This is a genomic window from Micromonospora sp. C95 (genome assembly GCF_018070465.1).
GTDB lineage: Bacteria > Actinomycetota > Actinomycetes > Mycobacteriales > Micromonosporaceae > Micromonospora.
Genome location: NZ_JAGPXT010000015.1, coordinates 20,814 through 136,156 on the forward strand (window position 1 = coordinate 20,814; position 115,343 = coordinate 136,156).

The following is a 115,343-nucleotide window of genomic DNA, read 5'->3' on the forward strand; positions in this document are numbered from 1 at the left end:
AGAAGATCACGGTGGATGCCCGGGGCGAGATCCTGGAGCTGAAGTCGACGGTGAACACGATGGTGGACCAGTTGTCGTCGTTCGCCGACGAGGTGACCCGGGTGGCCCGTGAGGTGGGTACCGAGGGGAACCTCGGCGGTCAGGCGCAGGTCAAGGGTGTCTCCGGTACGTGGCGGGATCTGACCGACAACGTGAACTCGATGGCGTCGAACCTGACCGCCCAGGTGCGGAACATCGCCCAGGTCTCCACCGCGGTGGCGCGCGGTGACCTGTCGCAGAAGATCACGGTGGATGCCCGGGGCGAGATCCTGGAGTTGAAGTCGACGGTGAACACGATGGTGGACCAGTTGTCGTCGTTCGCCGACGAGGTGACCCGGGTGGCCCGTGAGGTGGGTACCGAGGGCAAGTTGGGCGGCCAGGCGCAGGTACGCGGCGTCGCCGGCACCTGGCGGGATCTGACCGACAACGTGAACTCGATGGCGTCGAACCTGACCAGCCAGGTGCGGAACATCGCCTCGGTCACCACCGCGGTGGCCAACGGTGACCTGTCGCAGAAGATCACAGTCGACGCGCAGGGTGAGATCCTGGAGCTGAAGAACACCGTCAACACGATGGTGGACCAGTTGTCGTCGTTCGCGGACGAGGTGACGCGGGTGGCCCGTGAAGTGGGCACCGAGGGCAAGCTGGGCGGTCAGGCGCAGGTCAAGGGGGTCTCCGGGACCTGGCGTGACCTCACCGAGAACGTCAACCAGCTCGCCTCGACGCTCACCACCCAGCTGCGGGCGATCGCCCGGGTCTCGACCTCGGTGACCCGGGGCGACCTGACCCAGCGGATCGCGGTGAAGGCCCAGGGCGAGGTCGCCGAGCTGAAGGACAACATCAACCAGATGATCGTCACCCTGCGGGAGACGACCCACAAGAACGCCGAGCAGGGGTGGCTCGACTCCAACCTGGCCCGTATCGGCGGGCTGCTGCAGGGCCAGCGTGATCTCGGCGAGGTCTGCCGAATGATCATGCAGGAGGTCACCCCGCTCGTCGACGCGCAGCTTGGTGCCTTCTTCCTGGTGGACAACTCCGAGGGAGTCATGCGGCTGCGACTGACCGCCTCCTACGGTTACGTGTCCCGGGGACACGACGTGACCTTCGGGCCGGGCGAGGGGCTGGTCGGCCAGGCCGCGCTGTCCCGGCGCACCATCCGGGTCGGCGCCGTACCGGACGGGCGGATCACGCTGCGGTCCGGGCTGGCCGACACCCCTCCGGCGGACCTGGTCATCCTGCCGGTCCTCTTCGAGGGCGAACTACTCGGCGTGATCGAGTTCGCCACCGTCACACCCTTCTCCGAGCTGCACCTGTCGTTCCTGGAGCGGCTGGTCTCCACCATCGGCATCGCGGTCAACACCATTCAGGCGAACCGGCGTACGGAGGAACTGCTCGCCCAGTCGCAGCGGCTGGCGCACGAGTTGCAGGAGCAGTCGGCGGAGTTGCAGCGGACCAACGCCGAACTGGAGGACAAGGCCAAGCTGCTGTCGGAGCAGAAGGCGAACATCGAGACCCAGAACCGGGAGATCGAGCTGGCCCGGCTGGGCCTGGAGGACAAGGCCCAGCAGCTCACCCGGGCCTCGGCGTACAAGTCGGAGTTCCTGGCGAACATGAGTCACGAGCTGCGTACACCGCTGAACTCGCTGCTGCTGCTGGCCCGGCTGCTGATGGAGAACTCCGAGCAGAACCTCACGCCGAAGCAGATCGAGTTCGCCCGCACGATCCACGGCTCCGGCTCGGACCTGCTGCGCCTGATCGACGACATCCTGGACCTGTCCAAGATCGAGGCGGGACGGATGGACGTCGAGCCGACCGAGGTCCGGTTCACCGAGATCTGCAACTACGTCGAGCAGGCGTTCGCCCCGCAGGCCGAGGAGAAGGGCCTGGACTTCCAGGTACGCACCGGCAAGGATCTGCCGGCGGCCGTGGTGACCGACGCGCAGCGGCTTCAGCAGGTGCTGCGCAACCTGCTGTCGAACGCGGTGAAGTTCACCGACAACGGTGCGGTGACCCTGCGCATCTCCCGGGCGCCGGAGCACGCGGTGTTCGACGTGCCGGCGCTGACGAATGCCCGGCAGGTGATCGCCTTCACGGTGATCGACACCGGCATCGGGATCTCCGACGACAAGCTGTCGCTGATCTTCGAGGCGTTCCAGCAGGCGGACGGGACCACCAGCCGCCGGTACGGCGGTACCGGGCTGGGCCTGTCGATCAGCCGCGATCTGGCCCGGCTGATCGGGGGCACGATCACGGTCGCCTCGGCACCCGGTCAGGGCTCCACGTTCACGCTGTACCTGCCCGACGTGCTGGCGCCGGACGCGGTGGTGGCACCCGCACCACCGTCACCGCAGCGGGCGGGGCTGCCGTCGTCGCTGTTGATGCCGCCGATGGAGTTGCTGTCCGAGAAGCCCGAAGCGCCGAAGACCCGTCAGCTGGACGGTGCCACCGTGCTGATCGTCGACGACGACGTGCGCAACGTCTTCGCGTTGACCAGCGCGCTCGAACTCCACGGCATGACCGTGCTGTACGCCGACAACGGCGCCGACGGGGTCCGCCTGTTGGCCGAACACCCGGAGGTCGATATCGTCCTGATGGATGCGATGATGCCCGATCAGGACGGATACGAGACAACCCGGCAGATCAGGCGTAACCACCGGTTCGCGGACCTACCGATCGTGTTCCTGACGGCGAAGGCGATGCCGGGCGACCGGGAGTCGGCGATCGCGGCCGGAGCCAGCGACTACATCACCAAGCCGGTCGACCTGGACCAGCTGATCGAGCTGATGGGCACCTGGATCAGTGGCAGCCGTACCGAGGAGGGCTCGTGACGCAGGTGGCGAAGGCGCTGCTGGTCGATGACCGTCGGGAGAACCTGATGGCCCTGGAGGCGATCCTCCAGGGGCTGCCGGTGCAGTCGGTCGCGGTGGAGAGCGGTGAGGCGGCTCTCAAGCAGTTGCTGGTGGACGACTTCGCGGTGATCCTGCTGGACGCCCAGATGCCGGACATGGACGGTTTCGAGACGGCGAGCCACATCAAGCGGCGGGAGCGTACCCGGCACGTCCCGATCATCTTCCTGACCGCTGCCGACCGGGACGCTCAACTGGCCCTGCGCGGCTACGCGGCCGGTGCGGTGGACTACCTCACCAAGCCGTTCGACCCCTGGGTGCTGCGGGCCAAGGTCTCCGTCTTCGTCGAGCTGTGGACCAAGACCCGCCAACTGGCCGCGCAGTCCGAGATGGTCCGCGAGCGCGACGCCCAGTGGCGGTTGCTCACCGACGCCGTCGACGAGGCCACCACCCTGCTCCGCAACGCCGACGACCACGAGTCCCACTCCCGCGCCGTAGCCCTCCTGGAACAAGCCCGCTGGGGCACCACCCCCGACTAACCCCCTACCCGCCCCGCCCCCGCCTCCTGCCCCCCCCCCCGCGATCTTGCAGTTCTTGTCCCGACGAAAGGTGCAATCCGGGGCATTTGGGCGACCGAAAGTGCAAGATCGCGGCGGCCGGGGGGCGGGCGTGGGGGTGGGGGCGTGGGGTGGGTTAGGGGGTGGGGGTGTCGTTGCGGATCATCAGGGCGCTGCGTAGGCCGGTGATGTCCAGGACGCGGAGCAGGAACTCGCCGACGTTCGTCAGGACGAGCAGGCTCTGCGCGTGGCTGGCCTTGCGGCTGAGGACGACCAGGGTGCCCAGGCCCTGCGAATCGCAGAACGTCACGCCGTCGAGATCGAGGACGATCCGGGGCGGGGGCTCGGTGAGCACCTCGTTGACGACGGTCGACAGTTGGGCGGCCGTTTGCATGTCGATCTCACCGGCCAGGCGCAGCACTGCTTCGTCGCCCGTTCGGTGTACAGCGATGGACAGTTCGGCACGATCCACCGGGTCAGCCTATCGCGATCTCCGTCGCCCGGCCTGTCGAGGCGTGCCGTCCCCCCGCAGCGTGCCGGGGGTGACTCCGGTAACCCCAAGCCGGGGCGGCTGCCGATCCGCCGCCGGGCGCTGACACAATGGCGGCATCGTGACCGAGGTGTTTACCGCCGGATCCGACCGCTACCCGGTCGACGCGCCGGCCTCAGCGGCCCTGTTCGACCGCGCCTGCGCCATCGTGCCGGGCGGGGTGAACTCACCTGTGCGTGCCTTCCGGGCGGTCGGCGGCACCCCACGCTTCATGGTCCGAGGTGAGGGCCCGTGGCTCCATGACGCGGACGGTCGCCGCTACGTCGACCTGGTCTGCTCCTGGGGGCCGTTGATCCTGGGCCACGCCCACCCCGAGGTGGTCGCGGCCGTGCAGGCCGCCGCCGCCCACGGCACCAGTTTCGGTACGCCCACCCCCGGCGAGGTCGAGCTGGCTGACGAGATCGTCGCGCGGACCCCGGTCGAGCAGGTCCGGCTGGTCAACTCGGGCACCGAGGCGACCATGTCGGCGATCCGGCTGGCCCGTGGATACACCGGCCGATCGAAGATCATCAAGTTCGCCGGCTGCTACCACGGGCACGTCGACGCACTGCTGGCCGCCGCCGGCTCCGGCGTGGCCACCCTCGGCCTGCCCGACTCGCCGGGAGTCACCGGCGCGGCGGCCAGCGAGACGATCGTGCTGCCCTACAACGACGTGACCGCCGTCGAGGCCGCCTTCGCCGCCGAAGGTCAGCACATCGCCGCGGTGATCACCGAGGCGGCACCGGGCAACATGGGCGTGGTCGCCCCGCGCGACGGGTTCAACGCGCAGCTGGCCCGGATCGCGCACGCGCACGGCGCACTGCTGATCGTCGACGAGGTGATGACCGGGTTCCGGGTCGCCCGCGCCGGCTGGCACGGCCTCGACCCGGTCGAGGCGGACCTGTGGACGTACGGCAAGGTCATGGGTGGTGGCCTGCCCGCCGCGGCGTTCGGCGGGCGCGCGGAGATCATGTCGCGACTGGCGCCCGCCGGTCCCGTCTACCAGGCCGGCACCCTCTCCGGGAACCCGCTCGCCTGCGCGGCCGGGCTGACCACGCTGCGGCTCGCCGACGACGCGCTCTACCGCCGGCTGGACGACACCGCCGCGACGGTGGGCAGGCTCGCCACCGAAGCGTTGGCCGCCGCCGGGGTTCCGCACCGACTGTCGTACGCCGGCAACATGTTCTCGATCTTCTTCACCGACGCCGACGTGGTCGACTACGACACTGCCCGCACCCAGCAGGTACCGGCGTTCAAGGCGTTCTTCCACGCGATGCTCGCCGCCGGGGTCTACCTGCCGCCGAGCGCGTTCGAGTCCTGGTTCGTCTCGGCGGCGATCGACGATGCCGCCCTGGAACAGATCGCCGACGCGCTGCCGACGGCGGCCAACGCGGCGGCAGCGGCAGGTCACGGGGGGTAGCGGTGAGCGCGAGGAGTGAGCCGGGTTTGCGAGCCCCGCAGTCGCGAACAAGGGGGACGCAGCAATGAGCGCGACGGTGGTCCACGTGCTTCGGCACGGCGAGGTGTACAACCCGGACGGCATTCTGTACGGCCGCCTGCCCGGTTTCCGCCTCAGCGAACTGGGCGTCCAGATGGCCAAGGCCGCCGCGCAGGGGCTCGCCGAACGTGAGGTCGTGCACGTGGCGGCCAGCCCGCTGGAACGCGCCCAGCAGACCGCAGAGCCGATCGCCGCCCAGTTTCGGCTGCCGGTCGGGGTGGACGAGCGGCTGATCGAGAGCGCCAACTGGTTCGAGGGCAAGAAGGTCTCGCCCGGCGACGGCTCGTTCCGCGACCCGCGCAACTGGTGGGTGCTGCGGGACCCGGTCACCCCGTCCTGGGGCGAGGCGTACCGGGCCATCGCAGAGCGGATGTTCGCCGCACTGCACGCCGCCCGGATCGCCGCCGAGGGGCGGGAGGCCGTCCTGGTCTCGCACCAGCTGCCGATCTGGACGCTGCGCCGCTACGTGGAGCGCAAGCGGCTGTGGCACGACCCACGTCGCCGGCAGTGCGCACTGGCCTCGCTCACCACCTTCCACTTCGACGGCGCCAAGATCGTCGGCATCGGCTACTCCGAGCCGGCCGCGCACCTGGTGGCGATGTCGCCGACCGCGCGGACGGCCAAGGGGGCCTGAGGTGGGCGTCCGGAGGCTGGCTGCCGGCCTGCTCGCCGCCGCGACCACCGCGGCGCTGCTGAGCGGATGTACCGGCGACGCCCGGGGGTCCGACTGTGACAGTGCCGGCGGCATCGTCGAGTGCGCCCCGGAGCAGCGCTCCGCCGCCCCGAAGATCGCCGGTGAGCTGCTTGCCGGCGGGTCCTACGACGTGGCCGACCAGCGGGGCAAGGTCGTGGTGGTCAACTTCTGGGGCTCCTGGTGCGCGCCGTGCCGGGCCGAGGCCGACGACCTGGAGAACACCTACCAGGCGACGAAGGACTCCGGGGTGACCTTCCTCGGCATCAACGTGCAGGACAGCCGGGACAAGGCGATCGCCTTCGAGGAGGGCCGGGTCAGCTACCCGAGCATCTTCGACCCGGGCAGCCGGCTCGCCCTCGACATGGACATCCCGCCGAACACCATCCCGGCCACCGTCGTGCTGGATCGGGAGGGTCGCATCGCCACGGTGATCCGGGCGGCGGTCCGGCAGGAGGGGCTGCAACCAATCGTCGAGCGGATCGCCGCCGAGGCACCCGCGCCGGCCGGTAAGCGCTGATGGGCGGGACCTTCGGCCAGCTCGCCGAGTCCGGCCCGCTGCTGCTGGCGTTGGGCGCGGCGGCCCTGGCCGGTCTGGTCAGCTTCCTGTCGCCGTGTGTGTTGCCGCTGATGCCCGGCTACCTGTCGTACGTCACCGGGCTGGCCGGCGCGGACCTCGAAGGCCGGCGTGAATCGCCCGCGGCGAGCGAGTCGGCGGGCGGTGGTGGCGTCGGCACGGCCGTGCGGCCGGACACCCGGGTCGTCCCGGCGGTGAAGGGGCGGGTGCTGGCCGGGACGTTGCTGTTCATCGCCGGCTTCACTGTCGTGTTCACCGCCACCGCGGTCCTGTTCAGCGGCGTCGGTCGGGTCTTCTTCGACCACGAGCGGACGCTGGAGATCATCGTCGGTGGGCTCATCGTCGTGCTCGGCCTGGGCTACCTCGGTGCGCTGCCGGGATTTCAGCGGGAGTTCCGGATCAACCGGCTACCGGCCGCCGGCCTGCTCGGCGCGCCCGTGCTGGGTGCCGTGTTCGCGCTGAGCTGGGTGCCCTGCACCGGGCCCACGCTGGCCGCGGTGCTCGGCATGGCCACCACCAGCGGGCAGACCGACCGGGCGGTGGTGCTGGCGGTGGCGTACTGCCTCGGGCTGGGCCTGCCGTTCGTCGTCTTCGGGCTGGGCTTCAACCGCCTGCTGGGGGTCTTCCGCGCGGTGCGTCGGCACAGCCGTTGGGTCACCCGGATCGGCGGGGCGTTGCTGATTCTGATCGGGCTGGCGCTGGTCACCGGGGGCTGGACCAACGTGGTGATCTGGTTGCAGACCACCGTCGGGGTGGGCAACTTCGAGGTGGGCATCTGATGACCGCCGTGGACGACCGGCCCGCCACCCCGGCCGAGGCGCCCCGCCGCCGCCCCAACCCGCTGCTCGCCCTGCTGCGCAACTCGTGGCGGCAGCTGACCAGCATGCGTACCGCGCTGGTGCTGCTCTTTCTGCTCGCCATCGCGGCGATCCCCGGCTCGGTGCTGCCCCAGCGCGGGGTCAACCCGGAGGACGTACGCGACTTCTACACCGCCAACCCCGACCTGGCCCCGGTGCTGGACCGGATCGGCGCCTTCGAGGCGTTCAGCTCGGTCTGGTTCTCGGCGATCTACCTGCTGCTGTTCACCTCGCTGATCGGGTGCATCACGCCCCGGCTGCGGGACCACGTCCGCGCGCTGCGGGCCCGGCCGCCGGCCGTACCGAAACGCTTGGAGCGGTTGCCGCAGCACGCGGTGGTGCCCGCGCCCGAGGGCGGCGCGGCGGCGGTCGCCGAGACGCTGCGGCGACGGCGGTGGCGGGTCGCGGTACACGGCGACGAGGTCTCCGCCGAGAAGGGTTACCTCAAGGAGACCGGCAACCTGATCTTCCACAGCTCGATGGTGCTGGTGCTGGTCGGTGTCGCGCTCGGTTCCTGGTACGGCTGGCACGGCAACCGGCTGCTGGTCGCCGGTGCCGACCAGGTCTTCTGCAACACCCGCCAGCAGTACGCCGAGGCGCGGCTCGGCCCGCGCGTCGGCGACAACCTGCCCCGGTTCTGCATGCAGCTCGACGAGTTCGACGCCCGCTTCCTGGAAACCGGTCAGCCCGCGTTCTACAACGCGAAGGTGACCGTCGACGAGGACGGGGGTGCGCCACGCGCGGAGGAGTTCTCGGTCAACTCGCCGCTGCGTCTCGACGGCGCGAACGTCTACCTGCTCGGGCACGGGTACGCCCCGGTGATCCGCTACACCGACCGGTTCGGCCGGAGCCAGACTAGTGCCGTGCCGTTCCTCAGCACCGGTGACATCGGGCTGACCAGCGAAGGGTTGGCCGCTTTCCCAGACGCCAACGTCGATCCGGAGACCGGCGAGCGGAATCCAGACCTCCAGATGGCCTTCGACGGCCTGTACCTGCCGACCGCCCCGCAGGATCCTCCGTTTGACCGCTCCGAGTATCCGACCGAGCGGAACCCGTTGCTCGGTCTGATCGCCTACCGGGGCAACCTGGGGCTGGACGGCGGCATCCCCGGCTCGGTCTACCAGCTCGACCAGCGGCAGGTGCGCAACGGTCGGCTCACCGAGATCGGAGCCAGGGAGCTGCGGACCGGTGAGAGCTGGACGCTGGACGACGGCACGACTGTCGAGTTCCTGGGTACCCGCCCGTTCATCACGCTTTCCGTACGCCACGACCCGGGTATGACCCTGCTGCTGGTCAGCTCCATCGGGCTGGTGCTGGGGCTGATGGGTTCGCTGTTCGTCAGGCGTCGACGGGTGTTCGTCCGGCTGCTGCCGACTGCTCCGGGTGACCCCGACGGTGGATCTCCGACAGGCGGTAGTAGTTTGGTCGAGGTGGCTGGTCTGCCGCGTACCGAGCATCCCGGATTCGCCGCCGAGTTCGCCCAACTGGTCGCCGCGATCGGTGGCCGATCCGGTGACGCCGGCACCGACCCGGACGCGCCGGCTCGGGCGCGGGAAGGAGCCGAGTGATGTCCGCACTCTCCGACCAGCTGGTGTCGATCGCCACGCTGGTGTACCTGCTGGCGATGATCAGCCACGCCGTCGAGTACGCCCTCGGCAACTCGCGTGCCAGGGCGGTCGCGGCACCGTCCCGCGAGCTGGTCGGTGCGGCGGTGGGCGCGGTCTCGACCGGGGCGGTGGACGGCCCTGCTGTGGAGGGTGGCGCTGCGGGTGGTCGCGGTTCCGCCGGTGACCAGGCCGCCGGCTCGCTCGCGGTCGGTCGCACGTTGGCTGGCGGCTCGGTGGCGGCCGGTGACACCTTGGCGGCTGACCGCACGAGCGGTGGCGCTGTGGTGAACACGTCGCCGCCGGGTCGAGCCGAGCGCACCGCGCGGCGGGCGGAGCTGGGCGGCCGGATCGCGGTCGGGCTGACCGCCGTGGCCGCCGCACTGCACCTGGCGGCCCTGGTCACCCGCGGTCTGGCCGCCGACCGGATGCCGTGGGGCAACATGTACGAGTTCGTGCTCACGGTCTCGTTCATCGGGGTCGCCGCCTGGCTGACCGTGCTGGTGAAGTGGCCGTTCCTGCGCCGCCTCGGGTTGTTCCTGACGCTGGTGATGGTGCTGCTGGTGGCCACCGCCGAGCTGGTGCTCTACACCCCGATCGTGCCGCTGGTGCCGGCGCTCAACTCGTACTGGTTCGTCGTGCACGTCTCGACGATCGTCTTCGCGTCCGGTCTGTTCCTGCTGGGCGTGGTGCCGGCGGCGGCGTACCTGATGCGGGCCGGGTACGAGAACGGCAAGCGCAGCTTCCCGTACACCCTGGCGAAGCGGCTGCCGGCGGCGGCCGGGCTGGAACGGCTCACCTTCGTGTTGCACGCCTTCTCGTTCCCGATCTTCACCTTCGCGGTGATCGCCGGGGCGATCTGGGCCGAGGCGGCCTGGGGTCGCCCGTGGGGCTGGGACCCGAAGGAGACCTGGGCGTTCATCTCCTGGGTGGTGTACGCGGGCTACCTGCACGCCCGCGCCACACCGAGCGTGCGCCGGAACACGGCCACCTGGCTGGCCATCCTCGGCTTCCTGACCGTGCTGATGAACCTCTTCGGCGTGAACATCTTCTTCGAGGGCCTGCACTCCTACGGCGGCCTCTGAATCGCGCGGGCCAGCTGACCCGCAAGACGTATAACTACACTTATAATAACTGTGGTTATACATCTTGCTTGGTGGTCGCCGTGAACTTGATCAAGCCTCCGGAAATCTTCGACCGGGACGTCGAGTGGGCCGAGTTGGCCCGGTTCGCCACCGATGAACGGCTCGGCGCCACCCTGGGCGTGGTCAGTGGTCGCCGTCGGCAAGGCAAGACCCTGCTGTTGTACGAGTTGGCGCGTGCGACAGGAGGCTTCTACTTCGGGGCTACCGAGGCGACGTCGACCGACTCGCTTCGGCGGCTCGGGGAGGCGCTTGGCCGGTACACGGACAGCCCGGGTCCGGTGCACCTGTCGGACTGGTCGAGTGCGGTCGACGCGCTGTTGGCCCTGGGTCGGTCTCGGCCGGTCCCGGTGGTGATCGACGAGTTCCCCTACCTGGCTCGGGCGAGTCGCGACCTGCCGTCGGTGATCCAGCATGCGTTCACGCCGGGCCGACCTGAGCGGACCGGCTCCCGCGCACGCCTTCTGCTGTGTGGCTCTGCGCTGTCCTTCATGGGTGGTCTGTTGGCCGGTTCCGCCCCGTTGCGGGGGCGCGCCGGGCTCGAACTGCCCGTCGCTCCCCTCGACTATCGGGCGGCCGCGGCCTTCTGGGAGATCACCGATCCGTTGCTCGCGGCCAAGGTGTTCGCCATTGTGGGCGGCACACCGGCCTATCGCCGGGAGTATGTCCAGGACGACGCACCGGAAGGGTCGGACGACTTCGACGACTGGGTGGTTCGCGCCGTACTGAACCCCGCCCGCCCGCTCTTCCGCGAGGCGCGGTATCTCCTCGCTGAGGATCCGGATCTGCGGGACTCGGCGCTCTATCACTCCGTCCTCGCTGCGGTGGCCGAGGGAAACGGCACGCGAGGCGGGATTGCCGGCTTCATCGGGCGTAAGAGCACCGACCTGCATCACCCGCTCACGGTGCTGGAGGATGCCGGTCTTCTGGTTCGGGAGCCGGACCCGCTGCGCAGAGGCCGTAGCCGCTACCGCATCAACGAGCCACTTATCATTTTCTATCAGGCGGTCATGCGGCCGGCCTGGACGGCCTTGGAGCAGCGGCGAGGTCCGGAGGTCTGGCGACGTTCCCAGCGGAGGTACGCCAGCGCGGTGCTCGGCCCGTCGTTTGAGGAGATCGTCCGGCAGTGGGCGCTGCGTTTCGCCGCTCCCGAGACGCTCGGCGGCATCGCCGCCGAGGCGAGTTCCGCCGTCCTCACCGATCCGGTTGGCCGGACAAGTCTGGAACTGGACCTCGTCGCGCTCGGCGAGCCGCCGCTGAGCGACGGGCCTCGCCCGCTGCTGGCCGTCGGCGAGGTGAAGTGGGGGCGGGTGTTGGGCACGGCTGATCTGGACCGGCTGGCCCGGGCGCGGGACCTGCTCGTCGCCCGTCCCGGTCTGGACGCCCGGGACACTCGATTGCTGCTGGCCAGCGGTACGGGGTTCACCGAGGACCTGTTGGCGGCAAGCCGACACCGGTCCGACGTGATCCTCGTCGACCCCACGCGCCTCTACACCGCCGACTGACCCGCGACCTGGAATGGACGCCGGTACCGCGGCGACCAGCGCACCCATCACCGCCATACCGCCGGACGGTGTCGACGTCAGTTCCGTCGTGGGGCCGAGAGCGGCCGGTGCCGCCGCAGCGTCTCGCTGACCCGCAGGGTGACCTGGTAGGCGACCTCCGGCACATCGGCCAGCTCGATCCGCTCGGACCGCAGCGCGAGCTGTGCGTGCAACTCACGGGCGACAGCATCGCGCAACTCGACCTGTAGCGGCGACAGCCCGTCCGGCTGGCCGACGACGTACGCATCCGACATGCCGCAATGCTGCCGTCGCCCGGCGTCCCGGTCCACGGTCGGTGAGATTCCCCAAATCCGTCGAGATCTTGGACAGTTCCCGTTCTTCGCTAACGGGAACTGTCCAAGAATCATTCGACATCTAGAGCGCTGACGGTCAGCGGAGGGCTTCGCGGGAGAGGAAATCGGCGCGGCGGATCACTTCCGGCAGGCGGTAGCGGCGGCTCAGGTCGAGCGTGATCGTGGTCGCCTGGTCGAGGCTGGTGCGGTGGCCGACCGAGACGAACACCGGCTTGACGTCGGTCTGCGTACGCAGCACCCGACCCAGCACCTCGTCGCCGTCGCGCAGTGCTGACCAGTCGCCCCGCCGGGTGCCCGGCTCGTCGTACGCACCGACGAAGGGCGTCTTCGCCACCCCGAAGGTGGGCAGCCCGGTCAGCACGCCCAGGTGGCAGGCGAGCCCGAACCGCCGGGGATGGGCGATGCCGTACCCGTCGCAGACCACCACCTCGGGGCGACGGCCGAGTCGGCCCAGCGCCGTCAACAGGATCGGCACCTCCCGGAAGGCCAGCAGCCCCGGCACGTACGGGAAGCTCACCGTGCCCGGTACCACGGCCGATTCCACCTCGGCGCCGGTGGCCAGGTCGATGACCACGGCGGCGGCGACGATCCGCGGCGAATCCTTGTGGTACGACACGTCCACGCCCGCGACCAGCCTAGGCGCGGCGTCCAGACAGTCGTCCAGGTCGAGGCGTTGCCGCAACTGCTGCTGGATCCGCTCCGCCTCCGCCACGGAAACCGGCCAGCTGGCCGCCGCACCCCGGCCCTCGGAGGTGACCGACACGCCCGGCTTATCGACCACTGCCGGTTCGTCGGTGGAGTGGAGCCGGTCGGCAGGGACGGTCGTCATGAGGTGCGAGCGTACGACCAAACGCGGGACAGCGGCGGCGGTCAGTCGGTGGGCTGTGGGCGGGGGGCTCGTGGGGCGGCCCAGCCGAGGAAGCGGTCGTGCAGTGCGGCGGGTTTCGGCGCGTCGTGCGGGTTGAGGCGGTACAGATCCTCGACCGCGTCGTACAGCATCCCGGCGAGGTAGATCGACAGGGCCACGTGACTGTCCCGGTACTCGGTGAGCAGGGCGAGCCGGGCGGTGGCGCAGGGCCACGGCGCCGCGCAGGCCCGACAAAGCCACAGCGGCCGGAGCGGTACGTGGAACCGCGCTGTCATCTGCGTACCCCCTCTGCTGGCCCGGTTCGGGCTGGCCCGGCGGTCCTGCCCGGCCGGTGTCCCGCCGATCGTCTGGTCGCCGGAACCGGCCGACGGTCGTGACCTGGGTGCTCTCACCGTGGCGGGGCTGGAGGCGGGGCCGTCCGTCGCCGACGTGCCGGACGGCCCCGCTTCGGTTGCGCCCGTCCTTTTCGGGTCGGATCCGGGCGGTTCCGATGGGGACAGTCTGGCCAGCCGGCGACTACGCTCGGAAGGTAATCGATCGCCCTGTGTGCCTGGCGTGGCCGCCGGTGAGGGCGGTGAGAAACGCGGGCGTCCTGGTGAGGAGTGGTGCGGGTGGACGAGCGGTCACGGGTGCTGATCGAGGAGCTGCGGCACATGCGGGCGGCGCGCAGGGTGACGCAGGAGGACCTGGCTCGGGCGATCAACTATTCGCCGTCCACGGTGGCCATGGTGGAGACCGAGGCGCGCAAGCCGCCGCCCGACTTCTGGGAGCGGGCGGACGCGGCGCTCGACACCGGCGGCGCGTTCGTCCGGATGCTGGCCCGGCTCGGGTCGCCGCAGTGGATGCGCGAGTGGGAGGCCAACGAGCGGCAGGCCACCGTGCTGCGGTCGTTCGAGCACACGGTGGTGCCGGGGCTGCTGCAAACCTCGGCGTACGCCCGCGCGCTGTTCCGCAGCGTCGGGCTCTATGACGACGCGGAGGTGGAGCGGCGGGTGGAGGCGCGACTGGCCCGGCAGGCGGTGCTCACCGGCGAGCGACCGCCGCAGCTCGTCACGGTGCTGGACGAGCACGTGCTGCGCCGGCCGGTGGGCGGGCCGGTGGTGATGCGTGAGCAACTGCGGCGGCTGGTCAAGCTGGCCACCGAGCACGCCCGGGTACGGCTGCACGTGGTGCCCGCCTCGGTCGGCGCGTATCCGGGTGTCGCCGGGGCCTTCGTGCTGGCTACCCTTCCGAGTGGGGAGGATGTGGCCTATCTGGACGATCAGCTCAAGGGCCAGGTGATCGACCACACCGAGGACGTGCTGGCGATCCGGGCCTCTTGGGAGGCGATCCAGGGCGAGGCGTTGCCGCCCCGGCAGTCGATCGAGTTGTTGACGGAGGTGGCGGAGTCATGGCGGAGCTGACCGACGCCCGGTGGCGCACCAGCACCCGGAGCAGCACCAACGGCGGCAACTGCGTCGAGGTGGCCGACAACCTGCCCGGCCTGGTCGCGGTCCGGGACAGCAAGGACCGCGACGGCGCGGTGCTGACCTTCGGCCCGGCGGCCTGGCGGGCGTTCGTGGCGGTGCTCCCGGTCAGCCGCTGAACCAGCCGGGGATGTCGAGGCGGAACCAGTTGGCCGGGGTGACGGCCCGCAGGTCGTCCTCGATGGACGCGACGCGGTCCGCGCCGAGCGTCTCCGTCCAGCGCTGCCGCAGCTCGTCGAAGACGACGGCCGACCGGCGCAGCCCGTCGAGCCCGCGCGGGGTCAGTCGGACCAGCTTGCGGCGGGCGTCGCGGCTGTCGTCGGCGCGTTCCAGGTAGCCGAGGGCGACCAGCCGGTCGACGGTCTTGCCGGCGGCCTGCTTGGAGACGCCCAGCCGGTTGCCCAACTCGGAGGCGGTGGTGCCGTCGGCGCCGACGGCCTGGAGCACGAAGCCGTGCAGCGGGCGCAGCTCCGCGTGGCCCTGCCGGGCCAGCTCGGCGTGCAGGTCGTCGATGAGCGTCCGGAAGCCGGCAAGCAGCAGCAGCGGCAGTACGAAGCCGGGTCGCTGCGGTTCAGGTGTTGGCAATTTCGACAACCTGGTTTACGGTTTGGTCAACCATGTTGACCAAACTACGGCAAGGGTGTTGCCATGTCCACGCACGTCTTCACCACCCACACCATCGACACCGCGCCGGAGGCCGCCCGGGCCACCATGACCGGCGTACACCGCAAGATCGGCTACCTGCCCGGTGCGGTCGGCCTGATGGCCGAGTCCCCCGAACTGCTCAAGGGCTTCCTGACCGCCAACGCCAGCTTCGAGAGTTGCGGACTGGACCCGATCCAGCGGGAGGTCGTGGTGCTCACGGTCGCCGGCCGCAACGAATGCCACCTCTGCGTCGCCATGCACACCGCCACCCTCGTCCGGCACGGCGCCGCCGCCGAGCTGATCGACGCGCTGCGCGCCGGCACCGACCTGCCCGACGAGCGGCTTGAGGCGTTGCGCCGCTTCACCCTGGCCGTGCTCGACCACCGGGGTGCGGTGCCCGACGAGAAGCTCTCCGCCTTCCTGGTCGCCGGCTACCGGCCCCGGCACGCCCTGGACGTGGTGCTCGGCGTCGGTACCTACACCCTCTCCACCTTCGCCAACCGACTCACCCGGGCACCGATCGACCCGCCCCTGGCCGCGTACGCCTGGCAGCCGGCCGCCTGACCGGCCGTCAGACAGGTTCGTCGCGGTCGCGCACGTCGTTGCGGACGGTGGCGGGGACGTTCAGCCGCTCGTCGGCGTACAGCAGGCGCAGCTCATCCGCGTGCGCGTCGGGCTCGCGGGTGAGCCGGGCCAGCTCGTCGAAGAGCGCCATCCGCTCATCGTCGAGTTTCTCCTCCGGAGCGGGCATCGCGCCCCAGGAGTCCCACGGCAGCAGCTCCACCCCGTGCAGCGCGGCAGCGTCGCGCATCAGGTTGCCGGCGATCCACCACCAGCCGCCCTCGTCGGTCAAGCTGAGTCCGAAGACGTCCGGGTCCGCGTGACCGGCCCGGCAGCGGGCCCACGCCTCACCGGCGACCAGGAACCGGTCCCGGGGCACGTCTGTGGTGTCGAAGTCGATGCTGAACAGCTCACGCTGGCGCGCGTCGAGCTGGGCGTCGACCATGATCCAGCGGAGTTGCTCGGGGCTCCAGTACTCCGCGACCCAGTGGTCCTCGTACCGGCCGTCGATGAAGTAGTCGCCGAACCCACACCGGGCCCGGGCCGGCACGCCCCGGGCTCGCAGCGCCGTGACCAGCAGCAGCGAGTAGTGCCGGCAGTTGCCCGCCACCCGCTGATCGGGGATGCGGGGGACGATCAGCGGCTGGTCATCCGGCCCACCCGCGATGCGGGCGAGGATCTCGTCGGCGGGCCGCAGGTGCACGGTCTGCCGGCCGGCGTCGGTCAACGTGACCCCGTACGCACCGGCGACGTGCTCGTGGATCAACAACCCCTGGATCGTCCGGGCGATCTCGGCCGGGTCGGACGGCACCGCTTCGAGAAGCGAGGCGAACGGCCCGGCGGAGGTCAGCCGGCCTGGCCGCGCGAAGCGGGAGACATTCGTCCGATCCTGGTTCATCTGTCACTCCTCCGCAGATCGGCGGCTGGCGGGCCGCGAGCGCCGCTGAGCTGGGCGCTGTCGCGCAGGCGCAAGCATTTCAGGATTCGCCCGATGGTGGTGTCCCGTGACGATCCGTACGCGCTCTCAGCTCGACAGGGCCGGACCCCCCGTACCCAGGCCCAGCCCCGTCGTCGGGCGGTGGCGGGGGTGGGACGCGCCACAGGGGCGTACGGCCACCCGGCGTGGGCAGGACCAGAGAGCGTAGGACAGACTTGCGGCATGGCGGCTCGTGGCTTCCCGTACACCGATCTCAAGGATTTTCTCGCGGCGCTGGAGCGCGCGGGCGAACTGCGGCGCGTCAGCGTCCCGGTCGACCCGACGCTGGAGATCAGCGAGATCGTCACCCGGACGGTGCGGGCCGACGGGCCGGCGCTGCTGTTCGAGCAGCCCACCCGGGGCGAGATGCCGCTGGCGATCAACCTGTTCGGCACCGAGAAGCGCACCGCGATGGCGCTCGGCGTCGAGTCGCTCGACGAGATCGGCGACCGGATCGGCGAGATGCTCAAGCCGGAGCTGCCGGTGGGCTTCTCCGGCATGATGGGCGGCCTCGGCAAGGTCATGCAGCTCAAGTCGATGCCGCCGAAGAAGGTCAGGACCGCCCCCTGCCAGCAGGTGGTCTACCGGGGTGACGACGTCGACCTCAACCGGCTGCCCGGGCTCCAGGTGTGGCCGGGTGACGGCGGGATCTTCCACAACTTCGGGCTGACCCACACCAAGCACCCGGAGACCGGCAAGCGGAACCTGGGCCTCTACCGGCTCCAGCAGCACAGCCACAACACCCTCGGCATGCACTGGCAGATCCACAAGAACTCCACCGCGCACCACGCCGTCGCCGAGCGGCTCGGCCAGCGGCTGCCGGTCGCCATCGCCATCGGCTGCGACCCGGTGGTCAGCTACGCCTCCAGCGCGCCGTTGCCGGCCGACATCGACGAGTACCTGTTCGCCGGCTTCCTGCGCGGCGAACGGGTGGAGATGGTCGACTGCCTGACCGTGCCGTTGCAGGTGCCGGCGCACGCGCAGGTGGTGCTGGAGGGCTACCTGGAGCCGGGTGAGCGGCTGCCGGAGGGTCCGTTCGGCGACCACACCGGCTTCTACACGCCGGTCGAGCCGTTCCCGGTGCTGCACGTCGAGGCGATGACCATGCAGCGCGACCCGGTCTACCACTCGATCGTCACCTCGAAGCCGCCGCAGGAGGACCACGGTCTGGGCAAGGCCACCGAGCGGATCTTCGCGCCGCTGCTTCGGTTCCTGATCCCGGACATCGTCGACTACGACCTGCCGGCGGCTGGCGTCTTCCACAACTGCGCGATCGTGTCGATCCGTAAGCGCTACCCGAAGCACGCCCAGAAGGTGATGAACGCGATCTGGGGCGCACACATGATGTCGCTGACCAAGCTGATCGTGATCGTCGACGAGGACTGCGACGTGCACGACTACCGCGAGGTCGCCTTCCGCGCGTTCGGCAACGTCGACTACGCCCGGGACCTGCTGCTCACCGAGGGCCCGGTGGACCACCTGGATCACTCGTCGTACCAGCAGTTCTGGGGTGGCAAGGCCGGCATCGACGCCACCCGCAAGCTCCCCGAGGAGGGCTACCACCGGGGCTGGCCGGAGGAAATGACCATGGCCCCCGAGGTCGCCTCCCTCGTCGACAAGCGCTGGAAGGAATACGGCATCTGATGCCCACCGCCGACCCCGCCGACCCCCGCGATCTTGCACTTTCGGTCGCCGATTCGTCCGCTTCGCCCAGCTCTGTCCCGACGAAAAGTGCAAGATCGCGGGGGCGGGTGGGGGCGTTTCTGAGGCTCGTGGCGATCGAGCACTCGGTGTTCGCGTTGCCGTTCGCGTATCTGGCGGCGTTGGTGGCGATGTCGGTCAACGGGGGGCGGGTGCGGTGGGGGGACCTGCTGCTGATCACGGTGGCGATGGTGGGGGCACGGACGTTCGCGATGGCGGCGAACCGGATCCTGGACCGCCGGATCGACGCGCGGAATCCGCGTACCGCGAACCGGGAACTGGTGACCGGGGCGGTGAGCCTGCGGACGGCCTGGACCGGCGCGGGCGCCGCCTTGGTGGTCTTCCTCGCCTCCGCCGCTCTGCTCAACCCGCTCTGCCTGGCGCTCGCGCCGCTGGCCGTGGTGCCGCTGGTGGTCTACCCGTACGGCAAGCGGTTCACCAACTGGCCGCACGCCATCCTGGCCGCCGCCCAGATGGTCGGCCCGGTCGGCGCCTGGCTCGCGGTGACCGGCACCTTCGCCGGCTCCGGACCGGCCTGGCTGCTCGGTGCCGCCGTCGGCCTGTGGATCGGTGGGTTCGATCTGATCTACGCCTGCCAGGACGCCGAGGTCGACCGGGAGATCGGCGTGCACAGCGTGCCGGCCCGCTACGGGCTGCGCTTCGCCCTGCACGCCTCCACCGTCGCGCACGTGGTCACCTTCGCGCTGTTCGGCTGGTTCGGCGTGCTTGTCGGTTTCGGCTGGCTCTGGTGGATCGGCCTGGCCCTCACCGCGGTCGCCTTCGGCTACCAGCACCTGGTGGTCACGCCGACCGACCTGAGCCGGGTCAACCGGGCGTTCTTCACCGCCAACGGCTTCGTCGGCATCGCGCTGTTCGCCTTCGCCCTGCTCGACCTGGTGGTCCGGCTCGGCCTACGGGCCTGATCGGCCGGCTCGGCCTGCGGGCGTGATAGGCCGGCCCGGCCTGCGGGCCGGACCAGCCGGCCGGGTCGGCCTACGGGCCTGGCGACGTGCCGCCCGACACGGCGTAGCGGGCGCTCTCCATGGTCCAGTCGAGGGTGCCGCGAACGGCCCGGGCCACCCCGTCGAGGTGGGCGGTGACGGCCGGGTCCAACGCCGGACCGAACGAGGGCATCGTGGCGCGCAGGCTGACGAAGCGGTGCATCGACTCGTGCCAGCGCTGCGCCGCCAGCTCGACGGCGGCGGGTACCGGCACGCGATGTGCCGTGGCCAGCGCCAGCACCAGGTTGTGCCCGCCGGAGGTGGCCGCGTCCCGGTCCAGCGAGGCGATGTCGTTGTACCAGGAGAGTAGGTCGTTACCGACGTCGCGGAGCTGGCCCAGCCGGGGGTGGTGGTAGACCGGCTCGGGCAACGGCCGGCCGGTGACGAACTCCACGAGCGGGTACGACACGTACGCCGCCGACGTCGCCCGGCGCAACTCGACGTACTCCTCGACGCCTGGCGCGTGCCCGGTCGCCTTGTTGACCGCCTCCTGCCAGGTGCCGTCGAGGTGATGGGCCACCGCGTCGGCGAAGCGCAACCGCCAGCGGGCCGGCATCCGGCGTTGCGGCTCCCGCCAGGCACCGACCAGCAGCCGGCGCAGCGGACCGGCCAGACCCGGATGCCGCAACCGGGGACCGCCACGCAGCAGCGCAACCGCGCCGTCGCGCAGGGCCTGGATCTCGTCCAGGCCGACCCGCTCGGGTCCGTCGCAGGCGTCGTCGACCAGGAAGAACCAGGTGAACAGCGCGGTCAGGGTGCGTAGGTCGGCCTCGGTGGCATCGGGGTAGAGCCGGCCTGCGTAGCGGGCGAAGCCGGCCAGTCCCAGCCGTTCCCGCGTCGCCGCGTCCAACGGCAGCCCGGAGACCAGCCACTCCTGCACGTCGTCGGCGTACGGGGAGAGCTGCGGCACGATCGGGCAGGCGGCACGCAGCGACGGCAGGATGTCGTGCGCGGAGCCGGCCGACGACGAGATGATCTCCACGTCCTTCCGGTCGGCCCCCACGGTGCTTTCGGTCCCCGGCAGCATGCCAGCTTGCGGTGGTCGCCGCAGACCCGCCGGGCATCGGTGGCGTAACGGCGCAGGCTGCGGCGATCATGGGCACCTCGGACACGCTTCCCGGGGTGCCCGACCAGCGCCCGTGGCGACCAGGCAGGCTGAGGGCATGCGCGAACCATGGGTGGTCGGGGTGTCCGGGGCGTCCGGCACGCCGTACGCGGCCGCAGTCGTACGCGGGTTGCTCGACGCCGGGGAGCCGGTGGACCTGATCGTCTCCCGGGCCGCCCGGCTGACCGTTCTCGACGAGACCGGACGGCCGTTCCGGGACGCGCACTGGGCCGAGGACCTGGCCGCCTGGCTGGGGCGGGACGTCGACCCGGCGGACCTGCGCCACTGGCCCGCCGGTGACCTTGCCGCCGGCCCGAGCAGCGGTTCCTACCCGGTACGCGGGATGGTGGTGGTGCCGGCCAGCACGGCGGCCTGCGCCGGCATCGCCATCGGCCTGTCCAAGGATCTGTTGCAGCGGGCCGCCGAGGTGAACCTCAAGGAACGGCGGCGGGTGGTCGTGGTGCCCCGGGAGACGCCGGTGACCCGGAGTCACCTGGAACACCTGATCGCGCTGCATGACGCCGGTGCGGTGGTGCTGCCGGCCAGTCCCGGCTTCTACGGTGCGGGTGCCGCCGCCACCGGAGCCCAGCTGGTGGATTTCGTGGCGGGCAAGGTGCTCGACGCCCTCGACGTGCCGCACACCCTGTTCAAGCGGTGGGCCGGAAAATTGAACGCGGACCGGACCTGATGGCCGGCCCGCGTCCCGACCCGCAATTCAGTACATGCCGGCGTTTGCCGGGCCGGCAGGGCCGGTCGAAGCGGTCGGGCCCGCATTACGCGGCCTACCCATATCATCCGCCTCGTCCAGCATGCCCTCCCCTTCAAGCAGGGCCCGCACCTCGGATTCCCGAAACCGGCGGTGCCCTCCTGGAGTCCGGATGCTCCCGATCCGGCCCGCCGCCGCCCATCGCGTCACGGTTTTCGGGTCCACCCGAAACAGTGCGGCGACTTCACCCGGTGTCAGCAGGCGATCTCCAGTGTCCACAGCCCCCTCCTCGCGTCGACGAAGCCCCCGGCTGAACACACTGCCCCCGGCCGGTGCGAGCCCAGAGCCGTCATGAGGGACGTATGGCAATTACAGCACCAGCGACCTGGCGTGTCCGCCAAACGCGAAAAACGCACTGAGTGGGAAGTTAGTAAATGGTACCGGCGTCACGCCCTCCGAACCCTGGGTATGCGAACTGTCACCCGCTGCCAGTCCAAACGGATACCGGAGTCCGGCTGTCCCGGCCCGCCGACTAGGGTCACAGTCCGTGGACGCCATCGACCTCAACCTCGTGGACCTGCTCCGCAGCAATGCCCGCCTGTCGTACGCCGAGCTGGCCCGCCAGGTCGGCCTGTCCGCTCCGGCGGTGCACGAGAGGGTCGGGAAGCTGGAGTCCGGGGGCGTCATCCGGGCGTACCGCGCCGAGGTCGAGCCGGAGACCATCGGGTTGGGCGTGACGGCCCTGATCGGCATAGTGGAGGACTCCGGGGCGGACACCGACGACGTGCTGGAGGCGTTCCGGGCCATGGCCGAGATCGAGTCCTGCTACTTCATGGCCGGTGTCGAGTCCTTCCTGCTCAAGGCCCGGGTGGGCACCATCGCCGAGCTGGAGCAGCTGATCGTACGGCTGAACCGGACACCCGGGGTCGCCTCCACCCGTACCGGCATCGCGTTGTCGACGAAGTGGGAGAACCGGCCGCAGCCGGTCGCTCCACCGGCGGGCTGAGCCGCAGCGCCGCAGGTCGGCTTGCTAGGTTTCCGGGCGTGACTCATCTCGACCGGTGCGACGAGGACGGCCGGCGGTGGGTGACCGAGGCGATCGCGGCCGTGGAGGCGGACGCGAACCGGTCCGCCGACACCCACCTGCTGCCGTTCCCGCTGCCCCGGCAGTGGGGGATCGACCTCTATCTCAAGGACGAGTCGGTGCATCCGACCGGGTCGCTGAAGCACCGGCTGGCCCGCTCGCTGTTCCTGTACGGGCTCTGCAACGGCTGGATCGGGCCGGATACCACGATCATCGAGGCGTCGTCCGGCTCCACGGCGGTCTCCGAGGCGTACTTCGCCCGGATGCTCGGGTTGCCCTTCATCGCGGTGATGCCCGCCTCCACCTCGCCCGAGAAGATCGCCCAGATCGAGTTCCAGGGCGGCCGGTGCCATCTCGTCCAGGACCCGGCGAAGGTGGTCATCGAGGCGCGCTGGCTCGCCGAGGACTCCGGCGGGCACTACATGGACCAGTTCACCTACGCGGAACGGGCCACCGACTGGCGCGGCAACAACAACATCGCCGAGTCGATCTACGCGCAGCTCGCCCTGGAACGGCATCCGGTCCCGGCGTGGATCGTGGTCGGCGCGGGGACCGGCGGCACCAGTGCCACCATCGGCCGGTACGCCCGCTACCGGCGGCTGCCCACCAAGCTCTGCGTGGTCGATCCGGAGAACTCCGCGTTCTACCCCGCCTGGCAGGCGGCCGACTGGTCGGTGCGGACCGGCCGGGGCTCCCGGATCGAGGGCATCGGCCGGCCGACCGTCGAGGCGTCGTTCCTGCCCTCGGTGGTGGACCGGATGGTGCAGGTACCCGACGCGGCCTCGCTGGCGGCCATGCGAGCCGCCTCGGCGGTGCTGGGGCGGCGGGTGGGCGGGTCGACCGGCACCAACCTCTGGGGCGCCTTCGGCCTGATCGCCGAGCTGCTGGCCGCCGGCCGGACCGGCTCGGTGGTCACCCTGATCTGCGACGCGGGTGATCGGTACGCCGACACCTACTATGCCGACGAGTGGGTGGCCAGGCAGGGCCTCGACCTCGCGCCGCACCTGGCCACCGTCGACCGCTTCCTGACCGACGGCTCCTGGCCGGTGAGCGCCGGGCCGGTGAGCGCCGGGCCGGATTGACAGTTCCTGGCCGACCTGAGCGCCCAGCCGGCAGCGCGGACGGTCGGTCAGCGGGTGGCTGCGCGCTCGGCCAGCCCCGGGTAACGCAGGACGTAGCCGTCTGCGTCCACCTCGACCTCGGCGCTGAAGCCGCCGCTGGCGTACCGGAACCGGTCCGGGCCCAGCCCGGTGTACACCTGCTCGGTGGGGAGCACGGTGAGGCTGGGCAGCAGCACCCAGGCCACGCTTATCGAGCGAGCGGTGTCCGGCGGTGCGGCGTTCAGGCCGAGCCGACGCAGCGGCAGGGTGTTGAACAGTGGTGAACCGCCGAGGTCCACGTCCAGGGCGTCGGCCAGCCGATCCGGGTCCTCCACGCCGGGCAGCCCGGCCGGGGCGTGCCCGGCGGCGGCCAGCACCGCGTCGAGATCACCCTGCTCGGCGGCGGTCACCCGCCACCGCTGGGTGGCCCGTTCCAGCCGTACGCTGCGCCGCCATCCGGCGCCCTCGACCTCGACCTCCAGGCGGACACTGGCCCAGTCGGTGTCCGTGGTCACCTGGTAGCGACACGTGTAGGGAAGCGGGTCGACGGCCACCTGGGTGCCCTGCGCCGTCAGGCCGTGGCCGTCGTCGACCAGGGCATGCTCGGCACCGGCGGTGTCCGTACGGGTCCACAACAGTGACTTCGGCGAGGTCGGCATGAGCCGGACGTTACGCCACCCGGCGGAGCCGGGCAGCGTATGCGCCGAAGATCAGCACCGCGCGCGGAACGCGGTTGTCAGTAGCTGCGAACCCGCGGTCGGCCGCCCGTCCCACGCCGGTCCTCGCGTGGCCGGTCGTGCGTGTTCCACCCCTCCGACCGACCGCCCCGGTCAGCGCCGAAGCGGCGCTCGCCGCGTGGGTTGTCGTGGTAGCGGCGCTCGCCCGGTGCCTGCTCGGCGAAGCGGCGTTCGCCCCGGTGACCGTGGTCGGCGTACCGGCGCTCGCCGTGGTCGGTGTGACGGCGTTCGCCGTGGTCGGTGTGACGGCGCTCGCCGCCCGGCCGGTCGCCGAAGCGACGGGGGCCGCCCGGCCGGCCGCCGCGCCGGGGCTGCGGCTCCGGCTCGTCACGTACCGGAACGCCACTCGGCTCCCGCGCCCCGATCAGCTCGGCCAGCGCCGGGTCGCCGACACGTACCCGGGACTGCGCCGGCTCCACACCGGCCTTCTCCAGCATCGCCAGGGTGGTGCGGCGCTGCTTCGGCAACACCAGGGTGGCCACCGCGCCGGTCTCACCGGCCCGCGCGGTACGCCCCGCCCGGTGCAGGTAGTCCTTCGGGTCCTTCGGCGGGTCCACGTGCAGCACCAGGGAGACCCCGTCGACGTGGATGCCCCGCGCGGCGACGTCCGTGGCGACCAGGACGTTCGTCCGCCCCTCACGGAACTCCGCGAGCGTGCGGGTACGCATCCGCTGGGTCTTGCCCCCGTGCAGCCCGCCGGCCCGTACGCCCACGGCGGCGAGCTGGGTGACCAGCCGGTCCACGCCCAACTGGGTACGGGCGAACACGATGGTCCGGCCGGCCCGCGCGGCGATCGACGCGGTGACCGGGAACTTCTCCTGCGGCGGAATGAGCAGCAGGTGGTGGTCCATGGTGGACACGGCTGCGGTCGGCGGTGCGGTGGAGTGGGTGACCGGGTCGGTCATGAACCGCCGTACCAGCGCGTCGACGTCACCGTCGAGAGTGGCCGAGAAGAGCAGTCGCTGCGCATCCGCCGGCGTCTTCGCCAACAGCTCGGTGACCTCGGGCAGGAAACCCATGTCGGCCATCTGGTCGGCCTCGTCGAGCACGGTGATCTCGACGTCGTCGAGCTGGCAGACGCCCCGGTCGATCAGGTCGGCGAGCCGACCCGGTGTGGCCACCACCACTTCGACGCCGCGCCGCAGGGCATCGATCTGCCGGTCGTACGGCACCCCGCCGACGGCGGTCTTGACAAACACGCCGACGGCCTTTCCCAGCGGCAGCAGCGCGTCGTTGACCTGCATGGCCAGTTCTCGGGTGGGCACCAGCACGAGCGCCCGTGGATGCCGGGAGCGGGCCCGCTCACCGGCGGCGATCCGGGCCAGCAACGGCAGCCCGAAGGCGAGGGTCTTACCGGAGCCGGTCTGCCCACGGCCCAGCACGTCGCGTCCGGCGAGCGCGTCCGGCACGGTGGCCTGTTGGATCTCGAACGGAGTGGTGATGCCCTGTCGGTCCAGGGCCCGGACCAACTGCCGGGGAAGGCCGAGCGAGTCGAAGGTGACCGGGGTGGTCGTGCCGGCCGGTTGCGGCGCGGCGGGAAGGTCGGGGGAGAACGGGGGCATGCCGAGGTCAGCGGAGGTGGTCAAGAAATGCCTTTCGAGCGGGGCGCATCTTCGCGATGTCCCGCTGCGGCCGTGGCCGCCGGATCTTCCGCAAGAACGCCCATGGGCGCGTGGTCACGCGCCAGGTCAATGATCACCGACAAGTGTACGGCGGTCGGCGCCTGCCCGCCTGCGCCGGAGCCGGGTAGTGGGCGGACTCACCAACGATCCACGAGCCGTCGGTCGTCCACCAGGCCACTGCTCGCGCTGGGCAGCGCGTCGTTCGCGAACAGCACCACCATCACGCTGATCGCCACCAGCACCCCCAGCGCGACCGCCATCAGGATCACCACCCGGAGTGTGCTGCGGGACCGCTCGGCCGGCGTGTCAGCCCAGCCCTGAGCCAGGATGTGCCCGGTCAACGAGCCGGAGGTCTCCTGGTCGCCGGTCGGGAAGGCCACCGTCGCCGAACTCTCCAGCCCGGCATAGTACGCGCTCAGGTCGGAGCCGCCGGGACGCTGAGCAGGTGCTACCTCAGCCGCGCGGCGCGTGTGCTCCGCCGTGCCCGCGCGGCGCGTGTGCTCCGCCGTGCCCGCGCGGCGCGTGTGCTCCGCCGTGCCCGCGCGGCGCGTGTGCTCCGTCTCTCCGGGCGAGCGGACGCCCGGCGTGGACCCGGTCGCGGACGTCCCGACCCAAGCGGGCGGTTCGGACGTGCTGCTCTGGGTTCGCGTCGCACCCGGATCACCGCTCGGCGCGTCCACCGGCGCGAGTGACCCGGCGGGGCCCGCGAGTGACCCGGCGGGGCCCGGACGCAGTCCCGGACGGGACGAGGGCCGGGGCGCGACCCCCGGGGAGTTGGGCGCGGGCTCGTCCCGGCGGCCGCCGGGGTTGGTCGGTGGCGGCCAGACAGGCAGCGCCGGCGCCGGCACGGCCGGGGCCGCGTCGGCCTCGCCAGGGCTGGCGGGCGAGCCGGTGCGGGACACGGCGGCGGACGGTGTGGGCCGGATGGTGTCGGCGTTCGCCGGTGGCGGCGGGAACGGCGGCGCCGGCATCGGGCCCGGTGGCGGCGGTACGGGTGGACCGGAAGGCGGCGTCGGTGGCGGTACGGGTGGACCGGGAGGCGGCGTCGGCGGGCCCGGAACCGGCGGCGCGGGCCGTGGGGCGGGCGGCGCGGGCCGTGGGGCGGGCGGCGGAACAGGGGCTGGTCCCGGCGGGTACGGACCGGGCGTCGGCGGCACCGGTGCTGGGGAGGGCGGTGCCGGCGACGGCGACGGCGGGGTAGGCCCAGGTGGGACCGGTCCGGGCACCGGGGGGTGGGGTGCCGGTTCCGGCTCGGGTGCGGGTGGCGTCGGGGGTTGGGCCGGCTCCGGCGGCTGAGCGGGCTCCGGTGGCTCGATCGGCTCCGGTTCGGCTGGCCTGGCCGCTCCCGGTTGGGCCGGAGCGGACCGGTAGACACCAGCCGTCTTGCCGCCCCCTCCGGCGGACTCCGCCTCGTCCACGCTCACCCGGCTGAGCCCGGGTACCCGAACACTGGCCCGCGCCGGTTTCGATGCCGTCGACTCCCGGTGTGGCCGGACAGCCTCCCGCTGACCGGGTACGCCGGCCGTACCGGGCGCCGAGGTCGATCCGCCGAGGGCGACACCTCCGCTCGTGCCCACCGGTCCGGCGGTGGCCCGGTACGTGGTGCCTCCTCCGGCCCCGGTCAGCCCGGCAGCGGCCGGTGGCTGACCGTGACTCACGCCGCCGGGGGCCGTCACCTTGGCAACGCCTGCCCGGCCCCGGGCCGGTCCCGCCGGGCTGGTGGCGGCGTCTGCGCTCGGCGCGGTGGCTGCGTCCGCGCTGGGCCGGGTGGTAGGTGGTTGGGCGGGCTCATCGGCCGTCGGGTCCGCGGAACCGCCGGTACCCGGCTCGCTGGTGGGGGCGGGCACCGGCTGGGCGGTGGCGGTGGGTTCCGGCTCGGCGGTGGGCGTAGGGGGCGGACCCGCCAGCCCCGCCGGAACCTCTTGCTCCGTCATCGTCGCCTCCGCGCCACGCTCGCAACCGGACCGTGTCGCCGGACCGGGAGTGCCTGAGTGACACCGTGCCATATTCCACCGTGCGGCACACCCGGAGTGCATGCCACCGTCGCGGGTGTTATCGGTCGTCCGGCAGCACACACATGAACAAGTCTGGACTAATGCGGTGTCCTGGAACGCTCACCGGGCCTCGCCGCGACACCGCCAACGTTCCTGGACACCGGACAAGATGCGGTGCCGTGGTCTTGGCGTGGCCGCCCCGTCACTATCGGCGACCGACAGGCGTGCGTGGAGTGGGCGGGCTGCGGGTACGGGCTCAGGTGACCGTGGACGGGCTGGCCGATGCGCTGTCCTTCGGCGCCGCGCTGCTCGCCGTGGTGGTCGGGTCGGCCTTGCCGGCGGCCGTGGTCGGAGCGACGCTGCTGGCTTCCAGGGTCGGTGCGGTGGTCTCGGAGGCCGAGGTCGTCGCCGACGGGGTGGTGGTCGCAGACCGGGTTGCCGACGGGGTGGTGGTCGCCGACGGGGTTGCCGAGGGCGTGGTGGAGCCTGTCGGGGTCGGTGACGGCGTGGTCGAGTCCGAGGGAGTGGGCGACGGAGTCGTCGTCTTGGTGGGCTTCGGCGTCGGCTTCGTCGTCTTGGTCGGCTTCGGCGTTGGCTTGGGCGTCGGTTTGGGCGTGGGCTTGGGCGTCGGCGGTTGCGACGGGGTGGGCGAGGACGTCGGTGCCGGCACCGCGCCCACCACCCGGGTCGCGGCGTAGAGCCGGGACCAACGAACCGTGGAGATCTTGACCACGTCACCGGTGGTCGGCGCGTGGATCATCTTGCCGCCACCGATGTACATGCCCACGTGGTGGATGCTGCGCCAACTGCTGCCCGAGGCGAAGAAGAGCAGGTCGCCGGGGAGGAGAGCGGTGCGGGGCACGGTCCGCGAGCTGGTGGCGCGGTACTGGTCCCGGGAGACCCGGGGCAGCTTGCGGTAACCCGCCGACCGGTATGCCGCCCACATCAGGCCCGAGCAGTCGAACGAGTTCGGTCCCTCGGCCGCCCAGACGTAGGGGTCACCGAGCTGCTTCCGGGCGTACGCGACGGCGGCCTTCGCCGAAGGGTGGGCGACCAGCCCGCCAGCGGACTGGTCGACGTAGTCGGCACCGATCTGCTGCTCGGCAGCCTCCTGCTGGCGAGCCAACTCGACAAGCTGCGCGGAGTTCTCGTCGCGCAGCTTGATCAGCTCCGCTTCGGCGTCGCGCAGTGCCTGCTGGGTGGCGGTGTACTGCTGCTGAACGCCCTGAAGTCGGGACTGGGCGGCGGCGTGCGCCTGCGTCGCCACCTGCTCGTCGGCGCGGGCACGCGCCATCTCGCCGGCGGCCGGGCCGGTGTCGTGCCCGACCTTCTCGCCGCGGTTCGCCCGGCTGAGCAAATCCAGGTCACGCAGGTCGGTGGCGAAACCGCCGGGTGGTAGCGCGGCGGCAGCCTTGATGGCCTCGGCGGCGGCCTGGTCGGCACGCTGCTGGGCCTGCTGGACCGCGCCCCGGGCGAACTCCAGATCACGCTCGGCGGTGCGGAACTGGGCCTGCACCTCGTTGCGCTGCTGTTCGAGTTCGAGGAGTTGGGTGCCCAGCTCGGCGACCCGTGCCTCGGCGGCCGTGATCCGGGTTTCCAGCGCGCTGGCACCGGGAGTGCCGAGCGTCGGTGGCGTCAGGCCGGGGGTGGCGCCGGCGGGCATGCCGGGTAGTTGAAGGGGACCGGTGACCGTGGGACGGGAGCCGGTGTCGGGCACCGTGACGGGGATGCCGGGCTCGGCGTACGCCGGAGCAGCGAGGACCGTGCTGGCGACCGCGGCGAGCAGGGCGGACCAGAGGGCCGGCCGTAGCACCGGTGAGACCACCGGGCCTCGTCGCCGCTGCCGTCCGTCCGCGCTGTCGATCATTCCGCTCCCCGTCCGGCGTTGCTCTGCCACGCTCGGTCGGCGCGGCGGTTCGGGACGCTACCAGTGTGTGTCGTGCCCCACCCTGTCTTACCTCACCCGGTGCACTGGTGTCGATGTCTGGCCGGATAACGGGAGGCTGAGAGTCTGCTGCCAAACGACCACGGTGTGAGTTGCCGCCTCGGCCGACGTAGGCTCAGGTGGCGACCGCGCTCGGGTCGCGACCGCAGGTGGAAGGGGACGGGGCTTTAGATGGACGCCGGACTCAAGCGCGAACTCGAAGCGAAGGTGTACGCGGGGGAGCGGCTGACTCGTGAGGACGGGATCGCCCTCTACTCCAGCGACGACCTGACCTGGTTGGGGCGGCTGGCCCACCACAGGCGCACCGAGATGAACGGCGACCGGGTGATGTTCAACGTCAACCGGCACCTGAACCTCACCAACGTGTGCAGCGCGAGCTGCGCGTACTGCTCCTTCCAGCGCAAGCCGGGTGAGAAGGACGCCTACACCATGCGCATCGACGAGGCGGTCCGCAAGGCCAAGGAGATGGAGGACGAGCAGCTCACCGAGCTGCACATCGTCAACGGCCTGCACCCGACGCTGCCCTGGCGCTACTACCCCAAGGTGCTGCGCGAGCTGAAGGCCGCGCTGCCGAACGTCAAGCTCAAGGCGTTCACCGCCACCGAGGTGCAGTGGTTCGAGAAGATCAGCGGTCTGGGCGCGGACGAGATCCTCGACGAGCTGATGGACGCGGGCCTGGAGTCGCTCACCGGTGGCGGCGCGGAGATCTTCGACTGGGAGATCCGCCAGCACATCGTCGACCACGCCTGCCACTGGGAAGACTGGTCCCGGATCCACCGGCTGGCGCACGGCAAGGGCATGAAGACCCCGTCGACGATGCTCTACGGCCACATCGAGGAGCCCCGGCACCGGGTCGACCACGTACTGCGGCTGCGCGAGTTGCAGGACGAGACCGGCGGTTTCCTGGTCTTCATCCCGCTGCGTTACCAGCACGATTTCGTCGACTCGGCGGACGGCAAGATCCGTAACCGGATCCAGGCCCGCACCACGATGGCCTCACCGGCCGAGTCGTTGAAGACCTTCGCGGTCTCCCGCCTGCTGTTCGACAACGTCCCGCACGTCAAGTGCTTCTGGGTGATGCACGGCCTCTCGGTGGCCCAGCTTTCGCTCAACTTCGGTGTCGACGACCTGGACGGCTCGGTGGTGGAATACAAGATCACGCACGACGCCGACTCGTACGGGACGCCGAACACCATGCACCGCGACGACCTGCTGCACCTCATCTGGGACGCCGGCTTCCGCCCGGTCGAGCGCAACACCCGCTACGAGGTGGTCCGCGAGTACGATGCCGCTCCCACGCTGGCCGAGCGCCGGGCCGAGCCGCAGCAGGTCTGGGCCTGACGCGACGCGTACCCTGGCACGACGATGACCGAGCAGCAGAGCGCGTTCCCCCGCCGGGATGCCGAGGGGCGGATCCGGACCCTGGGCGACCTGGTGGGTGTCGGCCTGGCCGGGGTGGTCATCGGGCTGCTGGTGCTGGTGCTCTTCGACGTGGCCTTCGCCTGGTTCGGTGCCGGTGAGTTCGGCCAGGCCAACGGCTGGCTGGCCGTGATCCTGCCGGCCTGGCTGTTCTGGGAGGACTTCCGGGCCTGGGGTTTCGGTGCACCCCGGGTGGTGGCCGCCCTGGTGGCCGTGGCGACGGCGGTGGTTTCCGGGCTGCTGGTCGCCGGTGTGGCGACGGCGCTGCCGCCGCTGCTGTCCGGCGTGCTCGCGGCGACCACGTTCACCGTGGTGTACGCGACGATCTGGTTTTCCGGCGTGCGCTGGCTGGCCAACCGGACCGGCTGAGACGAAGTGTTTACCTGAGCGAGCGGAGCGAACGAACGTGAGTGCGGCGGTCAAGTACACGCTGGGCCGGATCGGTCTGTTCGTGGTCGTGGTGGCGGCCCTCTGGCCGGTCGACATGGACATCTTCCTCAAGTTGATCCTGGCGCTGCTGTTCTCCGCTGCTGTCTCGTTCTTCCTGCTGAAGGGCTGGCGGGACGAGATGGCCGAGGAAATGGCCGCCGCCGCCGAGCGTCGCCGCGTGGAGAAGGAGCGGCTGCGGTCCGCGCTGGCCGGCGACGACCAGGCCGACGGCGCGCCGGCTGACCGGCCCACCGACGAAAAGGGCTGAGCGCCCGGACAGTCGGCGCGGTGGAACGGTCGGCGGAACCATGTCGCCGGCATGAGGATCCGGCTGGGATGGACCAAACAACGATCAATGTTGATATGACCATGTGACCGGTGGTGGGCTGTCCGCTACCGAGCGGGGGATCCCCGCGCCTCCAGGAGGTTGTCCATGGCCTTCCGTTCAATCCCCGTCCGCCGTGCCCTGGCGCTCATCGTCGCCGCCGGGCTCGGCCTGCTCACCATCGCCGCGCCACCGGTCTCCGCCGAGCCGGCGCCCAACCGGGACGAACAACCGGCCGCCGTGCCCTACCGGGTGCTCGGCCCGAAGACCCTCGCCGATCGCAACGCGGTCGCCCGTACCGGCGCTGCCATCGACTACTCCGAGCACGGGGTGCTGCACGTCTCGGCCACCCGGGCCGAGGCCGCCGCCATCACCCGGCTCGGGTTCCGGCTGGAGGCGATCGCCGCGCTGCCCTCCGACCGGGCGCCGGCCGACGGCGACGTCGGGATCCTCGGCTTCCCGTCGGCCGACTCCAACTACCACGATTATCCGGAGATGATCGCGGCGGTAAACAAGGTGGTGGCCGACCACCCGACGCTCGCACGGAAGGTCAGCATCGGCAGCTCGTACGAGGGCCGGGACCTGGTCGCGGTGAAGATCTCCGACAACGTCGCCACCGACGAGAACGAGCCGGAGATCCTGTTCAACGCCCAGCAGCACGCCCGCGAGCACCTGACCGTCGAGATGGCGCTCTACCTGCTCAACCTCTTCACCGACAACTACGGCTCCGACTCGCGGATCACCAGCCTGGTCAACAACCGGGAGATCTGGGTCGTACCCTCGGTCAACCCGGACGGCAGCGAGTACGACATCGCCACCGGCTCCTATCGGTCGTGGCGTAAGAACCGCCAACCCAACAGCGGATCGTCGTACGTGGGCACCGACCTGAACCGGAACTGGAGCTACAACTGGGGCTGCTGCGGCGGCTCGTCCGGCTCCACCTCCTCGGACACCTACCGGGGTCCGTCGGCGTTCTCCGCGCCCGAGACGCAGGCGCTGCGCAACTTCGTCAACAGCCGGGTCGTCGGCGGGACGCAGCAGATCAAGGCCAACATCGACTTCCACACCTACTCCGAGCTGGTGCTCTGGCCGTACGGCTACACGTACAACAACACCGCCCCGGGAATGAGCGCCGACCAGTACAACACCTTCGCCACCATCGGCCAGCAGATGGCGGCGACGAACGGCTTCACCCCGCAGCAGTCAAGCGACCTGTACATCACCGACGGCAGCAGCATCGACTGGATGTGGGCGGAGCACGGCATCTGGGCGTACACCTTCGAGCTGTATCCGGGCTCGGCCTCCGGCGGCGGCTTCTACCCACCCGACGAGGTCATCCCGCAGCAGACCACGCGCAACCGCGAGGCGGTGCTGATCCTCTCCGAGTACGCCGACTGCCCCTACCGGGCCATCGGCAAGCAGGCGCAGTACTGCGGCAGCGGCGGCGGGGGGACCACGGTCTGGTCGGACACCTTCGAGACCGCGACCGGTTGGACGACCAACCCCAACGGCACCGACACGGCGACCACCGGGCAGTGGGAGCGCGGCGCCGCGCAGGCCACCAGCTCCAGCGGGGCCAAGCAGCTCACCCCGTACGCGGGCAGCAACGACCTGGTCACCGGCCGACTCGCCGGCAGCGGTGCGGGTGACTACGACATCGACGGCGGGGTGACAAGCGCCCGTTCGCCCGCTGTCGCACTGCCGTCCAGCGGCACGTTGACCCTGTCGCTGGCGTGGTACCTGGCGCACGGCTCGAACTCGTCCTCGGCGGACTACTTCCGGGTCAGCGTGGTGCACAACGGCGGCACCACGGCGTTGCTCACCCAGGCCGGTGCGGCCAGCAACCGTAACGGCGCCTGGACGGTGTCGAACCTCAACCTCACCCCGTACGCCGGCCAGTCCGTCCGGATCCTGGTCGAGGCGGCGGACACCTCGACCGCCAGCCTCGTCGAAGCGGCTGTGGACAACGTCACCATCACCTCCTCCTGAAAGCGGACGGGGCCCCGCCACCCCCCTCGCGCGGGGCCCCGTTCCAGGCGGATCAAACGGGCAGGACCGGCTGTCTCCCGGCCGGGTCTGCGGTAGCGCGACGGCCGCTCGGCGGGGCACCGACGCGACGTGCGCTACGGTCTTACCGACCCGTTCCCAGCGAAGCCGGTGAGACACCGGCGCTGTCCCGCAACTGTGATGCCCCGTTACCGGGGACGAGCCAGGTCGCCTGGGGCGCGGTCGCGATCCGCGCTCTCGAGGAAAGGGCGCCTCGCGGACGGGTGCCTCGGCTCCCTGTCGGCGAAGCAGCACACTCCTCGACCGACAGGAGGACCGATGTTCAGACGTACCCCCAGGGTCTTCGCCGCCAGCCTGGCGGTGACCGCGCTCGCGCTCGGCGCCTGCGCCGAGAAGACCACCGACACCCCCACCCCCGGTGACAGCCCGAGCGCCGCCACCTTCCCCGTGACCGTCGGGTCGCTGACGCTGGAACAGCGGCCGGAAAAGATCGTCTCGCTGTCGGCGACGGCCACCGAGATGCTCTTCGCGATCGGAGCCGGCCCGCAGGTCACCGCGGTCGACGACCAGTCCAACTTCCCCGCCGACGCGCCGAAGACGGATCTCTCCGGCTACCAGCCGAACGCGGAGGCAGTCGCCGCAAAGGATCCTGACCTGGTGGTGCTCAGCGACGACCGCAACAAGATCGTCGAGCAGCTGACCACGCTCAAGATCCCGGTTTACCAGACTCCCGCCGCGCAGACCCTCGACGACTCGTACCGGCAGATCACCGAGCTGGGCACGCTCACCGGTAACGCCGACGCGGCGGCCGACGTGGTGCAGCGGATGAAGGACGACATCACCAAGATCGTGGCCGAGGTGCCGCAGCGGGCGCAGGCGCCCACCTACTTCCACGAGCTGGGCCCGGAGCTGTACACCGCCACCAGCAAGACCTTCATCGGCTCGATCTACAGCCTCGCCGGGCTGGAGAACATCGCCGACGCGGCCGACGCCGACGGAAAGAATGGCGGCTACCCGCAGCTGTCCCAGGAAGTGATCGTCGACGCCGACCCCGACTTCGTGTTCCTCTCCGACGTCAAGTGCTGCCAGCAGAGCGCCGCGACGGTCAAGGCGCGCAGCGGCTGGGGTTCGCTCACCGCGGTGCGGCAGGACCAGGTCGTGGAACTCGACGACGACATCGCCTCCCGGTGGGGGCCGCGGGTGGTGGACCTGCTGCGGACCATCGTGGACGCCACCGCCAAGGCCGCCGAGTGACGCTGGCCGCCGAGCGCTGACCGGATCATGCACGACGTGCCGAAGCGTGACCGATCGGTCGTGCCGGCCGGGGCGTACATCACGCCCCGGCCGGCCGGCCTGCGGAAACGTTGGCTCGCGGCCGGGGTGCTCGCCGTGCTCGTGGCGCTGGTGGCCGGGGTCTCGCTCGGCCCGATCAGCCTGCCGCCCGGCAGCGTCGCGATCGAACTGCTCAACCTGCTGCCCGGGGTGCGCCTGGACAGCGGGCTGACCGAGCGGGAGATCGCCATCGTCACCGAGCTGCGGCTGCCCCGGGCGGTGCTGGGTCTGCTGGTCGGCGGGCTGCTCGCCCTGGCCGGTGGTGCCTACCAGGGGGTGTTCCGCAACCCGCTGGCCGACCCGTACCTGCTCGGCGTCGCGGCCGGGGCCGGGCTCGCGGTCACCGTGGTGCTGACCCTGGGGGTGGGCGCGGGCGGCGCGCTGAGCGGCCTGCCGGCCACCATCCCGCTGGCCGCCTTCGTCGGTTCCCTCGGCGCGGTGGCGATGACCTACCTGCTCGGCTCGGCCGGCGGCCGCAGCCGCTCCCCGGCCACCCTGATCCTGGCCGGGGTGGCCGTTTCCGCGTTCCTCAGCGCCGGGCAGACGTACCTGCTGCAACGAAACGCGGACAGCATCCAGCAGGTGTATTCCTGGCTGCTCGGGCGACTGGCCACCGCCGGCTGGCAGGACGTCCGGCTGGTGCTGCCGTACTTCCTGCTGACCAGCCTGGTCATCCTGCTGCACCGGCGGGAGTTGGACGTGCTGTCGGTCGGCGACGACGAGGCGGCCAGCCTCGGCCTGCACCCGCAGCGGTCCCGGTACCTGCTGATCGCCGCCGCCTCGCTGGGCACCGCCGCCGCCGTCTCCGCCTCCGGCCTGATCGGCTTCGTCGGCATCATCGTGCCGCACACCGTACGGATGCTGGCCGGGGCGAGCTACCGGGTGATCCTGCCGCTGTCGCTGCTGTTCGGAGGTGCCTTCCTGGCGCTGACCGACGTGGTGGCACGGATCGCCGCGGCACCGCAGGAGATCCCGATCGGGGTGGTCACCGCGCTGCTGGGCGGCCCGTTCTTCGTGGTGGTGCTGCGCTCGGCCCGGCGGGTGCTGACGTGAGCGCCTCGTCGCCGGTGTCGCCGCCGGATGCCCCGGCCCCCGCCGTCGACCTGCGCGACCTGCGGATCAGCCTGGACGGTACGCCGATCCTCGCCGGCATCGACCTGACCGTCGCCACCGGCGAGTGGGTCACGGTGATCGGTCCCAACGGCGCCGGCAAATCGACGCTGCTGCGCGCCGTCGGCGGGCTGCTCCCCACGACGGACGCCGTCCGGCTGTTCGGTACGCCGATCGGCGAACTGCGTCGCCGGGAACGGGCCCGGGTGGTGGCCACGGTGGCGCAGTCGCCGGTCGTACCGCCGGGTATGGCGGTGCTGGACTACGTGCTGCTCGGTCGTACCCCGTACATCCCGCCGCTGGGCCGGGAGTCCGCCGCCGACCTGGCCGTGGTGCACGAGGTGCTCGACCGACTGGATCTCGCCGGCTTCCACGCCCGGGAGTTGGCCACCCTTTCCGGTGGTGAGCGGCAGCGGGTCTTCCTGGCCCGGGCGCTGGCCCAGGGTGCCACCCTGCTGCTGCTCGACGAGCCCACCAGCGCCCTCGACATCGGCCACCAGCAGGAGGTGCTCGAACTTGTCGACCAGCTGCGTCGGACGCACGGCCTGACGGTGCTGGCCACCATGCACGACCTCTCCATCGCCGGCGAGTACGCCGACCGGATGGTGCTGCTCGCCGCCGGGCGGGTGGCCGCGGTCGGCACCCCCCGGGAGGTGCTCACCGACCGGCTGCTCGCCGAGCACTACCGGGCCAGCATCCGCGTCGTCGACGGCGAGCACGGCCCGCTCGTGGTGCCGGTACGCCCCAGGCGACAGTAGTCCGGCCGGAGGGCGGGTCAGGCGGGGGCGGGCACCGGGCCGAGGATGGAGAAGAACGCACCCTGCGGGTCGGTCAGCACCGCGAACCTGCCCCGGGGCAGGTCGGTCGGCGGGACGGACACGCTGCCGCCGAGCCGCTGTGCCTCGTCGGTCACCGCGTCGGTGTCGGTCACCGCGAAGTAGACCATCCAGTGCGACGGCAGGTCGCCCCACTCCTCGCCGACCATCGGCATCATCCCGGCCACCTGCTGGCCGTCGCGCTGCCAGGTGGTGTAGGTGATCGCATCCATCGGCTGGTCGTCGGCCGTCCAGCCGAAGACCGCACCGTAGAACTCCTTGGCCCGGTCGGGCTCCCGGGTGGTCAGCTCGGCCCAGGTCAGCGCCCCCGGCACGTCGAAGACCTCCGCGCCGGAGAGGCCCAGCGACTGCCACACCCCGAACGACGCGCCGGCCGGGTCGGTGAGCACCGCCGAGCGGTGGGAGCCGGACACTTCGACGGGGCCCGAGCGGCGCCGCCCACCGGTGGCCGTCGCGAGTTCACAGGCCGTGTCGACATCCTCGGTGGCCAGGTAGGGCCGCCAGGCCGGCTGCCCGTCGTCGGTCGGGCCGGCGCCGGCCACCGGTCTGCCCTGCTGGTGGAAGACGAGACGGCCGGTTGGCGGTTCGCCGGTCGCCTCGGCAACCGCCCAGCCGAACAGCGGTGCGTAGAAGCCGGCCGCCGCGGCGGGATCGCTGGTGAACAGGTCGACCCAGGCCGGCCTTCCCGGTGGAATGCTGGTCATGCGCGTAGGCTCCGGTTCCGTCGATGATGGGCGGGGCGGTCCGAGGGTCGCATCCGGATCCGACACCCCGCTGGCGGTTCAGCGCATCCCGGCCAGGGCGATGACCTGGAACAGGGCACCGTGGGGGTCACGGAGCGCGGCAAAACGGCCGGCCGGGATGTCGCGGGGCGGCACCAGGATCGTGCCGCCCAGCTCGGCGGCGCGGGCCGCGGTGGCGTCCGCGTCGACCACCGAGAAGTACAGCGTCCAGTAGGCCGGCGAGTCGGCCGGGAACTCGCCACTCAGCGGCGGCATCATCCCCGCGACCAGGCGGTCACCGAGTCGCCACCCGGTGTACGCGGGCTGGCCCATCGGCTCCTCCTCCGGCTGCCAACCGAAGACCAACTCGTAGAAGATCCGTGCTCCGTCCGGATCGGGGGTCACCAGTTCGGTCCAGCTCATCGCACCGGGCACGTCGAACACCTCGGCCCCGGTGAAGGCCATCGGCTGCCAGACACTGAACGCGGCTCCGGCGGGATCGGTGAAGACCGCCATCCGACCCCGGTCGAAGACCTCGAACGGCGGCACCACCATCTGTCCGCCGGCCCGCTCCACCCGGCCGGCGACCAGATCCGCGTCGTCGGTGGCCACGTACGTCGACCAGATCGGCACCTGATCCGGTACGGCCGGTGGGCCCGCCCCGGCCACCGCCCGCCCGTCGAGCAGGAAGACCGTGTATCCGCCCGCCTCCGGCTCGGGGTCGACCCGGCCGGTCCAGCCGAACAGTTCCGGGTAGAACCGCCGGGCCGCGTCGAGTCCCGGCGTCGCCAGGTCGGCCCAACAGGGCGTACCCGGTGCGACGCTGACCACGGCCACCCCTCCCGCCCCGCGGCGACCACCGACCGGCCACCCTCCTCGGCATGGTGGCACCGGTGCGCCGCCGTTCGGGGTGGAAACCGGGGGTACGTCAACTGAACCGGCGACCCGGTCCCGTCCGGTAGGGAGTCAGCCGAGCGGGGCGGGCAGCGGCGTGGCGTGCAGCACGGACAGCCGGGACACCGCCCGGGTGAGCACCACGTACAGCCGGTTCAGGCCGCGTGGCTCGGCGGCGGCGATGGCGGCCGGTTCGACCGTGATGACGTGGTCGTACTCCAGGCCCTTGACCAGGGTTGCGGGCATCACCGTGACGCGCGTACCGGTGGCCGGCCCGTCGGGGGCCGCGGTCTGCACCCCCGCCTCGGCCAGCGCCGCCCGTAGCCCGTCCACGGTGTCGTCGGCGGCGATCACCGCGATCGACCCCTCGAACGCGAGCGCCGCCCGCACCTCGGCCACCGTCGCAGCCGCCAGATCGCGCACGGTACGCACGTCGAGGCTGCCGTCACCGCGCAGCGACTCGGCCGGCGGCACGTCGACGGCCAGCGCCGGTAGCAGCCGGTTGGCGAAGGCGAGCACGGCGGCGGGCACCCGGAACCCGATGGTCAGCGGCACCACCGTCGCGTCCGGCTTGCCCAGGTGGCGCAGGCTCTCCCGCCAGTCGCTGGCCGCCCAGGGCGCGGTGGCCTGGGCCAGGTCGCCGAGGAGCGTGAGCGAGCCGTGCTCGCTGCGCCGGGCGATGACCCGGCACTGCATCGGGGAGAGGTCCTGAGCCTCGTCCACCACCACATGGCCGTAACCACCCGGTCGTTCGAGCAGGCCGGCCGCCTCGTCGATCAGCACCGCGTCGGCGGCCGTCCAGCGGGTCGCCTTCGCCGTCCGCCCCAACCCGGTGCCGATGACGCGCCCGGTCCCGGGTGCGGGGCGGGTGAGCAGGCGTTGCTCGTCGGGCGTGAGCAGGCCGTCAGCGGCCTGGGCGAGCCGGTCCGGGTCGGTGTAGAGCGCGTGCAGCAGGCCGTCCGGGGTCAGCGCCGGCCAGACGGCGTCCAGGAACCCGGTGACCGGCTTCGACCGGCTCATTCGGCGCAGCCACGCGTCGCCCGGCGATTCCGCCCGCCGGGCCTCGGCCTGCCGTTGCAGCAGTCCGACCACCCGGGCCCGGACCCGGTCCCGCCCGACGGCGTACGGCAGTCGCTCCGCGCGGGTGTCCTGGACCAGCCGGTGCAGCGGCTCCAGCCCGATCCGCCAGCGGAACGAGCCGTCGGAGACGAGCACCGGTTCGGCCGGCTCGCCGACGTGCGCGTCGACGGCCCGGCGCAGCACCTCGGCCATCCGGGCGTCGTGCTTGAGCGTGGCCACCATTGGCGGGTCCGTCGCGCGGACCGGTACCCGGGTGACAAGATCCTCCACGGTGGCCTGCTCCACCTCGACCTCACCGAGCGCGGGCAGCACCGCCGCGATGTAGCCGAGGAAGGCCCGGTTCGGCCCCACGACCAGCACCTTCGACCGTCGCAGCCGCTCCCGGTGCAGATAGAGCAGGTACGCCGCCCGGTGCAGCCCGACGGCAGTCTTGCCGGTGCCCGGGGCACCCTGCACGCAGATCGAGTCGGCCAGGTCGGCCCGGACGAGTTCGTCCTGCTCGGGCTGGATGGTGGCGACGATGTCGCGCATCGGCCCGACCCGGGGACGTTCGATCTCGGCGGTGAGGATCCGGCTGGCCGTGCCGAGTTCCTCGCCCCGGTCCAGGTGCTCGTCCTCGAAGCTGGTCAGCTTCCCCTCGCCGAACCCGAACCGGCGGCGTACCGCCAGGCCCTGCGGATCGCGGGCACTGGCCCGGTAGAACGCGCGGGAGACCGGCGCCCGCCAGTCCAGCACCAACGGTTCGCCCTGCTCGTCGGTGACATGCCGGCGACCGACGTGATAGCGGCGGCCGGCGTGTTCGGCGTCTGCGTCGCCGAAGTCGAGCCGCCCGAAGAAGAGCGGGGTGCGCGGGTCGTCGGCCAGTTCGGCGACCCGCCGGGCGAGGTGCCGGCCGAGCTGTTCGGCGGTGTACGCGTCCCCGGCCACCTTGTCACCGGTGGCGAAGAGGGCCTCGGCGCGTTCCCGCATCCGTTGTAGCGCTGCCCGCGAGCGGGTCAGGTGCGCCCGTTCGGCGGTCAGTTCGTCGTCCAGCGCGGCTGGCTGGGAGATTTTTTCGGCGTGCAGGCTCATCCACGGACTCCTCGACGCGGGAAGAAGGCTGCCGCTCGCGTTTCCGGCACGAGGGCCGGCGCGGGGACGTCCGCTGCGGTGCTACTCACCGCGGCCGTCGGGCGGAACGAACAGCCTACTCCCGGGACTGCCGTGGACAACCGGTTTTCCTCCCGGCCGGGGATCATGGGGACATGACGCAGGCGAACCCCGAGCCGCCCCGGGTGACGATCAGCGACCCGCAGACGCTGCGGGCACTCGCTCACCCGGCCCGGCTCGCGATCATGGAACACCTGGCGACGACCGAGGGCGCGGTGACCGCCACCGAGTGCGCCGAGGTGGTGGGCCTGTCGCCGAGCGCGACCAGTTACCACCTGCGGGCACTGGCCAGGTTCGGCCTGGTGGAGCAGGCGCCGAGCCGGGGGGACGCCCGCGAGCGACTGTGGCGTGCCGCGATCCAGTCGTGGACGATCGACGCCGGCCGGGACGCCGACCCGTCGGTACGCGACGCCGAGCAGACCCTGGTCGAGGTTTTTCTGGCCCGGGAACTGGAGCGCAGCCGGGACTGGCTGCGCCGGGCTCCGGACGAATCCGAGGAGTGGTATCGCAGCGCGATTCTCAGCGAGTCGTTGTTGCTGCTCACCGCCGAGGAGTTGGCGGAGTTGAACGAAGCGGTGACGGCCCTGCTCCGGCCGTACCGCAAACGTACCCGGACCGATCCGCCGCCGGGCGCGCGCCGGGTGGCCGTCCAGTACCGGGCGCTGCCGCTGGCCTGACCTGCTTGCGTCAACCAGATATGAAGCATTACTTTCGAAGTATGTCCTTCACATCTGGCGAGTCGCGGTGGGCCGACGTCGCCCTGGCCACCGCCGCCCGTGGTCTCGCCACCTGCGGGCAGTTCCTCGCGGCGACCACGCTGACGCTGACCCTCCAGTCGTCCGGTGCAGGCGGCCGTGCCGTTGCGGGGATGCTGTTGGCGGCGACGCTGCCGCTCGTGGTGCTCGCCCCGCTGACCGGTCGGCTCGCCGATCGGGTGGACAGCCGGACGCTGCTGATCGGAGCCGGTCTGGCCCAGTCGGTGATCTGCCTAGCGCTGGCGTACGCCGACCATCCGTTGCTGGTCGTGGGGCTGGTCGCGCTGCTCGCCAGCGGCCTGGCAGTCGCCCAGCCGGTGCTCGCCGCACTGGTCCCCGCCATGGTCCTCCCCACCGATCTGCCCAGGGCCACCGCACTCAACCAGACCGCCGGCATGCTCGGTGTGCTGACCGGACCGGCCATGGCCGGGTTCCTGGTGGGCGGCTTCGGTTCCCGGGTACCGCTGCTGATCGCCGCAAGCGGCTATCTGCCGCTCGTCGTCGCCGGCCTGCTCGTGCGTACCCGCAGGGGCGGTGCGCGGGGGGCAGCGATGCCCGGCGGTCCTTCGGTGGGCGCGGCGGTCGCGGACCGCGACGTCAAGGCAGCACGAGGTTGGCGGCTCCGGCGGGATCCGCTGCTGGTGGCGATGGTGGCGACCCTGGCCGGCGTGATCGCGGCCGTCGGCGCGATCAACGTCATCGAGGTCTTCTACGTACGCGAAACCCTCGGCGCCTCTGCCTCCGTGTACGGCCTGGTGACCGGGGCCTGGACGCTCGGTGTGCTCGCCGGTGCCTGGATCTTCGCCCGGGTGGCCGGGCGGTTCACCGACGACGGTGCCCTGGTACAGGGTGGCCTACTGCTGCTCGGCGGCTGTTGCGCGGCGGTTTTGCTCTCGGTGACGGTGCCCACGGCTCCGCTGTTGGTGCCGCTCTGGCTGCTCGGCGGCCTCTGCAACGGCGGCGACAACGTCTTCCACAACGTGGTGGTGGCGCGGCGGGTACCCGAGGCAGCCCGCGGGCGGGCCTTCGCCGCCGTGGGTGCCGCGGTGCAGGGGGCGGCAATGTTCGGTTACCTGGTCGGTGGTCTGCTCCTGGAGGTGACCGAACCTCGCCCGCTGATCGTCGGCTGTGGGGCGGCCGGGCTGCTGGTGCTGCTCGGCTTCGTGGTGCCGGTCCGTCGAACGGTGCGGGCCGAGCGCTCCCGCATCGGGCAGCTGCGGAACCCGGAAGGCCCCGCGCAGACCGGGCCGGCGGGAGCCGAGCCGGTGGACGCCGGGCCACCGCAAGCCGGGCCGGCGGGTGCGGGGTTTGCCACTTCCGCGACGTCCGGCTGAGCAGGTCAGGGGCGGTGGGGATACGGTCGGGGCATGGTCGAGCGCCTCGCCCGCCCCCGCGTGGGGCACATCCAGTTTCTCAACTGCCTGCCCATCTACTGGGGGCTGATGCGCTCCGGCGCCCTGCTCGACGTCGACCTGCGCAAGGACTCGCCGGACCGGCTCAGCGCCCAACTCGTCGCCGGTGATCTGGACATCGGGCCGATCACCTTCGTCGAGTACCTGAAGCACGCCGACGAGTTGCTTCTCCTGCCCGACCTGGCCGTGGGCAGCGACGGGCCGGTGCTGTCGGTCAATCTGGTGAGCACCCGGCCGCTGGCCGACCTCGACGGCGCCCGGGTGGCGCTGGGCTCGACCTCGCGGACGGGAGTGCTGCTCGCCCAGTTGCTGCTGCGCGAGCGGTACGGGGTCCGCCCGGAGTACTTCAGGTGTCCGCCGGACCTGACCCAGATGCTGCTGGAGGCCGACGCCGCGGTGTTGATCGGCGATGTGGCGCTGCGGGCGATGTACGAGGCACCCCGGCAGGGGTTGACCGTGACCGACCTGGGTCAGGCGTGGCGGGAATGGACCGGACTGCCGATGGTCTTCGCCGTCTGGGCGGCCCGTCGTGACTTCGCCGCCGCCCATCCCGGGTTGGTCAAGGAGGTGCACGAGGCGTTCCTGCGGTCGCGTGACCTGTGCCTGGCCGAGCTGGACCAGGTCGCCGCGTCGGCCGCCCGATGGGAACCCTTCGACGCGACCACGCTCGCCGACTACTTCCGTACCCTGGACTTCTCTCTCGGTGAACGCCAGATCGCCGGCATCCGCGAGTTCGCCCGCCTCACCGCCGCCCACGGCGAAACCCCGCCGCTACCCCCCACCGGCCCCACCTTCTTCACCCGCTGACCCCAGCCAACCTCCCGCGATCTTGCACTTTCCGTCGCCGCTTTTCGGGCACAAGCCGCGTTTCAGCGACCAGAAGTGCAAGATCGGCGCATGTTCAGGGGCGGGCGAGGAGGGCTTCGGTGATTTTTTCGCAGTTCTTCATGCCGTACTCGTAGCCCTTGTTGATCGGGTACTGGAGCATCACGCCCATGGTCCAGGTGTCGCCGATCGCCAGGCAGTTGACGTGGATCTCCTGCTCGCGGGTGCGGTCGACCCAGCCGTTCTTGATGGCGATCTTCTTCGCCTCGGCGGCCGGGAACGCCTTGCGGATGCCGAAGTCGCCGGCGCCGCGTACCTGACGCATCTCGTTGAGCAACCACTTGGTCCACTTCGGGCCGGCGGCGGTGCCGTCGGCGATGCAGTTGCCGAGGCGGGCGGTGTCCCGGGGGGAGAGTTCGGTACGACTCCAGCCGAGATCGCTTGACACCTTGCTGTCGGTCAGGTCGCAGGTGGACAGCAGCCGCTTGATCGAGGCGGACCTGCCGATCTGGGTGTAGAGCGCCTCGGTGCGGGTGTTGTCGCTGTCCCGGATGATCCGGGTCAGGTCGTCCAGCTTCCCGTCGCTCGGGGTCTGCCCGGCATCGGCGGTACGACGCAGATAGTCGGCGACGATCCAGGACTTGATCAGAGAGGCGGTGGTGCTGGTCTCGGCCATGTTCTCCGAGCCGATGATCTCGCCCGACCGGCGGTCCAGCACGCTCCACCCGTACCAGCCGTCGATGTCCAGGTCGATCTCCCTGGCCTCGAACGGCAGCGGCTCGGGCTCCGGCGACGGACTTGGTGACGGTGACGTCCGCACGCTGCGGTCGGTCAGGGCACCGTCCCTGGCGGCCGGTGACTCGCCCTGGCCCCACTGGGCGGCGGCGGTGGACTCGAAGGGTGAACCGGGCAGCAGGCGCAGCGACACCAGCACCAGCCCGATCAGTACGGCGGCGATGGCGATCAGACGCAGCGGCGATGTCTCGCCGTTGCGGCTGCGGCCGGCCATCAGAGCTTCCCGATCGGCTGCTGCGGCACCTTGAGGGCACCGCCGGGCTGCGGCGTCACCAACTGGCTCGCGACGCTGGCGCAGACGTCCGCTCCATAGTCGAGCTCGTACTTGAAGGGGTACCGCAGCATCACCGCGAGGCTCCACTTCTCGGTCACGGCCAGGCAGTTGACGTGCCAGTTCCCGTCGTAGGCGAGAGGGGTCCAGCCGTTCTTGATGCTGATCAGGCCCTGGCTGGTGATCGACTCCGGCAGGCCGTCGATGATGCCCCACCGGCCGCCGCCCTCGCGGGGCTTCTGGTCCTTGGCGGCGGTGCTGCCGCGAACCTTGCTCATCTCGGTGAGCAGCCACTTCGTCCACTTGGGCCCGGCGGCGGTGCCGTCGGCGATGCAGTCACCGAGGCGCACGGCGTCGCGCGGGGACATCCGGGTGAAGCTCCACCAACCCTCGTAGCCCTTGACGTTGCCGGGCTTGGTATCGGTGAGGCCGCACAGCTTGATCGCCGCCTTGAGCACCGGACCGGGCTGCCCGTTGGCCAAGGCTCGGTAGGAGCCACCTGCGGCGGCGTAGACCTTGTTGGCCGCGTCGTCGTTGCTGTCCCGGATGGCCGCGCTGGCCATCTTCTTCATGGCCGCGGGCGGCTCCTTGTCGCCGAGTTGACGCAGGTAGTCGGCGACGATCCAGGCCTTGAGCATCGACTCGGTCGAGCTGGTCGCGGCCATGTTCTTGGAGCCGGAGAGCTGGTCGGTCTCCCGGTCGAGCAGCGCCCAGGAGAAGAACTCGCCCTTGAAGTTCACCGACACCTTCCCGGCGGCCAGGGTCGGCGGCGGTGGCGGCGCGGGTGTGGGCGCAGCGACGCTCTCCGGGCTGGCCTCCGCCTCGCCGGCGGAAAGCCGGGCGTACGCGGCCGGTACCAGCATGACGCCGCCGAGTAGCACCGCCGTCACGGCGAGCACCATTGTCACGCGAGATCGCATGAGCGGGTGAGCTCCAGATGTCGGGGCCGGGGGGACCGGCTTGTTGCCAGGACTGACCGGTGCGGATCGCCGGACCGGGGGAAAACGGCCTGAGCTGGCGATCGTCGTCACCCGATCGGTGTGACGGGGGAAGTCTACGTGCGGATCGACGTTATGCCAGGACCCGACACCCGGCGACTCGCCGTGAAGGCGGGATAACGAACCGCTATGTGGTCGTTGCGAGGATTTGTCGCTGATTCGTGACCCAACTCATAGTTACCCCGGCCACTGATGGCGACCGGGAGATGACGGTGGGCAGTCCCGAATTTGTATGACACCCTCTGGCTTATTCAACCCCTAGCTGTAACACTGGGGGCATGTATGGCAATGACTTCCCGGGCGAGGACCCGCCCGGCGGGCTGCTCGGTGAGGTCGAGGCGGCGGAGGTGGCGTTGCGCGCGGCCGCGGCACGCGACCGTGGCGCCGCCGAGCCGGGTGGCGACCTGGCCGCCTACTTCGCCGAGGTCGTCGACGCCGACCAGAAGATCGAGCCCCGCGACTGGATGCCGGAGGCGTACCGGCGCACGTTGATCCGGCAGATCGCGCAGCACGCCCACTCCGAGATCATCGGCATGCAGCCGGAGGGCAACTGGATCAGCCGCGCACCGTCGCTCAAGCGCAAGGCGATCCTGCTGGCAAAGGTGCAGGACGAGGCCGGCCACGGCCTCTACCTCTACGCCGCGGCGGAGACCCTCGGCGTCAGCCGTGACGAGCTGGTCGACCTGCTGCTCAGCGGCCGGCAGAAGTACAGCTCGATCTTCAACTACCCGACGTTGAGCTGGGCCGACGTCGGGGCGATCGGCTGGCTCGTGGACGGCGCCGCGATCGTCAACCAGGTGCCGCTGTGCCGCTGCTCCTACGGCCCGTACGCCCGCGCCATGATCCGGGTCTGCAAGGAGGAGTCGTTCCACCAGCGTCAGGGCTACGAGATCCTGCACACCCTGGCGCACGGCACCCCGGCGCAGAAGGCGATGGCCCAGGACTCGGTGGACCGCTGGTGGTACCCGTCGCTGGCCATGTTCGGCCCGCCCGACGGCGACTCCACCCACTCCGCGCAGTCGATGGCCTGGAAGATCAAGCGGTTCTCCAACGACGAGCTGCGCCAGCGCTTCGTGGACATGTGCGTCGGTCAGGCCGAGGCGCTCGGGCTCCGCATTCCCGACCCGGAGCTGCGCTGGAACGACGACCGCCAGGCGTACGACTTCACCCAGCCGGACTACGACGAGCTGATGCAGGTGATCAACGGCAACGGGCCGTGCAACCGGCAGCGGATGGAGCACCGGCGCCGCGCCCACCGCGAGGGCGCCTGGGTGCGCGAGGCGGCCACGGCGTACGCCGCCAAGCGTGCGGAGAAGGAGAAGGTGGCAGCGTGAGCCGGCAACACACCCCGCTCTGGGAGGTCTTCGTCCGGGCCCGACGCGGGCTGGCGCACACCCACGTCGGCAGCCTGCACGCGCCCGACGCGGAACTGGCCCTGCACAACGCCCGTGATCTGTACACCCGACGTCAGGAGGGCGTGTCGATCTGGGTGGTGCCGGCGAGCGCCATCACCGCGTCCAGCCCCGACGAGAAGGACGCCTTCTTCGACCCGGCCGCCGACAAGGTCTACCGCCATCCCACCTTTTACGAGGTCCCAGACGGGGTGGCTCACCTGTGAGCGCGAGGAGTGAGCCGGGTTTGCGAGCCCCGCAGTCGCGAACGGAAATGGCCCTGTGAGCGCGAGGAGTGAGCCGGGTTTGCGAGCCCCGCAGTCGCGAACGGAAATGGCCCTGTGAGCATGGACTTCGCCCTCGCCCTCGGCGACGACGCGCTCATCGCGGCGCAGCGGCTGGCCGAGTGGACCACCCGGGCACCGGAGATGGAGGAGGACGTCGCGCTGGCCAACATCGCCCTCGACCAGCTCGGTGCCGCCCGCCTCCTGCTCTCGTACGCGGGTGAACTGGAGGGCGCCGGCCGGGACGAGGACACGTTGGCGTACCTGCGCGACGACCGGGAGTTCCGCAACTGCCTGCTGGTCGAGCTGCCCAACGGTGACTTCGCGGTGACCATGGCGAAACTGCTCGTGCTGGCCGCCTACCAGGTGCCGCTCTACACCGCCCTGGCCGCCTGCCCCGACGAGCGGCTGGCCGCCATCGGGGCCAAGGCCCGCAAGGAGTCCGCGTACCACCTCGACCACGCCGCGTTGTGGGTGAAGCGGCTGGGCGACGGGACCGAGGAGTCGTACCGCCGGATGCAGGCCGGCATCGACCAGATCTGGCCGTACGCCGACGAACTGTTCGCGGCGTGGCCGGACGCGCCGGTCGACCCGGCGACCCTGCGGTCCGAGTTCGACGACACGGTGACCGCCGTGCTCGCCGAGGCGACCCTCACCGTCCCCGAGGTCGCCTGGACGCCGGCCGGTGGGCGCGACGGCGTGCACACCGAACACCTGTCGTACCTGCTCGCGGAGATGCAGGTGCTGCACCGCGCCCATCCCGGGGTCCGCTGGTGAGCCGATGAGCCGGGCACGGGCGGCGGTGGCGGCGGTGGTGGATCCGGAGATCCGGGTGGTCACCATCGACGATCTCGGCATCCTGCGATCGGTGCTGGAGGACCCGGCCACCGGTCGGGTGGTGGTGACGATCACCCCCACCTACACCGGCTGCCCGGCGATGGACGTCATCCGGGCCGACATCCGGCGGGCCCTGGCCGCCGCCGGTCATCCGGACGCCGAGGTGCGTACGGTGCACAGCCCGGCCTGGAGCACCGACTGGATCAGCGACGCCGGACGGGCCAAGCTGGCCGCCGCCGGTATCGCCCCACCCGCTCCGGTCCGGCGCGACGGCGTCGTTCCGCTCACCCTGACGGTGCGCTGCCCACACTGCGGCTCGCCGGAGACCGAGCAGCTCAGCCGCTTCGGCTCCACCGCGTGCAAGGCGCTGTGGCGTTGCCGCTCCTGCTCCGAACCCTTCGACCAGGTGAAGGCCCTGTGACTGTCACCATCACCCGCCCGGTCCGCCGTCGACCGGCGTTCCACCCGCTGCCCGTCGTCGCCGTGGACCGGCTCACCGCCGATGCCGTCGCGATCACCTTCGCGGTACCGGAGGAACTGCGCGAGACCTTCGCGTTCCGTGCCGGCCAGCACCTGACCGTACGCCTGCCGGCCGCAGCCGTTGCCGAGGACGGTGACGGCGGCCGGGACGTGCGCCGTTCGTACTCGATCTGCTCCACGCCGGCGGAGCTGGCGCGGCACGGGCGGTTGCGGATCGGCGTGCGGGAGATTCCGGGCGGGGCCTTCTCCGGCTACGCCTGTGGGGCGCTACGGCACGGTGACACCATCGAGGTGTTACCGCCGCTGGGGCACTTCACCACGGCCTACCGACCGGACCGGGCGCGCCACTATGGCGCGGTGGTCGCCGGTTCGGGCATCACCCCGGTGCTGTCGCTGGTCGCCACCGCGCTGGCCGTCGAACCGGCCAGCACCTTCACGCTCGTGTACGGCAACCGGACCGCCGGCAGCGTGATGTTCGCCGAGGAACTCGCCGAGCTGAAGGACCGCCACCCGACCCGGCTGCACCTGGTGCACGTGCTCTCCCGCGAACAGGGCGATTCGCCGCTGCTGTCGGGTCGGATCGACGCGGAGCGGCTGGGTCGGCTGCTGGAGACCATCGTGCCCGGCCAGGCGATCGAGGAGTGGTTCCTCTGCGGCCCGTACGGACTCGTGGTGGACGCTCGTGCGGTGCTGACCGCGCGAGGTGTGGCGGAGTCGGCGGTGCACACCGAGCTGTTCCACGTTGACGCGCCGCCCGAGCCGGTGCGCCATAGCGACGAAGTGTCCGGCGGTACCGATGTGACGATCATGCTCGACGGACGCTCGTCGAGCTTCACCATGCGCCGCGGCGAACGGGTGCTGGACGCGGCGCTGAAGGTCCGCGGCGAGCTGCCGTACGCCTGCAAGGGTGGGGTCTGCTCGACCTGCCGGGCGAAGGTCGTCTCCGGCGAGGTCGAGATGGCCCGCAACTACGCCCTGGAACCCGACGAGGTGGCTGCCGGTTACGTGCTGACCTGCCAGTCCAGCCCGCTCACCGACACCCTCTCCATCGACTACGACGCGTGACGCTGGTGGGGGCAACGGCGGAGATCCTGGCTCTGCATGTGCGGGGTGTGGGTGCGGGCCGCGTCACGGCTCGGAACACCCCTGGGGGCAAGTACCGGTGAGCGGCGTACGCTCGGGGGCGTGACGTTGAACCGGGAGATCGACGACATCCTGCAGCGCGGTGCCGACGGCGGGCGGATCACGCCCGAGGAGGCCCTGCTGCTCTACACCGACGCCCCCTTCCACGCTCTCGGCGAGGCGGCGGACGCGGTCCGCCGGCGGCGGTACCCGGACAACATCGTCACGTACCTGATCGACCGCAACATCAACTACACGAACGTCTGCGTGACGGCCTGCAAGTTCTGCGCCTTCTACCGGGCGCCGAAGCACAAGGAAGGGTGGACCCACCCGACCGAGGAGATCCTGCGTCGCTGCGGCGAGGCGGTCGAGCTGGGCGCCACCCAGGTCATGCTCCAGGGCGGCCACCACCCGGACTACGGCGTGGAGTACTACGAGGAGTTGTTCTCCTCGGTCAAGAAGGCGTACCCGCAGCTCGCGATCCACTCGATCGGGCCGAGCGAGATCCTGCACATGGCCAAGGTCTCCGGGGTGAGCCTGGACGAGGCGATCGCCCGGATCAAGGCCGCCGGGCTGGACTCGATCGCCGGTGCGGGCGCCGAGATGCTGCCGCAGCGACCCCGCACGGCGATCGCGCCACTGAAGGAGTCGGGCGAGCGCTGGCTGGAGGTCATGGAGCTCGCGCACCGGCAGGGTGTCGAGTCGACCGCGACGATGATGATGGGGACCGGCGAGACCGCCGCCGAGCGGATCGAGCACCTGCGGATGATCCGCGACGTGCAGGACCGTACGCGGGGCTTCCGGGCCTTCATCCCGTGGACGTACCAGCCGGAGAACAACCACCTCAAGGGCCGCACCCAGGCGACGACCCTGGAGTACCTGCGGCTGGTGGCGGTGTCCCGGCTGTTCTTCGAGACCGTGCCGCACCTGCAGGCGTCCTGGCTGACCACCGGCAAGGACGTCGGTCAGCTGGCGCTGCACATGGGGGTCGACGACCTCGGGTCGATCATGTTGGAGGAGAACGTCATCTCCTCGGCAGGGGCCCGGCACCGGTCCAACCTGCACGAGCTGATCGGGATGATCCGTTCCGCCGACCGGATCCCCGCCCAGCGGGACACGCTCTACAACAGACTCGCCGTGCACCACACGCCCGACGACGATCCGAGCGACGACCGGGTGGTCTCGCACTTCTCGTCGATCGCCCTGCCCGGCGGCGGTGCCGGCCGCTCGCTGCCCCTGGTCGACGCCCGCTGACCGACGCACGCTGACCGACGCCCGGTCCCAGCGGAAGCGACGGACGCCGGCTGGCCACCAGGACCGCCTCATCCGCCGCTAGAGCCGCGAGTTGCGGCATCCCAGGCCCTCCCCACCGGCCGGTAGCCGCGAGTTGCGGTGTCTTGGGCCTTCACAGCGGCGGGACGGCGCGAGTTGCGGCATCCCGGGTCTTCGATGCGGCGGGCGGCGTCGTCGGGTGGTGGGGGCGGTGACCGGCGAGAGATCACTAGGCGTCATTACGGTTCCGGCGTTGAGTGACAGGGGTGACTCGATCGGTTGTCAGCCGAACGGCTCGGGTGGATCATCCATCCGGTCCGAAGCGCTGGGCCGCCACGGTCAGGCGCCGGGGCGCGACCAGGTAGCAAGACCCATCAATCCGGACAATCCTTAAGTTGCCATTAGCTGAGCAGCTTGTGACGGGTGTGTTCCAGGGTGGCGCGGGTGATCGCTGACCGCTAACGTCCCCGCCCGTACGCTTCCTACATCCCACGGGGAGACACCTTCATGATTTTCCGTAACCGGGCTGCCGCGTTCCTGGGGGCCGGCACCGCCGGCGTCCTCGCGGCCGGCGCCTTCGCCGCCCCGGCTCTGGCGGACGACAGCGCGGACCTCGCCATCAAGGCGACCGGAACCACGATCGCGGTCGGTGCGCCGGGCAAGGACGCCAGCGTCTCGCTGCTGAACAAGAGCAAGGTCGACGCCAAGGGCGTGCTCGTCGCCCTCGACATCAGCAAGCTGAAGACGTCCCTCGTCGACATCGACGAGAGCGGCTGCAACCCGCGCGAGGACGGCTGGATCCTCTGTGGCATCGAGGGTGACACCATCCGCGCCGGCGAGGACGTCGACTGGTTCTTCCCGTTGACCCGCAAGGGCAAGGAGGTCGGTCCGGCCGGCTCCATCACCGCGGTGATCCTGCACGACGGCCCGGACCCGGACGAGTCCGACAACGTGGTGACCGTGGACGTCAAGGTCGAGGGCACCGGTCCGGACCTGACCGTCGTCGCCGACGACGTCCGTAAGGCCGTCAAGGTCGAGGGTGGCACGATCACCGAGGTCGGCGACCTGTACGCGGGCAACACCGGCCAGCTCATCTACGGCGCCTTCAACCAGGGTGACCAGGCCGCCAGGGGTCTGCGCATCGAGGTGCAGCTGCCCAAGGGCGCGACCTTCGCGGAGAAGGAGCCGGACTGCACCTACAACGCCGCGATGACCTCGCTGACCTGCGAGTACGACAAGGCCGTCCTCATCCCCGCCGCGCAGGACACCGACGGTGACGACCTGTACTCCGGTGCTCGCTTCTACAACCTGGTGAAGGTCGCCGACGGTGTGAAGCCGAGCAGCCTCACCGGTGGCAAGGTCACCATCGACTCGCTGTCGGTGCAGGAGGCCCCCAGCATCCTCCGGTCCGCCGCCACCTCGGCCCTGCCGGAGAACGCCACGGGCGTCGCGGGCAACGACGTCGACCCGAGCGACAACACCGACGACTTCGCGGTGGTCGTGGCCGCCAAGGGTGGCTCCGGTGGTGGCGACAACGGTGACGGCCCCGGCCTGCCGGTCACCGGTGTGCAGGTTGGCCTGATCGGTGGTGTCGGCGCGGGTGTGCTGGCCGCCGGTGTGGCCATGTTCCTGGTCGCCCGCCGTCGCCGGGTGGTCCTGGTGACCCCGGGTGACGAGAAGACGAACGCCTGAGGTTCGTCCTCTATCGGCCCGCGCGGGCCGTTCACATAACGCACCGCAGTGAGGGCGGGATGGGTGACCATCCCGCCCTCACTGTGTGCCTCGACCCTGCCCGGGCGTTCGACCGCCGGGCTGGCAGAGTGAAGGGGTGAGCCGTACCCCGCAGGGCCAGCGCGCCAGTCTGGACAAGCAGCCGCACGAGGTCGCCGCGATGTTCGACGGTGTCGCGGCCCGTTACGACCTGACCAACACCGTCCTCTCCTTCGGCCAGGACCGGTTCTGGCGGCGGGCCACCCGCGCCGCGCTCGCCCTGCGACCGGGCGACCGGGTGCTGGACGTGGGCGCGGGCACCGGCGTCTCCACCGCGGAACTCGCCCACTCCGGGGCGTACGCGGTCGGCGCCGACCTGTCCCTCGGCATGCTTCACGCCGGCAAGCGCACCCGCCCGCAGGTGCCGCTGCTGGCCGGGGACGCCCTGCGGCTGCCCTTCGCCGACGCCAGTTTCGACGCGGTGACCATCTCCTTCGCGTTGCGCAACGTCAGCGACACCGATGCCGCGCTGGCTGAGCTGGCCCGGGTGACCCGTCCGGGCGGCCGGCTGGTGGTCTGCGAGTTCAGTACCCCGGTCAATCCCGCGTTCCGCACCATCTATCTGTCGTACCTGATGCGCTCGCTGCCGGCCGTGGCCCGCACGGTCTCCAGCAACCCCGACGCGTACGTCTATCTCGCCGAGTCGATCCGGGCCTGGCCGGACCAGCCGGCACTGGCGGCGCGGGTGGCCGCGGCGGGCTGGGGTCGGGTGGCGTGGCGCAACCTGACCGGCGGCGTGGTGGCCCTGCACCGCGCGGTGCGGAGGTGAGCGTGGCTTCACCGCGGTAACCCGCTCATTTAGGGGAATAAGGCGATTATGTCGCCTTTGCGGCTTAAGCTGGCCGACATGACGGATCCGAAGAATGTGGCCATCGGGGATGCCGCAGAGCTTGTCGAACAGCTCAAAGGGCTGGCCGGAGCGGATCCCGCCGACGTGCGCCAGGTGGTCACCGAGGTGCTCGCGGCCCTGGACCGGGCCGCCGGTGGCACCTTGCGTGAGCAACTGCCCGAGACCATCCGGGCCGGCCTGGACGGCGCCGCTGCGGCGCGCCACTGAGTGCCGCTCGCGAGCGCCGATCGGCGCATGTCAAAGGAGCCCCTGCCCTACCTGAGGCGTCGATCGGGCGGCCTTCCCGGCGTCCAGCAGGTTAGGTCGACCTAACAAGGCGAGCTTACGGCGTCGGTCATAGACTCGTCCCGGCTGGCTTGTGAAGCATTTCACGAGCAGGGCGGGGAGGAGGCGCTAATGACCGCGGTGGAGAACGACGCCGACGTGATCGTCGTGGGCGCCGGTCCCGGTGGTTCGGCGACCGCGTACCACCTGGCTCGGCACGGCGTACGCGTGCTGCTGCTGGAGAAGACCGAGTTTCCCCGGGAGAAGGTCTGTGGCGACGGGCTGACCCCGCGCGCGGTGCGGCAGCTCGTCCGGATGGGGGTGGACACCTCCCCCGAGGCCGGCTGGCTGCACAACCGTGGCCTGCGGGTGATCGGTGGCGGTGTCCGGCTGGAGCTGGACTGGCCGGATCTGGCCAGCTTCCCGAGTTACGGCCTGGTGCGCACCCGACTCGACTTCGACGACCTGCTGGCCCAGCGCGCGGTGGCCGCCGGGGCCAAGCTGCGGACCAACGTGAACGTCATCGGACCGGTGCTGGACGGCGACGGTCGGGTGATCGGGGTGCAGGGCGAGGACGGGCCGGACAAGGCGCCGATCACCTTCCACGCCCCGCTGGTGGTGGCCGCGGACGGCGTCTCGGGCCGGTTCCCGCTCGCCCTCGGGCTGGCCAAGCGGGAGGACCGCCCGATCGGTGTCGCCGTCCGGCGCTACTACCGCTCCGAGGCCCGTCACGACGACGACTACCTGGAGTCCTGGCTGGAGCTGCGGGCCAAGGACACGAACGAACTGCTGCCCGGGTACGGCTGGATCTTCGGCCTCGGTGACGGCCGGGTCAACGTCGGGCTCGGCATCCTCAACTCGTCCTCGGCCTTCGGCAAGACGAACTACCGGCGGCTGCTCACCGACTGGCTGGCCAACACGCCGCCGGAGTGGGGGATGACCGACGAGGCCAACGCCGAGGGCTCGATCCTCGGCGCCGCCCTGCCGATGGGGTTCAACCGGGTGCCGCACTACACCCGGGGGGTCATGCTGGTCGGCGACTCGGGCGGCATGGTCAACCCGTTCAACGGCGAGGGCATCGCGTACGCGATGGAGTCCGGCGAACTGGCCGCGGAGGTCGCGGTCCAGGCGCTCGCCCGACCGGCCGGCGTCGAGCGGGAGCGGGCCCTGATGGCGTACCCGCAGGAGTTGAAGACCCGGTTCGGCGGCTACTACCGGCTGGGCGGGGTCTTCGTGAAGCTGATCGGCCGGCCGGAGATCATGCGCGTCGCGACGAAGCACGGCATGCCACACCCCACGCTCATGCGCTTCGTGCTCAAGCTGCTGGCCAACCTCACCGACCCGCGTGGCGGTGACGCGATGGACCGGGTGATCAATGCGATGACCCGGGTCGCGCCGGCCGTGTAGGGGCGCGGAGCAGGCAAGGTCCACCCCCGCCGGAGGGCGCGGGGTGGGATGTGAATAGTGTGAAATTCGCCAACCACCGAGGGCAGGGAAGGACGAGCAGGAGAAAATATGTCGCTCTCGCCTTACGTACCCATCATCGGGCTGTTCGCCCTCGCCGCGGGTTTCGCGCTGTTCTCGATAGCCGCCGCCCGGTTCGCCGGCCCCCACCGCTACAACAGGGCCAAGCTCGAAGCCTACGAGTGTGGGATCGAGCCTAGCCCGCAGCCGATCGGCGGCAGCCGGTTTCCGGTCAAGTTCTACCTGACGGCGATGCTCTTCATCGTCTTCGACGTGGAGATGATCTTCCTGTACCCGTGGGCGGTCTCCTTCGACATCCTGCCGGTCTTCGGGTTCGTCGCCATGTTGGTGTTCATCGGTGCCGTCTTCGTCGCGTACGCCTACGAGTGGCGACGCGGCGGCCTGGACTGGGACTGAGGAAGGAACCGCTATGGGTATCGAGGAGAAACTCCCCGCCGGTGTCCTGCTCACCTCGGTGGAGAAGCTGGTCAACTGGTCGCGCAAGTCGTCGGTCTGGGGCGCCACGTTCGGCCTGGCCTGCTGCGCGATCGAGATGATGGCCGCCGGTGGTCCGCACTACGACATGGGTCGCTGGGGCATGGAGGTCTTCCGGGCCTCGCCCCGGCAGGCCGACCTGATGATCGTCGCCGGCCGGGTGAGTCAGAAGATGGCCCCGGTGCTGCGCCAGATCTACGACCAGATGGCCGAGCCCCGCTGGGTGCTCTCCATGGGCGTCTGCGCCAGCAGCGGCGGCATGTTCAACAACTACGCCATCGTGCAGGGCGTCGACCACGTCGTACCGGTCGACATGTACCTCCCGGGCTGCCCGCCCCGGCCGGAGATGCTCATCGACGCGATCCTCAAGCTGCGCGAGAAGATCGGCCACGAGCCACTCGGCCCGAACGGTCGCAAGATGCTTGCCGCCCGCGAGGCGCGCGGTGACGTGCCGGTGGTGCCGTACGGCTCGATGCCGTCGTCGTACCGCAACGACAAGGCCCGGCGGGCCGAGTGGACGAAGGCCGTCCGCGAGGGCCGCGAGGAGCAGTTGCGGATCGAGAACTGGATGAAGGCCCAGAACCACCTCCACCCGTACGGGGGGATCAAGTGACTGACGACAAGCCGACCACCGGCGGCGTGCCGGTCCCGGTGACGCCGGCCGGCGCGACCAGCGGCGCGCCCGCCGAGTTCCCGCCGGCCGCACCGGCCGGTCGGGGCATGTTCGGCAACCAGGGCACCGGTGACGTCTCCGGATTCGGCGGACTGGTCCGCCAGCACCGCGAGATCGAGGACTCACCCCGACCGTACGGCGGCTACTTCGACGAGGTACGGGATGCGCTGGAGGAGGCGTACCCGGCGTTCGGCGAGGCGATCGAGAAGGTCGTGGTCGACCGGGGTGAGCTGACCCTGCACATCCGCCCGGAGCGGATCGCCGAGGTCTGCCAGGTGATGCGGGACGACCCGGCGCTGCGTTTCGAGCTGTGCTCGTCGGTGTCCGGCGTGGACTACCTGGGCGCCGACGAGCGCCGGCTGCACGTCGTCTACCAGCTCACCTCGATGACCTACCGGCGCCAGGTCCGGCTGGAGGCCGCCGTGAGCGCCGAGGAACCGCACCTGCCCAGCGTCACGAGCGTCTACCCGACCGCCGACTGGCAGGAGCGGGAGGCGTACGACATGTTCGGTGTCGTCTTCGACGGTCACCCGGCGCTGACCCGGATCCTCATGCCGGACGACTGGGAGGGTCACCCGCAGCGCAAGGACTACCCCCTCGGCGGCGTGCCCGTGGAGTACAAGGGCGCCGAGATCCCGCCGCCCGACAAGCGGAGGTCTTACCAATGACCGGGTCGAACTACGCCACCGAGCGCGAGACGACCGAGGGCCGGGTCTTCACCGTCACCGGTGGGGACTGGGACGACGTCGTCGCCGGCGTCGATCCGATCAACGAGGGTCGGATCGTCGTCAACATGGGCCCGCAGCACCCGTCCACGCACGGCGTGCTCCGGCTGATCCTCGAGCTGGAGGGCGAGACGGTCCGGGAGGCCCGCTCGGTCGTCGGCTACCTGCACACCGGCATCGAGAAGAACCTGGAGTACCGCAACTGGGTGCAGGGTTCGACCTTCGTGACCCGGATGGACTACCTCTCGCCGATCTTCAACGAGACGGCGTACTCGCTGGCCGTGGAGAAGCTGCTCGGCATCACCGACGACGTCACCGAGCGGGCCAACACCATCCGGGTGCTCATGATGGAGCTGAACCGGATCTCCTCCCACCTGGTCTGGCTGGCCACCACCGGCATGGAGCTGGGCGCGATCTCGATCATGCTCTACGGCTTCCGGGAGCGCGAGTACATCCTGGAGATCTTCGAGCTGATCACCGGCCTGCGGATGAACCACGCGTACGTCCGGCCGGGCGGCGTCGCCCAGGACGTGCCGGACGAGGCGATCGTCAAGATCCGTGAGTTCCTCAAGGTGATGCCGAAGCGCCTCAAGGAGTACGAGGACCTGCTCTCCGGCCAGCCGATCTGGTTGGAGCGGACGCAGAACGTGGCGGTGCTCGACGTGACCGGCTGCCTGGCCCTCGGGGTCACCGGCCCGGTGCTCCGCTCCGCCGGCCTGGCCTGGGACCTGCGCAAGACCATGCCGTACTGCGGCTACGAGACGTACGAGTTCGACGTGCCGACCCACCCCGACGGCGACGTCTGGGGCCGCTACCTGGTCCGGCTGGCCGAGATCCGCGAGTCGTTGAAGCTTGTCGAGCAGGCGCTGGACCGGCTCAAGCCGGGCCCGGTGATGGTGGCCGACAAGAAGATCGCCTGGCCGGCACAGCTGGCCATCGGCGTCGACGGCATGGGCAACTCGCTGGAGCACGTCGCGAAGATCATGGGCCAGTCGATGGAGTCCCTGATCCACCACTTCAAGCTGGTGACGGAGGGCTTCCGGGTGCCGCCGGGCCAGGTGTACGTGGCGATCGAGTCGCCGCGTGGCGAGCTGGGCGTGCACGCCGTTTCCGACGGTGGGACCCGGCCGTACCGGGTGCACTACCGGGAACCGAGTTTCGTCAACCTCCAGGCCCTGCCGGCGATGGCCGAGGGTGGCCTGATCGCCGACGTGATCGCCGGCGGCGCCTCACTGGACCCTGTCATGGGAGGTTGTGACCGGTGAGCGCGAGGAGTGAGCTTGCGAGCCCCATCCGCCCGCGCGAGGAGAGAGCGGAGCGAGCCCCGCAGTCGCGGGCAGACGCCGGTGCAGTCGGGAACGGAAGGCGACGCTGATGACTGTCTTCACCGATGAGACGCGGACCCGGGCGCGGGAGATCATCGCCCGCTACCCGGCGGACCGGTCCCGTTCGGCCCTGCTGCCGCTGCTGCACCTGGTGCAGGCCGAGGAGGGCTACGTCTCCCCGGCCGGTGTGGCGTTCTGCGCAGAGGTGCTCGGCCTGAACAAGGCCCAGGTCGGCGCGGTGGCCAGCTTCTACACCATGTACAAGCGCCGGCCGACCGGTGACTGGCTGGTGAGCGTCTGCACCAACACCATGTGCAATGTGCTCGGTGGCCAGGAGGTCTACGACACCCTCGCCGAGCACCTGGGCGTCGGGCACGACGAGACCACCGGCGACGGCAAGATCACGCTGGAGCACGCGGAGTGCCTGGCGGCCTGCGACTACGGCCCGGTGATGACCGTCAACTACGACTTCTTCGACGGAGTCGACCCGCAGACCGCGGTCGGCGTGGTCGACGAGCTGCGCGCCGGTGGCCGGCCCACGCCGAGCCGGGGTGCCCGCCTCTGCACGCTCAAGGAGATGGCGGTCCAGCTCGCCGGCTTCGCCGACGAGCGGGAGGGTGCCGTCGCCGACGGGGTGCCGGGCGAGCCGACGCTGCGCGGTCTGCGCCTGGCCCAGCAGCACGGCATCTCGGCACCGGGCTTCGACCCGAACACCCCGATCCGCAGCGGCAAGGCAGGCGACAAGCCCGCGCCGGCGACCCCGGCGAAGGCCGCGCCGACCGGCAGCACCGCACCCGACGTCGCGGCACCGGACCGCAAGTCGCCGCAGGTGCGTACCGCCGAGACCCGGCAGCCGGACGCGAAGACCGCGGTCCCGGACGCTCCCGGCACCAAGGTCCCCGTTGACGGGCAGCCGCCTGCGGCGGGCGACGCCCGGGCGGCGGAGGCCGCCGGCGCGGCGGCCAACAAGCCGGCGGGTGACGCCAAGCCGGCCGGCGACGACACCGGGGCGCAGGAGCGCAACCTCAGGGAAGCGGAGTCCAACGGCGGTGGCCAGGACTCCGCACACGACAAGGGGGCTCAGAAGTGACCACGCCTGCGCCGGAGACCCTGGCCAAGTTGACGCCCGTGCTCACCAAGCGCTGGCTGTCCCCGGACGCCTGGCGGATCGCCACCTACGAGAAGCTGGACGGCTACGCGGCGCTGCGCAAGGCGATCAAGGCACACCCGGACGACCTGATCCAGTTGGTGAAGGATTCCGGGCTGCGCGGTCGCGGCGGCGCGGGCTTCCCCACCGGTCTCAAGTGGGGCTTCATCCCGCAGGGTGACGGCAAGCCGCACTACCTCGTGGTCAACGCCGACGAGGGTGAGCCCGGCACCTGCAAGGACCTGCCGCTGATGACCCACGACCCGCACTCGCTGGTCGAGGGGGTCATCATCGCCTCGTACGCGATCCGGGCCAGCCGGGCCTACATCTACATCCGGGGCGAGGCGGTGCACGCCGCCCGCCGGCTGCGCAACGCGGTGAACGAGGCGTACGCCAAGGGCTACCTGGGGCGGGACATCCTCGGCTCGGGCTTCGACCTGGACCTGGTGGTCCACTCGGGCGCCGGCGCGTACATCTGCGGCGAGGAGACGGCGCTGCTGGACTCCCTGGAGGGGTTCCGAGGCCAGCCCCGGCTGCGCCCGCCGTTCCCGGCCACCCACGGGCTGTACGCCAGCCCCACGGTGGTCAACAACGTGGGCACCATCGCCAGCGTGCCGTACATCGTGCTGGGCGGCGCAGACTGGTGGAAGTCGATGGGCACCGAGAAGTCCGCCGGCCCGATGATCTACTCCCTCTCCGGCCGGATCGCCAACCCCGGCCAGTACGAGTGCGGCCTCGGCATCACCCTGCGCGAGCTGATCGAGCTGGCCGGCGGGATGCAGCCGGGACACAACCTGAAGTTCTGGACCCCGGGCGGATCGTCGACCCCGCTGCTCACCGCCGAGCATCTGGACGTGCCGTTGGACTTCGAGGGGGTGGCCGCCGCCGGCTCGATCCTCGGCACCACGGCCACGCAGATCTTCTCCGACCAGGACTGCCCGGTCTACGCGACCTACCGGTGGCTGGAGTTCTACCACCACGAGTCGTGCGGCAAGTGCACCCCGTGCCGGGAGGGGAACTACTGGATGGTCCGGGTGTACCGGCGCATCCTGGCCGGCCAGGGCACCCAGGACGACCTGGACACCCTGCTCGACACCTGTGACAACATCCTCGGCCGCTCGTTCTGCGGCCTGGGTGACGGTGCCACCAGCCCGGTGACCTCGTCGCTGAAGTACTTCAAGCAGGACTACCTCGACTACATCGAGGGACGTACCGCGCCGAAGTTGTCCGACAAGCAGTTGGTGGGAGCCCACTGATGCGAGTGCGAGGAGTGAGCGGAGCGAGCCCCGCAGCCGCGAGCGAAAGGCGAGCACTGTGACGGACGTTGCCAAGCCGACCGAGACGGTCACCCTCACCATCGACGGCGTCGAGGTCACCGCCCCCAAGGGGGCGCTGCTGATCCGGGTCGCCGAGCAGCTGGGCACCGAGATCCCCCGGTTCTGCGACCACCCGCTGCTGGCCCCGGCCGGGGCCTGCCGGCAGTGCCTGGTGGAGGTGGAGGGGCAGCGCAAGCCCGTCGCCTCCTGCACCCAGACGGTCGCCGACGGCATGGTGGTCCGCACCCAGCTCACCTCCCCGGTCGCCAAGAAGGCGCAAGAGGGGATCATGGAGCTGCTGCTGGTGAACCACCCGCTCGACTGCCCGATGTGTGACAAGGGCGGCGAATGCCCGCTGCAGAACCAGGCGATGTCGACCGGTCGCACCGACTCCCGGTTCCACGAGCACAAGCGGGAGTACCCGAAGCCGCTGCCGATCAGCACCCAGGTGCTGCTCGACCGCGAGCGGTGCGTGCTCTGCCAGCGGTGCACCCGGTTCTCCGAGGAGATCGCGGGCGACAAGTTCATCGACCTGATGAACCGCTCCTCCGCCGAGGAAATCAACATCTACCGGGACGAGGACTACGGAACCGAGGGCGAGGACGGCGACGTCCCGTTCAACTCGTACTTCTCCGGCAACACCGTGCAGATCTGCCCGGTCGGCGCGCTCACCGGCACCCAGTACCGCTTCCGGGCCCGCCCGTTCGACCTGGTCTCCAGCCCGAGCGTGTGCGAGCACTGCTCGGCCGGCTGTGCCCAGCGCACCGACTGGCGCCGGGGCAAGGTGCAGCGCCGGCTGGCCGGCGACGACCCCCAGGTCAACGAGGAGTGGAACTGCGACAAGGGGCGGTGGGGCTTCCAGTACGCCCGCGCCGCCGACCGGCTCACCACCCCGCTGGTACGCGACGAGCACACCGGCGAACTGCGGGAGGCCTCCTGGAGCGAGGCGCTCAGCGTGGCCGCCGAAGGGCTGCGCGCCGCCCGGGACACCGGTCAGGGAGCCGGGGTGCTCACCGGCGGTCGACTGACCGTCGAGGACGCGTACGCGTACGCCAAGTTCGCCCGGGTCGCGCTGCACACCAACGACATCGACTTCCGGGCCCGCCCGGTCTCCCGTGAGGAGGCCGACTTCCTGGCCAGCACGGTCGCCGGCGGCACCGACGTGACCTACACCGACGTGGAGAACGCGCCGGCGGTGGTGCTTGTCGGCCTGGAGCCGGAGGAGGAGTGCCCGATCCTCTTCCTGCGACTGCGCAAGGCGTACCTGAAGAACAGACTGAAGGTGTACGCGATCGCCCCGTTCGCGACCCGTGGCCTGGAGAAGCTCGGCGCCAAGCTGGCCCGGGTGGTGCCGGGCGAGGAGGCCGGGGTGCTCGCCGAGCACGCCACGGTCGCCGAGGCGCTCAGTGCCGAAGGGGCGATCCTGATCGTCGGCGAGCGGCTGGCCACCGTCCCGGGTGGCCTCTCCGCCGCCGCCGAGGTGGCCGCGCGTACCGGCGCGAAGCTGGCCTGGGTGCCGCGACGCGCGGGTGACCGTGGCGCGGTCGACACCGGCTGCCTGCCCAACCTGCTGCCCGGCGGTCGCCTGGTCACCGAGCCGGCGGCCCGGGCCGAGTTGGGCGAGGCGTGGGACATCCCGGCCGGGGTGATCCCGAGCCAGGGCGGCCGGGACACCGACGCGATCCTCACCGCCGCCGCCGGGGGTCAGCTCGGTGCGCTCGTGGTGGCCGGGGTGGATCCGGCCGACCTGGCCGACCCGCGCCTGGCCGAGCAGGCCCTGGACGCGGTGCCGTTCCTGGTCAGCCTGGAGTTGCGGGCCAGCGCCGTCACCCGCCGGGCGGACGTGGTCCTCCCGGTTGCGCCGGTGGTGGAGAAGGCCGGCAGCTTCCTGGACTGGGAAGGCCGGCTGCGCCCGTTCGACGCGGTGCTGGACACCGCCGCGATGACCGACGGTCGGGTGCTCGACGCGCTGGCCGCTCAGCTGGGCGTGCGGTTGGGCACCGGGGACGTGCTGACCGTCCGGCGTGAGCTGGGCAGTCTGCCGGTGACCCGGGTGAGCCGCCCGGCCGCTCCCACGGTGCAGCCGGGGTCGGTGCCCCAGCCGGGTGCCGGCGAGGCGGTGCTGGCGACCTGGCACCAGCTGATCGACCTGGGCAGCCTCACCGACGGCGACGAGCACCTCGGCGGCACCGCCCGCCCGCCGGTGGTCCGGCTGGGCAAGGGCAGTGCGGAGGCGCTCGGCGTCGCCGACGGCGACCCGGTCACGGTCGGCACCGACCGGGGTGCGCTGACCCTGCCGGCGGCGATCACCGAGATGCCGGACGGTGTGGTCTGGCTGCCCACCAACTCGCCAGGTGCGACCGTGCGGCGCACCCTGGGTGCCGCCTCCGGCGCGGTGGTACGGATCTCCGTACCCGCGACCACCGAGCCGGTCGCCGCCGACGCGGCGGGCCGGCCGGGTCCGATCCTCAACTCCTCCGGGGGTGTCGCATGATCCCGCTGGCGCAGGCGCCGTCGCTTGGCGACTTCGGCCACGACCCGTGGTGGCTGATCCTCGGCAAGATTGTCTTCGCGTTCGTGGTGGCACTGCTCGGCACGCTGCTCGGCGTGTGGTTCGAGCGGCGGGTCGTCGGCTTCATGCAGGTCCGGCCCGGGCCGAACCAGCTCGGCCCGTTCGGCCTGCTGCAGACGCTCGCCGACGGCCTCAAGATGGCCTTCAAGGAGGACATCCTCCCGCGCTCGGCGGACAAGGTCATCTACTTCTTCGCTCCGGCCATCTCGGTGATCTGCGCGGTCACCGCGCTGTCGGTGATCCCGTTCGGCCCGATGGTGAGCGTCTTCGGCCACCAGACGCCGTTGCAGGTCACCGACGTGCCGGTCGCGGTGCTCGTGGTGCTCGCTCTCTCGTCGATGGCGGTCTACGGCATCGTGCTCGCCGGCTGGGCCTCGGGCTCGACCTACCCGCTGCTCGGCGGCCTGCGGTCCGCCGCCCAGCTGATCTCCTACGAGGTGGCGCTGGGCCTGTCCATCGTGGCGGTGTTCATGCTCGCCGGCACGATGTCCACGAGTGAGATCGTGGCCGCCCAGGGCAGCACGACCCAGCTGACCCTGTTCGGCGCCGACATCCAGACCCCCGGCTGGTACGCGCTGCTGCTCTTCCCGAGCTTCATCGTCTTCTTCATCTCCATCGTCGGCGAGACCAACCGGCCGCCGTTCGACCTGCCGGAGGCGGAGTCGGAGCTGGTGGCCGGCTTCATGACCGAGTACAGCTCGCTCAAGTTCGCGCTGATCATGCTCAGCGAGTACGTCGCGATGGTGACCATGTCGGCCTTCACCGTCACGCTCTTCCTGGGCGGCTGGCACGCGCCGTGGCCGATCACCATCTGGTCGGGGGCCAACTCCGGCTGGTGGCCGCTGCTCTGGTTCTTCGGCAAGGTCATCCTGCTGGTCTTCGTCTTCGTCTGGCTGCGCGGCACGCTGCCCCGGCTGCGGTACGACCAGCTGATGCGCTTCGGCTGGAAGGTGCTCATCCCGATCAGCCTGGTCTGGATCGTGGTTCTCGCCGGCCTGCGCACCATCGACGACTGGGACACCGAGAGCCGGATGTACGCCATCGGCATCCCGGCCGGCATCGTGCTGCTCGCCGCGCTGTTCTGGCCGAGCCGCAAGCCGGCACCGAAGCCGACGCTCGTCGAGCAGGTCGACAACCGGCCGCCGGGCAGCTTCCCGCTGCCCCCGATGGATCTCCAGGTACCACCGAGCCCGCGCACCCGGCGCATGGTCGCCGAGCGGGAGCCGGCAAACGCTCCCGCCGGCCAGGACTCTGAGGAGGTGTGACGTGGGCGCGATCACCGGAACGTTCAAGGGCTTCGGGGTCACCTTCTCGCACATGTTCAGGAAGGTCGTCACCACCGACTACCCGTTCACCCCGCCGAAGCCGGCGCCGCGCTACCACGGGCGGCACATCCTCAACCGGCACCCGGACGGGCTGGAGAAGTGCATCGGCTGCGAGCTGTGCGCCTGGGCCTGCCCGGCGGACGCGATCTACGTCGAGGGTGGCGACAACACCGACGAGCAGCGCTTCTCGCCGGGTGAGCGGTACGCCAGCGTCTACCAGATCAACTATGCCCGCTGCATCTTCTGCGGGCTGTGCATCGAGGCCTGCCCGACCCGCTCGTTGACCATGAGCAACGAGTACGAGCTGGCCCGGGACAACCGCCAGGACCTGATCTTCACCAAGGAGCAGTTGCTGGCGCCGCTGCTGCCGGGGATGGAGCAGCCGCCGCACCCGATGCGGCTGGGCGACAGCGAGAAGGACTACTACGTCGGCAGCCTCACCAACCCGGGCACCTCCGCCGGGGCGGAGCGCTCCCCGATGGGGCCGGGCCGCTACCAGGTGGACGAGCATCCGGGCGTCACCTTCCCCGGTGCCGAGCAGGCTGCCGCGCGGGCCGAGGCGGAGAAGGGGGAGTCGGCATGAGCACCTCGACGCTGCTCGCCGCCTCCGGTGCGGTCTCCGGCGGCGAGGCGGTGACCTTCTGGATCCTCGCTCCGCTCGCGCTGGCCGGAGCGATCGGCATGGTCGCTGCCCGCAACGCGGTGCACTCGGCGCTGTGGCTGGTGCTGACCATGCTCAGCCTCGGGGTGTTCTACGTGCTCCAGGCGGGACCGTTCATCGGCATGGTGCAGATCATCGTCTACACCGGCGCGATCATGATGCTCTTCCTGTTCGTGCTGATGCTCGTCGGCCGTGAGGCGTCCGACTCCCTTATCGAGGTGTTGCGCGGCCAGCGGATCGCCGCGATCGGGCTGGGTCTCGGTTTCGCCGGCCTGCTCGGCAGCGGGGTCTACCGGGCCACGCAGGGCAGCACCCCGGTCGGCCTGGAGCAGGCCAACGCGGGCGGCAACGTCGAGGGCATCGCCCGGCTGCTCTTCACCGACTACGTCTTCGCCTTCGAACTCACCGCGGCGCTGCTGATCACCGCCACCATCGGCGGCATGATCCTCGCGCACGTCGAGCGGCGCAAGGAGGACAAGCGCGACCAGGTGGCCACCATGAAGGCCCGCTTCGCGCCCGGCAACTACCCCGGCCCGAAGCCCGGCCCGGGTGTCTTCGCCACCTCCTCGTCGGTCGCCACCCCGGCCCGCCTGCCGGACGGGCGGCTGAGCGACCGCAGTACGCCGGACATCCTGCCGGTGCGGGAGCTGACCGCCGAGGAGACCACGCTGAAGGGCACTGAGAAATGAGTGACTTCTTCTCGGTCGAGCCGAACTACTACCTGGTCCTCGCCGCGGTGCTGTTCACCATCGGCGCCGCCGGGGTGCTGGTCCGGCGCAACGCGATCGTGCTGTTCATGTGTGTCGAGCTGATGCTCAACGCGGCCAACCTGGCGCTGGTCACCTTCAGCCGGATGAACGGTGACCTCAACGGCCAGATCATGGCGTTCTTCGTGATGGTGGTGGCGGCGGCCGAGGTCGTGGTCGGGTTGGCCATCATCATGGCGATCTTCCGCACCCGACGCTCCGCCAGCGTCGACGACGCCAACCTGCTGAAGTACTAGAGGGGCCCACCGGTGGACGAAATCATGACGTACGCCCAGGCTGCTCCGGCCGAGACCGTCTCGTACGCGACGGCGGACGGGCTGCTGAGCAGCGTCTGGCTGCTGGTGGCCATCCCGTTGGTCAGCGCGGCGATCCTGCTGCTGCTGGGCCGGCGGGCCGACCGGTGGGGGCACTGGCTCGGGGTGGCCGCCGTCGGCGCGGCCTTCCTGCTCGGCCTGAGCTACTTCCTCGGCCTGCGCGGCTTGGAGAACCGGTCGGTCGAGCTGAGCCTCTGGGACTTCATCGCGGTCGGCGGCCTGCACGTGGACTTCGGTCTGCTGTTCGATCCGCTGGCCGGGGTCTTCGTCCTGCTGATCACCGGTGTGGGCTTCCTGATCCACCTGTACGCGGTCGAGTACATGGCGCACGACGAGCGCCGCCGGCTGTTCTTCGCGTACTTCAACCTGTTCATCGCGGCCATGTTGCTGCTGGTGCTCGGCAACAACTACGTGATGCTCTACTTCGGCTGGGAGGGCGTCGGTCTGGCGTCGTACCTGCTGATCTCCTTCTGGTACACCAAGCCGGCCGCGGCCACCGCCGGTAAGAAGGCGTTCCTGATGAACCGGGTCGGCGACGCCGGCCTGGCCATCGCGATCTTCATCATGTTCGCCACCCTCGGCACCACCCAGTACGACGAGGTGTTCAACGGGATCGGCGCGCTGGCCGGCGGTACCGTGCTGGTGCTCGGCGTGCTGCTGCTGCTCGGCGCGGCCGGCAAGTCCGGCCAGTTCCCGCTCCAGGCGTGGTTGCCGGACGCGATGGAGGGCCCGACCCCGGTGTCGGCGCTGATCCACGCCGCGACGATGGTCACCGCCGGCGTCTACCTGATCGCCCGTTCCAACATCATCTTCTCGGCGAACGCCACGTTGCAGCTGGTGGTGGTGAGCGTCGGTGCGCTGACCCTGCTCATCGGCGCGATCATCGGCTGCGCCAAGGACGACATCAAGCGGGTGCTGGCCTGGTCCACGGTCAGCCAGATCGGCTACATGTTCCTCGGCGTCGGGCTGGGTGGCGCGGCGTACGCGCTGGCCATCGTGCACCTGCTGGCGCACGGCTTCTTCAAGGCCAACATGTTCCTCGGTGCCGGCTCGGTCATGCACGGCATGAAGGACCAGGTGGACATCCGCCGCTTCGGTGGCCTGTCGAAATACATGAGGATCACCTGGTTGACCTTTGGTGCGGGCTGGCTGGCCATCATCGGCATGTTCCCGTTCTCCGGATACTTCTCCAAGGAGCCGATCATCGCCGCCGCCTTCGAGCGGGAGGGGTGGACGGCCTGGCTGTTCGGTGGGGCGGCGGTGCTCGGTGCCGCGTTGACCGCCTTCTACATGACCCGGCTGTTCGTGCTCACCTTCCACGGGCCGAAGCGGTGGACCGAGGACATCGAGCACCCGCACGAGTCCCCGGCGCTGATGACGATCCCGCTGGTCCTGCTCGGCATCGGCTCGCTGGGTGCGGGTTGGCTGCTGGCCACGTCCGTGCCGGACTGGCTGACCACCACCGCCGGGCTCGGCACGGCCGAGGCGCACCACGACGCGGTGCTGCCGCACTGGGCGATCGTGGCGCTGTCGCTGGGGGTCACCGTGCTCGGTGCGCTGCTCGGCTGGTTCCTGTTCCGCAACGGGACGGCGACCGCGCCGCAGCCGGCCGGGGTGCTTGTCACCGCCGCCCGCAAGAACCTCTACACCGACGCGGTGAACGAGGCGGTCTTCGAGAAGCCGGGCATCTTCCTCACCCGGGCGCTTGTCTACCTCGACAACCGGGGCATCGACGGGCTGATCAACGGCCTGGCCGCGGGCGTCGGCGGCGGATCGGGTCGACTCCGGCGGTTGCAGACCGGCTTCGTCCGGTCGTACGCCACCTCGATCCTGACCGGCGCGTTGCTGGTGGTGGCCGCCTTCCTGGCCGTACAGGCGGGGTGGTTCGCGTGATCGACCTCTTGAGGCTGTCGGCCTCACAGGCGGCCGTCGCCGGCGGACCGCACAGTGACGACGGAGGTAAGGCCGCATAATGTCCGACTTCCCGTTCCTCTCGGTGCTCACCGTGGCGCCGCTTGTCGGCGCCGTGGTCGTCGCTCTCCTGCCGCGCAGCCGGCCGACGTTAGCCAAGCAGGTCGCGTTCGGCTGGTCGCTGCTGGTGCTGGCGCTGTCGGTGGTCATGTGGGTGACCTTCCAGGTCGGTGGCGACCGGTTCCAGTTCCGCGAGTCGTACCCGTGGATCCCGAACTGGGGGGTCAACTTCACCTTCGCCGCCGACGGCATCGCGCTGGTCATGCTGATGCTGATCGCGGTGCTGGTGCCGCTGGTGATCCTCGCCTCCTGGCACGACGCGGAGTCCTCGAAGCGGTCGATACCGGTCTACTTCGCGCTGCTGCTCGTCCTCGAATGCACGATGATCGGTGTCTTCGCCGCCGCCGACGTCTTCCTGTTCTACGTGTTCTTCGAGGTCATGCTGGTGCCGATGTACTTCCTGATCGGCAGCTACGGCGGCCACCAGCGGCAGTACGCGGCGGTCAAGTTCTTCCTCTACTCGCTCGTCGGTGGTCTGTTCATGCTGGCCGCAGTGATCGGCCTCTGGGTGGTCGGCGGCAAGACCTTCGACTGGGTGGCGCTGTCGCAGGTGGACATCTCCACCGGCGCCGAGCGCTGGCTGTTCCTCGGGTTCTTCGTCGCGTTCGCGATCAAGGCGCCGTTCTTCCCGTTCCACACCTGGCTGCCGGACGCCGGTGGCGCGGCACCGGCCGGTGCCGCCGCGCTGCTGGTCGGCGTCCTGGACAAGGTCGGCACCTTCGGCATCCTGCGCTACTGCCTGCCGCTGTTCCCGGACGCGGCCCAGTGGTTCGCGCCGTGGGCGCTGGCCCTGGCGGTCATCGGGATCATCTACGCGGCGCTGCTGGCGGTCGGGCAGAACGACCTCAAGCGGCTGGTGTCGTACACCTCGATCGCCCACTTCGGCTTCATCGGTGTGGGCATCTTCGCCTTCACCACGCAGGCGGGTACCGGTGCGGTGCTCTACATGGTCAACCACGGCCTCGCCACCGGGCTGCTGTTCCTGGTGGTGGGCATGCTCATCGCGCGCCGGGGCTCGGCGCTGGTGAGTGACTTCGGTGGTGCCGGCAAGCTGGTGCCGGTGCTGGCCGGGGTGCTCTTCTTCGCCGGTCTCGCCTCGCTGGCCCTGCCCGGCACCGCGCCGTTCGTCTCCGAGTTCCTGGTGCTGATCGGCACGTTCACGGTGAACAAGCCGGTCGCCGTGATCGCGACGCTGGGCATCATCCTGGCCGCGGCGTACGTGCTGTGGATGGTGCAGCGCACCACGCAGGGCACCCTCAACCCGGCGCTTACCGAGATCGACGGCATGAAGCGTGACCTCAACCTGCGCGAGAAGGTAGTCGTCGCCCCGCTTATCGCGCTGATCCTGGTGCTCGGCTTCTACCCGAAGCCGGTGACGGACGTGATCAATCCCGCCATCCAGGCGACCATGCAGGACGTCGGCCGGACCGACCCGGCCCCGTCGGTAGACACCGTCCAGGAGGCGAGCCGGTGAGCCCCGCAGTCGCGAACGAAAGGCTGATCCAGTGACCGAGCTTGAACTGCCGCCGATCGACTACGCGGCGATCGCGCCGATCCTGATCATGCTGGGCGCGGCGGTGGTCGGGGTGCTGATCGAGGCGTTCGTGCCCCGGCGGCTGCGGCATCCCGTGCAGCTGCCGCTGGCGGTGTTGGCGGTGCTCGCGGCGCTGACCATGGTCGTGGTCAACGCCGACAAGCGGGTGATCACCATTGGCGTGATCGCTGTCGATGGGCCGACGCTGTTCCTCCAGGGCGCGATCCTCGCCCTGTCGGCGGTGGCGCTGCTGCTGCTCGGCGAGCGGGCGGTCGAGCGGGGCGGGGCGTTCGTCGCCCAGGCCGCGGTGACCGCCGACTCGCCGGAGGACCGCCAGCAGGCGGAGAAGGCCGGTGGCGCGGGCGAGGTGTACCCGCTGACCACCTTCGCGATCGCCGGCATGCTGATCTTCGTGTCGGCGAACGACCTGCTGACCATGTTCATCGCACTCGAGGTCTTCTCGTTGCCGCTCTACCTGCTCTGCGCGCTGGCCCGTCGCCGGCGGCTGCTGAGCCAGGAGGCGGCGATGAAGTACTTCCTGCTCGGTGCGTACGCCTCGGCCTTCTTCCTGTTCGGCCTGGCGCTGATCTACGGCTTCACCGCGGGCCTGGGCGACCGGGCCGCCGGGGTGGACTTCGCCACCGTCAACGCGGCCGTGGCGAACTCGACGGCCAGCCCGGTGCTGCTCTTCGCCGGTATGGCGCTCGTCGCCATCGGTCTGCTGTTCAAGGCGGCCGCCGCACCGTTCCACGTCTGGACGCCGGACGTCTACCAGGGCGCTCCGACGCCGTTGACCGGGTTCATGGCGGCCTGCACCAAGGTCGCCGCGTTCGGTGCCCTGCTGCGGGTGTTCCACGTGGCCTTCGAGGGGGCCCGGTGGGACTTCACTCCGGTGCTGGGCGCGGTGGCGGTGCTGACCATGCTGGTCGGTGCGCTGTTCGCGGTGACCCAGACCGACATCAAGCGGCTGCTGGCGTACTCGTCCATCGCCAACGCCGGCTACCTGCTCGTCGGTGTGCTCGCGCCGGGCAGCGGAGGGCTTTCCGGCACGATGTTCTACCTGGTCGCCTACGGCTTCACGGTGTTGGCCGCGATCGCGGTGGTGACCCTGGTACGCGACGCCGACGGGGAAGCCACGCACCTGTCCCGCTGGGCCGGGCTGGGCAAGCGGTCGCCGGTCTACGCCGCCGTGTTCACCTTCGTCCTGCTGGCCTTCGCGGGTATCCCGATGACCAGCGGCTTCACCAGCAAGTTCGCGGTCTTCGGTCCGGCGCTGGACGGTGGGCAGGTGTGGTTGGTCATCGCGGGTGTGCTGACCAGCATGGTGCTGGCCTTCCCGTACCTGCGGGTCGTGGTGCTGATGTGGCTCTCCGAGCCGGGCGATGCGACGCCGACGGTGGCCGTGCCCGGTGCGCTCACCTCGGCCGCACTGGTGATCGGGGTGCTCGCCACGCTGGTGCTCGGCGTCGCGCCGGCACCGCTGCTCGACCTCGCCTCCTCGGCCGCCGACTTCGTCCGGTAACGGCTGACCTGCCGATCGAGGGCCGGACCACACGCTGTGGGCCGGCCCTCGTCGCGTATCCCCGGTCCGGTGCAGGTCGAACGTGTGTGGCATGGTTGGAGGCGTGGTGATTAGGGGTGGCGAGGGTTCAGGTGTCACCGGCTCCGGTGGTCGCCGGAGCCGTTCCGGCGCGGCTCAGTTCGGCGCGCTCGGCCTCCACCTCGCCGATCCGCGCAGTGAGGAGTCCGTCCTCGGCGTGCTGGAGGCGGTCGAGGCGGAGTTGCTGGCGAGCATCGCCAGCGCCGACCCGTTCGTCACCGAGGCGGCCCGGCACCTGGTGGAGGCCGGCGGGAAGCGGTTCCGGCCGTTGCTGGTGGCGCTGGGCGCCCAGTTCGGCGACCCGGCCCGGTCCGAGGTCGTGTCGGCGGCCGTGGTGGTGGAGCTGACCCACCTGGCCACGCTCTACCACGACGACGTGATGGACGAGGCGTCGGTGCGCCGTGGCGCACCCAGCGCCAACTCACGCTGGACCAACTCGGTGGCCATTCTGGTCGGCGACTACCTCTTCGCCCGGGCTGCGGACGTGGCAGCCGAGCTGGGCCCCGACGCGGTACGCCTGCAGGCTCGGACGTTCGCTCGGCTGGTGCACGGGCAGATCGCCGAGACCATCGGCCCCCGGGCCGGTGACGATCCGGTGGCGCACTACCTGCGGGTGATCGCCGAGAAGACCGGTTCCCTGATCGCCACCAGTGCGCATTTCGGTGCCCAGTTCAGTGGGGCCGCCCCGGAACAGGTGACGGCGCTGGCCGGGTACGGCGAAACCATCGGTGTGGCCTTCCAGCTCTCCGACGACCTGCTCGACATCGCCAGCGAGTCGACGGAGTCGGGCAAGACCCCCGGCACCGACCTGCGGGAGGGCGTGCCCACCCTGCCGGTGCTCTACGCCCTCTCCGCCGACGACGCCGACGCCGCCTCCGTGCGGCTGCGGGAGATCCTGGCCACCGGGCCACTGACCGACGACACCCTGCACGCCGAGGCGCTCGGTCTGCTCCGCGAGAGCCCGGCGCTCAAGCGCGCCCGCGAGACCGTCCGCAGCTACGCCGAGGACGCCCGCGCCCACCTCGCGCCCCTCCCACCCGGCCCGGCCCGCCGCGCCCTCGAATCCCTCTGCGACCACATCGCCGACCGCACCAGCTAACCCCACCCCACCTCCGTCGGGTTGATCAAAGTTTTAGTCGCCGTCCGCGCGAATCCAGACGCAAACTTCTTGATCAACGTGACAGGTCTGGGGTGGGGAGGAGTGGGGTGGCGGTGAGCATGAGGGCGGCGGCGGCGAGCATGGCGGCGGCAGCGGCGAGCCACATCGCGGGATAGCCGGCTGCGGCGGCCAGCGGACCCAGGGCGAGCGGGCCGACAAAGCCGCCAGCGTACACCCCGGTCTGGGTGATCGAGGTGGCGGCGGCCGGTGCCTGCGGATGCAGTTGGACCACCGCGAAGTTCATCAGCCCCGGCCAGGACCAGCCGAGACCGAAGCCGAGCACCACGCCCACGACCAGGGGGCCCGGACCGGCCGCGGCGAGCAGGCCCAGACCTACCGCGCCGGCCACCAGCAGGCCGGCGATCACCGCGACGTGTCCGCCGGTGCGGCGGTCGGCCAGCCAGCCGATCCCGATCCGGGCCGCGACGCAGACCGCGCTGCCGAGGGTCAGGGTGAGCCCGGCCATTCCCGGATCGAGCCCTCGGTCGACCGAGGCATCGACCACGAAGGTGCCAAGCGCGTTCGCCGCTCCTGCGGCCAGCGTCGCGGCCACGCCGACAAGGATCAGCCCCGGGCTCGGGCCGCCGGTACGGCCGGTGCGGCGCCGCGCGGGCCGGGCGCCCTGCGAGGGTACGGCCGGCAGTGCGGCAAGTGCGGCACCGGCCGCCGCCACGAAGGCCCAACGCCAACCGACGGTCAGCGCGAGGGTGGGTACCGCCACGCCGGCGAGCAGTGTGGAGACCGGAATGGCCGCCTGCTTGACGCCGAACGACAGGCCCTGCCGACGGGGCGGGACGTGCCGGGCGAGCAGGGCGTTGCTGGACAACTGGCCGAGTGCGTTCGCGGTGCCCGCGACGGCGAGCAGACCGACAAGCACCGGATACGAGCGGGCGGCCACCGCCACGGCCAGCAAGGCACCGGCGGACACCCCGATGCCGGCGCGGGCCACCACGGCGGCGCCCCACCGTTCGACGAGGGCACCGGAGGGCACCGAGGCGAGGGCGCCGACGCCGAAGTAGACCGCCACGACGAGTCCCAGGCCGGCGGGAGAGAAGCCCAATTCCTCCCGCATCTGCACGGCGAGGCCGCCGACCAGGAAGACCGGCAGGACGCAGACGATCGTGACAGTGACCGCTACCGCACTTGCCCGGACGGGTCGTGCGGCGGTTCCCAAGGGGTGCGCAGGGGCGATGTGGGTCATGGTGCGGCCAACCTACGCCAGCCGCACGGCGACGACGGAAAGTGAGGTGAACTTCACATCTAGTATTCGATTACCTTGGATCATCCACCCGATCAGGCGTTTCGCGGCGGGCCGCTTTTTCATATGGTGTAAGTCCCCCGGTGGCGGAGGTGGTTGTGCGTGACCCCCTGGCGGAACCTTCGGACCTGATCCGAAGTGTCTCCCGCGCGCTTCGAGTGCTCGAGTCGGTCGGTCGTGCCCCCCGGGGCCTGACGGTCAAACAGATCGCCCGCCGCTGCGAGCTGACCGTGGCCACCACGTACCACCTGGTTCGCACCCTCGCGTACGAGGGCTACGTGATCCGTCGGGAGGACGGCACGTACATCGTGGGGCTGGAGATTGCCGACCGCTACCGCGAGCTGGTCTCTGCGTTCCGCGGCTCACCAGCGATCGGGGAGAGCCTGCGTCGGGCAGCCCTGGAGACCGGCTGGAGTCATTTCCTGGGCCGATTCGTGGGTGGCCAGGTGGCGATCACCGCGGTGGCGGAGGGCCACCGCTCGCCGTACCTGGAGGATCTCGTTCCCGGGTTCGACGAGGGCGCGCATGCGACCGCGCTCGGCAAGGCCCTGCTCGCCACACTCACCGCCGAGCAGCGCCACCGTTACCTGCGCGAGTACGGCATGCGCCCGTTCACCAGCGCGACCCTCACCAGCCCCGAGGCCTTCGAGGCCGACCTGTCGGCGGGTGACCGGCGCGGGATGCAGTTGGAGCTGGGCCAGTTCCGGCAGGGCGTGGCCTGCGCCGCCGTGCTGGTGAGCCCGGACAAGGACATGGAACGGCGGACGGTGCTGGCCTGCGCGCTGCCGGCCAGCGAGATGATGACCTCCGCCCGAGTGGTCCGGACGAAACTGCTCGCCGCCGCGCGTAGCATCGCCGACGGGCTGGCCGCCGACAACTGATCCTCGACACCTGCCGAGACGGCCCCCTCCCTGGTGGGGAGAGGGCCGTCGGATGGGCGGCCGGCGCGATGCCGGGGCGGGGTCAGCTACCGACCGGTCCGCCGTCCAGCCGCCAGGTCACCACCACACCCGGCTTGGCGTAGTCGCCGTCGGGCCAGGTGGAGGCCGGGTTGTCGATCGTGAAACCGCTGATCTCACCCGGGTGCTGCACGGCCACGAAGACCGAGCGGTTGTCCTCGGTGATGAACGGACCGCAGGTCTCCGCACCGACCGGCACCGTCAGGAACTGCTTCAGGTGGCCCCGCTCCGGGCCCTCGATCGCCGTGGCGAAGAGGCCGTCGTTGCTGTCCAGCGCGTTGCCGTCGGTGGAGATCCAGAGGTTGCCGGTGGCATCGAACGCCACGTTATCCGGGCAGGAGATCGGCGAGACCTTGGTCTTGTCGTACCCGGCGAAGTAGGTCGACGGGTCCGCCGGGTCGCCGCAGACGATCGGCAGCGACCACTTGAACGTGTCGGAGGTGTTGTCCCCCCGGTCCTCGACCAGTTCCAGGATCTGCCCGTGCCGGTTGGCGGTACGCGGGTTGGCCTCGTCCGGTGCCGGGTTGCTGCCGACCCCACGGTTCGAGTTGTTGGTAAGCGCCACGTACACCTTGCCGGTGAGCAGGCTCGGCTCGACGTCCTCCGGACGGTCCATCTTGGTCGCACCGACCTTGTCCCCCGCGAACCGGGTGAAGGTCAGCACCTCGGCGGCGGTCATTCCGTCCACGTAGGAGCGGTTACCGCTGACCAGCTTGATCCAGCGGCCCCGGCCGTTGAAGGCACCGTCACTGGGCAGGGTGCCGGAGCCGTCGATCTCACCGGCGCTGGTCTGGTCGAGCTTGGCGACGTAGAGGGTGCCCGACTCCAGCAGCGTCAGGTTGTGCTTGCGGGCGACCCAGGAGTTCCCCTTCATGAACTTCTTGTCGGAGACGAACTTGTACAGGTAGTCGAAGCGCTCGTCGTCGCCCATGTACGCGACCACGTGTCCGTTGCGGGCGACGATCACGTTCGCGCCCTCGTGCTTGAACCGGCCGAGCGCGGTGTGCTTGCGCGGGCGGCTCTCCGGGTCGAACGGATCGATCTCCACGACCCACCCGTGCCGGTTGGCCTCGTTGGGGTGCTTGGCGAGGTCGAAGCGCTCGGCGGCCCGGTCCCACTTGCGGCTGCCGCTCGGGTAGCGGGCGCTGGTGCTGATCCCGTAGCGGGCCAGCCGGGCCTTCTCCGACTCCGGCGCCGCGTCGCCGCCGACGAAGTACTGGTTGAAGTTCTCCTCGCCGGAGAGCACCGTGCCCCAGGGAGTGACGCCGCCGGCGCAGTTGTTGAGCGTGCCGATGACCGTACGACCCTTCGGGTCGGCGGCCGTCTTCACGAACGACGAGCCGGCGGCCGGGCCGGTCAGCTCGAACTTGCTGCTCAGCGCGTCGACCCGGCGGTTGTACGGCCGGCGGCCGGAGTCGACGACCTGCCACTGGCCGGTGCCGTCGACCCGCTCGATCTCCACCACGGACATGCCGTGCGCGGCCATCGCCACCTTCACCTGCTCGACGCTCAGCGCGTCCTGGCTGGTGAAGCCTGGGAACATCAGGTCCTCGTTGGTGTACTCGTGGTTGACCACCAGCAGCGCCCGCTTGCCGCGCTTGTCCAGCGGGAGCACGCCGACGAAGTCGTTGTTGTAGCCGAACTGCTTGGCCTGCGCGGCGGCGGTCTGCCGGCGCAGGTTGAACTCCGGCGCGCCGGGCACCACCGGGTCGCCCCAGCGGATGATGACGGCGTGGTCGTAGCCGTTCGGGACGACGAAGGTGTCGAGGGTGTTCGGCGGGATCGGCTTGAAGGTCAGGGCACCGCTGCCCGGGCGACGGCCGGCCGCCGCCGGCTGACCGGCCGGGGGCACCGGGGGAACCGGGGCTGCGGCGGCGGGAGTCGCGCCGGCCAGCGCGCCGGCCGCAGCGCCGCTGAAACCGAGCACCAGGGCGCCGACCGCCCCGGCGCGGACCACACCGCGGCGGCTGACCTCGGCGTTCACCATGTCACCGAAGTACGCGTTGTCGGAGGTGTTGGGTACCGGATGGTCACAGGCGTTGCCGCAGCGGTAGAGGCAGGTCATGGCGTCGCGGCTGCCGTGGCGGGGGGTGCCCAGCAGCGGGAGCAGCCGGGGACGGTCGCTCATGGGGAGGATCCTCCTGAGGGTCGGTGCACGTCGGTGCAGGTCACCGACGCGTACCCGCCGGACGCTAGGGCGGCGTGGTGAGCGAGGGTCGGCGTCGATGTGAACCAGCGATGAACTCCACCCCCGGGAATCCCAGGTTGAGCTGGGAATGAACCGTTCGGCGTGACAGGACGTATCTCTGGTCGTAACACCGCGCCCGCTCGCGCCGAGAGCGAGGAGAAGACCATCAGCGACCACGACGCCCACCTGCTGCGCGCCCTGCACGACGAGCATGCCGAGGCGCTGTACGCGCACGCGCTGCGGCTGGTCAACGGCGACCGGCAGCGCGCCGAGGACCTGGTGCAGGAGACGCTGCTGCGGGCCTGGCGGCATCCGGAGTCGCTCGACCCGCGGCGCGGTTCGGTGCGCGCCTGGCTCTTCACCACCGCCCGTAACCTGGCGATCGACGCCTGGCGGCGACGGTCCACCCGGGTCGGCGAGGTGTACACCGACGAACTTCCCGAGCCGCCGGAGGTCGTCGACGAGACCGAACGAGCCGTCGAGGCGTGGACGGTCGCGGAGGCGCTCAACCGGCTCAGTCCCTCGCACCGCGACGTCCTGGTGGAGTGCTTCTACCAGGGGCGGTCGGTCTCCGAGGCGGCGTCGCGGCTGGGGGTTCCGCCCGGCACGGTGAAGTCCCGCACCCACTACGCGCTGCGCTCCCTGCGGCTGGTCCTGGCCGAGATGGGGGTGACCGGATGAACCGTTGCGAGTTCGCGTACGACGACGGGGCGTACGTGCTGGGCGCGCTCTCCCCAGCCGACCGGGTGGCCTACGAACGGCACCTCGTCGACTGCCCGGCCTGCCAGCAGTCGGTCTCCGAGATCGCCGTGCTGCCCGGTCTGCTCGGCCGGTTGGATCCGGCCAGCCTGGAACAGTTCCTCCCGCCGCCGGAGAACCCCCGGGTGCCCGAACTGCTCAACGCCGCCCGGGAGCGCCGACGCCGTGAGCGGCAGGCCGGCCGGCTGCGGTACGCGGTCATCGGGCTGGCCGCCGCCGCGTTCGCGCTGGTGGTCGGCCTCGGGGTGGCCATGATGCTGCCCGGGCAGGTGCTGAACGGGCCGGGTGCCCCGGTGCGGATGGTGCAGATGCAACCGGTCGCCGGCACGGTGCCGGTGCACGCCGAGATCGGCCTGACCGGCACCAACTGGGGTACCGAGGTGACCATGCACTGCGGCTACGACGAGCGGGCCGGGTACGGCAAGGCGAACGCCTTCCGGCTGGTGGCGCACGCCGGGGACGGCTCGCAGGAGCAGATCGGTTCCTGGTTGGCCGCCCCCGGCGACGACCTGCGGATCACCGGGGCGACCCGGTTCACCAACGCCGAGTTGGTCCGGCTGGAACTGATCCGTGCCGACGGCACTCCCGTGCTCGCCTACGAGGTCCGCTGAGCCGGGCCGTCAGCGGCTGGTCGCGACCGCTGCGGTCGGTGCCTCGGTGGCATCCAGCCGCAGGCGGCGGGTGCGCCGGGCCTGGCGTACGGCGTCGGCGGTGAAGACGATCAAGGCGAGCCAGACCAGGGTGAAGCCGGCCAGCCGGGCCGGCGGCATCGGCTCGTGGAAGATCAGTACACCGAAGCCGAGCTGGAGGATCGGCGCCACGTACTGGAGCATGCCGAGGGCGGTCAGCGGCAGCCGGTTGGCGGCACCGGCGAAGAGCAGCAGCGGGATGGCGGTCAGCGCCCCGGCCAGCACCAGCAGGGCCGTGTGCCCGGCCGATACGTGGCCGAACGCGGCGGCACCGGTGGCGGCGAGCCAGCCGAGGTAGCCGAGCGCGGGCAGCGACAGCACCGCCGACTCGACGAACAGACCCTCCGCCGCGGGCAGGCCGAGGCGCTTCTTCACCAGGCTGTACCCACCGAAACTGAACGCCAGGATGAGCGCGAGATACGGCAGCCGACCGTAGTCGACGGTGAGCACGGCCACGGCCAGGGCGCCGATGCCGAGCGCCGACCACTGCGCCGGTCGCAGCCGCTCACGTAGCACCAGCACCCCGAGCAGGACCACCACCAGCGGATTGATGAAGTAGCCGAGGGCGGTCTCCACCACTCGGTCGGAGTTGACACCGTAGATGTAGGTGAACCAGTTGACCGCGATCAGCGTGGCTGCGGCACCGATTCCCGCGAGGGTTCGTGGCCGGCGGAGCAGGGCCCGCAGGAAGCCGACGTTGCGCAGCGCGACGAGCAGCAGTGCGACGAAGGCGACGGACCACACCACCCGGTGGGCGAGGATCTCCAGTGGTCCGGCCGGACGCAGCAGCTTGAAGTAGAGCGGGAAGAACCCCCACAGCAGGTAGGCACCAAGTCCGTAGAGGTAGCCGAGACGGAGCGACGTCACGGTTCCACCGTAAGGGCCTCATGGGGTTGTCGATCCTTGCTGGTGAGCGGACTCACGGCCTGGCCGCGCTGGTCCAGCTCCATCCAACGGTCGGCCCGTACGCCGCCGAATCCGATTTTCGCGTACACCCCGTGGGCGTCGATGGTGGCCAGCAGGATCCGGCGTACGCCGAGCTCGGCCAGGTGGTCCCCGACCGCGCCCGCCAACCAGGTGCCCAGCCCGCGACCCCGTAGGGCCCAGTGCCTGACCTGGGTAGGTCCAAGCAGCCAATTCTCGCGATGTGGCCGGACGCGCCGCCCCGGTGGTCACCGTTACCGGCAACCACCGGGACTCGCGGCGGGTGGTGTCAGTCTCGGTCGAGGATGGCGCCGAGGATCCAGGTGACGACGCCGACGAAGAGTGCCCCCAGCACCGCGGCCGGCCAGAAGCCGTCGACGTCGAAGGGCAGTCCCGCCTGATCCGCGATCCAGCCGGTGAGCAGGAACAGCAGGCCGTTGACCACGAGGGCGATCAGGCCGAGGGTGAGCAGGTAGAAGCCGCAGCCGACGGTCTTGATGATCGGCTGGAGCACCCCGTTGACCACCCCGAAGATGACCGCGACGAGGATCAGGGTGAGGATCGTCTCGGAGACCGACTCGGTGTCGAGCGAGATACCGGGAATGAGCAGTGTGGCCAGCCAGAAGGCCACCGCCGTGGCGCCGACCCGGATCAGTAGACCTTTCAGAAAACCCATGGCGGGCATGGTGCCACGGCGGGCGCATGGGCGGAACCCGCGAGATCACTGCGCTTGGCCAATGGCTCGCGCGCCGACGAGCTGCGCCTCGATCGGGGTGCGGGCGAGCACTGCCCACCGCAGGGCCCGCCGGTTGACCACGGCGACCATGTCGGGCCGGATGCGGGTCAGTGACTCCGCCGCGTCGCCCAGTCCGAGCGCGTTGCCGGCGACGGTGGCTTCCGCCCGGCTCAGCGGCTGGAACACCGCCAGGTCGACCCGGCCCAACGCGTCCGCGTCGGCCGGCGTCAGCACGTCGCGGACCAGCAGCGTGGTGTGCCAGGCGGTGCCCGGCCGGGGACCGGCGGGCGGCGGCGCGTCCAGCACCACGAGTACCGGGGCGAGCGGCGTACCGGGTTCTCCCGTGACCGGCCGACCCGGTCGGATCAGCGGCACCGGCCGACCCGTGCCCCGGACGAACCGCGCCCAGGCGTGCGGCCGGCCGGTCTGGACGATCACCCGGGCACCGAGTGCCATCGCGCGTACGGCGACCAACTGGGCAGCGGACACCCCACCGACGAGCATCAGTCGCGTGCTCTCCGGCCGGAACAGCCGCACGGTGACGGCATCGCCGTGCCGGTTGACGCCGATCACCAGCCCGGCGGCGCCGAACGGCACCTCCCGCACCAGGTCCCCGGCACCGTACGGCACCTCCCGATTCGGGTCTCCGGCATCGGTCAGCGGTGCTGCCCCGGGCCGAGCCACCGGCAGCGTCGCGGCGAGCCCGTCCCACTGCCGGCCGTCGAGCCGCTCCAGGGTCGCGCCGTCGGCGGCGGCCGTCCGGCGCAGCTGCCGAGCCGCGTCCGACAAGTCGGTGGGCGTCGGCGCGGCGAGCCGAACGAGCAGCGCGGTGGCCGTCGGCCGCTCCGTCCCGGCGTGCAGCGACACCGTGATCGCGGTCGCCGGCAGCTGCCACAGCCGGTGCACAAGCGTGGCCGCGTCCCCGCCCGGCCAACGACTCAACCGGAAGGTGGTCTGGAGCAGGCGACCGCAGCGGACCGTTTGCCACGATTCCCGCACCGGCCGCCCGTCGTGGTGGGCGAACTCGGCGAGCACCCGCCGGATCGGTTGCTCGCCCATCGGCCGCACGGTCAACGGGCGCAGCCGCCGGACGATCCGGCGGACGGCGCCCGCGAGGGCTTGCCGCAACGCATCTTCCGGCCAGCCCCGCGCCCGCGACACCCGCACCGCCAGCACCGCCCGATCCCGCCCGGCCAACTGCCCGTCGGTGAGCTGACGGTACGAGACGGCCGGCACGCCGCCGCCGGCACCGAGCGCCGGTGCCGGCGTACCGGTCAGGAGAAGTTGTACGCATACCGGCGGGCCCTGGTCGGTCTCGGCCGCAAGCAGCGACGCGGGCGACGGTAGTGACTGCTCGCGGTCACCGATCAGGTCGGCCGGGTCGCCGATCTCCAGCAGTGCCATCAGGCCGTCCGGGTCGTCCAGGATCGCGGCGAAACCATCGCCCAGCTCGACGGAACCGATCACGGCGTTCGGGTTCACCAGACCGAGCAGCTCGGTCGGACCGTCGTCAGGTCCGGTCGTACGCCGCCGGCTCAGAAAGCCAACGCCGGTGACCAGCCACTCGTGCAACCATCGCCGGCGGACCCGGCTCCAGGTCACGGTGAGCACCACGGCCGCCACAAGTGTCGTGGCGGCCGTTGCCAGGGGACCCCGGCCCGGAACCACGACGATCGCCGCCGCCACCACCTGGGTGGTGACGATCTGGCCGGGGCGGACAGGAGTCGAGCGCCATCGGCGGCCGGGTGGTCGCCGTGGCTCGTTGGGACGGATCCGACGGCCGGATCCGGACGACGGATCGTCGGAGGGCGGGAGGCCGGGCGCGTCCGGGCGGGCCGAAGTGAGGGTCGCCGCCACCGTAGCCTCCCTTGAACCGTCACCGATCGCGACATCGACGACGCCCATCGTAGTTGCCGGCGATCGAGGACGTTGTCCACAGGGGAACGAGGTGGGGTAGCAGAACCGCGATCGTGTCGCTACTCTCAGCGACGAGTTCTCGTTGGCCCATCCCGCGTCGTGCTCGCCCTCCGGCGTCGTGGGTGGTGCGTACCGCCGCAGGGCCAGCCACGATCGAGGAGACGAGGTGACGTCCAAGGTGTCCCAGACCCAGGCAGAGGCCGCGGTGATGCAGCAGACCGCGGCGAAGTTCGAGCAGACCGACCAGTCGTTGCAGTCGATGCTCAGTGGACTGTTGGTCCAGCTGGAGGTCCTCCAGCAGGCCTGGCGCGGGGCTGGTGGCCGATCGTTCGAGCAGGTCAAACGGAAGTGGGCGGAGGATCAGGCCGGGCTGCAGCAGGCGCTGCGGGAGACGGCGGGCGCGATCCGCACCGCCGGCACCCGCTACGACGCGTCGGACACCGAGGCGGCCGCCCGGGTGGCGGCCACCAACCGTGGCGGCATCCAACTGCCGCTATAGCCACGACTCAGGGAGAAGAATCCGATGGAGCACGGTGTGCTGGTCGTCAACTTCGCCGCGCTGCAACAGGCCAGTGCGGACATCCAGCGAGCGCTCAACACGCTCGATGCACAGCTCGGCCAGTTGGAGCGCGACGCGGCGCCGCTGGTAGCCAGCTGGTCCGGTGCGGCACAGCAGGCCTACGAGCAGCGGCAGGCGCGGTGGCGTAACGCCTCGCAGGATCTCCAGGCGATGTTGCGGGACATCAAGCTTGCGGTGGACGAGTCCGCAGCTGACTATCTCGACACCGAGAAGCGGAACACCGGCCTGTTCCAGTGAACCTCCGCCGCCGGGGTGACGCCGATCGGCGTCACCCCACGTCGTGGCCGTGGTCGGCGGGACGCCATCGTCGGCGTACCCCTCGGGGCACCACCACCGCGGCCAGCACGACGGTGGCCACCAACGGCATGCCCGCGCCGGTGAGCAGCAGTGCCCGGGTCTGTGCGGCCCGTCGACGGTCCTGCTGTGCCAGTAGCGCCGGATCAGGCCGGTCGTCGGCCAGCCCGGTCGCCGCCCGCGCGTGCCTCGGCACCGAACCGGTCTCGGTCACCGCCCGGTACGGATTGAGTACCCCCGCACCGTATCCGTCGCCGGGGGCCGGATCGGCGCTGGCGACGATCCGCCGGGCCACCTCCAACGCGCTCAGGTCGGGGCGGTACTGGCGCAGCAGGGCTGCGGTGGCGGCGACGAAGGGCGCCGCGTAGCTGGTGCCGTCGGCACTGCGATGACCATCCCCGGGTGCGGCGACCAGCACGTCGAGACCGGGAGCGACGAGATCCACGTGCGTGCCGGTCTGCGAGAAGTCGGTCCGCATGCCGTCCGCTCCGACCGCGCCGACCCCGAGTACCCCGCCGTAGGTGGCCGGATACGGGCGTCGCTGGCCGTCGGCGGACAGGTTGCCGGCGGCAGCCACCACGACCACGTCCCGGCTGAGCGCGTACGCGACAGGCGCGGACAACGGGATGGTCGGCGTAGAGAACCACGGAGAGGTTGACCACGGCGGCGCCCTGGTCGACCGCCCAGCGGACCGCTCGGCCGAGGTCCCGGGGCGTCGCCGTGCGTCCCGTCCCGTGCCCGGCCACGACCTGTTGCTCACTCACCCGGACCGGCAGGATCCGGGCCTTGGGCGCCAGCCCCTGGAAGGCCGTCCCGTCGCGGGGCGCCGCGGCGATGATGCTCGCCACGCCGGTGCCGTGCCCGACACAGTCGAGGCCGCCGTCGCCGCCGGGATCGAGCAGGTCAATGCCGGCCAGCACCCGACCGGCGAGTTGCGGGTGCCGTCGGTCCACGCCCGAGTCGACCACCGCCACGGTCACCCCGGCACCGGTGGCCAGCCGAGCAAGACGCTCCGGGGCGTACCGTTGCTGCGCCCAGGGGGCTGCGGAGACCGGCCCGGCCGGAGCCGGTGGCGAGGCGCACCCCGGCGCGGCGCGGGCCGGGGGCACCGCGACCGTCGTCATCGGGCCGGCCAGCAGGATCGCGGTCAGCCCCGTCCGGAGGACGCCCGGTGGGCGCCGACCACCTCGCCGGCGTCGCCGCGCACCGCGTGTCCGGTACATCGACTGCCTCCGTATCGTGTCGACACCGAGACGGGATGTTATCGGTTGCTGGTGAGCCGGGTGGGCCACCGGCGGCCTGACATTGTGATCTTGCAATCACCTTGTAGGTTGTATCCGATACCTATGGCCTGTGCCCGGGAGGAGGGGTGGCCGTGACCGACTGGGAGCCGGCCACCGGGGCCGAGGCGGCGATGCGAGACGCGCTGCACGGCAATGACCAGCAGCTTTACTTCCGGATCCTGTCCGGAGTCGAGCTGCTGCTGCCGGTCTCCGCGCAGGCGGCCGCGGGGCGGACACCGGTGGGCTGGGGCACGTGGACAACCGGCGGCCGGACGCACGTGCTGGCGTTCACCTCCGCCGAGGCGATGCGGGCCTGTCTCGGTGAGCACGCCGGGCCCAGCCGACGCACCGGGTACGCGGAACTCGCCGCGAGCTGGCCGAATCACGAGTGGTGGCTGGCGGTGAACCCCGGCCTGCCCATCGAGGGCTACCTGCCCGCCTGGTATGTGTCCCAGCTGTCCCGAGGTGATGTCCGGCTGCCCGGCCGTACGGTGGGCGCACGCGCTCGGTTGGAACGTGTCGAGGCGCTGAACCGGGCCCGCGACGCCGCCTCGGCCTCATCCGCTCCGGCGACGCCGAACCCGCCCTCCGCACCGCGGTCGTCGGGTCCGGTCCGACCGACGCAGCTCTCCGCGGCACCACCGGTGGTGCCGGCGGCCTTTCATCTTCCCGAGGTGCCGCCGGCGGCGGCGGGCACAGTTGCTCGACCTCGCACGGACTCCGCCGACCGTGCAGCCGACCCGGCCCGCCCGGCACCGCCCGACAGTAGCGGGATGGGGCGTGCCGACGCCCAGCGGCCGGGTGGTCTGGGTGCTGCTCGGCCGGACGGCCGCGGCACCGTGGGTGGTGGTGCGTCGCCACGGCGACCGGCACCGGGGCGGAGCGAGGTACCGACGTCCGGCGGGCCCGGATGGCCCACGGCACCGGACCGGGCCGGCGCGCCCGCAAACGGAGCTCCGCCCGGCCCCGAGCCGACCGCTCAGCGATCCTTCTTCGAGCCGGCGAACGGTCGCTCGACGCATCGCGGCGACCGCCTTGCCGACCGGGCCGTACCACCGTCGCGGTTTCGGGGTGGTCAGCCGTTTCCCCGCCGCGGACCGGCCGGTGAACCGCCGTCCGACGGTTCGACCCGCGCTTTCGTGTTCAGCGAGAACGACCAGGCCACCACCCGGACGAGTCCGGTCCCGAACGAGGAGACGACCCAGCCGCTGCCACCGCCCGACGGGCCGGTTCGGTCGCTGCGGGTGAGCACCCCGGTCGGCTGGGCGGTCCCGGGTGGCGGTGATCCGACCGCCGGTGGCGGTGATCCCGCCGAGACGCCACCCCGTCGCCAGCCGGCGGAGGAACAACCGACCTCGGCGGCCGAGCCGGTCTCCGCCCCGCCTGCGCCGCGTCGTGGCTTCACCCCGATCGTGATAGAGGGCACCATCATCGAGGCCCGGGACCTCAGCCTCACCAACGGCCACCCGGGTCAGCCCGGCGGGCCGCCGGACGGCGGCGGCACGGCCGGAGCGGGCGCGGCGTCGGCTCGTCCGGCACCGCAGGACGCGAGGGTCTCCGCCCCTGCGGAGCCAGCGTTTGCCGACCCCGAGCCGGCGTTTGCCGACCCCGAGCCGACGGCTGCCGATCCCGAAGCGACGGCTGTCGATCCCGAACCGACGGTACGCTTTCCAACCCGCCGGCCGGAGCCGACGGCGTCGGAAGCCGAGCCGACCGTGGCGGTGCCGGCAGCGCCGCCCGAGCCGACCGTCCCGGTCCGGACGGTGCCGCCCGAGCCGACCGTGGCGGCACCGCCAGTGCCGCCCGAGCCGACCGTCCCGGTCCAGACGGTGCCGCCCGAGCCGACCGTCCCGGTCCAGACGGCGCCGCCCGAGCCGACCGGCCCCGAACGATCGGCGACGCCCGGGTCGACGGCCGCCGATCCGGCGGCCAGCCCGGCACCGCCGCGCCAGGCTCAGGTGGATGCCGGGGTCGAAATGGCCGCGTCGGTCGACGCCCGACCGGCGGCCGTCCCGGTCGCGGAGCGGCCGTCGCTGTTCACGCCGGCGTCCGCGTCGGCCGCAGGAGCACCCGAGGGGTCCGAGCCCTCGGGTGCGACGCCCACGTCCGGCCCGCCCACGGCGGCCACCGCGTCCGCCGATCCGCCCTTCCAACCCGCCAACGAGGTGGAGGAAGACCTGTACGGCGCCGCCGAGGCCGGCAGCACGGACACGTTCCTCTCCACGTTGCTGTTGGCCCGGGTTCTCATGCCGGTCGCGGCCGACTCCGCCGCCGGTAGCCGCCCTGGCGACCTGGGCTTCGTCTGGCCGGCCGTGCAACTGGACGGGCAGACCTTCGTGGTGGCATTCACCTCCCCGCAGCGCCTTGCCGACCACACCGATCCGGCGGCCGAGACGGTGCAGGTCCGCTTCGTCCAGCTCATCCGCAAGTGGCCCGACCTTTCGTGGTCGTTCGCCGTCAACCCCGGCACCCCGGTGGGTGCGAAGCTGCCCGGTGAGCAGATCGTCGGGCTGGCCAACTGGGCTGCCGAACTCGGCCTCGGCGACGACGCCGAGGGCGAGCCCGAGCCGACCGTCGAGACCCCCGCACCGGCGAGCAGCCCACGGCAGGCGGCGCCAGCGGGTGATCTGACCCGGCCGATCGTGATGCAGAAGGCGATCGCACCCAGCCAACTCGGCTACTACCTGGAACGGGGCTACGACCGGGTCTCCGGATTCGTGCACCGGGCCAGCGAGCTGGCGCATCTCACCACCCCGGCCGCCCTCTACCGGGCGCTCGGCCTCAACCACCCCGAGTCGCCGTTCGCGCCGGACGCCGAACAGATCTACGTGCTCCGGTGGCCGGCCTACCGGCCGAGCCTGTACCGCATCCCGTACGGCGGGCAGAACGAGGCGGCCATGCGGGCGATGGAGGGCTGGGTCATCGAACGCGCCCCGTTCCGGGGCAACGGCTTCGCCCCCGGCGAGGGCAGCGACGTGCTGGCCGAGTTCAAGGTGGACAGCGTCCGGCTGCCGCACGGCGCTCAACTGGTACGCATCGATGCCTCGGGCAGTGAGCGGCTGGTCGCCGTACTCGACGCCGACACGCTCTCCTGGCAGGAGGTCGGTGAACGGTGATGCGCGACGGCTACGTGGCGCGCTGGCGCGGACGGGAGTTCCCGGCCAGCCCGGACGGCAGCGAGGTGCGGCTCTACCAGCCGGACGCGACCGAGGGTTTCACCGAGGTACGCCCCGGCCGCCACGTCCGGGTCGTACCGGCGAACGAGATCGAGCAACTGGCGTACGTCCGTACCACCTGTACCTGGAAGGGTCAGCCGTTCATCGTGCTGGCCGAGCACGACGGGTGGCTGCGGGTCGAGTACACCGGTGGCCGTTGGCCGGTCGCGCAGGCGATGCGGCTGGAGGCCTTCGACTTCGGCGTCTACCAGGGTTGGGCCCCCGTCGGCGAGGTAACCGACGTACGCGAGCAGCGGGTCTGAGGCCGCCCGCGCGGGTCAGGACTTCGCCCAGCGCAGGACCTCGCCGAGCACCAGTTCGGGTGTCTCCAGGTGGGGGAAGTGTCCGACCTCGTCGAGCAGTCGCCACTCGTACGGTGCGCTGACATAGCGCCCGGAGCCCTGGGCGGTGCGCGGTAACGCCGCCACGTCCCGCGCCCCGTGCAGTTGCAGGGTGGGCGCGGAAAGCGGTCGCTGCATCAGCTTCACGAACCGGTAGCCGTGCAGCCGCAGTACCGACCGGAACGCCCACCGGTAGCCCTCCAACGCGCAGAAGGCGGCCTGCGGGATTCGCATGGCCTCCCGGTAGCGCCGCGCGTGTTCGGCGAAGTCCGCGCCGGTGACCCAGCGGTCGCCGCCCCAGCGGCGCAGAATCTCCTCGACCGCTCGACCGTTGTCGCGGGTGAGGAGGTGTTCGTACCGGGGCAACTGGAATCTCAGGGCGGGGGTCGACGCGGCGAACTGACCGCGTGGGTCGGCGAAGATGGCGGCCCGTAGCCGCAGTGGGTGCGGGGCGCCGAGCACCACCAGGCGGCGCACCAGGTTCGGGTGGAACGAGGCCACGGTCCAGGCGATCATGCCGCCGGCGCCGGTGCCGACCAGGGTGGCCGAGCGCTCGCCCAGCGCCCGGATCAGCCCGGCGACGTCGGCCGCGAGGGTGTAACCGTCGTACCCCCGGGGTGGTTTGTCGCTGGCGCCGTAGCCCCGCAGGTCCATCGCGACGGCGCGGAAGCCGGCGTCGGCGACCGCCGGCAGCATCCGGTGCCAGGCCCACCAGTGTTCGGGGAAGCCGTGCAGGAAGAGCACCATCGGCCCGGTACCCGCCTCCACGACGTGGAAGCGGCTGCCGTTGGCACCCACGAACCGGTGCGTCCACGGCCCTTCGGTGAGTACGCAGGACTCGTCGACGGCATCGTCACGCTGGTCGGTCATGCCCGACAGCCTAGGGCCCCGATGCCGCTCGCCTGGCCGGTGCCGTCGCCGCGGTGGCCCGGCCGATCCGCCACGACGGCGTCGACGGTCAACCGACCTGGCTCATCTTGAGGATGCTGACCGGGATTCCGGGGCCGCAGTCCACCTCGGCGGTAGCCGGGGCGGTGGTCACCCGTACCCAGGTGCCGGTGGCGAAGGTGCCCTTGTCGGCGCCGTGCAAGGCGTACTCCCGGCCGTCGTCGGTGACCAGGGTGTAGCAGGGGCCGCTGCCGCCCTGACTGAGCCGCCCGGCCAGGACGTTGGTCTTGCGCAGCTCGGTGGGATGGCGCGGCGGTGCCGTCGGGGTGCCGATCAGCGGCGGGTCGGTGGGCGACAGAGCCTCGCCGGTGCGCCCGACGGGAGGCTGCCCGGTGGCGTTGCCGGCGGTGGCGTCGCCTGCCACGGTCGGGCTGCCGGTAGCGGTGGGGCGCTGGTCGGCGGTCACGGCACCTCCGTCCGGCTCGCCGCATCCAGCCAGGGCCAGCAGCGCGGCGAGGCAGGCCGCCGGCGCTCGGGTGCGGATGGTGGTGGGCACCAGGGTATGACGCGAGCGGTGTCGGGGCGGTTCCCCTGCGGTCGATGCGGGTCCGGAAAGGGGTGGTGCCCCCGGCAGCTGACCAGCCCGGGGCACCACGTCGTCGGTCCGACGGATCAGGAGAAGCGGACCTTGGTGTTGATCCCGTTCTGCTTCAACACCTTGATCTTGGTGCCGGTGGCCGGCAGCTTCACGCCGTGGTTCGGCAGCTCCGGGAACCAGTACTTCTTGGTGTCGTCGAACAGCGGCTGCGCGGCCTGCCCACGGATGTACTGCGGCTGGCTGTTGAGGTGCAGCGTGAACGAATCCGCCTTCTTGAGACTGAACGGCGCGTCGTAGACCTGGATGCGGGCCCGCCAGGGCTGCCCGGTCAGGTTGTAGATCGGCCGCGGATGGGCGTCAATGATCATGTTCCGGCCCTCGCCCGGGTGGGCGAAGGTGTCGTTGTCCGCCCACCGGGTGTTCCAGTACGAGATCAGCAGTCCCTCCTGGTACGCGTAGTGGTCCACGTAGTCCGGCTTGGTGTTCTCGTACCCGAAGAAGTACGGGCCGGTCTTGAGATACTTGTCGTACGAGATGTACTGCCGGGTGCCGGCGATGTAGTAGTTCGCGAAGCTCCGCGTGTACGTCGCCTCGACCACCTCGAACCCGCCGGCCAACGTCCAGCCGTCCGCGTCGGACTCCGCGCCGTCGGTGAAGACGGTCTCGCCGTCGGCGGTGAGGGTGACCGCGTCGCCGAAGAAGCCGCCTTCGGAGACACCACCGTCGGTCTGGTAGCGCAGCCGGAATCCGACGCTGCCGCCCGCCACCTGGTCCAGTGGGATCTCGATGTCGACCCACTCGTCGTCGGAGCTGCCGTCCAGCGCGAAACGGCCGGGGGAGATCTCCTTCAGCGGCTCGCCGTCGACCGTGCCGTTCTGCGACGTCCAGGTCTGCCCGCCGTCGAGGGAGGTCTCGAAGAAGAGGTAGTCGTAGTCCGCCTCGATGCTGTAGCGGCCCTTCATCGACAGGGTCGCCGACGACTTCCCGGTCAGGTCGAACGTCCGGGTCATGGTGCTGTTGAGGTCGTCCGCGTTGCCGGAGAAGAACTGCTTGTCACCCTCGTACGGCGCGCCGTTGTCGAAGGTGTACTCGCGCTCGGGCAGCACCACCACGGCGGCCTGGGCCTGCTTGGTGTTGTACTCCTGCGGGCCGAGAGTGAGCGTCCGCTTCTGCCCGGCCACGACGACCTCGTAGTCGAGCCAACCGAGCTGGAGCTTGTTCCAGGCGCCGAGGTCGCCGCCGCGCTCGCCGATGCCACCGTCGTGCTTGGCGCCGAGCCGGCTCTGCGCCATCAGCGTCCAGTGCTCGTTGTTGTTGTCGCCGCCGCTGATCACGTTGTAGTCGTCCGGCAGGCCGAGGTCGTGGGCGTACTCGTGGTAGAAGACGCTGCGACCGCCGTTCTCCGGCTGGATGGTGTAGTCGCCGATCCAGACGCCGGTGTCGCCGATCTGGGTACCGCCCGCCGGGAAGTTCGACGGCCCGGTGCGGCCCTGGTCGGAGGCGTACGCGTACCAGCGGTGGCTCCAGATGGCGTCCTCGCCCTGGATCGGGTCGCCGTCGGCCATGTCGCCACCGGCGTGCACGATCTGGAAGTGGTCGATGTAGCCGTCCGGCTCGTTGAAGTCGCCGTCACCGTCGTGGTCGTAGCGGTCCCACTCGTCCATCGCCCGCACGTCGGCGGCGATCTCCTCGTCGGTCCGCCCGGCCGCCTGCTGGTCGGCGACCCACTTGTTGGCGGCGTCGCGCACCAGCGCCCAGACGTTGTTGCAGACGATTCCCTCGCACGGGTAGCCGCTGGAGCGGCCGTAGCGGGCCTCGTTGTACTGGACCTTCACCCAGTCGGTGACCACGCCGTCGACGCTGTACCGGCCGGAGGACTGTGCCTCGTAGTACTGCTTCACCGACTCGCCACCGGGGTCGGTGCCGAAGTAGAGCTTCCGGTAGTGGTCGGCGTCGTAGTCCGCCTGCCAGACGGTGGAGTTGTCCACCGACCGGTCCGGCTCGGGGATCTCGTTGTGCAGTGGACCGTCGAACTTCGTCGGGCCGGCGATGTCCGGGTCGGTGTCCTGGTCGGGGTAGTTCGGGTGCCGGTCATTGCCGAACTCCGCGAGGATCACGAAGATCTGGTCGGTCTGTTCCCGGGACAGCTCGACGTACTGCTTCTCGGTGGGGCCTCGCCCGCGCTTGGTGGCCTTGGCGTTGCGGCCGGCCGCACCGCCACGGACGGCCCGCTCGCCGACCTTGACCACCGTGCTGCCGTTGATCCGTTCGGCCTTGGCCCGGCCCGAGAGCACCTCACTGAGGCCCTCCTGGCGCAGGGCGCGGCGCTTGTCCTCAAGCGGGTTCGGCAGGTCGTGTTCGGCGTGGGCGGGCTCCGCGATGGACGGGGCGGCCGCCGGTGTCTCCAGCTGCGGAGCGGCGGCGGCGGATGTGCCGACCGTCAGTCCGGTAGCCGTCAACGAGAGCCCGAGCAGACCCACTGCGACTTTCCGCACGTGGTACCTCCGGATTGAGGGAACCGACCCGTCGGGGGGTTGCGGGCCGGTGAAAAAGGCCCCCGTAAATGGGGCCAGTGGTGAACCTAGGCACTCCTGGGGCTGGTGAGAAGAGTTGTGACCAAATTTTGTTGCACCTTTTTGTTGGCAGGCGTTTTCACTGTCACATCCCGACCCGAGTTGACGTGCGGAAACATGACGAAGGGTGGCGGTCCGATCCCGGACCGCCACCCTTCGGGTCGTACGCCTGTGGTCAGTCCTCGTCGGACTTGCCGCCGCTCATCCCCGAGGAGATCAGGTCCATCACGGACGAGTCCTGCAACGTGGTCACGTCGCCAAGCGAGCGGTTCTCCGCCACGTCCCGCAGCAGCCGACGCATGATCTTGCCGGACCGGGTCTTCGGCAACTCCGGCACCAGCATGATCTGCCGAGGCTTGGCGATCGGACCGAGCGTCTTCGCCACGTGGTTGCGCAACTCGGCGATGAGCTGCTCACCGGCCGCACCGGAGATCTCGGTGCTGCCCCGGGGGATGGCGAACGCGACGATCGCCTGCCCGGTCGTCGGGTCGGTCGCGCCGACCACCGCCGCCTCCGCCACCGACGGGTGCGACACCAGCGCCGATTCCACCTCGGTGGTGGAGATGTTGTGCCCCGACACCAGCATCACGTCGTCGACCCGACCGAGCAGCCAGACGTGCCCGTCGTCGTCCTTCTTCGCACCGTCACCGGCGAAGTAGATCCACGGATCGTCGGAGTTGCCGGTCGCGCCCGCGCCGAACCGGGACCAGTACGTCTCGATGAACCGGTTGTCGTCTCCCCAGATGGTGCGCAGCATCGACGGCCACGGCTCGCGCAGCACCAGGTAACCGCCACCGCCGTTGGGCACCGACTGGCCCTGGTCGTCCACCACGTCCGCGACTACGCCCGGCAGCGGAGTCATCGCCGAGCCCGGCTTGGCGGCGGTCACCCCCGGCAGCGGTGAGATCATCATGCTGCCGGTCTCGGTCTGCCACCAGGTGTCCACGATGGGCAGCTCACCGTGCCCCACGTGCTGCCTGTACCACATCCAGGCCTCGGGGTTGATCGGCTCGCCGACACTGCCGAGCAGCCGCAGCGAGGAGAGGTTGTACTCGGCCGGGATCTCCTCGCCCCACTTCATCATGGTGCGGATCAACGTCGGCGCCGTGTAGAGGATGGTCACCCGGTACCGGTCGACGATCTCCCAGAAGCGGCCCTTGTGCGGGGTGTCCGGCGTGCCCTCGTACATCACCTGGGTCACGCCGTTGGCGAGCGGACCGTAGACGATGTACGAGTGGCCGGTCACCCAGCCGATGTCCGCCGTGCACCAGTAGACATCGGAGTCCGGCTTGAGGTCGAAGACCGCGTACGACGTGTACGCCGCCTGGGTCAGGTAACCGCCGGTGGTGTGCAGGATGCCCTTCGGGCGGGCGGTGGTGCCGCTGGTGTAGAGGATGAACAACGGGTGCTCGGAGTCGAACGGCTGCGCGGTGTGCTCGGCCGACGCCTGCTCCACCGTCTCGTGCCACCAGTGGTCCCGCTCGGACCAGCCGACCTCCTCGCCGGTGCGCCGGACCACCAGGACGTGCTCGACCGACGGGCAGTTCGCCACCGCCTCGTCGACGGTCGGCTTGAGCGCGGACGGCTTGCCGCGCCGGTACCCGCCGTCGGCCGTGATGACGACCTTCGCCGAGGCGTCCTGGATCCGGTTGGTGAGCGCGTCCGCGGAGAAGCCGCCGAACACCACGCTGTGCGTGGCGCCGATCCGGGCACAGGCCAGCATCGCGACCGCGGCCTCCGGAATCATCGGCAGGTAGATCGCCACCCGGTCACCGGCGGTCACGCCGAGGTCGGTGAGCGCGTTCGCCGCCTGGCAGGTCATCCGGTGCAGGTCGGCGTAGGTGATGGTGCGGCTGTCGCCGGGTTCGCCCTCCCAGTGGATCGCCACCTTGTCACCCCGGCCGGCCTCCACATGCCGGTCGAGACAGTTGTAGGCCACGTTCAACTGTCCGCCGACGAACCACCTCGCGAACGGCGGCCGCGACCAGTCCAGCACCTGGTCCCACTGCTTGGTCCAGGCCAACCGGGACGCCTGGCGCTCCCAGAAGGCGAACCGGTCGGCCGCCGCCTCGGCGTACGCTTCCGCGGTGACGTTGGCGTCGGCGGCGAGTTCGGCCGGCGGCGGGAACTGGCGCGTCTCGTTCAGCAGATTGGCCAATGCCTCGCTCATGCCGGTACTCCGCTTCGCTTCGTACCGGCATGAGGCACCAGCGCGCTGCATTGATGATTCGCTCGCTGACGCTCGCTCATGCGGTGACTCCTCGTCGCTCGGGTGACCTGGGTCTCTCCCGGGCAGGTTAGTCGCGGCGGCTGGGCGAGGCGACCGATCCCCGACGCGCCCGTCGCTCAACGGCCACTCCCACGCGCCGAGGTGCAGCACAGAGCCGCGCTTTCCCGCTGGTCCGCGCGGCCTGGGCGTTCGATCGTCACGGCTTGCGGCATGTCGGGCCCTCCCGTCGCCGTGATGGCCCGACATGCCGCAACCCGTGACCTCGGCTCTCCCGGTCGGGGTGGTTGCCGCCCGGGAGGCCGGTGGCGTGGGTCGCGTTGCCGGTGACTCGCGCCCGGGCCCACCGCCTCCGTCGTTACCGTGTCGGAGTGACCGCCGATCCGCTCGCACCGCTGCTCGACCTCGCCGACATCGCCGCCGCCGTGGAGCGGGCCCGCGACCGGTTCGACCGGGCACTGGGCCACCGGGCGTTGCGGCGCCACGGCGGCCAGGTCGCCGCCGAGGTGAGCCTGCGCTCCGCGGTGGCCAGCGCCGGACTGGAGGGCCACCACCACGAGCGGGAGGCGGTACGCGCCGGCACCGTCACCGAACCGGTGCTCCAGGGTGCGCTCCGGGTGGCCGGCGCCCTGCCCGGGCTCAGCGAACTCTGGCCGAAGGCCCCCCGGCAGGTACTGGCGAAGCTGCACGTGCTCGCCGCCCGCGAGGTGGTCGCCGAGGCCGCGCTGGGCCGCCCGGTCGACGATCCGGTGGTCGCTGCCCGGCTCGACGCCCTGGCCACGCTGGTGGCCGGCGGCACCCAGGTCACCCCGCTGGTGCTGGCCGCCGTCGTGCACGGTGAACTGCTCAACCTGCGGCCGTTCGCCGGCCCGTCGGGCGTGGTGGCCCGGGGCGCGGCCCGTCTCGTGCTGCTCTCCACCGGGTTCGACCCCCGCGGCCTGCTCGCCGTAGATGTCGGGCACCGGGAACGCGAGCCGGAGTACGTGGGCGCGGCCGGTGCCTTCGCCACCGGCACCCCGGACGGACTGCGATCCTGGCTCCGCCACTACATGTCCGCCGTCGAGGTGGGCGTCGACCAACTCACCGCGATCGGCGACGAGATCCTGGCCGCCGCCTGAGGGGATACCGACGATCCGTCCGATGGCGGCGCCGATCGGTGGTGCCTGTGGTGGAGGGGGGCCGGGTGCGCCCGCGCTGTGTCCGAACGCCGCTGGCCGGCGGCCCCGCGCCGGTTCCTGGCCGGCCCTCTGTAGCTGCCGTCGTCGATCCCCGTGCGGGCGCTGGTGGTCGCGGCCTCGGCCTGCGGCGGTGCAGCCTGCGGTGCGGTCAGGCCGGCGAGGCAGAGGCGCGGGTGCGGCGATGTCGGCCGTACCAGGCGATGCCGATGGCCACCCCGACACCGACGCCGAGCGCCGCCGCGGCGACCGGCACGGCGGGCCGCTCGCGCAGTCGCCGGCCCAGCGGCACCGGGTGTCGGAACTCGAGCACCGGCCAGGCGTTCTCGACCGCCAGCCGGCGCAGCTGCCGGTCCGGGTTGACCACCGACGGATGCCCCACGCACTCCAGCAAGGGGCGATCGCTGTACGAGTCGGAGTAGGCGTACGAGTCGGCCAGGTCGTAGTCGCGGGCGGTGGCGAGCTCGCTGACCGCCTCGACCTTGCTCGGGCCAGCGGCGTAGAACTCGACCTCGCCGCTGTACCGACCGTCGACCACGCCCATCCGGGTGGCGATCACGTCGGTCACCCCGAGCAGCACACCGATGGGGCGCACCATCTCCTCGCCCGAGGCGGAGACCAGGACCACGTCCCGACCGGCGGCCTGATGCTCCTCGATCAGCGCGGCGGCCTCCGCGTACACGTAAGGGTTGATCAGCTCGTGCAGCGTCTCCGCGACGATCTGCCGGACCTGCTCCACCGGCCACCCCTTGCAGAGGGTGGCGAGATAGTCGCGGGTTCGGGCCATGGTCTGCTCGTCGGTGCCGCCCAGCCGGAACATCAGCTGCGCGTACGCCGACTTGACCACGTCACGCCGAGTGATCAGGCCGTCCCGGTAGAACGGCCTGCCGAACGCCAAGGCGCTCGACTTGGCGATGACGGTCTTGTCCAGATCGAAGAAAGCGGCACTTCGGCCCACGGCGCGAAAGTCTAGCCCGATGGTCTATCGTCGGCGGGTGCCCGGGGGCTGAAGACCGCTCGGACCTGCGGGCCGACCCCCACCCGCCTGCGAACAGTGACCGTGGTCACACCCAGCGAGGAGGATTTCGCAGGGAGTGGAGGCTACACCACTCGACGTACACAGGTCTGCTCAGGCAGACTTGGTTGCAGCACAAGCATTCATATCTAGTACAACCGGCAGACTCTCGGCGGTTGCACCCCCCGTGACCGCTGAGCGGGTTCGGCTCGACCCCCCCGGAGCCGAACCTCCGACGACCCCCGTCTCCCCCCGACGGGGGTCGTCCCTTTGCCTGCCTGTGTCGGTCCAGCTGAAGCCGCGTCTGTCGAGTGGCGTACGCTCCCAAGCCGTCGCACGGGAGGCACCATGGGCAGAACAATCAATCGCCACGCCGTCGGTGCATTTGTCGCATGGGTGGTGTTCGTCGCGCAGGCCCCCGTCATCTACGGCGGACTACTCGTGTACGCGGCGAGCACCACCGGGGATCTGGGCGGTCCGCTCGCCGGGCCGGCGCTCTGCGGTTCGCTGGCGTGTCTGGGTGTCGTCTTGGTGCCGTTGCTGTTCGTACCGGCGGGCTGGATCGGCGAGATCGCCTCGAGGAGTGGCCGGCTTACCGTGAAGTTGCTGGTGGCGCTGGCCGTCGCCGCAGTGCTGGCAACGATCTGTGTGGCTGGCGTCGCGGTACTGACCGACGGGGCTACCGTCGTCGGCACGTCGGTGGCGTGCTTGGGCGGCGTGGCCACTGCGCTCGGCCCCACTGCCGCCTACGTCACGGTCGCGCACCGCAGGCTGAGGACGAGTTCGATCTAGCGACCAGCTTTCTCGGCCACTCTGCAGCGGAGCGGCAGCAGCGCCGTCCCGGGTGCGTGCGTCAGAGAAGCGCGAGTTGTCGGGCCGGATCGGCGCGGAAGGTGGGCCGGGCCGGGGCGGGGGTCAGCACGAACTCGTACGTACCGTCGTCGGATCCCTCGGCTTGCGGGTGTCCTCGGACCTCGATCGCGTACCAGCCGGACGGCACCGTCACGCGGCGATGTGCCGGATGGTCGGGCCTCCAGTCCCGGAGGTGGCCGATGCCGCAGAGCAGCAACGAGCCGGTTTCCGAGCCCAGGATCCAGCCCGGCGAGGAGAGCGTCGCTGCGGACCGTGGTGCTTGATCCGCAACGTGTCGCACCAGCATCGTGTAGCAGCCCTCAGCCAGCCCCGTCAGCGGTAGTGCTATTCCCTCTCGGGCGACGGCGTCACCGGCCTCGGTCGTGGTGAACAGCTCCAGCAGGTCGCGACCGGTGCTATCCGTACCCAGGTGCCGATCCAGGCGCGCGGGGTCGAGCAGCGCGAACCCGTGAGCCTCGGGGAAGCAGCCGGTCAAGTGCACGGCCGGAAAGACCTCGGTCACCTGATCACGGCGCGGGCAGGCGTGGCCGTTGGTTCGAAGCAGACCAGGGCGCGACCACGCCGGTCGGTCACCACCCAGGGGTGGCCGACGTACGTGTGCTGCCGGTACGACTCGCCCGGCTGCAGCACGTCGTACTGCCTGCGGTGCCCACGGTGGTCCAACCAGTACAGGATCACCGATCGCGAGCGGAGGTTGACGAACTCGATGCTGGTTTCGTTGCCGCCGTTGACCGAGCGCAGCCCACGCTCCCGCCAGGCCGGCAAGGGGGTCAACTCCTCCGGCTGGGGTGGCCGGGTGGTCGATGGCGGTTTCGCCGGCCGGCTCGGCGAGGGCGTCGGGCGGGTGCTCGGCGTGGCGGGCGCGGTCGTCGAGTCGGTCCGGGTGGGCGACGAGGCCGGGGTCGCCCGGCGACTGAGCTGTGGCTGGGAGGACGAGACCCCGCCGACGGACGACGCGGCGGACGGCGACGGGGCGCCGGCGGGCGCGATGCCGTCCAGGGTGGACGCTGGACTCTCGGGAGGCGGAGGTACCCAGCCCGACGGCACCTCGGGGGCGGCGACCGTCGGTGGCTCGGTCGCCGGCCACAGCACGGTGAGCATGAGACCGAGGGTCGCGGCCGCGAGGCCGGCCAGCACCAGTCGGTGTGACATTCGGCCGGGAGCGCGCGGGGCGGGTTCGACCGAGACCGCAGCTTCCCGTAAGGGCGGGGCCGCGAGGGCCGGCCCGCCAGGTGGCTCCGGCGCTGGCGGGAGGGCCCGCGGGACCGGACGTGCCGGTAGCGCCAACTGCCGGGCCCGGGAACGTGGGTCGAACAGCCAGGGGCCGACCCGCAGCCTCGGCTCGACACGGGCGTGTTCGTGATCTGGCGACTGGGTCATGACCTCGATCCGGCGAGGATTGCCGTTCTGCCGACGGCACGGGACGTCGATTATGCGTGTTGCGTGTCACGTTTCGCCATGGTTGGTGAGTGCCGAGACGGGTGCGCTCTGCGGCCCGTCTCCATAACAGATCAACGTCCGGGGCGGGCGTTGTCCACAGAACGCTTCGTTGTCCACAGGTCAGCCGGCAGGGGCGGCGTGCGGGGCGGCAGCGGCGGCAGGGTTCGAGCCAGTCAACCCGCGCCGACCGCCTGGAGGCCGCGATGCCATCCCGTACCTCCGTCCCACCGGACCGGCGCCTCCCGCTGGTCATCACCTCGGACGGTGACCTGCTCGACGACCTGCTTCGGCTCGCTGCTGCGGGTGGAGTCGAGGTGGAGGTGGCCGCCGACCCGGCGGCCGCCCGCACCCGCTGGCGACCGTCCCCGTTGGTCCTGGTCGGCAGTGACCAGGCGCAGCCCTGCCTGCGGGCGCGGCTACCCCGACGAAGTCGGCTCGTCCTGGTGGGACGGTCCGGCGATGTCGAGTCCGGTTGGCAGGTGGCCGAACTGCTCGGCGCCGAACACGTCGCCGTGTTGCCGGCGGCCGAGCCGTGGCTGGTGGACCGGTTCGCCGACTGCGGGACCGAAGGTGGGGCACCGGCCCACGCCCGGATGGTCGCGCTGGTCGGTGGCCGGGGCGGCGCCGGTGCCAGCATCCTCGCCGGCGGCCTCGCCGTCACCGCCGCCCGGGCACGGCTGCGTACCCTGCTGCTCGACGCCGATCCGCTCGGCGGTGGCCTGGATCTGGTGCTCGGCTGGGAGCAGATGGAAGGGCTGCGCTGGCCGGCGCTGACCGGGGCCGACGGACGGGTCGACGCACCTGCTCTGGTACGCGCGTTGCCCAGCCGGGGCGATCTGGTGGTGCTCTCCTGGGACCGTGGCGACCTGATCGCGGTGCCGGCCGAGGCGGTGGCCGCCACCCTGGACGCCGCCCGGCGGAGCCGGGACTTCGTGGTGGTCGACCTGCCCCGCCAGCTCGACGACGCAGCGGTGACCGCTCTTCAGGCGGCCGACCGGGCGTTCGTGGTGGTACCCGCCGAGCTGCGCGCGACCGCCGCTGCGGCCCGGGTGGTCGCGGCGGTCGCCCCGCACTGTTCCGACCTCTCCGTCATCGTCCGGGGTCCCGCCCCCGGCCGGCTGCGCGCCACCGAGGTCGCCAAAGCACTCGGCCTGCCGCTTGCTGGTTCGCTACGGCCGGAGCCGGGGTTGTGCCGGGGGCTGGAGCGGGGTGAGGCCCCGGCGGCCGATGGACGCGGCCCGCTGGCCGAGCTCTGCCAGCGGATCGTCACCGAACTCACCGGGCAGCCCGCGGCGGGTGCGGCATGACCGGGGAGAACCTCGCGGCCCGGGTACGGCAGCGGATCGCCGCTACCACCGCGCCGGTCACCCCAGCCGCGATCGTCTCCGCCGTACGCGCCGAGCCCGACGCCGCCGTACTCGGTGACAACGCCCTGCTGCGGATCGCCGACCGGGTGCGCGACGACCTGGTGGGCGCGGGCCCGCTCGCCGTGCTGCTGGCCGACCCCGAGGTGACCGACGTGCTGGTGAACGGGGCACGGGTGTGGGTCGACCGGGGGCAGGGGCTGCACCAGGTGCCGGTGCCGGTGGGTACGCCGGACGACGTTCGGCGACTCGCGCAGCGGCTGGCGGCCGGAGCCGGTCGTCGGCTGGACGACGGCTCGCCGTGTGCCGACGCCCGGCTGGCCGACGGCACGCGGCTGCACGCCGTGCTACCGCCGGTGGCGACCGACGGGCCCTACCTGTCACTGCGTACCTTCCGGCAGCGGCCGTTCACCCTTGACGAACTGGTGACACAGGGCGCGGTGGCTCGGCCGGTGGCGCCGGTGCTCTCCGCCGTGGTGGCGGCCCGGCTCGCCTATCTGGTGATCGGTGGCACCGGTTCCGGCAAGACAACCCTGTTGAACACGTTGCTCGGCCTGGTACCGGGCACCGAGCGGATCGTGCTGGTCGAGGACGCGGCCGAGTTGCGGCCGGTGCACCCGCACGTGGTGGGTCTTCAGACGCGTACGGCCAACGTGGAGGGGTCGGGTGCCGTCGGCCTGAGTGAGCTGGTCCGGCAGGCGCTGCGGATGCGACCGGACCGGCTGGTGGTCGGCGAGTGTCGGGGTGCGGAGGTGGTCGACCTGTTGGCTGCCCTCAACACCGGGCACGAGGGTGGGGCGGGGACGCTGCACGCCAACACCCCGTCGGACGTGCCGGCCCGGCTGGAGGCGCTCGGCCTGCTCGGTGGGCTGCCCCGGCCGGCGCTGCACGCACAGGTGGCGGCGGCGCTTCAGGTGGTGTTCCAGATCCGCCGTACCCCGCAGGGCCGGGTGCTGGAGTCCATCTGCCTGCTGCTGCCGCAAGGGCCCGACCGGCTGGTCACCGCCGTGCCCGCGTGGGTGCGTGGCCGGGGACTCGGCTTGGCGGCCCGGGCGCTCGGCACGCTGATCCACAACCGCGACGTGCCGGTGCCGCCGATCCTGTGCGAGCCCTGGCCCGCGTCGGCGGTGTCGTCATGAGTGGCGCGTGGTGGTGGGCGATGTCGGTGTTGCCGTTCCTCGCCGCACTGACCCACCGGAGGCGTGGGCGACGTGCCCGGTCAGGGGTCGAGGACGGCGGGGCGGCGGCCGATGATCCGCTGGTCGCCTGGGTCGTTGCCCTACGTGAGGCGGGCGGTCGACGGGACGGACAGAGACCGCGAGGCCAGGGCTTGAGCAACCCGGGACCGACCGGTGTGGGGTGGCCGTCGACAACAGGGGCCCCACCTTCGTCGATCATGGCTCACTCCGCCAGGCCAGCGGCGTCCCCGATCGCCTGGCCCAGGTCGGGGCCGCCGACGGCACCGACCGCATCCCGTCCGCCGGGGCCGCGCGGAAGCCGCCGACCGAAGCGGCCCGGTGGCATGGCCGGTGCTGTCGCACCGGCAGGAACACCAGCCGTCGCAGGGCCGACGGCACGGGCGTGCGGCACGCGGTTGTTGGACGAGGATCAGATCGCCAGGGATGAACCCGACCACCGCGACCAGACCGACCACCGAGAGCCGGCCGACCTGCATCTGCCGGCCGACCATCGCGAGCGGACCGCGACATGTGCACCGCCGGTGAGTCGACCGACGGCGCCGGTGGCGACACCGCGGCGGATTCTGGTGCTGACCTGCCTGCTCGGCGCGGGTGTCGGTGGGTTGCTGGCCGGTCCGGTGGCGGCGGTGGCGCTGGCCGGCTACGGCGTACTGGGTGTGCGGGCGATGCGCCGCCGGGCAACCCTCGGCCGAACCGTCCGGGACCGGCGGGAGCGGCTGGATCAGCTGTGTGCCCTGGCCGGGGACCTGCGGGTGGGCCTGCCGGTGCCGGTGGCCGCGCAGGTGCTGACGACCTCGTTGTCCGACGCCACTTCGGCCGCCTCAGCGCCAATCGCGCCGGATGAGAGCGTCACCGACGACTACCAGCCCGTCGGGTCCGAGCATCGTCTACCGGGCCGGGCCGGGCTCGGTCTCACCGAGGATCGCCTCGGGCGACTGGCCGGGGCGGCGGTACGGCTGGCTGAGCGTACGGGGGCACCCCTGGCCGATCTGGTCGAGCGGATCGAGGCCGACGCCCGGTCGACGGACCGAGGGCTGGCGGCGGCCACGGCCCAGGCGTCCGGTGCCCGGGCTACCGCCTGGTTGCTGGCTGCCCTGCCGCTGGGCGGGATCGGCCTCGGCTACGGCATCGGGGTGGACCCCCTCCAGGTGCTGCTGCACACTCCGGTCGGTGGTGCCTGCGCGGTCGCCGCCGTCGGCCTTCAGGTGGTCGGCCTGCTCTGGGCGGAGCGCCTCTCGGTCACCTCCGCCGGGGACAGCTGATGTCCGGGACGCACCTGCTCGCCTGCGGTCTGGCCGGCGTTGCCCTGGTCGCCGGGCTCGCGGTCGGCCGGTACCGGCCCCGACGCCGGCTGCGTCGACTGTCCGGACAGGTAAAGGCCGATCGGGCTGGTCAGCGCCTCTGGCGTTGGATTGCCGGGCGGACGAGGTCACGCGGGGGGAGACCGGCCGCCCAGCGGGACGGGTCAGCTGACGGAGCTTCGGCACCGGCTTCGACGGCCCCGTCGCGGAATACGAGCCGGTGGGGACTGGACCTCGTCCGGTTGACCGCTGGGCTGTCCGGCCTGGCGGCGGCGGTACTGATCGAGGGCTGGGTCGGACCGGTGGCGGCATTGCCCACGGCGGTGCTGTTCGACCGGTTGCTGCGGCGGATCGAGCCGCCGACAGTGCGCCGTCGCCGACTGCGTGCCACCGCCGACCTACCGCTCGCCGCTGACCTGCTCGCGGCGGCGCTGCGGGCAGGGGCACCCGTGGAGCGTTCGCTGCTCGCAGTGGCCGACGCGCTCGGCGGGCCGTTGGGCGGACAACTTGCCCGGGTCGGCCGGACGCTGCAACTCGGCGGCGGGCCCCATGAGGCGTGGGCACATCTGGCGGAGGTACCGGGCGCGCTCCGCGTGGCCACCGCCGCGATCCGCTCGGCGAGCAGTGGCGCCGCCCTGGCCGGAGCGCTCACCCGGCTCGCCGACGACCTGAGAGCTGACCGGGCGGTCGCGCTTGAGGCGGCTGCTCGTCGTTCCGGCGTGCTGATCGTGCTGCCGCTGGGTCTGTGCTTTCTGCCCGCCTTCATTCTCGCCGGCCTGGTGCCGGTGATCGTCGCTGTCCTCGGCGACGTGCTGTGAAACCAACGAGAAAGGACGAACACGTGCGCAGAATCCTCGCCCGCCTTCGCGGGGACGCCGGAATGAACACGGCGGAGTACGCGGTCGGAACGCTCGCCGCGGTGGCCTTCGGTGGTGTCCTGCTCAAGGTGCTGACCTCCGACGGAGTGCAGTCGGCGTTGACGGCCGTCATCGACCGGGCACTGAAGTGATCGGGCGCCGGCCGGCCGGCCGCGACCGGGGATCGTTCACGGCCGAGATGGCGGCCGGCCTGCCGGCGCTGGTGCTACTCCTGCTCACCGGGCTGACCGCGATCAACGCGGTGAGCACCAAGGCGGCGTGCCTGGACGCGGCGAGGGAGGCGGCGCTCGCCGCCTCCCGGGGTGAACCGGGCGCCACCGCCGGCAGCCGGCAGGCCCCGGCCGGTGCCGAGGTGGTCGTCGTCTCGGACGGCGAACTCGTCCGGGCGACGGTCCGCGCCTCCGTCCGCGCCCTCGGCACCGATCTGCCCGCGATCAGCGTCGCGGCCACGGCCGTCGCGGCGGTCGAACCGGGTGCGCCGGAGCCACAACCGTGAACGCCGGCGCATCGGTTGCCCCGCCGCCCCGCAGACCACCGGCCACCCCGTCGGCTGGTCGGCCAGCCCGCTGGTGGGCGGGACCACGGGCGACCGGCGGTGGTGAGCGGGGTGGGGCCACGATCTGCCTGCTCGGGGTAGGGCTGTTGTTCGTCGTGGCGGGCCTGTTCGGCGCGGGCGTGGGAGCGGCCCGGGTGGCACGGCAGCAGGCCCGGGTGGCCGCCGACTTCGGTGCCCTCGCGGGCGCGGCTCGGGTTCTTCAGGACGAACCGGCGGCGTGTGCCCGGGCGGCGGAGTTGGTCGCCGCGAACGCCGCCCGGCTGGTGTGGTGCCGGATCGATGGGCTGGACGTGCTGGTCACCACCGAGGTGATCGTGAGCCCGTTGCCGGGCATGACCCGGACCGCCAGGGCCACCAGCCGGGCCGGCCCGTTGCGCGGCTGACCGGGTAGTCGGCGGAGGAGGGCTGGTGACGGCTGGGATGCGGGGCGGCCGGCCCGCTCGGCGTGCTGGTCGAGCGGGCCGGCCGGGGCCAGAGGTGGATCGCTGAGGTCGGGACCGGCGTCAGCGGCCCTGCAGGGCGTCGAGGGCGACGGCCATGGCGATCACCAGGCGACGGTCGATCTGCGGGTTCTGGATTTCGACGACGTACCGGTCGCGCAGACCCCACTTCTTCACCACGGAGAAGACGGGCTGCCCGTCCGCGACGAAGTCGAAGTGGTAAGGCAACCAGGACAGCGAGTCGACGAAACGACGCAGCAGTGCCACCGGCATGCTGCGCTCCTGACCGGTGACGTTGGGCAGACCGGCCTGCTCGACGTGCCAGGTCGAGCGGAGCAGGGACTGCGCGAAGTCCTTCCGGAACAGGCCGATCGGGGTGCCGGCGTGGTCGGTGACGTCGTACGTGGCACCGAGGTCAAGGCGCTGGCGTGCCTTGAAGCCGAGCAACGGCTGCTGCTTGGCCTCGTCGGAGTAGATCGTCACCTGCTCCTTGAAGGCGAGCCGCTTCTGCTGGGCGAACGCCAACAGCCCGCCCTCGGAACCGTCCGGCGCGACGCTGTGCACCTCGTACTGGTTGACCATGAACCGCACCCGCTGACGGATGTGGAACTGCTGCTGTGCCTGCAAGCTGTCGAGCTGCATGAGAACTCCTCAATTGTGGTGCGCCGGAGTGTCGCACAGTCGGACAACGGCTGCGCCCAGGGTCCACCCGTCAGCGGACGCCGTCGCCCGCCGACCGGTGCGTCATGGTGGTCAACAGCAGGTGGATGGTGCGCAGACGCTCGTTGATCTGATCCAGCCGCTCCGCCTGGGCCAGGGTGGCGAGGGCGGTGCCCAGCGCGATCTGCTGGTTGATGTCGAGCTTCTCCTGGTCGATGGTGTAGAGCAGGTCGACGGTCTCGGCGATGGTGTCGGCCACGGCCTCTCCTCCATGCTGGCAAGGGCAACGAACGGCAAGCACGGCGCTCGATGGAAGCGCTCCCACCATCATTGCCCGCCAATCCCGAATTTCATACCCGGCCAGGTCATTCGGGCAGGTTGGTGAGCACCACGTCGAGCACCCGGATCGCATCCGGCTTGGACAACGGATTGTTGCCGTTGCCGCACTTGGGTGACTGCACGCAGGACGGGCAGCCGGCCTCGCAGCCACACTCGGCGATCGCGTCCCGGGTGGCCCGTAGCCAGGACGCGGCCATGCCGTACGCCCGCTCCGCGAAGCCAGCACCCCCCGGATGGCCGTCGTAGACGAAGACGGTCGGCGCCTCGGTGTCCGGGTGCACCGCCGTGGAGAGCCCGCCGATGTCCCACCGGTCGCAGGTGGCGACCAGCGGCAGCAGCCCGATCGCGGCATGTTCGGCCGCGTGCAGCGCCCCCGGCACGTCGGCCGGCGCCACCCCCGTGTCGACAAGCGACTCGGGGGAGAGGGTGAACCAGACCGCGACGGTACGCAGCTCACGCGCCGGCAGGTCCAACGGGCGGGTGTCGATCACCTCACCGGTGGCGATCCGTCGCCGCTGGTAGGAGACCACCTGACTGGTCACGTCCACCTCGCCGAGGAAGAGCCCGACCGGTCCGGCGTCCACGTAGGAACGCACCGAGACCACCGACAGCGACGTGACGTCGCGGGCGTGGGTGGACCAGTCCGGCTCCTCAGGGTGCACCAGCGCGCATCCGTCGTCGAGGTCGAGCGAGTCGACCACGTACGACACGCCCTGATGCAGGTAGACCGCGCCGGGGTGGAGCAGGAAGTGCGCGGAGCCGCCGTCGACCGTGCCGAGCAGCCGGCCGGTCGCCGCCTCCACCACGCAGACCGGGGCACCACCCTCGCCGCGCAGATCCACCTCGGGCCGTTCCCGGTGCCGCCAGTACCAGCCGGTCGGCCGTTGTCGCAGCGCACCCGCCTCGACCAGCGCCGCCACGGCCTCCTTGGCGCCGTCGCCGAAAAGCTCCAGGTCGGCCGTGGTCAACGGGGCCTCCGCCGCCGCGCAGGCCAACTGCGGACCGAGCACGTACGCGTTGGCCGGGTCGAGCACGGTCGCCTCCACCGGCGCCCCGAAGACCGCCTCCGGATGGTGCACCAGGTAGGTGTCCAGCGGGTCGTCCCGGGCCACCAGCACCGCGAGGGCCTCCTGACCGGAGCGCCCGGCCCGGCCCGCCTGCTGCCACAGCGATGCCCGGGTGCCCGGGTATCCGCAGATCACGACCGCGTCCAGGCCGATCAGGTCGACCCCCAGCTCCAGGGCGTTCGTCGAGGCCAGCCCGAGCAGTTCGCCGTGCAGCAGCGCCCGCTCCAACTCGCGACGCTCCTCGCGCAGGTAGCCGGCCCGGTAGGCGGCCACCCGGTCGCCGAGGCCCGGCACCGCCTCGTCGAGGCTGCGCCGGGCGCTTGTCGCCACCACCTCGGCACCCCGCCGGGAGCGGACGAAGGCCAGCGTGCGTACTCCGGTGGCGACGGTGTCGGCGAGCAGGTCGGCGGTCTCCCGCAGCGCCGACCGGCGAACCTGGGTCAGATCGGACCCGGGCTCGCCGGACGCGGCGGCCGACGGGTCCGGCGAAAGCAGCGGCGGTTCCCAGAGAGCGAAGGTGACCCCGGCACGCGGCGAGGTGTCCTCGGTGACGGCTGTCACCGGGAGGCCGGTCAGCCGGCCGGCCGCCGCCGCCGGATCGCCCGAGGTCGCCGACGCCAGCACGAACGTCGGTCCGTCGGCGCGACCGTACCGGGCGCACTGCCGCCGCAGCCGGCGCAGCACGTGGGCGACGTGGGAGCCGAACACGCCCCGGTAGACGTGGCACTCGTCGACCACCACGTACGCCAGCCGACGCAGGAAACCGGACCACTGGGCGTGCCCGGGCAGGATGCCGTGGTGCAGCATGTCGGGATTGGTCAGCACGAACCGGGAGTGCCGCCGGATCCACTCCCGCTCGGCGCGCGGAGTGTCGCCGTCGTAGCAGGCCGGGCGTACGCCGTCGATCTCCAGCGCGGCGACGGCGCGCAGCTGGTCGGCGGCGAGTGCCTTGGTCGGTGCCAGGTAGAGCACCGTGGCGCGCGGGTCGGCGAGCAGCGTGGCCAGTGCCGGCAGCTGGTACGCGAGGGACTTGCCGGACGCGGTGCCGGTGGCCACCACGACGTGCCGGCGGTCGTACGCCAGGCCGGCCGCTTCGGCCTGGTGCCGCCACGGCGTGGTCACCCCGCGCCGGGCGTACGCCGCGCGCAGTTCCTCCGGGGCCCAGGACGGCCACGACGCCGGTACCCCGTCCCGGGGCGGCACCCGCTCGACGTGGGTGACCGGATCGGCGGCGTGTCGCTGGCGTAGCCGGCGCAGCAGTTCCCCCGGCGACGCGAGCGGCGGGCCGGCCGGGACGGCAGCCGGCGGGCCGGCCTGGACCGCGCCCGGCGGTCGCTCGGGGCCGCTGCCGGCGGATACGGTGGCTGCCGAGGTCACGTCCTGCACTCTCGCACTGGTGTTCGGGTGTTGGGAAATCGGCGTGCCGGGTACGGATGGACCTGCCCCGGTGAGTCGTCGGGCCCACCCCGGGGTAGTGGTTAGATGCCAAGAGAGTTTACGGCTGCCTGAGGAGGACGGATGGAGCTGTCGCTGGCGACCCGCACCGTGGGTGAGCACACGGTGCTCGAGGTCGGCGGTGAGGTGGACGTCTACACCGCCCCGCGGCTGCGCGAACGGCTCCTTGAACTGATCGACGCCGGGGCCCGGCACGTGGTGGTCGACCTGGGCCGGGTGGACTTCCTCGATTCCACCGGGCTGGGTGTGCTGGTCGGTGCGCTCAAGCGGCTGCGTACCGCGGACGGCACCTTCGCCCTGGTCTGCGACAAGGAGCCGCTGCTCAAGATCTTCCGGATCACCGCGCTGGACCAGGTGTTTCCGTTGTACCCGACGGTCGAAGCGGCGACCGGCGCCGGTAAGTGATGGCGACGGTCCGGCTCTCCTTCTCGCCCGCGCCGGTGCACGTGCGTACCGCCCGCCTGGTCGGCGTCGCGGTGGCCCGGCGCGCGGGTGTTCGCGAGGATCTGCTCGACGAGGTCCGCCTGGCCATCGGTGAGGCGTGCACCCGGGCGGTCGCTCTGCACCGCCAGTACGGCCTCGCCGAGCCGGTGCTCGTGGAGATGTCCGACTCGGGGGCGTACTCGGTGCGGGTGGTGGACCGGGCGCCGATCGAGGCGAGCATCGGTCTGGCCGCGCTCGACGCCGACCAGTTGGCCAACGAGTCGTTGAACGAGGACGACCTGACCACCGGTGTCGGCTTCGCCCTGCTCGCCGGATTCGTCGAGGATCTTCAGGTCCGTCCCGTCGACGAGGGTGTCGGCACCGAGGTGCGGATGGTCTGGCCGGTCAGCCGCTGACATCGCGTGGATGACCGGATGACCATGGACCGGTTCCCATATCAGATTTCGGTTCATAACACAGCGACGGAGATCATCCAGACCCGCCGCCACCTCGGTGTGACCTCGAACACTGGGGGCGGCTAGAGTACGCGGGTTGTCAGCAAGTGATCCACCCGGCAGCCAGCGCAGATGGGCGTGGAGTCGCTGGTTCGCCGGGTGGATCGGCGCGCGCTTGCGAATTCGCATCCAGGCGCCGGGCGGTGCGTCTCCACCGGCCGGCGCGTTGTTCGGCACAGGAGGACACAGATGTCCGACACCTTGGCCGCCGAGGGCGGCGGGATCTCCCTCACCGGAGCCAATGTCACGTACGTCGTCATCGCCGCGGTGATCGCGCTGGTCGCGCTCGCCTTCGCCGCCGCGTTGACGAAGACGGTGCTGGCCGCCGGCAAGGGCACCACAAACATGCAGGAGATCTCCGGGGCCGTGCAGGAGGGCGCCTCGGCCTATCTGCTCCGACAGTTCCGTACCCTGGCGATCTTCGTGGTGATCGCCGTGGTCCTGCTGTTCCTGCTGCCGGTGCACAACACCGACGGCAGCGAAGTCGCGGTGAAGATCGGTCGCTCGCTCTTCTTCGTGGTCGGAGCCGTGTTCAGCGCCTTCATCGGCGGCGCAGGCATGTGGCTGGCGACCCGGGCCAACCTGCGGGTGGCTGCCGCCGCCCGGGAGCGTGAAGGTGGCCGCGAGGCGGCCATGAAGATCGCCTTCCGGACCGGTGGCGTGGTCGGCTTCCTCACCGTCGGCCTCGGCCTCTTCGGTGCCGCGCTTGTCGTGTTGGTGTTCCGGGGCGACGCGCCGACCGTGCTGGAAGGCTTCGGCTTCGGTGCCGCGCTGCTGGCCATGTTCATGCGGGTCGGCGGCGGCATCTTCACCAAGGCCGCCGACGTCGGCGCCGACCTGGTCGGCAAGGTCGAGCAGGGCATCCCCGAGGACGACCCGCGTAACGCCGCCACCATCGCCGACAACGTGGGCGACAACGTCGGCGACTGCGCCGGCATGGCCGCCGACCTGTTCGAGTCGTACGCGGTCACCCTGGTCGCCGCGCTGATCCTGGGCCGGGCCGCATTCGGCTCCGACGGCCTGGTGCTGCCGCTGATCATCTCCACGATCGGTGTGCTGGTCGCCATCATCGGCGTCTTCATCACCCGGCTGCGCGCCTCCGACCGCAACGGCCTGACCGCGATCAACCGGGCCTTCTACCTCTCCGCGCTGATCTCGGCGGTGCTGGTCGCGGTCGCCACGTTCGTTTACCTCCAGCCGTCGTGGGCGGCGCAGCTCGGCGACGACTGGCGGACCACCCTCGGCGTCAACGGCGGGGATCCGCTCTTCGGCCCCCGTGGTGTGGTCATCGGTGCGGTGATCATCGGTATCGTGCTCGCCGCCGCCATCCAGGCCCTGACCGGCTACTTCACCGAAACCAACAAGCGCCCGGTGCAGGACATCGGCAAGAGCTCGCAGACCGGTCCGGCCACCGTCATCCTCGCCGGCATCAGCGTCGGCCTGGAGTCGGCGGTCTACTCGGCGCTGCTCATCGCCGGCGGTGTGTTCGGCGCGTTCCTGCTGGGCGGCGGCTCCATCACCCTCTCGCTGTTCGCCGTGGCGCTGGCCGGTACCGGTCTGCTCACCACCGTCGGCGTGATCGTCGCGATGGACACGTTCGGCCCGATCTCGGACAACGCCCAGGGCGTGGCCGAGATGTCCGGCGACATCGACGAGCACGGCGCCCGGACGCTCACCGAGCTGGACGCCGTCGGTAACACCACAAAGGCGATCACCAAGGGCATCGCGATCGCCACCGCGGTGCTGGCCGCGACCGCGTTGTTCGGCTCGTACACCGACACGCTGCGGGTGGCGTACGCCGACGCCGGGGTGACCGACGTCGGTGCCGAGATCCTCAACGCGCTGAACGTGTCCAACCCGCAGAACCTGGTCGGTCTGATCATCGGTGCGGCGGTGGTGTTCCTCTTCTCCGGCCTGGCCATCAACGCGGTCTCCCGCTCGGCGGGTGCCGTGGTGATGGAGGTTCGCCGGCAGTTCCGTGAGCTGCCCGGGATCATGGACCGCACGCAGCGTCCGGAGTACGGCAAGGTCGTCGACATCTGCACCCGGGACGCGCAGCGTGAGCTACTGACCCCCGGTCTGCTGGCGATCCTGGCGCCGATCGCGGTCGGCTTCGGCCTCGGGCCCGGTGCGCTGGCCTCGTACCTGGCCGGTGCGATCGGTGCCGGCACGCTGATGGCGGTCTTCCTGGCCAACTCCGGTGGTGCCTGGGACAACGCCAAGAAGATGGTCGAGGACGGCGCGTACGGCGGCAAGGGCTCCGAGGCGCACGCCGCCACGGTCATCGGCGACACCGTCGGCGACCCGTTCAAGGACACCGCCGGCCCTGCGATCAACCCACTGCTCAAGGTGATGAACCTGGTGGCGCTGCTGATCGCGCCGGCCGTTGTGGCGTGGAGCGTGGGCGACGACCGCAACGTCGGCCTGCGGATCACCATCGCGCTGGTGGCGACGTTGATCGTCGTCGCGGCCGTGGTGTTCAGCAAGCGCAAGAGCATCGCGATGGGCGACGACGCCGACAGCGGTTCCGGCAGTGCGGACCCGCGTCCGGAGGAGATCAAAGCCTGACGGATAGGACGCACCGGTCCCCGGTCGGCAACGTCTGCCGGCCGGGGACCGCGCTCCTCTCCGGACCCGGTACCGATGACCGGTGCCGACCGGGAGGAGAAGCCGTACGCTGCAACGCATGCGTACGTGCCGGGCGGCAGCCGCCGGAAAGTTCACGGTGGTCCTGGCCACGCTGATGCTGGTAGCCGCCTGTGGCTCCAGCGGCCCCAGTCCGCGCGCCTGGGCCGCCTCGGTCTGCTCGGCGTTGACCCCCTGGCGAGCCGAGATCAGCAAGTTGACCAACAGCACCGACCAGCAGATGACCGCGCAGACCACCCCGGCGCAGGCCAAGGAGAACCTGGTCCGGCTCTTCGGCGGCGCCGAGCAGGCCAGCGAGACCGCCCGGCGCAAGGTGGAGCAGGCCGGTGTGCCCGAGGTGGAGCACGGCGCGGAGGTTTCCGCCGGCTTCCGCGCCTCGCTCGCGTCGATGCGGGACGCCTACGGCCGGGCCCGAACCACCATCGACGGCCTGGGCACCGGCGAGGCCAGCACCTTCTACGACGGTGTCCGGGCCGCGGTGGAGACCCTCCAGCAGGAGTACGACGCCAGCGCGCTGGACACCAGCCGGCTCGACTCCGAGGAGTTGAAGCGCGCCTTTGACGAGGTACCCGAATGCCGTTGAGCGGTTCCGGCGAGACACCGGCGGCGCAGCCGTTGCCGGTGTCCTTCCCACCGCCCGTCGGGACACCACCGACGCACCGTCGTCGGCCGACCGGCCGCCGGCCCGCCCCGGTGGATGCCCCGGCCGACGACGGCTCCCCGGACGACCCGTCCACGCTGCCGGCCGACGCGACCGGCCGCGACCGGCAACTCGTCTTCTTCGGCGCGGAGACCGGTGAGCCCTCGGTGGCCGACCTCGCCGGGCTGCTCGCCGGCCCGGGCGAGGTGCACCGGATGGGCGGCACGGCCCGGTTGTCGGTGGTGGTGGCGGCCGCCTGGCGGGTGCACGTGCTCGTCGCCGAGCTGGCCCAGCGGGGTGTCCGCAGCAGCTGGGCACCGACCGAGGACCAGCGCTACACGGTGCACACCGCGTACACCCGGACGATCGTGCCGCTCGCGGCGGCCTGGCTGCGCGGCCCGACGCAGCATCCGCCGCCCGGGTTCCAGCTCGACGGCCGACGACTGCGCCTCTGGCTCGCCGCGGCCGGCGTGGCCGATCCGCCCGACTTTCTGCTGCACCTCGGCGGTGACGACCCGGCCCGGTGGGCCACGGTCGGTGCCGCGCTGGCCACGGCCGGGCTGGCCGGTGAGCTGATCGAGGCGGGATCCGGCGGTCCGGCGTACCGGATCGCGGGCAGCCGCCGGACGCGGCGGCTGGCCGAACTGGTCGGTGAGCGCCCGCCCGCGAGCCCGCCGACGGCCTGGCCGAGCCGGATTTGACGGTCGGGACGGCTGTCCGATCCGAGACAGCCGGGTGTCGGGGAATACAGGGAGAATCGGCCGGGTTTGACCTCCGCCGAGGGGCTGCCATGGTCACAGCGGCCCGCTCGTCACCCTACCCAGGGTGTACGGTGACGCCGTCTGGCGTGACCACGGATCGTCCGGGGCGGATTGCCGCCCGCGAAACCCGAAACACGGACGGCGCGTTACGTTGGACATCCGGACCGCCGGGTACCGGTGGGCCGAGTGCGCCCCAGAGCCGGCCAGGCGCGGCCATTTGAGTGGGAATGAGGTTGAAACAGACGTGCCGAGCAACGCTGGAACCACCCGTCTGGTCATCGTCGAGTCTCCGGCGAAGGCCAAGACGATCTCGGGCTACCTGGGCCCGGGGTACGTCGTGGAGGCCAGCTTCGGGCACGTCCGTGACCTGCCACGTAACGCCGCCGACGTGCCGGCGAAGTACAAGGGCGAGGCGTGGGCGCGGCTCGGCGTCGACGTCGACAACGGCTTCCACGCCCTCTACGTCGTCTCCGCCGACCGCAAGCAGCAGATCAGCAAGCTGACCAAGCTGGCCAAGGAGGTCGACGAGATCTTCCTGGCCACGGACGAGGACCGCGAGGGCGAGGCGATCGCCTGGCACCTGGTGGAGACCCTCAAGCCCAAGGTGCCGGTCCGGCGGATGGTCTTCCACGAGATCACCAAGCCGGCGATCCAGGCGGCGGTGGCCAACCCCCGGGAGATCGACCGGGATCTCGTCGACGCCCAGGAGGCCCGGCGCATCCTCGACCGGCTCTACGGCTACGAGGTCTCCCCGGTGCTGTGGAAGAAGGTCATGCCGAAGCTCTCGGCGGGCCGGGTGCAGTCCGTGGCCACCCGGATCGTGGTCGAGCGGGAACGGCAGCGGATGGCCTTCCGCACCGCCGAGTACTGGGACATCCTGGCCACCCTCGCCGTGACCAACCCGGGCGAGGGACCGCGCAACTTCAACGCCACCCTGGTCGCGTTGAACGGCGACCGGATCGCCACCGGCAAGGACTTCGAGCCGACCACCGGCCGGGTCCGGCCCGGCGCCGGTGTGGTCCACCTCGACGAGGGCGGGGCCCGAGGGCTCGCCGCCCGCCTGGCGGATCGACCGTTCACCGTCACCCGGGTCGAGGAGAAGCCGTACCGGCGTCGCCCGTACGCCCCCTTCATCACCTCGACCCTCCAGCAGGAGGCGGCCCGGAAGCTGCGGTTCTCGTCGCAGCAGACGATGCGCACCGCGCAGCGGCTCTACGAGAACGGCTACATCACCTACATGCGTACCGACTCGGTGAACCTGTCGGAGACCGCCATCGCCGCGGCCCGTCGGCAGATCGTCGAGCTGTACGGCGAGCGCAGTGTGCCACCGGAGCCGCGTCGCTACACCGGCAAGGTGAAGAACGCGCAGGAGGCGCACGAGGCGATCCGCCCGGCGGGGGACAACTTCCGGACGCCGGGCGACGTGGCCAAGGAGTTGTCGGCCGAGGAGTTCAAGCTCTACGAGCTGATCTGGCGGCGCACCATCGCCTCGCAGATGACCGACGCGGTCGGCTCCAGCGTCTCGGTGCGGATCCGGGCGACCACCTCCGGCGGCGAGGAGGCCGACTTCGGCGCCACCGGCAAGACCATCACCGACCCCGGCTTCCTGCGGGCGTACGTCGAGTCCAGCGACGACGAGAACGCCGAGGCCGAGGACGCCGAGCGGCGGCTGCCGAACCTGGTCAAGGACCAGCCGCTCACCGCCGACGAGCTGGCCGCGC

General features: G+C 71.2%; 105 protein-coding genes, 5 pseudogenes and 1 riboswitch (1 of these 111 only partly in view). Of the genes and pseudogenes, 76 read left to right on the forward strand and 34 right to left on the reverse strand.

All coding sequences use genetic code 11. From position 1 onward, the window contains the following. Together KBX00_RS17945 and KBX00_RS17950 are read left to right on the forward strand one after the other, a co-directional pair. On the forward strand, positions 1-2,867 hold a 2,867-nt coding region (locus KBX00_RS17945), incomplete at its 5' end, for a HAMP domain-containing protein (protein WP_210828446.1). Beyond that, positions 2,864-3,424 (forward strand): two-component system response regulator, encoded by a 561-nt coding sequence (locus KBX00_RS17950; RefSeq protein ID WP_210828447.1) that lies wholly within the window; start codon positions 2,864-2,866, stop codon positions 3,422-3,424. The genes KBX00_RS17945 and KBX00_RS17950, both read left to right, overlap by 4 nt. Positions 3,425-3,578: 154 nt before the next feature. Here KBX00_RS17950 and KBX00_RS17955 read toward each other — a convergent pair whose 3' ends face one another. Further along, the gene (locus KBX00_RS17955) at positions 3,579-3,914 is read right to left on the reverse strand and encodes an STAS domain-containing protein (protein ID WP_210828448.1); all 336 of its coding nucleotides are present in this window, start codon (positions 3,912-3,914) and stop codon (positions 3,579-3,581) included. A gap of 139 nt (positions 3,915-4,053) precedes the next feature. Between KBX00_RS17955 and hemL the strand changes: the two genes are divergently transcribed. From hemL to KBX00_RS17990, 8 genes and pseudogenes are all read left to right on the forward strand, one after another. Beyond that, positions 4,054-5,391 (forward strand): glutamate-1-semialdehyde 2,1-aminomutase, encoded by a 1,338-nt coding sequence (gene hemL / locus KBX00_RS17960; protein WP_210828449.1) that lies wholly within the window; start codon positions 4,054-4,056, stop codon positions 5,389-5,391. A gap of 64 nt (positions 5,392-5,455) precedes the next feature. After that, positions 5,456-6,103, forward strand: a complete 648-nt coding sequence (locus tag KBX00_RS17965) for a histidine phosphatase family protein (protein ID WP_210828452.1) — start codon at positions 5,456-5,458, stop codon at positions 6,101-6,103. Positions 6,104-6,158: 55 nt separating this feature from the next. Continuing rightward, a complete protein-coding gene (locus KBX00_RS17970; protein WP_301548171.1) occupies positions 6,159-6,680 on the forward strand; it encodes a TlpA disulfide reductase family protein in 522 nt (173 codons plus the stop codon). Then, the gene (locus KBX00_RS17975) at positions 6,680-7,516 is read left to right on the forward strand and encodes a cytochrome c biogenesis CcdA family protein (RefSeq protein ID WP_210828456.1); all 837 of its coding nucleotides are present in this window, start codon (positions 6,680-6,682) and stop codon (positions 7,514-7,516) included. Before KBX00_RS17970 ends, KBX00_RS17975 begins: the two co-directional genes overlap by 1 nt. Further along, positions 7,516-9,162 (forward strand): cytochrome c biogenesis protein ResB, encoded by a 1,647-nt coding sequence (locus KBX00_RS17980; RefSeq protein ID WP_210828458.1) that lies wholly within the window; start codon positions 7,516-7,518, stop codon positions 9,160-9,162. The genes KBX00_RS17975 and KBX00_RS17980 overlap by 1 nt, the downstream gene beginning before the upstream one ends. Continuing rightward, positions 9,162-9,420: pseudogene (locus KBX00_RS29860) on the forward strand (c-type cytochrome biogenesis protein CcsB); the annotation flags it as partial. The gene KBX00_RS17980 and the pseudogene KBX00_RS29860, both read left to right, overlap by 1 nt. An 89-nt stretch (positions 9,421-9,509) precedes the next feature. Next, positions 9,510-10,283, forward strand: a pseudogene (gene ccsB, locus KBX00_RS17985) (c-type cytochrome biogenesis protein CcsB); the annotation flags it as partial. Positions 10,284-10,363: 80 nt separating this feature from the next. Beyond that, a complete protein-coding gene (locus tag KBX00_RS17990) occupies positions 10,364-11,845 on the forward strand; it encodes an ATP-binding protein (protein ID WP_307868826.1) in 1,482 nt (493 codons plus the stop codon). Positions 11,846-11,922: 77 nt separating this feature from the next. Here the strand turns inward: KBX00_RS17990 and KBX00_RS17995 are convergent, their stop codons facing one another. The 3 genes from KBX00_RS17995 to KBX00_RS18005 all read right to left on the reverse strand — a co-directional run bounded on the left by KBX00_RS17995 (position 11,923) and on the right by KBX00_RS18005 (position 13,341). Further along, positions 11,923-12,138 carry a hypothetical protein gene (locus KBX00_RS17995; RefSeq protein WP_210828462.1) on the reverse strand — a complete coding sequence of 72 codons (216 nt, stop codon included), beginning with the start codon at positions 12,136-12,138 and terminating at the stop codon, positions 11,923-11,925. A 136-nt stretch (positions 12,139-12,274) separates the two neighbouring features. After that, positions 12,275-12,910, reverse strand: coding sequence for a deoxyribonuclease V (nfi, locus tag KBX00_RS18000; protein ID WP_307868849.1), 636 nt, complete (start codon positions 12,908-12,910; stop codon positions 12,275-12,277). A gap of 158 nt (positions 12,911-13,068) precedes the next feature. Beyond that, positions 13,069-13,341, reverse strand: coding sequence for a hypothetical protein (locus tag KBX00_RS18005; RefSeq protein WP_210828466.1), 273 nt, complete (start codon positions 13,339-13,341; stop codon positions 13,069-13,071). 336 nt (positions 13,342-13,677) lie between these two features. Here KBX00_RS18005 and KBX00_RS18010 point away from each other — a divergent pair, with 336 nt between their 5' ends. Both KBX00_RS18010 and KBX00_RS18015 read left to right on the forward strand, forming a co-directional pair. Then, positions 13,678-14,469 (forward strand): helix-turn-helix domain-containing protein, encoded by a 792-nt coding sequence (locus KBX00_RS18010; protein WP_374225316.1) that lies wholly within the window; start codon positions 13,678-13,680, stop codon positions 14,467-14,469. Continuing rightward, entirely contained in the window at positions 14,457-14,651 is a 195-nt protein-coding gene (locus KBX00_RS18015; protein WP_210828469.1) for a DUF397 domain-containing protein, read from the forward strand. Before KBX00_RS18010 ends, KBX00_RS18015 begins: the two co-directional genes overlap by 13 nt. Here KBX00_RS18015 and KBX00_RS18020 read toward each other — a convergent pair. Continuing rightward, a complete protein-coding gene (locus KBX00_RS18020; RefSeq protein ID WP_210828475.1) occupies positions 14,641-15,117 on the reverse strand; it encodes a MarR family winged helix-turn-helix transcriptional regulator in 477 nt (158 codons plus the stop codon). The genes KBX00_RS18015 and KBX00_RS18020 overlap by 11 nt on opposite strands. A gap of 63 nt (positions 15,118-15,180) precedes the next feature. Here KBX00_RS18020 and KBX00_RS18025 point away from each other — a divergent pair, with 63 nt between their 5' ends. Beyond that, positions 15,181-15,741, forward strand: a complete 561-nt coding sequence (locus tag KBX00_RS18025; RefSeq protein ID WP_210828478.1) for a carboxymuconolactone decarboxylase family protein — start codon at positions 15,181-15,183, stop codon at positions 15,739-15,741. Between the two features lie 7 nt (positions 15,742-15,748). Here the strand turns inward: KBX00_RS18025 and KBX00_RS18030 are convergent, their stop codons facing one another. After that, entirely contained in the window at positions 15,749-16,636 is an 888-nt protein-coding gene (locus KBX00_RS18030) for a transglutaminase-like domain-containing protein (RefSeq protein WP_210828483.1), read from the reverse strand. Between the two features lie 261 nt (positions 16,637-16,897). On the opposite strand from KBX00_RS18030, the gene KBX00_RS18035 reads away from it, so the two are divergent. Beyond that, complete coding sequence (locus KBX00_RS18035) at positions 16,898-18,358, forward strand: menaquinone biosynthesis decarboxylase (RefSeq protein ID WP_210828485.1); 1,461 nt, start codon at positions 16,898-16,900, stop codon at positions 18,356-18,358. Beyond that, positions 18,358-19,338: a menaquinone biosynthesis prenyltransferase MqnP gene (mqnP, locus tag KBX00_RS18040; protein ID WP_210828488.1), complete on the forward strand. Its 981-nt coding sequence runs from the start codon at positions 18,358-18,360 to the stop codon at positions 19,336-19,338. Before KBX00_RS18035 ends, mqnP begins: the two co-directional genes overlap by 1 nt. Positions 19,339-19,408: 70 nt before the next feature. Here the strand turns inward: mqnP and KBX00_RS18045 are convergent, their stop codons facing one another. Beyond that, positions 19,409-20,419, reverse strand: coding sequence for a terpene synthase (locus KBX00_RS18045; protein ID WP_307868831.1), 1,011 nt, complete (start codon positions 20,417-20,419; stop codon positions 19,409-19,411). A 160-nt stretch (positions 20,420-20,579) separates the two neighbouring features. Between KBX00_RS18045 and KBX00_RS18050 the strand changes: the two genes are divergently transcribed. Continuing rightward, a complete protein-coding gene (locus tag KBX00_RS18050) occupies positions 20,580-21,209 on the forward strand; it encodes a UbiX family flavin prenyltransferase (RefSeq protein ID WP_210828495.1) in 630 nt (209 codons plus the stop codon). A 27-nt stretch (positions 21,210-21,236) separates the two neighbouring features. Here KBX00_RS18050 and KBX00_RS18055 read toward each other — a convergent pair whose 3' ends face one another. Beyond that, entirely contained in the window at positions 21,237-21,506 is a 270-nt protein-coding gene (locus KBX00_RS18055; protein ID WP_210828501.1) for a BldC family transcriptional regulator, read from the reverse strand. Between the two features lie 268 nt (positions 21,507-21,774). On the opposite strand from KBX00_RS18055, the gene KBX00_RS18060 reads away from it, so the two are divergent. Continuing rightward, a complete protein-coding gene (locus KBX00_RS18060; RefSeq protein ID WP_210828504.1) occupies positions 21,775-22,233 on the forward strand; it encodes an Lrp/AsnC family transcriptional regulator in 459 nt (152 codons plus the stop codon). A gap of 38 nt (positions 22,234-22,271) precedes the next feature. Continuing rightward, positions 22,272-23,393 carry a PLP-dependent cysteine synthase family protein gene (locus tag KBX00_RS18065; RefSeq protein WP_210828506.1) on the forward strand — a complete coding sequence of 374 codons (1,122 nt, stop codon included), beginning with the start codon at positions 22,272-22,274 and terminating at the stop codon, positions 23,391-23,393. A 47-nt stretch (positions 23,394-23,440) separates the two neighbouring features. On the opposite strand, the gene KBX00_RS18070 is transcribed toward KBX00_RS18065, so the two are convergent. From KBX00_RS18070 to KBX00_RS18080, 3 genes are all read right to left on the reverse strand, one after another. Beyond that, positions 23,441-24,070 carry a putative glycolipid-binding domain-containing protein gene (locus tag KBX00_RS18070; RefSeq protein ID WP_210828515.1) on the reverse strand — a complete coding sequence of 210 codons (630 nt, stop codon included), beginning with the start codon at positions 24,068-24,070 and terminating at the stop codon, positions 23,441-23,443. Positions 24,071-24,147: 77 nt separating this feature from the next. Next, positions 24,148-25,710 (reverse strand): DEAD/DEAH box helicase, encoded by a 1,563-nt coding sequence (locus tag KBX00_RS18075; protein ID WP_210828643.1) that lies wholly within the window; start codon positions 25,708-25,710, stop codon positions 24,148-24,150. Between the two features lie 197 nt (positions 25,711-25,907). Continuing rightward, on the reverse strand, positions 25,908-26,150 hold the full coding sequence (locus KBX00_RS18080) for a hypothetical protein (protein ID WP_210828517.1): 243 nt from the start codon (positions 26,148-26,150) through the stop codon (positions 25,908-25,910). A 563-nt stretch (positions 26,151-26,713) separates the two neighbouring features. Between KBX00_RS18080 and KBX00_RS18085 the strand changes: the two genes are divergently transcribed. Then, complete coding sequence (locus tag KBX00_RS18085) at positions 26,714-26,971, forward strand: hypothetical protein (protein ID WP_210828520.1); 258 nt, start codon at positions 26,714-26,716, stop codon at positions 26,969-26,971. Positions 26,972-28,020: 1,049 nt separating this feature from the next. Here the strand turns inward: KBX00_RS18085 and KBX00_RS18090 are convergent. Continuing rightward, on the reverse strand, positions 28,021-29,631 hold the full coding sequence (locus tag KBX00_RS18090) for a C40 family peptidase (protein ID WP_210828522.1): 1,611 nt from the start codon (positions 29,629-29,631) through the stop codon (positions 28,021-28,023). A gap of 249 nt (positions 29,632-29,880) precedes the next feature. Here KBX00_RS18090 and mqnE point away from each other — a divergent pair, with 249 nt between their 5' ends. The 7 genes from mqnE to KBX00_RS18125 all read left to right on the forward strand — a co-directional run bounded on the left by mqnE (position 29,881) and on the right by KBX00_RS18125 (position 37,089). After that, positions 29,881-31,050: an aminofutalosine synthase MqnE gene (gene mqnE / locus KBX00_RS18095; protein ID WP_210828525.1), complete on the forward strand. Its 1,170-nt coding sequence runs from the start codon at positions 29,881-29,883 to the stop codon at positions 31,048-31,050. 24 nt (positions 31,051-31,074) lie between these two features. Next, entirely contained in the window at positions 31,075-31,497 is a 423-nt protein-coding gene (locus KBX00_RS18100) for a hypothetical protein (RefSeq protein WP_210828528.1), read from the forward strand. A 37-nt stretch (positions 31,498-31,534) separates the two neighbouring features. Continuing rightward, complete coding sequence (locus tag KBX00_RS18105; protein ID WP_210828531.1) at positions 31,535-31,825, forward strand: DUF4229 domain-containing protein; 291 nt, start codon at positions 31,535-31,537, stop codon at positions 31,823-31,825. Positions 31,826-31,990: 165 nt separating this feature from the next. Further along, on the forward strand, positions 31,991-33,871 hold the full coding sequence (locus KBX00_RS18110) for a M14 family zinc carboxypeptidase (RefSeq protein ID WP_210828534.1): 1,881 nt from the start codon (positions 31,991-31,993) through the stop codon (positions 33,869-33,871). Positions 33,872-34,035: 164 nt separating this feature from the next. After that, positions 34,036-34,096: riboswitch (cobalamin riboswitch) on the forward strand. 111 nt (positions 34,097-34,207) lie between these two features. After that, a complete protein-coding gene (locus KBX00_RS18115) occupies positions 34,208-35,143 on the forward strand; it encodes an ABC transporter substrate-binding protein (RefSeq protein WP_210828535.1) in 936 nt (311 codons plus the stop codon). 36 nt (positions 35,144-35,179) lie between these two features. Beyond that, positions 35,180-36,274 (forward strand): iron ABC transporter permease, encoded by a 1,095-nt coding sequence (locus tag KBX00_RS18120; protein WP_307868833.1) that lies wholly within the window; start codon positions 35,180-35,182, stop codon positions 36,272-36,274. Between the two features lie 14 nt (positions 36,275-36,288). Beyond that, positions 36,289-37,089 carry an ABC transporter ATP-binding protein gene (locus KBX00_RS18125; protein ID WP_210828645.1) on the forward strand — a complete coding sequence of 267 codons (801 nt, stop codon included), beginning with the start codon at positions 36,289-36,291 and terminating at the stop codon, positions 37,087-37,089. A 17-nt stretch (positions 37,090-37,106) separates the two neighbouring features. Here the strand turns inward: KBX00_RS18125 and KBX00_RS18130 are convergent, their stop codons facing one another. The 3 genes from KBX00_RS18130 to KBX00_RS18140 form a co-directional block, all read right to left on the reverse strand. After that, the gene (locus KBX00_RS18130; protein WP_210828540.1) at positions 37,107-37,871 is read right to left on the reverse strand and encodes a VOC family protein; all 765 of its coding nucleotides are present in this window, start codon (positions 37,869-37,871) and stop codon (positions 37,107-37,109) included. A gap of 78 nt (positions 37,872-37,949) precedes the next feature. Next, positions 37,950-38,720 carry a VOC family protein gene (locus KBX00_RS18135; protein WP_210828542.1) on the reverse strand — a complete coding sequence of 257 codons (771 nt, stop codon included), beginning with the start codon at positions 38,718-38,720 and terminating at the stop codon, positions 37,950-37,952. 135 nt (positions 38,721-38,855) lie between these two features. Next, entirely contained in the window at positions 38,856-40,934 is a 2,079-nt protein-coding gene (locus KBX00_RS18140) for an AAA family ATPase (protein WP_210828546.1), read from the reverse strand. A gap of 173 nt (positions 40,935-41,107) precedes the next feature. On the opposite strand from KBX00_RS18140, the gene KBX00_RS18145 reads away from it, so the two are divergent. From KBX00_RS18145 to KBX00_RS18155, 3 genes are read left to right on the forward strand one after another with little or no spacing between them, the layout of a single operon-like run. Next, entirely contained in the window at positions 41,108-41,689 is a 582-nt protein-coding gene (locus KBX00_RS18145; RefSeq protein WP_210828548.1) for a helix-turn-helix transcriptional regulator, read from the forward strand. A 41-nt stretch (positions 41,690-41,730) separates the two neighbouring features. Next, the gene (locus KBX00_RS18150) at positions 41,731-43,101 is read left to right on the forward strand and encodes an MFS transporter (protein WP_210828549.1); all 1,371 of its coding nucleotides are present in this window, start codon (positions 41,731-41,733) and stop codon (positions 43,099-43,101) included. 33 nt (positions 43,102-43,134) lie between these two features. Beyond that, positions 43,135-43,986 (forward strand): menaquinone biosynthetic enzyme MqnA/MqnD family protein, encoded by an 852-nt coding sequence (locus KBX00_RS18155; protein WP_210828551.1) that lies wholly within the window; start codon positions 43,135-43,137, stop codon positions 43,984-43,986. 94 nt (positions 43,987-44,080) lie between these two features. Here the strand turns inward: KBX00_RS18155 and KBX00_RS18160 are convergent, their stop codons facing one another. Together KBX00_RS18160 and KBX00_RS18165 are read right to left on the reverse strand one after the other, a co-directional pair. Beyond that, positions 44,081-45,013 (reverse strand): serine hydrolase, encoded by a 933-nt coding sequence (locus tag KBX00_RS18160; RefSeq protein ID WP_210828553.1) that lies wholly within the window; start codon positions 45,011-45,013, stop codon positions 44,081-44,083. Further along, positions 45,013-45,990: a hypothetical protein gene (locus tag KBX00_RS18165; RefSeq protein ID WP_210828555.1), complete on the reverse strand. Its 978-nt coding sequence runs from the start codon at positions 45,988-45,990 to the stop codon at positions 45,013-45,015. The genes KBX00_RS18160 and KBX00_RS18165 overlap by 1 nt, the downstream gene beginning before the upstream one ends. 356 nt (positions 45,991-46,346) lie before the next feature. Here KBX00_RS18165 and paaA point away from each other — a divergent pair, with 356 nt between their 5' ends. The 25 genes from paaA (at position 46,347) to KBX00_RS18290 (ending at position 73,386) form a co-directional block, all read left to right on the forward strand. Then, positions 46,347-47,402, forward strand: a complete 1,056-nt coding sequence (gene paaA / locus KBX00_RS18170) for a 1,2-phenylacetyl-CoA epoxidase subunit PaaA (protein ID WP_210828557.1) — start codon at positions 46,347-46,349, stop codon at positions 47,400-47,402. Further along, on the forward strand, positions 47,399-47,686 hold the full coding sequence (gene paaB, locus KBX00_RS18175; protein ID WP_210828559.1) for a 1,2-phenylacetyl-CoA epoxidase subunit PaaB: 288 nt from the start codon (positions 47,399-47,401) through the stop codon (positions 47,684-47,686). The genes paaA and paaB overlap by 4 nt, the downstream gene beginning before the upstream one ends. A 120-nt stretch (positions 47,687-47,806) precedes the next feature. Beyond that, the gene (gene paaC, locus KBX00_RS18180) at positions 47,807-48,520 is read left to right on the forward strand and encodes a 1,2-phenylacetyl-CoA epoxidase subunit PaaC (RefSeq protein ID WP_210828647.1); all 714 of its coding nucleotides are present in this window, start codon (positions 47,807-47,809) and stop codon (positions 48,518-48,520) included. A gap of 4 nt (positions 48,521-48,524) precedes the next feature. Further along, positions 48,525-49,001 carry a 1,2-phenylacetyl-CoA epoxidase subunit PaaD gene (gene paaD / locus KBX00_RS18185; RefSeq protein ID WP_210828567.1) on the forward strand — a complete coding sequence of 159 codons (477 nt, stop codon included), beginning with the start codon at positions 48,525-48,527 and terminating at the stop codon, positions 48,999-49,001. Further along, positions 48,998-50,125: a 1,2-phenylacetyl-CoA epoxidase subunit PaaE gene (paaE, locus tag KBX00_RS18190; protein WP_210828568.1), complete on the forward strand. Its 1,128-nt coding sequence runs from the start codon at positions 48,998-49,000 to the stop codon at positions 50,123-50,125. Before paaD ends, paaE begins: the two co-directional genes overlap by 4 nt. A 120-nt stretch (positions 50,126-50,245) precedes the next feature. Beyond that, positions 50,246-51,436 (forward strand): cyclic dehypoxanthinyl futalosine synthase, encoded by a 1,191-nt coding sequence (gene mqnC, locus KBX00_RS18195; RefSeq protein ID WP_210828569.1) that lies wholly within the window; start codon positions 50,246-50,248, stop codon positions 51,434-51,436. A gap of 525 nt (positions 51,437-51,961) precedes the next feature. After that, positions 51,962-53,146, forward strand: a complete 1,185-nt coding sequence (locus KBX00_RS18200) for a cell wall anchor protein (protein ID WP_210828571.1) — start codon at positions 51,962-51,964, stop codon at positions 53,144-53,146. 136 nt (positions 53,147-53,282) lie between these two features. After that, entirely contained in the window at positions 53,283-53,993 is a 711-nt protein-coding gene (locus KBX00_RS18205) for a demethylmenaquinone methyltransferase (RefSeq protein ID WP_210828573.1), read from the forward strand. Positions 53,994-54,071: 78 nt separating this feature from the next. Continuing rightward, positions 54,072-54,281 (forward strand): hypothetical protein, encoded by a 210-nt coding sequence (locus KBX00_RS18210; protein ID WP_210828574.1) that lies wholly within the window; start codon positions 54,072-54,074, stop codon positions 54,279-54,281. Positions 54,282-54,470: 189 nt separating this feature from the next. Further along, complete coding sequence (locus KBX00_RS18215; RefSeq protein ID WP_210828575.1) at positions 54,471-55,745, forward strand: geranylgeranyl reductase family protein; 1,275 nt, start codon at positions 54,471-54,473, stop codon at positions 55,743-55,745. 108 nt (positions 55,746-55,853) lie between these two features. Continuing rightward, positions 55,854-56,219, forward strand: a complete 366-nt coding sequence (locus KBX00_RS18220; protein WP_210828576.1) for an NADH-quinone oxidoreductase subunit A — start codon at positions 55,854-55,856, stop codon at positions 56,217-56,219. Positions 56,220-56,232: 13 nt separating this feature from the next. Then, entirely contained in the window at positions 56,233-56,910 is a 678-nt protein-coding gene (locus tag KBX00_RS18225) for an NADH-quinone oxidoreductase subunit B family protein (protein WP_117229654.1), read from the forward strand. Beyond that, positions 56,907-57,638 carry an NADH-quinone oxidoreductase subunit C gene (locus KBX00_RS18230; protein WP_210828577.1) on the forward strand — a complete coding sequence of 244 codons (732 nt, stop codon included), beginning with the start codon at positions 56,907-56,909 and terminating at the stop codon, positions 57,636-57,638. The genes KBX00_RS18225 and KBX00_RS18230 overlap by 4 nt, the downstream gene beginning before the upstream one ends. Beyond that, positions 57,635-58,960, forward strand: coding sequence for an NADH-quinone oxidoreductase subunit D (locus KBX00_RS18235; RefSeq protein ID WP_210828578.1), 1,326 nt, complete (start codon positions 57,635-57,637; stop codon positions 58,958-58,960). Before KBX00_RS18230 ends, KBX00_RS18235 begins: the two co-directional genes overlap by 4 nt. A gap of 109 nt (positions 58,961-59,069) precedes the next feature. Continuing rightward, a complete protein-coding gene (nuoE, locus tag KBX00_RS18240) occupies positions 59,070-60,110 on the forward strand; it encodes an NADH-quinone oxidoreductase subunit NuoE (RefSeq protein ID WP_374225317.1) in 1,041 nt (346 codons plus the stop codon). Continuing rightward, positions 60,107-61,423 (forward strand): NADH-quinone oxidoreductase subunit NuoF, encoded by a 1,317-nt coding sequence (gene nuoF, locus KBX00_RS18245; RefSeq protein WP_210828580.1) that lies wholly within the window; start codon positions 60,107-60,109, stop codon positions 61,421-61,423. The genes nuoE and nuoF overlap by 4 nt, the downstream gene beginning before the upstream one ends. A gap of 58 nt (positions 61,424-61,481) precedes the next feature. Then, positions 61,482-63,977 (forward strand): NADH-quinone oxidoreductase subunit G, encoded by a 2,496-nt coding sequence (locus tag KBX00_RS18250; RefSeq protein WP_210828582.1) that lies wholly within the window; start codon positions 61,482-61,484, stop codon positions 63,975-63,977. Continuing rightward, on the forward strand, positions 63,974-65,320 hold the full coding sequence (gene nuoH, locus KBX00_RS18255; RefSeq protein WP_210828584.1) for an NADH-quinone oxidoreductase subunit NuoH: 1,347 nt from the start codon (positions 63,974-63,976) through the stop codon (positions 65,318-65,320). Before KBX00_RS18250 ends, nuoH begins: the two co-directional genes overlap by 4 nt. A 1-nt stretch (position 65,321) precedes the next feature. After that, positions 65,322-65,963: an NADH-quinone oxidoreductase subunit NuoI gene (gene nuoI / locus KBX00_RS18260; protein WP_210828586.1), complete on the forward strand. Its 642-nt coding sequence runs from the start codon at positions 65,322-65,324 to the stop codon at positions 65,961-65,963. Continuing rightward, on the forward strand, positions 65,960-66,730 hold the full coding sequence (locus KBX00_RS18265) for an NADH-quinone oxidoreductase subunit J (RefSeq protein WP_204002606.1): 771 nt from the start codon (positions 65,960-65,962) through the stop codon (positions 66,728-66,730). The genes nuoI and KBX00_RS18265 overlap by 4 nt, the downstream gene beginning before the upstream one ends. Continuing rightward, entirely contained in the window at positions 66,727-67,044 is a 318-nt protein-coding gene (gene nuoK, locus KBX00_RS18270; protein ID WP_013731028.1) for an NADH-quinone oxidoreductase subunit NuoK, read from the forward strand. The genes KBX00_RS18265 and nuoK overlap by 4 nt, the downstream gene beginning before the upstream one ends. 24 nt (positions 67,045-67,068) lie before the next feature. Continuing rightward, the gene (nuoL, locus tag KBX00_RS18275; RefSeq protein WP_210828651.1) at positions 67,069-69,015 is read left to right on the forward strand and encodes an NADH-quinone oxidoreductase subunit L; all 1,947 of its coding nucleotides are present in this window, start codon (positions 67,069-67,071) and stop codon (positions 69,013-69,015) included. Between the two features lie 79 nt (positions 69,016-69,094). Then, on the forward strand, positions 69,095-70,627 hold the full coding sequence (locus KBX00_RS18280) for an NADH-quinone oxidoreductase subunit M (protein ID WP_210828588.1): 1,533 nt from the start codon (positions 69,095-69,097) through the stop codon (positions 70,625-70,627). A gap of 31 nt (positions 70,628-70,658) precedes the next feature. Continuing rightward, a complete protein-coding gene (nuoN, locus tag KBX00_RS18285) occupies positions 70,659-72,209 on the forward strand; it encodes an NADH-quinone oxidoreductase subunit NuoN (RefSeq protein WP_210828591.1) in 1,551 nt (516 codons plus the stop codon). A gap of 91 nt (positions 72,210-72,300) precedes the next feature. Continuing rightward, the gene (locus tag KBX00_RS18290) at positions 72,301-73,386 is read left to right on the forward strand and encodes a polyprenyl synthetase family protein (protein WP_210828592.1); all 1,086 of its coding nucleotides are present in this window, start codon (positions 72,301-72,303) and stop codon (positions 73,384-73,386) included. Positions 73,387-73,459: 73 nt separating this feature from the next. On the opposite strand, the gene KBX00_RS18295 is transcribed toward KBX00_RS18290, so the two are convergent. After that, positions 73,460-74,647 carry an MFS transporter gene (locus KBX00_RS18295; RefSeq protein WP_210828594.1) on the reverse strand — a complete coding sequence of 396 codons (1,188 nt, stop codon included), beginning with the start codon at positions 74,645-74,647 and terminating at the stop codon, positions 73,460-73,462. Between the two features lie 155 nt (positions 74,648-74,802). On the opposite strand from KBX00_RS18295, the gene KBX00_RS18300 reads away from it, so the two are divergent. Continuing rightward, positions 74,803-75,585 (forward strand): IclR family transcriptional regulator, encoded by a 783-nt coding sequence (locus KBX00_RS18300; RefSeq protein ID WP_210828596.1) that lies wholly within the window; start codon positions 74,803-74,805, stop codon positions 75,583-75,585. Between the two features lie 82 nt (positions 75,586-75,667). Here the strand turns inward: KBX00_RS18300 and KBX00_RS18305 are convergent, their stop codons facing one another. Further along, entirely contained in the window at positions 75,668-77,791 is a 2,124-nt protein-coding gene (locus KBX00_RS18305; protein ID WP_210828598.1) for a PhoX family phosphatase, read from the reverse strand. Positions 77,792-78,037: 246 nt separating this feature from the next. Here KBX00_RS18305 and KBX00_RS18310 point away from each other — a divergent pair, with 246 nt between their 5' ends. Both KBX00_RS18310 and KBX00_RS18315 read left to right on the forward strand, forming a co-directional pair. Then, a complete protein-coding gene (locus KBX00_RS18310) occupies positions 78,038-78,532 on the forward strand; it encodes a sigma-70 family RNA polymerase sigma factor (protein ID WP_232511229.1) in 495 nt (164 codons plus the stop codon). Next, positions 78,529-79,221, forward strand: a complete 693-nt coding sequence (locus KBX00_RS18315; protein WP_210828600.1) for an anti-sigma factor — start codon at positions 78,529-78,531, stop codon at positions 79,219-79,221. The genes KBX00_RS18310 and KBX00_RS18315 overlap by 4 nt, the downstream gene beginning before the upstream one ends. Positions 79,222-79,230: 9 nt before the next feature. Here KBX00_RS18315 and rarD read toward each other — a convergent pair whose 3' ends face one another. From rarD to eccE, 4 genes and pseudogenes are all read right to left on the reverse strand, one after another. Continuing rightward, on the reverse strand, positions 79,231-80,166 hold the full coding sequence (gene rarD, locus KBX00_RS18320) for an EamA family transporter RarD (protein WP_210828602.1): 936 nt from the start codon (positions 80,164-80,166) through the stop codon (positions 79,231-79,233). Beyond that, a pseudogene (locus KBX00_RS18325) lies at positions 80,163-80,402 on the reverse strand (GNAT family N-acetyltransferase); the annotation flags it as partial. The pseudogene KBX00_RS18325 and the gene rarD, both read right to left, overlap by 4 nt. A 110-nt stretch (positions 80,403-80,512) precedes the next feature. Further along, on the reverse strand, positions 80,513-80,899 hold the full coding sequence (locus KBX00_RS18330; protein WP_093404048.1) for a phage holin family protein: 387 nt from the start codon (positions 80,897-80,899) through the stop codon (positions 80,513-80,515). A gap of 45 nt (positions 80,900-80,944) precedes the next feature. Continuing rightward, entirely contained in the window at positions 80,945-82,816 is a 1,872-nt protein-coding gene (gene eccE / locus KBX00_RS18335) for a type VII secretion protein EccE (RefSeq protein ID WP_307868843.1), read from the reverse strand. A gap of 238 nt (positions 82,817-83,054) precedes the next feature. Between eccE and KBX00_RS18340 the strand changes: the two genes are divergently transcribed. Together KBX00_RS18340 and KBX00_RS18345 are read left to right on the forward strand one after the other, a co-directional pair. Next, positions 83,055-83,375 (forward strand): WXG100 family type VII secretion target, encoded by a 321-nt coding sequence (locus tag KBX00_RS18340; protein WP_210828653.1) that lies wholly within the window; start codon positions 83,055-83,057, stop codon positions 83,373-83,375. Positions 83,376-83,399: 24 nt separating this feature from the next. Next, complete coding sequence (locus tag KBX00_RS18345; protein ID WP_210828604.1) at positions 83,400-83,693, forward strand: WXG100 family type VII secretion target; 294 nt, start codon at positions 83,400-83,402, stop codon at positions 83,691-83,693. A 31-nt stretch (positions 83,694-83,724) separates the two neighbouring features. Here KBX00_RS18345 and mycP read toward each other — a convergent pair. Further along, positions 83,725-84,874 (reverse strand): annotated as a pseudogene (gene mycP / locus KBX00_RS18350) (type VII secretion-associated serine protease mycosin). A 251-nt stretch (positions 84,875-85,125) separates the two neighbouring features. Between mycP and KBX00_RS18355 the strand changes: the two are divergent. Further along, entirely contained in the window at positions 85,126-88,149 is a 3,024-nt protein-coding gene (locus tag KBX00_RS18355) for an SseB family protein (protein WP_307868844.1), read from the forward strand. After that, on the forward strand, positions 88,146-88,511 hold the full coding sequence (locus KBX00_RS18360; protein WP_210828606.1) for a hypothetical protein: 366 nt from the start codon (positions 88,146-88,148) through the stop codon (positions 88,509-88,511). Before KBX00_RS18355 ends, KBX00_RS18360 begins: the two co-directional genes overlap by 4 nt. Before the next feature lie 15 nt (positions 88,512-88,526). Here the strand turns inward: KBX00_RS18360 and KBX00_RS18365 are convergent, their stop codons facing one another. The 4 genes from KBX00_RS18365 to acs all read right to left on the reverse strand — a co-directional run bounded on the left by KBX00_RS18365 (position 88,527) and on the right by acs (position 94,818). Then, positions 88,527-89,459 carry an alpha/beta fold hydrolase gene (locus KBX00_RS18365; RefSeq protein WP_210828607.1) on the reverse strand — a complete coding sequence of 311 codons (933 nt, stop codon included), beginning with the start codon at positions 89,457-89,459 and terminating at the stop codon, positions 88,527-88,529. Positions 89,460-89,547: 88 nt separating this feature from the next. Beyond that, entirely contained in the window at positions 89,548-90,033 is a 486-nt protein-coding gene (locus KBX00_RS18370) for a DUF5818 domain-containing protein (RefSeq protein WP_210828608.1), read from the reverse strand. Positions 90,034-90,149: 116 nt separating this feature from the next. Continuing rightward, positions 90,150-92,555: an immune inhibitor A domain-containing protein gene (locus KBX00_RS18375; RefSeq protein WP_210828659.1), complete on the reverse strand. Its 2,406-nt coding sequence runs from the start codon at positions 92,553-92,555 to the stop codon at positions 90,150-90,152. Positions 92,556-92,823: 268 nt separating this feature from the next. Further along, positions 92,824-94,818, reverse strand: a complete 1,995-nt coding sequence (gene acs / locus KBX00_RS18380; RefSeq protein ID WP_210828609.1) for an acetate--CoA ligase — start codon at positions 94,816-94,818, stop codon at positions 92,824-92,826. A gap of 428 nt (positions 94,819-95,246) precedes the next feature. On the opposite strand from acs, the gene KBX00_RS18385 reads away from it, so the two are divergent. Next, the gene (locus KBX00_RS18385) at positions 95,247-95,993 is read left to right on the forward strand and encodes an oxidoreductase (protein WP_210828610.1); all 747 of its coding nucleotides are present in this window, start codon (positions 95,247-95,249) and stop codon (positions 95,991-95,993) included. 208 nt (positions 95,994-96,201) lie between these two features. Here KBX00_RS18385 and KBX00_RS18390 read toward each other — a convergent pair whose 3' ends face one another. Next, complete coding sequence (locus KBX00_RS18390; RefSeq protein WP_210828612.1) at positions 96,202-97,008, reverse strand: HAD family phosphatase; 807 nt, start codon at positions 97,006-97,008, stop codon at positions 96,202-96,204. Positions 97,009-97,413: 405 nt separating this feature from the next. Between KBX00_RS18390 and KBX00_RS18395 the strand changes: the two genes are divergently transcribed. Further along, positions 97,414-97,857, forward strand: a complete 444-nt coding sequence (locus KBX00_RS18395; RefSeq protein WP_210828613.1) for a hypothetical protein — start codon at positions 97,414-97,416, stop codon at positions 97,855-97,857. Positions 97,858-97,918: 61 nt separating this feature from the next. Here KBX00_RS18395 and KBX00_RS18400 read toward each other — a convergent pair whose 3' ends face one another. Further along, on the reverse strand, positions 97,919-98,440 hold the full coding sequence (locus KBX00_RS18400) for a hypothetical protein (protein ID WP_210828615.1): 522 nt from the start codon (positions 98,438-98,440) through the stop codon (positions 97,919-97,921). Beyond that, complete coding sequence (locus KBX00_RS29380) at positions 98,437-99,090, reverse strand: hypothetical protein (RefSeq protein ID WP_301548160.1); 654 nt, start codon at positions 99,088-99,090, stop codon at positions 98,437-98,439. Before KBX00_RS29380 ends, KBX00_RS18400 begins: the two co-directional genes overlap by 4 nt. Before the next feature lie 539 nt (positions 99,091-99,629). Here KBX00_RS29380 and ssd point away from each other — a divergent pair. From ssd to KBX00_RS18440, 7 genes and pseudogenes are all read left to right on the forward strand, one after another. Then, a complete protein-coding gene (gene ssd / locus KBX00_RS18410; RefSeq protein WP_210828669.1) occupies positions 99,630-100,685 on the forward strand; it encodes a septum site-determining protein Ssd in 1,056 nt (351 codons plus the stop codon). After that, entirely contained in the window at positions 100,682-101,881 is a 1,200-nt protein-coding gene (locus tag KBX00_RS18415) for a TadA family conjugal transfer-associated ATPase (RefSeq protein WP_210828620.1), read from the forward strand. Before ssd ends, KBX00_RS18415 begins: the two co-directional genes overlap by 4 nt. A 605-nt stretch (positions 101,882-102,486) precedes the next feature. Further along, positions 102,487-103,203 (forward strand): annotated as a pseudogene (locus KBX00_RS29865) (type II secretion system F family protein); the annotation flags it as partial. Positions 103,204-103,469: 266 nt separating this feature from the next. Then, positions 103,470-104,060, forward strand: a complete 591-nt coding sequence (locus tag KBX00_RS18425; RefSeq protein WP_301548190.1) for a type II secretion system F family protein — start codon at positions 103,470-103,472, stop codon at positions 104,058-104,060. Positions 104,061-104,122: 62 nt separating this feature from the next. Beyond that, the gene (locus KBX00_RS18430; RefSeq protein WP_205808979.1) at positions 104,123-104,251 is read left to right on the forward strand and encodes a DUF4244 domain-containing protein; all 129 of its coding nucleotides are present in this window, start codon (positions 104,123-104,125) and stop codon (positions 104,249-104,251) included. Further along, positions 104,251-104,616, forward strand: coding sequence for a TadE family type IV pilus minor pilin (locus tag KBX00_RS18435; protein ID WP_374225318.1), 366 nt, complete (start codon positions 104,251-104,253; stop codon positions 104,614-104,616). Before KBX00_RS18430 ends, KBX00_RS18435 begins: the two co-directional genes overlap by 1 nt. A 122-nt stretch (positions 104,617-104,738) precedes the next feature. Beyond that, on the forward strand, positions 104,739-105,059 hold the full coding sequence (locus tag KBX00_RS18440) for an Rv3654c family TadE-like protein (protein ID WP_374225319.1): 321 nt from the start codon (positions 104,739-104,741) through the stop codon (positions 105,057-105,059). 120 nt (positions 105,060-105,179) lie between these two features. Here KBX00_RS18440 and KBX00_RS18445 read toward each other — a convergent pair whose 3' ends face one another. The 3 genes from KBX00_RS18445 to KBX00_RS18455 form a co-directional block, all read right to left on the reverse strand. Next, entirely contained in the window at positions 105,180-105,758 is a 579-nt protein-coding gene (locus KBX00_RS18445) for a hypothetical protein (RefSeq protein WP_210828628.1), read from the reverse strand. A gap of 70 nt (positions 105,759-105,828) precedes the next feature. Beyond that, positions 105,829-106,035, reverse strand: a complete 207-nt coding sequence (locus tag KBX00_RS18450) for a hypothetical protein (protein ID WP_210828629.1) — start codon at positions 106,033-106,035, stop codon at positions 105,829-105,831. Positions 106,036-106,141: 106 nt separating this feature from the next. Continuing rightward, positions 106,142-108,442, reverse strand: coding sequence for a DEAD/DEAH box helicase (locus KBX00_RS18455; protein WP_301548191.1), 2,301 nt, complete (start codon positions 108,440-108,442; stop codon positions 106,142-106,144). 258 nt (positions 108,443-108,700) lie between these two features. Here KBX00_RS18455 and KBX00_RS18460 point away from each other — a divergent pair, with 258 nt between their 5' ends. The 6 genes from KBX00_RS18460 to topA form a co-directional block, all read left to right on the forward strand. Beyond that, positions 108,701-109,042, forward strand: coding sequence for an STAS domain-containing protein (locus tag KBX00_RS18460; protein ID WP_204002474.1), 342 nt, complete (start codon positions 108,701-108,703; stop codon positions 109,040-109,042). Then, positions 109,039-109,476, forward strand: coding sequence for an ATP-binding protein (locus KBX00_RS18465; RefSeq protein ID WP_210828630.1), 438 nt, complete (start codon positions 109,039-109,041; stop codon positions 109,474-109,476). The genes KBX00_RS18460 and KBX00_RS18465 overlap by 4 nt, the downstream gene beginning before the upstream one ends. Positions 109,477-109,764: 288 nt before the next feature. Continuing rightward, positions 109,765-112,143 carry a sodium-translocating pyrophosphatase gene (locus tag KBX00_RS18470; RefSeq protein WP_210828631.1) on the forward strand — a complete coding sequence of 793 codons (2,379 nt, stop codon included), beginning with the start codon at positions 109,765-109,767 and terminating at the stop codon, positions 112,141-112,143. Between the two features lie 118 nt (positions 112,144-112,261). Continuing rightward, entirely contained in the window at positions 112,262-112,804 is a 543-nt protein-coding gene (locus tag KBX00_RS18475) for a hypothetical protein (RefSeq protein ID WP_210828632.1), read from the forward strand. Continuing rightward, complete coding sequence (locus KBX00_RS18480) at positions 112,795-113,562, forward strand: hypothetical protein (protein WP_301548163.1); 768 nt, start codon at positions 112,795-112,797, stop codon at positions 113,560-113,562. Before KBX00_RS18475 ends, KBX00_RS18480 begins: the two co-directional genes overlap by 10 nt. A gap of 304 nt (positions 113,563-113,866) precedes the next feature. Next, a protein-coding gene (topA, locus tag KBX00_RS18485) for a type I DNA topoisomerase (RefSeq protein WP_210828633.1) crosses the window boundary here: on the forward strand, positions 113,867-115,343 show its 5' portion. 1,355 nt of this gene lie beyond the right edge of the window; 1,477 of the gene's 2,832 nt are visible here — the first part of the coding sequence; the start codon lies at positions 113,867-113,869; its stop codon lies off the right edge, out of view.

Bases quoted from the DNA above. Each gene is read 5' to 3' on its own strand.
- paaA (WP_210828557.1), top strand. From the start codon at position 46,347: ATGTATGGCAATGACTTCCCGGGCGAGGACCCGCCCGGCGGGCTGCTC.
- KBX00_RS18365 (WP_210828607.1), bottom strand. From the start codon at position 89,459: ATGACCGACCAGCGTGACGATGCCGTCGACGAGTCCTGCGTACTCACC.
- KBX00_RS18110 (WP_210828534.1), top strand. From the start codon at position 31,991: ATGGCCTTCCGTTCAATCCCCGTCCGCCGTGCCCTGGCGCTCATCGTC.
- KBX00_RS18035 (WP_210828485.1), top strand. From the start codon at position 16,898: ATGGCGGCTCGTGGCTTCCCGTACACCGATCTCAAGGATTTTCTCGCG.
- nuoL (WP_210828651.1), top strand. From the start codon at position 67,069: ATGACGTACGCCCAGGCTGCTCCGGCCGAGACCGTCTCGTACGCGACG.
- KBX00_RS18480 (WP_301548163.1), top strand. From the start codon at position 112,795: ATGCCGTTGAGCGGTTCCGGCGAGACACCGGCGGCGCAGCCGTTGCCG.
- nuoK (WP_013731028.1), top strand. From the start codon at position 66,727: ATGAGTGACTTCTTCTCGGTCGAGCCGAACTACTACCTGGTCCTCGCC.
- KBX00_RS18160 (WP_210828553.1), bottom strand. From the start codon at position 45,013: ATGGCCGGCCGCAGCCGCAACGGCGAGACATCGCCGCTGCGTCTGATC.
- KBX00_RS18345 (WP_210828604.1), top strand. From the start codon at position 83,400: ATGGAGCACGGTGTGCTGGTCGTCAACTTCGCCGCGCTGCAACAGGCC.
- KBX00_RS17980 (WP_210828458.1), top strand. From the start codon at position 7,516: ATGACCGCCGTGGACGACCGGCCCGCCACCCCGGCCGAGGCGCCCCGC.
- KBX00_RS18210 (WP_210828574.1), top strand. From the start codon at position 54,072: ATGACGGATCCGAAGAATGTGGCCATCGGGGATGCCGCAGAGCTTGTC.
- KBX00_RS18025 (WP_210828478.1), top strand. From the start codon at position 15,181: ATGTCCACGCACGTCTTCACCACCCACACCATCGACACCGCGCCGGAG.
- mqnE (WP_210828525.1), top strand. From the start codon at position 29,881: ATGGACGCCGGACTCAAGCGCGAACTCGAAGCGAAGGTGTACGCGGGG.
- KBX00_RS18470 (WP_210828631.1), top strand. From the start codon at position 109,765: ATGTCCGACACCTTGGCCGCCGAGGGCGGCGGGATCTCCCTCACCGGA.
- KBX00_RS18225 (WP_117229654.1), top strand. From the start codon at position 56,233: ATGGGTATCGAGGAGAAACTCCCCGCCGGTGTCCTGCTCACCTCGGTG.
- KBX00_RS18050 (WP_210828495.1), top strand. From the start codon at position 20,580: ATGCGCGAACCATGGGTGGTCGGGGTGTCCGGGGCGTCCGGCACGCCG.
- KBX00_RS17995 (WP_210828462.1), bottom strand. From the start codon at position 12,138: ATGTCGGATGCGTACGTCGTCGGCCAGCCGGACGGGCTGTCGCCGCTA.
- KBX00_RS18100 (WP_210828528.1), top strand. From the start codon at position 31,075: ATGACCGAGCAGCAGAGCGCGTTCCCCCGCCGGGATGCCGAGGGGCGG.
- paaC (WP_210828647.1), top strand. From the start codon at position 47,807: ATGGACTTCGCCCTCGCCCTCGGCGACGACGCGCTCATCGCGGCGCAG.
- KBX00_RS18395 (WP_210828613.1), top strand. From the start codon at position 97,414: ATGGGCAGAACAATCAATCGCCACGCCGTCGGTGCATTTGTCGCATGG.
- KBX00_RS18305 (WP_210828598.1), bottom strand. From the start codon at position 77,791: ATGAGCGACCGTCCCCGGCTGCTCCCGCTGCTGGGCACCCCCCGCCAC.
- KBX00_RS18460 (WP_204002474.1), top strand. From the start codon at position 108,701: ATGGAGCTGTCGCTGGCGACCCGCACCGTGGGTGAGCACACGGTGCTC.
- KBX00_RS17965 (WP_210828452.1), top strand. From the start codon at position 5,456: ATGAGCGCGACGGTGGTCCACGTGCTTCGGCACGGCGAGGTGTACAAC.
- KBX00_RS18145 (WP_210828548.1), top strand. From the start codon at position 41,108: ATGACGCAGGCGAACCCCGAGCCGCCCCGGGTGACGATCAGCGACCCG.
- KBX00_RS18265 (WP_204002606.1), top strand. From the start codon at position 65,960: ATGAGCACCTCGACGCTGCTCGCCGCCTCCGGTGCGGTCTCCGGCGGC.
- KBX00_RS18415 (WP_210828620.1), top strand. From the start codon at position 100,682: ATGACCGGGGAGAACCTCGCGGCCCGGGTACGGCAGCGGATCGCCGCT.
- KBX00_RS29380 (WP_301548160.1), bottom strand. From the start codon at position 99,090: ATGTCACACCGACTGGTGCTGGCCGGCCTCGCGGCCGCGACCCTCGGT.
- KBX00_RS18290 (WP_210828592.1), top strand. From the start codon at position 72,301: ATGGTTGGAGGCGTGGTGATTAGGGGTGGCGAGGGTTCAGGTGTCACC.
- nuoH (WP_210828584.1), top strand. From the start codon at position 63,974: ATGATCCCGCTGGCGCAGGCGCCGTCGCTTGGCGACTTCGGCCACGAC.
- KBX00_RS18130 (WP_210828540.1), bottom strand. From the start codon at position 37,871: ATGACCAGCATTCCACCGGGAAGGCCGGCCTGGGTCGACCTGTTCACC.
- acs (WP_210828609.1), bottom strand. From the start codon at position 94,818: ATGAGCGAGGCATTGGCCAATCTGCTGAACGAGACGCGCCAGTTCCCG.
- KBX00_RS18215 (WP_210828575.1), top strand. From the start codon at position 54,471: ATGACCGCGGTGGAGAACGACGCCGACGTGATCGTCGTGGGCGCCGGT.
- KBX00_RS18220 (WP_210828576.1), top strand. From the start codon at position 55,854: ATGTCGCTCTCGCCTTACGTACCCATCATCGGGCTGTTCGCCCTCGCC.
- KBX00_RS18115 (WP_210828535.1), top strand. From the start codon at position 34,208: ATGTTCAGACGTACCCCCAGGGTCTTCGCCGCCAGCCTGGCGGTGACC.
- KBX00_RS18030 (WP_210828483.1), bottom strand. From the start codon at position 16,636: ATGAACCAGGATCGGACGAATGTCTCCCGCTTCGCGCGGCCAGGCCGG.
- KBX00_RS17975 (WP_210828456.1), top strand. From the start codon at position 6,680: ATGGGCGGGACCTTCGGCCAGCTCGCCGAGTCCGGCCCGCTGCTGCTG.
- KBX00_RS18165 (WP_210828555.1), bottom strand. From the start codon at position 45,990: ATGCGATCTCGCGTGACAATGGTGCTCGCCGTGACGGCGGTGCTACTC.
- paaD (WP_210828567.1), top strand. From the start codon at position 48,525: ATGAGCCGGGCACGGGCGGCGGTGGCGGCGGTGGTGGATCCGGAGATC.
- KBX00_RS18150 (WP_210828549.1), top strand. From the start codon at position 41,731: ATGTCCTTCACATCTGGCGAGTCGCGGTGGGCCGACGTCGCCCTGGCC.
- KBX00_RS18295 (WP_210828594.1), bottom strand. From the start codon at position 74,647: ATGACCCACATCGCCCCTGCGCACCCCTTGGGAACCGCCGCACGACCC.
- mqnP (WP_210828488.1), top strand. From the start codon at position 18,358: ATGCCCACCGCCGACCCCGCCGACCCCCGCGATCTTGCACTTTCGGTC.
- KBX00_RS18005 (WP_210828466.1), bottom strand. From the start codon at position 13,341: ATGACAGCGCGGTTCCACGTACCGCTCCGGCCGCTGTGGCTTTGTCGG.
- KBX00_RS18070 (WP_210828515.1), bottom strand. From the start codon at position 24,070: ATGCCGACCTCGCCGAAGTCACTGTTGTGGACCCGTACGGACACCGCC.
- KBX00_RS18015 (WP_210828469.1), top strand. From the start codon at position 14,457: ATGGCGGAGCTGACCGACGCCCGGTGGCGCACCAGCACCCGGAGCAGC.
- KBX00_RS18200 (WP_210828571.1), top strand. From the start codon at position 51,962: ATGATTTTCCGTAACCGGGCTGCCGCGTTCCTGGGGGCCGGCACCGCC.
- KBX00_RS18430 (WP_205808979.1), top strand. From the start codon at position 104,123: ATGAACACGGCGGAGTACGCGGTCGGAACGCTCGCCGCGGTGGCCTTC.
- KBX00_RS18090 (WP_210828522.1), bottom strand. From the start codon at position 29,631: ATGATCGACAGCGCGGACGGACGGCAGCGGCGACGAGGCCCGGTGGTC.
- KBX00_RS18140 (WP_210828546.1), bottom strand. From the start codon at position 40,934: ATGAGCCTGCACGCCGAAAAAATCTCCCAGCCAGCCGCGCTGGACGAC.
- KBX00_RS18475 (WP_210828632.1), top strand. From the start codon at position 112,262: ATGCGTACGTGCCGGGCGGCAGCCGCCGGAAAGTTCACGGTGGTCCTG.
- KBX00_RS18280 (WP_210828588.1), top strand. From the start codon at position 69,095: ATGTCCGACTTCCCGTTCCTCTCGGTGCTCACCGTGGCGCCGCTTGTC.
- KBX00_RS18330 (WP_093404048.1), bottom strand. From the start codon at position 80,899: ATGGGTTTTCTGAAAGGTCTACTGATCCGGGTCGGCGCCACGGCGGTG.
- nuoE (WP_374225317.1), top strand. From the start codon at position 59,070: ATGACTGTCTTCACCGATGAGACGCGGACCCGGGCGCGGGAGATCATC.
- KBX00_RS18445 (WP_210828628.1), bottom strand. From the start codon at position 105,758: ATGCAGCTCGACAGCTTGCAGGCACAGCAGCAGTTCCACATCCGTCAG.
- KBX00_RS18075 (WP_210828643.1), bottom strand. From the start codon at position 25,710: ATGCCCCCGTTCTCCCCCGACCTTCCCGCCGCGCCGCAACCGGCCGGC.
- KBX00_RS18155 (WP_210828551.1), top strand. From the start codon at position 43,135: ATGGTCGAGCGCCTCGCCCGCCCCCGCGTGGGGCACATCCAGTTTCTC.
- KBX00_RS18315 (WP_210828600.1), top strand. From the start codon at position 78,529: ATGAACCGTTGCGAGTTCGCGTACGACGACGGGGCGTACGTGCTGGGC.
- KBX00_RS18235 (WP_210828578.1), top strand. From the start codon at position 57,635: ATGACCGGGTCGAACTACGCCACCGAGCGCGAGACGACCGAGGGCCGG.